Origin of the sequence: Paenibacillus sp. FSL R10-2748 (assembly GCF_038005565.1) — a bacterium.
In the GTDB taxonomy this organism is placed as follows: Bacteria; Bacillota; Bacilli; order Paenibacillales; family Paenibacillaceae; genus Paenibacillus; species Paenibacillus polymyxa_B.
Genome location: NZ_JBBOTK010000002.1, coordinates 403,701 through 519,043, shown reverse-complemented (window position 1 = coordinate 519,043; position 115,343 = coordinate 403,701). Strand labels below are relative to the sequence as shown.

Here is a 115,343-nt window from a genome sequence, read left to right as displayed (position 1 = left end):
CGATGAGCAGGAGAAACGGCTGATTAAGTCGCTCAAAGACGTACAGCCGGGAGATTCCATCAAGATTAAAGTAAGTGATGGGCAGTTGGACTGCCAAGTATGGGGAATGAAGGAGGACGCGAAGCACGGTGGCGAATGAAACGGAATTGAATTTTGAAGCGGCTATGGCCGCTCTTGAAGAAATTGTCGGACAACTGGAGCATGGAGACGTTCCTCTGGAGCAAGCCATTGATTTGTTCCAGCGGGGGATGAAGCTGTCTCAGCTTTGCAGTCAGAAGCTGGAGCAGGTTGAACGTAAAATTGAAATGATCGTGGAAGAGGATGGAGATTTGCGCAAGAAGCCTTTTGGCGGTGGATTGGATGAAAACGGCGGTGAAGGGCTTGAATAGACCGTCGTTCAAGGAATATTTGACCGGGACGACGGATGTAGTTTCATCCGCACTGATCGAGCAGTTCCCGGTCGATTGGAACATTCCCGCTGTTCTTCGAGAATCCATGAATTACTCACTTACCGCAGGCGGAAAACGGCTGCGGCCTCTGCTTGTGATCGCTGCTGCTGAAGCATTCGGTGGAAGTAGGGAAGCTGCGCTGCCAGTGGCATGTGCGGTAGAAATGGTACATACGTACTCCCTCATTCATGACGACTTGCCAGCCATGGATGATGATGATTATCGGCGAGGTAAGCTGACGAATCATAAGGTATACGGCGAGGCGGTTGCTGTCCTTGCGGGTGATGCTTTGTTGACCCATGCCTTTTACAGCATTGTGCAAGCAGGACGGCGTCACGGTGTTTCATCCGATGCGCTATTGTCCATTGTCGAGGATTTGTCCGAAATGAGTGGCGCGCGGGGCATGGTAGGCGGACAGGTTGCCGATATGTCAGGCGAGCAAGGAATGACGGGGATCGAGGAACTGGAATATATCCATCTTCATAAAACTGCTGATTTGATTATTTTCTCGCTCTTGGCAGGTGGACGGATTGGTGGGGCGGACAAGAGTCAATTAGAGGCGCTTCGCCGTTTTGGACGAGACTTGGGGCTGGCTTTTCAGATACAGGACGATATACTGGACCTCATAGGCGATGAGAGCAAAATGGGTAAGAAAACGCAAAGTGATGTTGAACAGGAGAAGGTTACCTATCCGTATTTCATTGGTATGGACGCATCTTTGCAGCAGGTGGAGGAACTCACCGCATCTGCTAAAAAAGTGATAACAGAGAGCGGTATTCCCGATTCTTCTCGTTTGCTGGAGATAGCCGATTACCTGATGAAGCGTGATCATTAGTTGCCTTAGAGCTGTTTTGACTTGTCTGCGTTTAAGCACAGTCAAAAAGTGTGATATAATACTTGTTAACTTTACACACAAACTTGAAGGAAAGCGGGGAGATATGCGTGCTGCTTCCACACATAAAGCAACCAGGCGATCTGAAATCACTGTCGGTTGAGGAGTTGGCTTCTCTGGCCGAGGAAATCAGGAGCTTTTTGATTGAGAAGCTGTCCGTGACTGGGGGGCATCTGGCATCGAATCTGGGAGTGGTTGAGCTCACGATCGCCCTGCATTATTGCTATAACAGTCCGAAGGACAAGATGATTTATGACGTTGGGCACCAAGCCTACGTACACAAAATATTGACAGGGCGAATGGATCGTTTTGATACACTTCGTCAGCGTGATGGACTTTGTGGTTTTGTAAAAAGAAGCGAGAGTGAGCATGATGTTTGGGAAGCCGGTCATAGCAGCACTTCTCTGTCGGCCGCAATGGGAATGGCTTTGGCTCGAGATTTGAAGGGCGAGGACAATAAAGTCATTGCAATGATCGGAGACGGCGCGTTGACTGGGGGGATGGCCTTCGAAGCGTTGAATCATATCGGACATGAGCGCAAAAATTTAATGGTCATTCTGAATGACAACGAAATGTCCATAGCACCTAATGTGGGGGCCATGCATAATTATTTGAGTAAAATCCGCTCGGACCGTCATTATTTGCGAGCAAAAGATGAGCTGGAAGTCTTGCTGAAAAAAATACCCGCGATCGGCGGTAAACTTGCCAAATCGGCTGGCCGTGTCAAGGACAGTCTTAAATATATGATGGTGCCTGGTGTACTGTTTGAGGAACTGGGACTTACGTATCTCGGTCCAGTGGACGGGCATGATTTGCCGAAGCTAATCGAAACCTTCCAGCAGGCTGATAATGTCACTGGCCCTGTATTGGTGCATGTCGTAACCACCAAGGGCAAGGGCTATAAACCTGCAGAGGCAGATTCACACAAATGGCACGGAATCAGCCCTTACAAAATTGAATCGGGTCAGGTACTCAAAGCTGTAGGTAATCCGATGTATACGGAAATTTTCGGCCGAACGCTGATTGAGCTGGCTGAGCAGGATGAGCGCATCGTTGCGGTCACGCCTGCTATGCCTGGTGGATCAGGACTGGTACCGTTTAGTAAAGAGTTTCCTAGCCGTATGATTGACGTCGGCATTGCTGAACAGCATGCAGCTACCATGTGTGCTGCGTTGGCAATGGAAGGGCTGAAGCCGGTGTTTGCGGTGTATTCGACTTTTATGCAGCGTGCTTATGACCAGATTGTGCATGATATCTGTCGTCATAATGCGAACGTAATGTTCGCGATTGACCGTGCAGGTTTTGTTGGGGCTGACGGGGAAACTCATCATGGCGTGTTTGATGTGGCATTCCTACGTCATATCCCGAATCTTGTGCTTATGATGCCAAAGGATGAGAACGAGCTACGCCATATGATGAAAACAGCGCTCGACTATGAAGACGGTCCAATTGCTTATCGTTACCCGCGTGTTAATGTGGTTGGCGTGCCGTTGGATAAAGAATTACAGGCTATTTCCATCGGCAGTTGGGAGCTCCTGCGTAAGGGTGAGGGCTTTGCTGTAATTGCATCAGGACCGATGCTCCAGGTGGCGACAGAGGCTGCGGAGGCGATGAAACGTGAAGGGTTGCAAGTGGGCGTAGTGAATGCCCGTTTCCTGAAGCCTTTGGACGAGGATATGTTGCGTGAGCTGGCTCGTCAGCATACGAAGCTAATCGTATTGGAAGAAGCTTCTGAAGCAGGAAGCTTGGGTAGCGCTGTACTGGAATTTTACGCCAAAGCCGAAATACAAGAGGCGCAGGTGCGCCTAATGGGGATTCCCGATCTGTTCGTGGAGCATGGCTCCATCAAAGAGCAGCGTGCTGAAGTAGGGCTTACCATTGAAGATGTATGCTTAAAGCTGCGTAAATGGGCTGCTGAACCAGCATATGGCATGGGACAATCCGTATAGGGTAATTTGAAGCGAAGACCATGACATTTTTAAAAAGTATGACAAGAGCAGCCTGGCTGCCTAAAGGGAGATTAACATGTCTGTTCCGAAGGAACGCATTGATGTATTACTTGTAGAACAAGGCTTTTTTGAAAGCCGTGAAAAAGCTAAAGCTGCGATTATGGCTGGTCTAGTGCTGGCGGACAGCGAACGGATAGAGAAAGCGGGTATGAAGGTACCACGCGCCAGCGAGCTTAAAGTTAAGGGTTCGGTGCATCCGTATGTAAGCCGTGGAGGATTAAAGCTAGAGAAGGCCATTCGTCAATTTGAGCTGGATATGAAGGGCAGGACAATGCTGGATATTGGTTCGTCCACTGGAGGTTTTACGGATTGTGCACTTCAGCATGGAGCGGAATACGTATACGCCATTGATGTGGGTTATAATCAGCTGGATTGGTCGCTTCGTAATGATGAACGCGTATGCGTAATGGAGAAAACGAATTTCAGATATATGACACCTGCGGATTTGAATGGTTCTGTCCCGAATTTCGCAAGTATTGACGTTTCGTTTATTTCATTACGTATTATTTTGCCCCCGTTGCTTGCCTTGTTGCATCAACCTGCTGATATTGTAGCTCTAATCAAGCCGCAATTCGAAGCTGGACGCGAAAAGGTCGGAAAATCCGGTGTGGTCCGTGATCCTGCTACGCATAAAGAAGTGTTGCAGACCATTCTGATGTTTGCGCATGAGCTTGGACTTACGCTGCAAGGTTTGGCTTATTCGCCTATTACAGGTGGAGAAGGCAATATTGAATTTTTAGCGCATTGGCGTTTGGATGGGCTTCCTGCTGCAGAATCGCAGCTGGAGAATATGGATTTCAGACCACTAATTGAACGTACCGTTCAGGAAGCAGGTCAGACTTTTAATAATGGTCCATCGCGTAAGTAACATTCAGGGGTTCTCCATGAGTTCTGTGAACTTAAGGGAACCTCTTTTTGGTGTGAGGGATTGATTGTAGAACTCACGTTCGCCTATAATGAGATGTACAAAGGAAAAGGAATTTTACATCTTGTCCTAGAATATGTCCATGAGGTGATCGGTCCATGGACACAAGATATGATACGATTATCATCGCTGTAATCGGGGTGATATTAGGGATATGGGCTTTATATAGCCTGCGTGCCTGGTTGAAGGAGCCAGGGCCGCTTGTGCTAAAGACAATACCGATTAACGAGGATTTGGATGAAGGGCCTGCTATAGATATACTCGAAGAAGCAGGTTATGAAGTAGTCGGTGGGAAAATGAAAATACCGCTTGCTTTTAAAGTGAATGGACATACCGTGTATAGCCGTTTGTTTATAGACTACGTGGCTGTACGAAACGGTTCGACATATATGGTCAAAACGTCACGCCGCAAGAAACCAATGGAGTGGAGTGGTCCTGATTTACGGGACAGGCTCATGCCGTATTTGTTGCTCTATCCGGGTTGCGCGGGTGTATTGTACGTTGATACGGACGAGCGAAGTATTCGCCTTATTACATTAGTGGAAGACCTCGAAGAAGAGGAATATGAAGGTTAATCCATAGGAGGATTATATGAAGGGTCAACGACATATTAAAATTAGGGAAATTATTTCACAACATGAGATTGAGACGCAGGATGATCTGGTTGAAGCATTGCGTAAGGCTGGTTTTCAGGTCACACAGGCGACCGTATCGCGTGATATCAAGGAGCTACTGCTGATCAAGGTTCCAATGGACGATGGCAGATATAAATATTCAATGCCTTCAGATCAGCGCTACAATCCGGCCCAGAAACTGAAACGTACGTTGGTCGATAACTTTTTGCATATTGACTACACAACCAATCTGATTGTGATGAAGTGTCTGCCGGGAACAGCCAACTCGATTGCTGCTTTATTGGACAATATTGAATGGTCCGAGATTATGGGTACGATTAGCGGAGATGACACCATTTTGATTATTTGCCGATCGGAAGAAAACAGCGAAGCTATCGTGAATCGTCTTATGGGCTATATTTCCTAATTATAATGGCTACGCATATTAGGCGTTTTAATTTGTACATCATAGAGGTGAAAGAACGATGCTGGTCACTTTGTCTATACGGAATTTGGCGGTCGTAGAGGCCGTCGATGTTCATTTTTATAAAGGGTTTCATGTCTTGAGCGGGGAAACAGGTGCTGGTAAATCCATTATTATCGATGCGCTTGGGCTGATTGCAGGCGGTAGGGGCTCTGCTGATCTAGTACGTTACGGTTGTGATAAAGCAGAGATGGAAGCCTTGTTTGAGCTGCCGGTAAAACATCCAGTTTGGAATACACTTGAGGAACAAGGGATTAAGGCTAATGCGGAGGAGCATTTGCTGATTCGTCGCGAACTTACGGTTCAGGGGAAAAGCTCTTCTCGAATTAACGGTCAGATGGTTAATTTAACGATGCTGCGTGAGGTAGGTGAGCAACTCGTCAATATCCACGGGCAACATGAGCATCAAAGCCTGCTACGTGCAGATCGCCATCTGGCACTGCTGGATACGTTCGGTGATTCGGTGATCGGTCCAGTCAAAACGCTTTACCGTGAGCGTTACAATGCTTTTGTCAAAGCGGAAAAAGAAGTAAGAGAACTGCAAAGCTCCAGTCAAAAGGCTTATCAGCTTTTGGATATGTACCGATTTCAATTAGAAGAGATCGCTGCGGCGGAGTTGAAATTGGGAGAAGATGAATTATTGGCAGAGGAACGGGTCAAGCTATCCCATAGTGAGAAAATGATGGATGGGATATCAGGGGCATACGAACTGCTAAGCGGCAGAGGTGGGCTGGATACGATCAATAACGTATTGTCCAGATTGAACGATGTCCAAAGCTATGACAGCAAAAGCCTTCAGCCCATTGCGGAGCAGATTCAGTCTGCTTTTTACCAGTTAGAGGACGCAGCATTCCAATTACGTTCTTATCGTGAGGATATTGAATTTAATCCAGGCAAGCTGCATGAAGTGGAGCAACGTTTGAATCAAATTACCGGATTACAGCGAAAATATGGTGATAGTATAGAGCAGATTTTGGAATACTATAGCCGTATTGAGCAGGAAACCGATCTGCTGGAAAATAAAGATGAGCGGCTGGAGCAGCTCATTGCAAAACGGGATGAGTTGCTTTCCGATTTGCTGGAGATTTCAGAAGAGCTTACAGAAGCACGTGAAATTTGTGCTGAAGAGCTTGCAGAGCAAGTGGAGCAGGAGTTAAAAGACCTGCAGATGGAAAGAACGTCACTCAAGGTGCGCATTGATCCAATTGAAGATCCACGCGGATATGAGTATAAAGGTCTGAAGGTAAGGCCTACCAAGCAAGGCATAGATAATGCGGAATTTCTTATTTCCCCCAATCCAGGTGAGCCACTACGTCCACTTGGTAAGATCGCTTCAGGCGGTGAGCTATCACGTATCATGTTGGCGATGAAAAGTATTTTTGCGCGTCATGATCAAATTCCAGTACTCATTTTTGACGAGGTGGATACCGGGGTGAGTGGTCGTGCAGCTCAATCCATTGCCGAGAAGCTATATCGTTTATCTTCCGTTTGTCAGGTGTTTTCCATTACTCATTTGCCACAGGTGGCATGTATGGCAGATCATCAGTACCTTATTGAGAAAAATGTTCATGATGGACGGACCATGACTCAAATTGAGGGACTTACGGAGGACGGGCGTGTCAAGGAATTGGCACGGATGCTGGGCGGCGTGGAAATTACCGAAAAAACATTGCATCACGCACAGGAAATGCTGAATTTGGCGGAAGGAAAGAAAGCCTGAAAAGAGCGGCTGGCGTAATGTTTAACAGTTATAAAAGCCTGGGGGCAAGGTTACCTTATAGGTACGCAATTGGCGACCACCTTTACTCGTCAAGCGAAAGAAGCAAAGGGAGCGTGACAGCCATTGAATTTTTACTCCAGGATCAAATTGCTCGGTCTTTTGCTTGTTTTTCTTATGTGTTCTATCGGTAACGCTCAGTATGTGCAAGCAGCGCTGCCTCCACAAGCTTCTTTGGATTTGTTCGGCTCTAAAAGCATGAGGACAACCCAAGAAAGTGTAGTCCCCGATTTAAAAGTATACCCGGGGGGGCAGACGATTGGGGTCAAAGTAAAATCTTCAGGAGTGCTTGTCGTCGGTCACCATATCATTCAGGAAAGTAATGATCGTAAGGTGTCACCTGGTGAAACAGCAGGGATTCGCCTAGGGGATCGAATTACACACATGAACGGCAAGCCACTCAATAGCCTGGCAAGGGTTGCTGAGGCAGTAGACGAAGCAGGTAAGAACAAAAAACCGCTCGACATCACGCTTTGTCGAGGGGAGCAGACCATTTCCACCAAGTTAACACCAGCATATGATCAAGATGATAAAGCGTGGCGGCTTGGGTTGTATATTAGGGACTCGGCTGCAGGTGTAGGTACATTAACGTTTTACGCACCGGACCAGGGTGTATACGGGGCCTTGGGTCACGTAATTACCGATATGAATACCCAAACCCCTATTGTCGTGGGGAGCGGAGAGATTGTGCAATCCAATGTGACGTCAATTGCGAAAAGCCAAAGTGGGGAACCAGGAGAAAAACGCGCTCATTTTCTCAAAGATCATCGGGTATTAGGAAATATTGAACGAAATACGAATTTCGGAATTTTTGGGAAAATGTCAGATGAGCCGCAATATGGATTGTATTCGACTCCTATTCCGGTGGCCCTTGCGAATGAAGTAAAAGAAGGACCTGCAGAAATTTTGACTGTACTGGAAGGTCAACAAATTCAGCGGTTTCAGGCGGAAATTGTACACATTTCTCAGCAGGACAAACCGGCAACCAAAGGACTTGTGATTCGCATTGTAGATCCAAAGCTGCTGGATAAGACCGGGGGAATCGTGCAAGGAATGAGCGGTAGTCCGATTATCCAAAATGGTAAGCTTATCGGGGCTGTGACACATGTATTTGTGAATGATCCTAAATCAGGTTACGGTTGTTTTATCGAATGGATGCTGCGCGATGCAGGAATCATGCAGAATAACGTAAGCTTGAAATCATCTTCTAATCTTAAGGCGAGCTAGTGGCCTTAAGATTTTTTTGTCGAAAAGCAGGGGAATAACTCATAATTGCAAGATAAAGAATCAATTATAATAGAAACTCTAAAAAAAATAAATAAAAATAATTTTCGACAGAAGGAATTCATAATTCGATGTCGAAATCATATACTCCGACAAGAAATATTTATATACTGTAAACAGATATCACAATGGAATATCACTCAATGAGGAGGAAGTACATTGCAAAAAATTGAGGTATTGTTGGCTGATGACAACCGGGAATTTACGAATTTGCTTGCTGAATATATTTCCGATCAGGAGGATATGGAAGTTACAGGAATCGCCTATAACGGCGAAGAAGTGCTCCAACGCATCGCAGAATCCCGCAACATACCTGATGTACTTATTTTAGATATTATTATGCCTCACCTGGATGGTCTCGGTGTGTTGGAGCGTTTGAGAGAAATGAACCTGACTCCACAGCCGAAAATCATTATGCTGACTGCATTCGGTCAAGAAAATATTACACAGAGGGCCGTACAGCTCGGGGCATCTTATTATATTTTGAAGCCGTTTGACATGGAAGTGCTGGCTAACCGTGTTCGCCAATTGGTGGGACCGCAGTTAGTTAGCAGCAGTCCGGTAACCATTTCATCCATGCGGTCCAACGTAGTACCTATGGGTAAGACGAAAAACCTGGATGCCAGTATCACGGCCATCATACATGAAATTGGTGTACCAGCTCACATCAAGGGCTATCAATATTTACGCGAAGCCATTACGATGGTGTACAATAATATCGAAATCTTGGGAGCCATCACCAAAACATTATATCCGGCAATCGCCGAAAAGTTCAAAACGACGGCATCTCGCGTAGAACGCGCCATTCGTCATGCTATCGAGGTAGCATGGACCCGAGGAAATATCGACAGCATTTCACATCTGTTTGGTTACACCATTAATATCAGTAAGTCCAAACCAACCAATAGTGAATTCATAGCGATGGTGGCAGATAAGCTGCGGATTGAGAATAAGGTGTCCTGAAAGAGTCAGAATGATTGATGAAGCAAGGGATTTTTGGGGTTTGACGTTTATCAATGATAATTGCAGGGATGGCTTCTAATCTCCAAAACAGCCGCCCAGATTACCGATAAACTTCTGAATAGTAGAAAACTAATACCGCCTTTTTATTGGTTCTTCCAAGAACCAGTAAAGGAGCGGTATTTTTTATGAACGATTTTCAATTTCAACTGGACAATTTAAAGTTTTCTTCAATTATCGTCATTTCATTGCTATCAGTCGTCGTTCTACCAAGGGAGAGAGTTGGAATTGTTATTGAACTATTGCTTGATCGACAAGCTCTATAAGAAATATAATTAAAACAATCTTTCAAATGAGGTGAATCGGATGTCATTCCGTATTGTTCGAGGTATTTAGTTTCCGGGCTGGAAAAAACGCGTACCAGCCGTCAAGGGAGAAGTCTATCCTTTTGGCTACAAAAACTAAAATTCTGAATGATATCGGTCTGCTAACTCGTAGTTTTTATCCTTAATTGGAAGGTGGAAGAAAAATGAATTCAATAGAATATAAAGAGTTTTATGATAAGGTTGGAAAAATCAACGGATGGGATTTCAGCAATGTGAAATGTATCTCCAAAGGAGTAAAATGGGACTTCTACAATGAAGTGGCGAAGACATGCAAGAAGTCGGATATATTGCTTGATATCGGTACTGGCGGCGGGGAAGCAATTTTATCAATAGCAGATTCTGCATTACTTCTAGTTGGGATTGACCATTCCACCGGAATGATTGAAACAGCAACCAAGAATTCTGCTGAATCAGACATAGCAAATGTTCGTTTTCTCCAGATGGATGCTGAAAATCTGAATTTTCCTGAGAACTTCTTTAATGTAACCTCTTCTCGACATTCATGTTTTTATGCAAAAGAAATAGCAAAGGTGTTAGTAAAGGGTGGTATGTTCCTGACACAGCAAGTAAGCGAAAACGACAAATTAAATATTAAAGAAGCGTTTGGAAGAGGACAGGCATGGGGTGCTAAGAAAGACTCGTTAAAAGCTAAATATATTACCGAATTAAGTGATGCGGGCTTTAACGATATACAGTCATTTGAATTCAATGCAAACGAATATTATCAGACTCCTGCAGACTTAATATTCCTCTTGAAACACACTCCAATTATTCCTAACTTCGGAGAAAAAGAAATTGATTTTCAAATACTCCAACAATTTATTGTGGACAACCAAACCGAAATAGGAATAAGAACAAATTCAGAACGATTTATGGTGATTGCTAGGAAGTAAAACATAAAGGGATACCCGTTTCTGGGTATCCTTTTTTTAGAACTTATAAGTTTGATGGAATAAGTGAATAAAGATTTTCAGCATCTCCCTCGCTATATGACGATACAATTGTTGGGGATTCTAAAACATAATGCTCTCCACGAGGTTATAAAATAAACCTGAATCAGTTGCACCAACCATCACGAAGGGAAATTTTCCTTTTGTAAACAGTTCTGAAATTCTCTTTAATTTTGATATAAACAAAGTGTCGTTTCTTGTCGATATAGTATCTAATATAAAGAGAACTGAGGAGCGAATATATGAAATTTAACATTCGAACAAAATTGATATTGGGTTTTCTTGCGGTAATAATCCTGCTGATCGTGATTAGTACAGTATCTATCTCAAAAATGAAAAACCTAGGTGACACTTCGATGGCAATTGATAGCCATTGGATGCCAAGTGTGACCATACTGGGAACACTAAATGGTGATGTATCTGATGTAGAGCGGATTTCATTAAACATTATTGTAGAACGTGACCCAGAGGAAATGGAGAAGGTTCAGGCCGAATATGATAAGGTTTTAAAAAAGGTCGAGGACGGCCGCAAAACATACGAAAAATTAATTGCTACCCCTAAAGAACGCGAAATGTACGAAGAATTCTCCAAAAATTATACGGAGTATTTGGCTAAGTTGCCTGAAGTGATCGAAGCAGGTAAAGCTAATGATTATGCTCAATCAAGCATCCTTCATCAAGAGTCCTATAAGTTATGGTATAGTTCAAACGATATGATCAGTCAGCTCATTAAATTGAATGCAGATGGATCTAAACAGACTACGAAAGAAGCTGTTGACAACTTTATTTCAGGGAGACAATTGATCATCGTTTTGAGTATAGCAGCCGTTATATTAGCATTGATCATGGCAATCATCATAGCCCAAATTATTTCTAAACCTATCTTGCGGATCAGTCGTGCTGCTGAAAGTATTGCATCGGGTGATCTTACAAGTGAAGCTATCATTGTGAAGGGCAAGGACGAGATCAGTACGTTGGCACATTCCTTCAATGTCATGGTTGAGAACCTTCGTCAACTGATTCAATCTGTGAGTAAGACGACTGAGTTGGTAACCACTTCCTCAGAAGAATTGACGGCCAGCGCAGAGCAAAATAGCCAAGCTTCTGCACAAATAACCGAAACGGTGCAAGAAGTAGCTACTGGAACAGGAGACCAGGTAGATATGGTGACGAAATCGTCCCAAGCTATTGAGGAAATGTCTATCGGTGTTGAGCAAATCGCCATCCGCGCGCAAAATGTATTCGCATCTGCGCAAGATGCGGCCCATAAATCGGCTGAAGGTAACCAGATGATTCAACAGGCAGTTACGCAGATGAATGCCGTGAATGATTCGATGAATGGATTGGCAGATCTCATGGCTGGATTGGGAGAGCGCTCAGACGAAATTGGCAAGATCATTGATGTTATCACCAATATTTCTAGTCAGACCAACCTTCTTGCCTTGAACGCTGCGATTGAAGCGGCCCGTGCAGGAGAACATGGTCGCGGATTTGCTGTAGTTGCAGGCGAAGTTCGCAAGTTGGCTGAACAATCGGCTCATTCAGCTCAACAAATTACGGAGCTAGTGGGATTGATTCAAAAGGATACTACCCATGCTATTGAGGCGGTAGCGTCTAACGGGAAGGATGTCATGACAGGTCGTGAAGTTGTACAAAATGCAGGCGCATCCTTTGAACTCATTCAGGAAACCGTAAATAAAGTGGCCAGTGAAATTGAAGAGGTTTCTGCCGGATCAGAACAAATGTCTGCAAGTACAGATGAGATTGTTGGTTTTGTCAGACAAATTTCAGCGATTGCTGAGGAAGCCGCAGCAGGGACACAACACGTATCTGCCGCAACTCAGGAACAGCTGGCGTCCATGGAGGAAATTGCTTCATCTGCAAGAAACCTGTCTACGATGGCAGAGGATCTGCAAGGGCAAATTGGTAAATTCAAAGTATAATTCGTATACTGCTTTTTATGTTTCAGAGGAACTAGCTGCTCTATTGTGAGCGGCTTTTTTCTTTTTTTATTAATATATTGTGATTAAAGGGTGGAGATATGAGGAATCTGTAATTGGAAAGATATGATATAATGGTGGGAACTTCTTTGGGTTGGAGTGACATCATGGACAATAAGACTGAACTTAAAACAAGTGACCTACGTCAGTTAGCGATAGAAAAAATTATAGCTACACCGTTTTTGAATGATTTTAAATATCTGAAAAGCAGAAAAGTTTTGAAAAAAGAAACCAAGGAATTTATATTTGGAATTTGTTTTGGTGCGACGAAATATGGTGCATTAAAAGTTTATATTATCGTAGAATCCAAAAGAATAAAAAAGAAGTATAGTACTGGGGCTTGTTTTCACAGTGAGCTGATTGCTCTCACCAAGAAATATACGGGAAACAGGGATTACCTTGTGTCCACAGAAGCAGAAAGAGAACGGGTGATCCAAGAGATTATTGAAGATATCTACACTTTCGCGTTGCCCTTTTTCAAGCGATTTGAACATGTAGAAACACTAGCAGAACAAGTACATAAGTCAGGCTTTTTACCGCATCGCAAACGCTTTGATAAGTTTAATCCTTTGACGAAAAGATTCATTGATTTTTATTATCAAGGGGAGTAATGTAGCCATCTGGGACATTTTTGTTCTCACCATTGGGCAGTAGGTAAGCATTTTGATAAGGAGAACGAATTCCATGGGGGGGATATTATCGTTTTTCAAAAGGATGATGTACAATTTGTAAAACGGATCAATGTATCCCTCAGGAAAAGATGATTTACCTAACATGCTCAATTTCTTGCTTAGAGGCGAGTCGGATGTTGCAATGGAGGGTACGATTTTTATATGGGTAGACAATCGGATGAACAGCACAGAGGCTGTATAACGGGTATATTTCAATGAATAAAGCTATAGGCTAAGTCATCGCATTGAACGGGCTAGTGGTATTAACCCAATTAATTCTAAAGCAAAGGCGGGGATGAGAGCATGTGGAATAGTCTGACTTGGGTGTTCTTCGGCGTGTTGTTGGTGGCGTTGGGTTGGATTGTTAAAGCAAGGCGTAGTCGCAGCAGCAACAAACAAGTGAATGAACAGCAGGGCAGTAATGTCGTTGAATTTCGTCCTCGTAAGTCCGCTCGACAATCCCGCACCGGAAATGAATCTAAGTCTAAAGTGTCTTCCGGTTCACGCCCAAATGAAAAAGCAGCAGGTATTCAGGCCCAAACTGGATTTGGACTGTCTGACTCTATCCAGGGCACAGGCAAGCAAAAATGCTCCTTTTGTAAAAAAGAAGACAAATTAACCTTCTATGCGGATGACAATGGATCGCTGTATGGGGTATGCAAAGAGTGTAAGCATAAGGCGGAAAGACAGGATATGTTGCCACTTTAGTTTATACAGACGATTGAGGACCATCATAAAAGAATTGTTATAATTGATAAAAACTCCCAACCGTATGTAAGTAAATTGGTTAGGAGTTTTTTGTTTGTGCTTTACATTGTTATCTAATTTGCCTGTCAATCAATTCCTCAAGCGCATCTGCTATGTGATCTGGTCCATAGGATAGCTCTTCCCGGCTTAAGCTCAACCAGGCATGACGCTCATCCATATCAAAGGCAGTCTCCAGCCAACCAGATAACCCTCTGCCCCTGCGGTCTACTTCTACAAGCACATGCACACCCTCGGGTTCCAACTGCATAATCAGCTCCAGCTCCTCGATATCACGTGCATACTCTGATCCGGGCGTAAATTCAAATTCCTGTACGTACGGAACACCGCGTCCCAGCTTAGGGTGACGTTCGCAGGTGGAGGAACGGAATCGGAAGCCCAACAGGTGAACCGCCTCAAACACTGTATTCATATAGGGATGTGGCTCGATTTTGAGTGAATCACGATCGGTTGGGTCCAAAGCCATGCCAATATCTAATGCTGTTTCCAGCCAGACGGGCTGTTTGGCATGAGTAACAGGAGTTTCCAACGGCAATCTGAAGGAAAAAGGAATTTCAAGCTCCTGTCCTTGCTGTAGATGAAAGCCATCTGATACCTTGATCCGTGCAATGCAGCAGGTGGTGGTAGTTTTTTTATCATCGTGCTCCACGATATATTCAGTCTTGAGCTCAATGTCAATTTTGCCGATTTCCTGATCAATCTTGCCGCCTTTGATGCGCATGATACCACTAAGTTCTTCCCCAGGCACATATACGGCTTGATCTACCAGCGTATCGACTTTAGCTGAACCGATTCCTGCGCTTGCTAAGATTTTGTTGAAAAAACTCATTATTTCGTCCCCCCAGATAACCTCATGGTCATGATATACAAACGAAAACTAAAAACTTGTACAGCTTAACCGGATATACGGGGCAATGGTTCGAATCGTTCCAAAAAAATGCAAGAAAAAAGTAACTGGTACTCAAGTAGGCATATTGCAGCTTGTCGATCTATCTGTCTACTAATCGCAGTTCACTTTATGAGGAGGTATAAAGCAATTTCGACAGCGAGGCTCATAAGCCTCAGAGTCACCGATCATCACAATAGGTCCTACAGTGGAAGGTTTACCATTTACCATACGTTGCGTAAATACTGCTTCCGAGCTACCGCATACAGCGCAAAAGGAAGTCAGCTTCTCGATGTCATCCGCCATGGCGAGCAGACCACCAACATAGCCGAACTCCTTGCCCCGATAATCCAGATTCAGCCCATCGGCAATTACATGCTTGCCGCAATAAGCTAACTCTTGTACGAGCGACATAATATGACGACTGAAAAACTGGACTTCGTCAAAGGCAACCACGTCTGCATCTTTTGTTTCTTGCAAAATACGCTGAACGAGCTCATCTGTGAGTTTTCTGGGGATAGAGATAGCGGGCAGGCGATATCCGATCCGGCTTACTATTTCGTCCTCGGCATAGCGGTTATCTTCAGCGGGTTTGTAAGCGACCACTTTACGATGCCCGTATTGGATTAGTTTTTGACAGCGGCGAATCAATTCGCCGGATTTTTCACTGAACATGGGGCCTGTAATAATCGTAATTCGTCCTGTAGGCAAAGCGAATTCCCCTCTCTGTAACATGTACATAACACTGTAAATCTTCTTCTCCGAAAGAAAACGCCATTATAGATTACCATAACCAGCCGCATACAGACTAGAGAAAATATATTGTTTTTCGACATGTTGTTGTATGTCTATTCCTAAAACGTAAATGTGGTCGTCATTGCTCTGCCGCCTCTGGCATGATATGGTGAAGCGTAGTGGAATGAAGGGAAGAGTGAAAGGCATGGACGAAAAAAATACGGATTATAGTGCCAAAAAAGGAGCATTACTGGAGCAAGGGCTGATCAGCCCGCAAGCTCTAGAACTCATCACTGAGCTGGAGACAGAACTGAACTTTCTGCGCAAGCAAAATGAATCATTTCGCAAGGCGCTGCGAGCCAAATCAGCACAAAGTCCAAGGATGTCTACTAAATTACGAGATGCGCTGTATGAATGATATGGAAAGATATCTGGATTAAAGGGTTATCTTTTTTGTAGCCTATGCCTAAATGCTATATTTTGTACAGTGAAATAAAGAGAGTACAATAAGCTATATATAATCAATTGTTAATGGAGGAGAAACATGACTATACATTGTGATGTCGCTATTTTGGGTGGAGGAACCGGGGGGTATGTAGCAGCCATTCGTGCCGCCCAGCTAGGCAAGGAAGTGGTTATCATCGAAAAGGACAAGCTTGGTGGAACCTGTCTGCACCGTGGTTGCATTCCGAGTAAAGCCTTGCTGCGCAGTGCGGAAGTATATGCGACGATTAAGGAAAGTGCACAATACGGTATTGAGACATCGGGAGCACAGCTTGTATTTCCTAAGGTTCAGGAGCGTAAGGAAGCCGTTGTGGAGCAACTGCATCAAGGCGTTCAATTTTTGATGCGTAAAAATAAAATTACGGTGCTGAGTGGTAAGGGACGTGTGATTGGTCCGTCTATATTTTCTCCAAAAAGCGGGGCAGTTGCTGTGGAACTAGAAAATGGTGAGATGGAAACGATTGTTCCTACACATCTCATTATCGCAACGGGATCACGCCCGCGTGTGCTGTCCGGACTGGAGCCAGATGGCGAATTTATCCTGAGCAGTGACGAAGCGTTAACTATGGAGGAGCTACCAGCATCCCTGATTATCGTGGGCGGTGGTGTTATTGGCGTAGAGTGGGCTTCCATGCTAAATGATTTTGGCGTGGAGGTTACGGTGGTTGAAGCCGCGAATCGACTTATTCCCACGGAAGACGAAGACGTTTCGCGTGAAATGCAGCGCTTGTTAACCAAGCGTGGTGTCAAGGTGCTGACGGGTTCACAAGTGCTGGCTAAAACATACGGCAAAGATGAGGAAGGCGTACAGATTGACGTGCAAAAAGGGGAAGAAACCGAAACCCTCAGCGCTTCCAAATTGCTCATTTCTGTAGGGCGTCAGGCAAATGTGGAAAATATCGGGCTGGAAAATACGGATATCCGCGTAGAGCGTGGCTTTATCTCGGTTAATGAGCATTTGCAGACGAATGAACCACATATTTACGCCATTGGAGATTGCATCGGCGGCTTACAACTGGCGCATGCGGCGAGCCATGAAGGTTTGCAGGCGGTTCATCATATGGCGGGCGAAGAGTTTCACAGTGTACCTAACCATCTGATTCCGCGGTGTATTTATACACGTCCTGAAGCCGCGAGCGTCGGCTTAACGGAGCAAGAAGCCCGTGAGCGTGGACATCAGGTGAAGACAGGGAAGTTCCCTTTTCAAGCTATCGGAAAATCGCTAGTATACGGCAGTCGGGACGGCTTCGTCAAAGTAGTGGCCGACGAGAAGACCAATGATATTCTCGGTGTACATATGATCGGTACGCATGTGACGGATCTGATCAGCGAGGCCGCTCTTGCGCAACTGCTGGATGCTACGCCATGGGAAGTCGGACAACTTATTCATCCGCATCCGACGTTGTCGGAGATTTTGGGAGAAGCGATGTTGGCCGTTGATGGACAGGCGATTGGCATATAAACGTTTCAAATAAATCGGTGCTTTTCTTTTTGGGGAGAAAAGGATTATAATGGGGTTAGCCAGAGTTTAGTACCAGGTTTTAAGACAAGATGGTACTAGGTACTGGAAGTAGGATGTTTGACACTTAAGGAGGTGCCTCAATGAGTTCTAAAGGCGCTGTAGACGCTGGCTTCAGACATGAACAGCTGGGACTTACTCACGGACAAGTTATTGATATGTACAGATATATGTTGCTCGCAAGAAGATTTGACGAGCGCAACATGCTCCTGCAACGGGCAGGGAAAATTAATTTCCACGTTTCTGGCATTGGACAGGAGGCGGCACAAGTAGGTGCAGCTTTCGGCCTTGACCGGGAAAAGGACTATTTTCTTCCCTATTATCGGGATTATGGATTCGTGCTTGCGGTAGGAATGACGCCGCGCGAACTAATGCTGTCGGCATTTGCCAAGGCAGATGATCCCAATAGCGGCGGTCGCCAGATGCCAGGACATTTTGGTAGTAAACGGCTGCGTATTGTGACAGGCTCCAGCCCAGTAACGACACAGGTTCCGCATGCAGTAGGTGTAGCTTTGGCTGCCAAAATGCAGAAAAAGGATTTTGTTTCGTTTGTTACGTTTGGGGAAGGCTCCAGCAATCAGGGAGATTTTCACGAAGGCTGTAACTTTGCTGGTGTACAGAAGCTGCCAGTCATCATTATGTGCGAGAACAATCAATATGCGATATCGGTTCCGATTCATAAACAGTTGGCAGGCAAGGTAAGCGACCGTGCTTTGGGATATGGTTTTCCAGGGATTCGAGTCGATGGTAATGATGCGTTGGCGGTATATGCGGCGGTGAAGGAAGCACGGGAACGTGCTGTCCGCGGTGAAGGTCCTACGCTGATCGAAGCCATGATGTACCGTCTGTCTCCTCACTCCACCTCTGATAATGATCTGGCTTACCGGACCAAGGAGGAAGTGGATGAGAACTGGGCCAAGGATGGCGTAGCCCGTATGAAAAACTACTTGATTGAATGCGGCATTTGGGATGAGGCCAAGGATGCGGATCTGTCGGCTGAGCTGCTGCTCGAAGTCAAGGAAGCGATTGAATATGCAGATAATGCGCCTTTTCCAAAGCCCGAAGATACGCTGCTGCATGTGTATGCAGATAGCGATGGGGAGGGCCGGTAACAATGGCGATTATGGAATATATTGATGCGATTCGTCTTGCCATGAAAGAAGAGATGGAGCAGGATGAAACGGTTTTTGTATTAGGTGAGGATGTCGGGGTGAAGGGCGGCGTCTTTACAACGACAAAGGGGCTTATGGACCAATTCGGTGAGCAACGTGTCATGGATACGCCATTGGCTGAGTCTGCTATTGCCGGGGTTGCGATTGGTGCAGCCATGTACGGAATGAAGCCGATTGCCGAAATGCAATATTCGGACTTCATGCTTCCGGCGACAAATCAGATTATTAGTGAAGCAGCTAAAATCCGTTACCGCTCTAACAACGATTGGAACTGTCCTGTGGTAATCCGCGCGCCAATCGGTGGTGGTATCTTTGGTGGTTTGTATCACTCTCAGTGTCCAGAATCTATCTTTTTTGGTACGCCGGGTTTGAAAATTGTTGCTCCATTTACACCTTATGACGCAAAAGGATTGCTGAAAGCAGCCATTCGTGACCCTGATCCAGTGCTGTTTTTTGAAAATAAAAAATCCTACAAGCTGATCAAGGGTGAAGTGCCTGAGGATGATTATATCGTTCCGATTGGCAAGGCTAATCTATTACGTGAGGGTGACGATATTACGGTCATCGGATATAGCCAGCCTTTGCATTTTGTCATGCAGGCTGCTGAGGAATTGGAGAAGGAAGAGGGCATTACCGCACATGTTGTGGATTTGCGCACACTCCAACCGCTGGACCGCGAAGCCATTATTGAGGCTGCACGACATACAGGTAAGGTATTAATCGTGCATGAGGACAACAAAACGGGCGGCATCGGTGCCGAGGTATCGGCAATTATTAATGAGGAGTGTCTGTTCGAGCTGGATGCGCCGATTGAGCGTCTATGTGCTCCTGATGTACCAGCCATGCCGATCAGTCCACCGATGGAGAAGTTTTATATGTTAAACAAGGATAAAGTTAAGGAAGCCATGCGCCGTCTTGCAATGTATTAATAAAAGCTAGATTGGACGAAAGCATTCCAAAAGTATAGCGGGGGCAGCGGTAAAACGCTCCCTCCTATGATGTTAAGGAGTTGAAAAAATGTCAGACCAAACACAATGGAACGACGTGACCATGCCACAATTGGCAGAATCGCTCGTATCGGCGACAATTGCCAAATGGCTCAAACAACCTGGTGAAACGGTAGAGCAATTCGAGCCGATTTGCGAGGTTATTACAGATAAAGTGAATGCAGAAATCCCATCCACATTGGACGGCATTATGGGTGATCTGTTGGCAGAGGAAGGTCAGACAGTAGCGGTAGGCGAGTTAATTTGCCGTATCCAGACGAAGTCGGCTGCACCTGCGGCGGCATCAGGAGCGACACCTGCTGCACCAGCATCTCAAAGTACCGTACAAACACAATCTCAGCAGAGTGCTGGATCGGACCAGTCCATGAGAGGACGTTTTTCCCCAGCGGTGCAAACCCTGGCTGCTGAGCATAATGTCGACTTAAGCCAAGTACCAGGCACGGGCATGGGGGGGAGAATTACCCGCAAAGACGTGCTGAATTATGTGCAGCAGGGCGGCTCTGCTCCCACTGGAGTATCTGGACAGCCGACTGCGACAACATCAGGACAAGGCTCTCCTTTTGCAGGAAGACAGCAGTCTGCCACTCAGCACAGCACACCGATTCAAAATATGGACCCTGCTATTCCGGTTCGTAACAGTGGGATTCATTTGACGGAGGCTCCAAAGGCTCCTGTGATCGAAGTTGAGGGTGGCAACAATAACAGATCCGAGTATTTTATTGATGTTACACCCATTCGCAGTGCAATTGCTCGCAATATGCGACAAAGCGTTTCCGAAATTCCACATGCATGGACGACGATTGAGGTGGATGTGACCAACCTGGTAATGCTCCGCAACAAGATCAAAAACGAGTTCAAGCAAAAAGAAGGCATCAATATTACGTATCTGGCTTTCCTCATGAAAGCAGTCGTGAATGCAATCAAAGAATATCCGATCATGAATTCGGTGTGGGCTGTGGACAAAATTATCGTCAAAAGAGATATCAATATTTCGCTAGCCGTGGGTACAGAGGACTCCGTTCTTACTCCTGTTATTAAAAAAGCGGACCAGAAAAATATTGCTGGATTAGCTCGTGAAATTGACGATTTGGCACGTAAAACCCGGGAAGGCACGCTCAAACTGGACGACATGCAAGGCGGAACGTTCACTGTAAACAACACAGGCTCCTTTGGTTCGATTTTATCTTATCCGGTAATTAACTATCCGCAGGCTGCAATTCTTACCTTTGAATCCATTGTCAAAAGACCAGTGGTTATTGATGATATGATTGCGGTTCGCTCGATGGCTAATCTGTGCTTGTCGCTGGATCATCGCATTTTGGACGGAGTGATTTGCGGACGATTCCTGCAACGGGTTAAAGAAAATCTAGAAGGCTACACTTTGGATACGAAGCTGTACTAATCATCCGAACAGTGGGGGAAATGTACGGAGAGGAAGTGACAGGCCGTGAACAGACGACCGCTTGATGTAACCTATACGAATAGGATGGAATATGCCCATGCATGGGATGTCCAGAAGGAGATTGTGGGAAAGCTGGATGCGGGAGAGGCAAGAGAAACGCTTATGCTTCTCCAGCATCCACCGACCTACACGATTGGTTCTCAGCGGCATCCTGAACATTTGCTCCTCACACCAGAGCAACTGAAGGAGCAGGGAATCAGCGTCTTTCAGATTGACCGTGGGGGAGACATTACATATCATGGGCCGGGGCAGCTTGTCGGATATCCTCTACTTATGCTCGGCAACCGGGAGGCGCTGAATCTGCACGGATACCTTCGAAGTCTGGAAGAAGTGATCATCCAGTTGTTGGCATCTTATGGGGTTGAGGGAAGCCGTAAGCCTGAATATACGGGGGTATGGATCGGGAATCTAAAAATTGCGGCCATTGGCGTCAAATTCAACAAGTGTAAGCACCGTCGGGGCTTCGTAACCAGCCATGGCTTTGCCTTTAACATCAAATCAGGGATACAGCATGAGGGCTTTGAGGGCATTGTCCCGTGCGGAATTCAGGAATACGGTGTGACATCATTGGAGGACTGCATACAGAAGCCTATGTCGGTGGAGCAGATTGCGAAGGAAATTGTACCGTTCTTTGAACAGCAATTTTCATTTGCTGCGCAATGGCAAACGCATTCTTTCCAATAAAGGTAAGGCGGGCTATTGTGTATGTACACGAAAGCCCGCCTGTTTGCTTTACGTAACAGCTCGTCCACTCAAGGCTTCAATAGTGCCTTAGAGCAGCCGGATACCTTGAGCGGTATAGTTATTATAGTGGCATAATAAACGGCTCAATTACCATGAACAGCGTAGAACCAATCATAGCTGCGAGCATAATGTAGACGAAAAAACGAACCCATTTTTTGTTCGACATGTGTAACTCCTTTAGGATAGGTTTAAGTCATAGATAAGAACATCTATCCGTATTGTAGCGTAATCGGGAAAGAGAGGAAAGTTTAATGACAGTAAAAGTAGTAAAAGACCGAATCGTACAGGAATTTATGGAACTCGTACAGGTGGATAGTGAAACGAAAAATGAGCAGGAAATATCACGTGTTCTAAAAGAAAAGTTTAATGCACTCGGGCTGGAAGTAATGGAAGACGATTCTCGTGAAAGAACCGGACATGGTTCAGGAAATCTGATCGTCACCTGGAAAGCGGAAGGTGTGGAGCAAGCACCCAAATTATTTTTTACCTGCCATATGGATACCGTTACTCCGGGTAAAGGCATTAAGCCACAGTTGGGTGAGGATGGCTGGATTCGTAGTGACGGTTCAACGATTCTGGGTTCTGACGACAAGGCGGGAATTGCTGCTTTGTTCGAGGCGATTCGTGTCGTGCGCGAGCAGAATATTCCCCATGGTCAAATCCAGTTCGTGATTACGGCTGGCGAGGAATCTGGTTTGATGGGTGCACGGGCGATGAAGCCAGAAGTGCTAGATTCTGATTTCGGATATGCTTTGGATTCGAATGGTGAAGTTGGCTCTATTTGTATAGCTGCCCCAACGCAGGCACGTATTGAAATGAAGATAACTGGGAAGTCCGCTCATGCGGGGGTAAATCCCGAAGATGGCATTAGTGCCATTCAGGTCGCTTCTAAAGCCATTTCTAAAATGAAACTAGGACGGATTGATAAGGAAACGACCGCTAACATCGGCAGTTTCGAGGGCGGCGGCGCGACGAATGTGGTATGCGATTTTGTATTGATCCGTGCAGAGGCACGTAGTATTGTGCAGGAAAAGGTTAATCATCAAATCCAGCATATGCGTGAAGCGCTGGAAACCACCACACGCGAATTTGGTGCACAGGGAGAGTTCCGCAGTGAAGTCATCTATCCGGCATTCAGCTTTACGGAGCATGACGAAGTTGTACAGGTTGCACAGCGTGCAATTCAAGGACTGGGACTGGCAACGCCGACCTTCCATTCCGGTGGTGGCTCAGATGCTAATGTATTCAACGGGCTTGGAATTCCAACGGTGAATTTGGCTGTGGGCTACCAGAACATCCATACAACAGAGGAAAAGATTAAGGCCGATGACCTCGTGAAGGTTGCTGAAGTTGTCATAGCTCTGATTCAAGAAACCACAAAATAAACTTGTATCATACACTTGCAACATACTGAAAAAAAGGTTCAGGTTAAAGACAGGAACAGCGTTCCTTCGTCTTTAGACCTGAACCTTTTTTGGAACAGCTAGCGAAGCGATGGTGGCGGTAGGTCCGTGTTCCTTTTGCCACTGACGCAAGAGTGCTTGAATCTGCCAGGCTTTACCAACGATATGGAGGGTGCTTTCAGTACGGTAGCTTTTCATTTCTGCATCTCCTTATGACAGGAAGTTTGTTATCCTACCACCAGCATATGTACAAAGTGGACAAGTTAGACTAACTTTGGTGATAATTAATAAAGAAAGATAGATATGAAGGAGGAAACTTACCGATGAACGAGCAAACGAACGGACAATTGAACAATCCAACAAACGATGCACATTGCAAGCCTTATTCCAATCCTGCGCTGGAGGAAAAGACTGTGTCCACACAGCCTATTTTTGAGGGAAAGGTCATTACATTACAGGTAGACACGGTAGAGCTTCCCGACGGCTCCACTGGAAAGCGTGAGATCGTAAAGCATCCAGGTGCGGTGGCTGTTTTGGCTCTACATGAAGGGAAAATGCTGGTCGTGGACCAGTACAGACAGGCGATGGGGCGCTGTGAGGTAGAAATTCCTGCAGGTAAGCTAGAGCGGGGTGAAGATCCGATGGAAGCAGCGGGGCGTGAGCTGAGAGAAGAGACAGGTTATACTGCCAAGTCGTTGAAGCTGCTACACTCCTTTTATACCTCTCCTGGCTTTGCGGATGAAATCATCCATCTGTATGTGGCCGAAGAACTGGAGTTAGGTGAGATGGAACCGGATGAGGATGAATTTCTGGAGTTGTTTGAGGTGACGCTGGAAGAAGCACAGACGCTCATTCGTGAAGGACGGATTAGTGATGCCAAAACGATTCTGGCCGTCTATGCGTGGCAACACCGCCAACATACAGGGAGCTTCTAAGCGGATGGATGAAAATATAGTAGAACTTATCGACTACTTTGCAGACTTGCATATTCATATTGGCAGAACAGAGAAGGGAAATCCGGTCAAAATTAGTGGCAGCCGCGATCTGACCTTTGCCAACATAGCTAAGGAAGCCTCCGGTCGTAAAGGAATTGGGCTGATCGGTATCATTGACTGCCATGCACCTAATGTACAGGAGGATATTCGTACCTATTTACATACGGGTGAAATGAAAGAAATCAGCGGCGGCGGTATCGCTTACCGGGATACGGTTATTCTCCTTGGCACGGAGCTAGAAATACGTGCTGAAGGTCGCCCTGAGGCGCACGTACTGGCCTATTTTCCAGATCTGGCGGCGATGAAGGATTTTACCCAATGGCTGGCCCGGCATATGAAAAATGTTAATCTTAGCTCACAACGAATCTATGCGCCGCCACGCGAGTTGCAGCAGCAAATTTACGGACGTGGAGGCATTATGGTGCCTGCGCACGTGTTTACTCCTCATAAGGGCATATACGGCAGCTCAGCGGCCCGTATGGAGGAACTGCTGGATATGGAGCTCGTTAGCGGGGTGGAGCTGGGGCTGAGCGCAGATTCATCTATGGCCGGTTTGATTTCGGAACTGGATCGCTTCAGCTTTCTCACGAATTCAGATGCCCATTCACTTGGGAAAATCGGACGAGAATACAACAAATTATCACTGGCAAAGCCGTGTTTTGATGAATTCAGAATGGCTTTGGAGCGGCGGGAAGGACGACGGGTGCGTGCCAACTACGGATTAAATCCGAAACTGGGCAAATACCATCGTTCTTACTGTCAAAGCTGCGGTACGATTATTGACGAGCAACAGATGGCGGATGAACGTTGTCCTGACTGTGGTCATACCAAGCTGGTGCGAGGTGTGCTGGATCGAATATGGAGCATTGCCGACCGTGAACAGTCCATGATTCCTTCCCATCGTCCGCCGTACATTTACCAGATTCCCCTGGAGTTTATTCCAGGTCTGGGCAAAGCCAAGCTGAACCAGCTATTGGTTGCATTTGGAACAGAAATGAATATTTTACATGAGGTTACGCAGGAGGAGTTAGCAGCAGTCGTCGGAAAAGTGCTAGCAGAGCAAATTGTGCTTTCACGCGAGGGGCGACTGTCTCTTGTATCCGGTGGTGGTGGAACATACGGCAAAATAGCTAAGTCCTAGTAAAGTCTTGTCCCTCTAAAGGCATATCAGCGTCTGCTTGTTCATAACCATAAATTATCTATGCCGCTGGCTTGGCACATCATTCGTGATGCTTGATCCTTGATCTGCAGTGAAAGTTGCCCCATTTCTAGCCATCAGCCGTCGGATTACGGTTGTTTTTTGGACAAACAAGCAGATGAAAGGGGCAGGACGCCGATGCAATGGTTTCGTCATACGTTAAAAGATCAGACGCCGTATTATGTTTTCTTGGCTGTGCTGTTTCTGGTGGGAGTCGTCTTTGGCGCACTTATGGTAAACGCACTCTCGCTGGAGCAGTTACAGGATTTGTCCCGTTACCTGAAGGATTTTTTTGTAACAGTCAATCAAAACGAACAGGGCTTCGCTGATTCGCAGGCGGCTTCGACCTTTTGGGATAGCGTATCTTTACATCTGAAATGGGTCGGCCTAATTTGGGTGTGTGGCCTTTCGGTTATTGGTCTACCGGGCATTCTTGTATTGAATTTCCTCAAGGGTGTGCTAATCGGATTTTCAGTAGGTTATATGGTGGGGCAATATTCGTGGAAAGGACTGCTATTTTCTTTGGTTTCAGTTGCTCCCCATAACCTGCTCGTCATTCCGGTACTGCTCGTCTGCAGCGTGGCTGCGATGACTTTTTCCATCCATATGATCAAAACCAAAATACTCGCTACCCGGCCGTCAGACGGGATGCTGCGTCCGTTGCTGTCTTATGCAGGATTGACTGCTGTGATGATGGTGCTTCTTATCGGTAGCGCGTCCTTTGAAACTTGGATCACCCCGGTTATGATGCAATGGGTCACTCCTATGCTGACAGCTTCCGTATCATCTTGATCCGTTTCAAAATGTTTGACTTTATTTGTATAGACCCCCTATAATAATAGGAGTGAAAAAAGTGCAGTAGGCAGTAGCTTTGCAGGGGGAGGGAGACACATGGAAGCACGGATCGAAAAAATTAAGCAGCAGCTGCAATCCCAGGGCTACAAACTAACGCCTCAGCGGGAAGCCACCGTCAGAGTTTTACTTGAGAACGAAGATGATCATCTGAGTGCGGAAGATGTATTTATGCTCGTCAAAGAGAAAGCTCCCGAAATCGGTCTGGCAACCGTATACCGTACCCTAGAACTGCTAAGTGAACTGCATGTCGTGGAGAAAATTAATTTTGGTGATGGCGTTGCGCGTTATGATTTGCGCGGCGATACAACCAAACATCACCATCACCATTTGATATGTGTGCAGTGTGGCAGTGTAGATGAAATACTGGAAGATTGGCTTGGACCATTGGAGGAGCGTCTGGAACGGGAATATAATTTTACCGTAGTGGATCATCGTTTGGACTTCCACGGTATCTGTTATCGTTGTAAGGCGAAGAACGATACGACGGCTCAGAAATCTTTGGGCAAATCCAGAAAACACAAATCTCAGGACTAAAAGCTGACTACCCAAGCTCTCACCGACGAAGATGCGTTCGGGAGAGCTTTTTTGGTTAGGAATCTGTTGTTCGAGATTAAGTGGTATAAAAAGGAATAGCTTGTCATACCCTTCCATAGAGAGTCCTAATAGGGACTATATTCTGAGGAAAAGGCGGCTGATCCACATGGTACTATCGTTGCGGAGAGGACTAAAATGGCTGCGTTTGGTAATATTGTTCGGAGTGCTAGCATGTATGTTCTTTTATAGCCTCAGGCTGTTTACAGATTGGATAACACCTGTAGATCATTACCGAATACCGGAAGGACATGCAGTTAAGGTATTTGGCGGGCAAAAAGTAAATGAAGGGTCCGAGCATCGAATAGCAGTGTTGGAACGTTTACGTTTCTTTTACTGGTATGGTGAATAGTCTAAGTAATCGGTCTTGATGAGCTTATGATATGAACGCACACGAAGAAGCAGACGCTGAGACTGAACCGTTGTATGCAGAACAAGGAGACTTTTGGAACTCATGAAAATGTACATTCAACCTTTCGTTCAATATATGGAAGAGGAAAAAGGTTTGTCGCACAGCACATTGGAAGCGTATCAACGGGACGTACAGCAGTTTGCCGAGTTCGCAGAAAGCTGTGGTATTGAGCAGCCGGATAACGTCCAACGGTCACATCTGGTACTGTATTTGGGCCGTTTGAAGGAACAGGGAAAAGCTGCGGCGACGATATCACGTAGCGTCGCCTCCATTCGCTCCTTTTTTCATTTTCTTATTCGGGAGGGAATTACGATCCATGATCCGTCCGTTCTGCTGGAGCTGCCCAAAGCGACTAAAAAGAAGCCCTCGGTGCTAACGCAGGATGAGATAGAGCGTTTGCTGGACGCGCCGGATGTGACTGCCCCGCAAGGGGTGCGAGACAAGGCGATGCTGGAGTTGCTATATGCGACGGGCATTCGTGTATCGGAGCTGATTGCCCTAAACGTGGGTGATGTCCGCACCGATCTGCGCTTTGTGCACTGTGGCGGCGAGGCAGGCAAGGAGCGTGTTGTACCGATCAGCCGTGAGGCATCACAGTGGGCACAAGCCTACATGGACGAGCAGCGTCTATTATTGCTGAGATCCGGGCAGGGTGAAGAAGCTCAGGTAGAGCAGGAAGCCATGTTCCTGAACGTATCTGGTCAGCGTCTCAGTAGACAGGGCTTCTGGAAAATGATTAAGAAGTACGGCCAGGAAGCAGGCATAAGCGAGGATATCACGCCCCACACGTTGCGGCATTCCTTTGCGGTACATATGCTGGAGGGCGGAGCGGACTTACGCTCTGTACAGGAAATGCTGGGTCATGCTGATCTGTCAACGACGCAGGTATATGCGCAGACGGCCAGACGGAATATGAAGGAAGTATATGAAAAGCATCACCCGCACGGCGGCAACCGCACTTCTCATGAAAGCAAAGATCGAACGTAACGATACTTTGCTTTCATAGAAAATGTGATAATGACTATAACTTTACGATTGTACAAGTCAGGAGAGATATTAATGTCAACAGCCAACCAATCTACAATTCAGGAAGCAGCAGATTATATCCGTGCCAAGAGCGGAATACGTCCAGAGATTGGTCTTATTCTGGGATCAGGTCTCGGTATTCTGGCCGATTTAATTCAGGATGGAATTAGTATTCCTTATCAGGATATTCCCCATTTTCCTGTATCGACGGTAGAAGGTCACGAGGGAGAATTACTGTTAGGCACGATTGAAGGTCGCGCTGTCGTCATGATGAAAGGGCGCTTTCATATGTATGAGGGATATGGCCCGCAGCTGACGGCTTTCCCAGTTCGGGTGATGAAGCAATTGGGGATTCAAAGTCTGCTGGTGACGAATGCAGCAGGTGGTGTAAACACTTCCTACGAAGCAGGCGATCTGATGGTCATCTCGGATCATCTTAATCTGACAGGACAAAATCCATTGATCGGACCGAACGATGCTGGTCTAGGCGTTCGTTTTCCAGACATGTCGGAGGCGTACAGCCGCCGCTTGCGTGAAATTGCCAAGCAAACGGCTAACCAACAGGGCTTCAGTCTGCAAGAAGGTGTATATGCTGGATTGCTGGGGCCTAACTATGAAACGCCTGCTGAAATCGTTATGCTGCGTACACTGGGTGCAGATGCGGTGGGTATGTCGACCGTATCTGAGGTTATTGTAGCCCGTCATGCAGGTATTGAGGTACTGGGCTTCTCCTGTATCACGAATATGGCCGCAGGCATTCTGGATCAGCCTTTGTCTCATGGTGAAGTGATGGAGACGGCAGAGAAAGTACGTGAGCAATTTTTAAAACTTGTGCTAGCGATTATTCCACAAATGTAGATTGGGGATCATGTTCAACCGAAGCGGTGGACATATATCCCAAGAACCCCATATCCGATCGCCTTTTGATGGCGTGGATATGGGGTTCTTTTTTACATCAACGGTTGAGCTGAGTATGATCTCTTAATGAAGAGGTGGTGTGCTCAATGCAGTTGAATTCGCTTTTTCTGCTACAGCCAGTTTATGTCGTTCTTGCACCTTGATCACAATAACCATAAAAATGATCCAGTAAATGGCTAGCGAGTTCAGGAAACGGCTGTCCGTTATATTGTTCAATACGATAAATAGGAAAAAAACCACTGCCGTCAGCCATGTATACATATCTGCTTTGCCAATTCTGAATTTAAATAAAGTTGTTATGGCGAGTGTAATTGTTGCCAGTAGTCCTGTAAGGCCCACATCGATCCACAGATCACGGAAACCGCTATGGCTGCTTGTCAGATCAAATCGGATGCCGTTCGCATAGATACTGGGTCGGGCTGCCCAGTAGGAGCCGTAACCATGTCCGAACCAGTAATGGCTCTGAATAGCACCACCAATCCCCTGCCAGATTTCCGTTCTTCCAGTTAAGGTCGTTGTTTTTCCGAATTCCGACGCAATCGCATCTCCATAAGTAAAGGTGAGTACCAAACCCAAAAGAACGAGCAAGCAGGAACAGCTAATGAAGAAACCGCGCAACGCAATGCTTCGGATTCTCTTGAATAGCAGTATAAACAATATAAATATGAAGAGCGAAGATGTCAGTACCAAAGAGGTGGTAGATTGGCACTCGATGAGCAATAGGGCATTGAGTAAGATAAAGCCAACATGCAAAACTTTACGTTTACCCCTGAAAAAATAAATGACATGTGAAACAAAACTTAACAGAGAGAGAGTTCCAAGTGTATTTTTATGACCAGAGATGCCCTTCCATAGCCCAGTATGTTCTACTCCACCATGAATGGCAAAGGAGGGAACGAGCAAAACGGCGAGTAGATTGAGTATGCTCAAAATACTTAACGTAACGACTAAGAGGCGAATGCAGCCCTGAGTTGTATAATGGGTGACCAAATAGAGCCCAAAGGTAGAGAAGGCAAGGAATTTGAGAACCATCAGCAAGGAAGAGGTCTGTTCTTGTTCAGCCCATAAGCAGGAGGCAGCGATGTACAGCGTGAGTAGAGTCAGTAACGGATTGTCGGCTAAGGTTGCGATCAATGACTTGAGTGAAGGTAGTAGCATGGTATAGCTGAACAACAGGATAAGCACGGAAATCGTGATAACTCTGGGGGACAAACCCTGACAAGCATAAGGAATCGAAAAAGCCAGTAAACCAGCTACTGTAAGTACATGTTTCACGATTTCACCACCTGGATACATTATGTATCTATAATATACAAAACGTATCTTCTTGTACAATAATAATAAAATATTTATTTTCATTTTTCTCAAGCCTAGAGCAAGCCCTCTTGTGCATATACTCAGTCCATGCTAAGAAAATGAAGAATTCTTCGGCTTGGTCAAAAAAGGAACTTTTTACGTTTTTAAACATGGGGGTGTTCGGGTGGCGGATCATTTTACAGACCGTTTGAAGTTGAATTTGAGTGGTACGGGCAAAGAGTTAACGCCGCAGCAATTAAATGAAAATTTTAAAACCATTGAAAAAGAATTCATTGAACGAAGTGTAAACGTAAGCTGGTTTGGAGCTGCTGGTGATGGTATTCAGGATGACACGGCAGCTTTGCAGGAATTGATTAATAAGACCCCCGATTATTCCATTCTTCACATCCCCAGTGGACGATACAAAATAACCTCTACCTTACAGATTCGCAAGCAGGGTGTGCGCATTTTTGGCATTCATAAGGGCAGATACCGACAAGGCAAAGGTGTTACGTCGATTGAATATTATGGTACGGGTCCTTGTTTTCAAATTGGAGATGAAAGTCTACCATCGTTTAGCGGATATCAAAATGTGCAGTTTCATGACTTATCGATCCGGTACGAGGGGGCTGACATAGGCACATTAAATAATCCGTTTTCGCAGTCAGTGAAGCGTGGATATTATGGCAAAGGTACTTTGGGTATTCAGGATTGGAAGGGTGGCGGAGTTGTCCTGGATAACGTCCTAATTGAGCATTTTGAAACGGCTTTTTGGGGCTATGAAAGTGATGTGAATTTATTTAAATGCACGGAGATTAATTACAATAAAACAGGGATTCACTTGCAGAACAGAAGTTCACAGTTTACTAGCATAGCGCTTTTTACATTGGGGAACGATACGGCATTGGATCTGAATAGCTCCAATGGGGCCAGATTTTTGGCTAGCCAGCACATTAAGGATGGAAGCTCCAAAGATATTCCCATTCTAATTAATGATTTTATGAACGCTGAATTTATAGGTTGCTGGTTTGAGGGACTAAGCAGAGAGCATAAGATGACAGTGCCTTCTTTTATTCAAATTGGGGCTACCAAAGAAACAAAAAATGTGGCTTTGCGGGACTCCATTTTAGCGATAGCGGACAAATTCGATGACACCCAATCCGTATGTAACTATTTTGTGGATGTGGTCATTGGCAAAAAAGTTTTGGTGGACGAGGTGGGAGGGTATCCCCGTAATCTAAAGCAGCTTATTTCTTTCTCTGGTAGCTCTTCCACACAGCAGGTGACACTTCGCTCACATTTGGATTTTAGCTATAGCAATAATCGTTATGGCGAGAATAATGGGACAGGGCAGGCTTTGCTGCTTGTCGAGAAATACTCAAACAACGGGATTGAGCATTTGGACGAAACCTTTGTTAAAGCCTACCTGGGAGCAAGGCAAAATCTTCCCGCAGGTAGCTGGCAGAAGGTGAAGTTTAATCAAATCAACCATGATGAGCTGATCGAATTCGATGCGGTGAATAGCCGATGGCGAGCCAAGCGAGCTGGGAAATACAGAATACAAGTCTACATTTCGACCGATCCTCAAGTGGATGGCAATCGCACACGGCTGGCACTTCATCTGAATGATGAGCAGCTTACCGGAAGTTCCGCCTATGCGTATCTCGATGATAGGGTAATTGGCGGACTGAACTATAGTGCATTGAGTGGAGCTATGGAACTTAGATTGGAAGCGAATTCTTTTATTGATATACGGGTGTTCAGTCAAAATACGATGGATATTCTACCCGGTGGAGGAATCACATATCTCACTATAAGCCGAATTTAAACAATTATTTCACAGACGATAGATGTTCTGTCATTTATATATTGGAATATGCGCACCATGCTGACTCAGCTTGGTGCTATTTGATGTTTTTATTCATATGGAATATTTTTCTTTCATTCTGACGACAATGGTTAGCAGCACGCGAATAGGCCGGAGGGGTAAGTAAATGGGCTCCGGTGCTTTACGCCAATATGTTGAGGAGGGAACCGATTGTGAAGAAAAAAGTGGTGGCGTTCATCCTGGCTTGTCTGGTAGCCTTGACTGCCGTCCCTGTCGGCGGTTGGGCCGAAGAAAGCAGACCTGAAAGCAAAACCAAAGAGGGATCAGCGGCTGAGCTGGCTCCCGAGGCTCTCTCGGCGATCCTGATGGACGCAGATACGGGGACAGTCATCTATGAAAAAAACAGTCGTGAAAAGCTTCCTCCAGCGAGCATCACCAAGATTATGACGATGTTGCTGACAATGGAGGCTATTCAAGATGGCAAGCTCAAGCTGACCGATAAAGTTCGGGCCAGCGAATATGCGTCTTCAATGGGAGGCTCGCAAATTTTCTTGGAGCCCGGTGAAGAAATGACGGTCGATGAGATGCTGAAGGGAATTGCAATGGCTTCCGGCAACGACGCCTCTGTGGCGATGGCTGAGAAAATTGCAGGATCTGAACAGGCTTTTGTCGAGATGATGAATGCGAAGGTGCAGCAGCTCGGGCTCAAGGATACGCATTTTGCCAATTGCAACGGTTTACCCGTAGAGAATCACTATTCTTCTGCGCATGATATTGCGGTTATGAGCCGAGAGTTGTTGAAATACCCGCAAATTACGAAATATACGGGAGCCTATCAGGACTATTTGCGCAAATCCTCAGTCAAACCCTTTTGGCTGGTGAATACGAATAAGCTTGTCCGTTTCTATACTGGAGCAGACGGGCTGAAAACAGGCTATACGGCAGAAGCAAAGTTCTGTCTTTCCGCTACTGCGAAGCGTGATGGCTTGCGTGTCGTAGCTGTGGTGCTCGGGGAGCCAAATACGAAGATACGCAACAATGAAGTATCTTCCATGTTCGACTATGCATTTTCTCAATATACAATGAAATCCATATACAAGCCGGGTGAATTGCTGGGCAGCGTAAAAGTTGAAAAAGGCGTATTGCCAGAGCTGAAAATTCAGGCTGACCGTTCTTACAGTGTACTGGTGAAAAAAGGTGGCAACAAACAAACGTTGCGTCATGAATTGCAACTGGCCTCAAGCCTCAAAGCTCCTGTCCGGGCTGGTGACCCAATCGGTAAGCTGGTCGTCTATCAGGATGGACAACAGCTTAAGGAGTTTAATATCACTTCGCCTGTGGCTATCGAAAAGGCCGGATGGTGGAAATTGTTTAAACGTACCATGTCGAACCTATTTTCTTTGTAGATTTTACGGGGTTTTCTTCTAGTTTTGTCGGAGGGCAGGAATCGTCTGCGGCTACGTAGAAATCCTTGTCCAAGACCGGGAGGAGAGTGAGTAAGCATGAACCTGCAAATTGAAATGGAGCATCACCGGGGGGTACTGATTGTAAGGCTGTCTGGTGAGCTTGATCACCATACGTCGGACATGGTCCGTATGCAAATGGACGAGGCGATTCAGCGCCGGCAATGCGAGCATATTGTGCTCAGCCTGAAGAATCTTCAGTTTATGGATAGCTCCGGCCTTGGCGTTATCTTGGGACGGTACAAACTGATCAAGCAAAAGGGCGGAAAAATGGCAGTCTGTGATGTCAATCCGCCAGTACACCGACTGCTGGATATGTCAGGGCTGTTCAAAATCATGCCCATATATGACAACGAGGGAAATGCGCTCACGGAACTGGAGGTTGTGTCATGAGAGAAGGCACGGGAAACAATTTCATGAGCTTGCAGTTTGCTGCCAAATCGGAGAATGAAGCATTTGCTCGTGTGGCTGTCGCGGCCTTTATTTCCAGGCTTGATCCCACAATGGATGAGCTAAGCGATTTGAAAACCGTGGTGTCTGAAGCGGTGACAAACAGTATTATTCACGGTTATGACAGCGATCCGTCAGGTGTCGTAACGATCAAAGTCGGGATTGAAGCGGACGTGATCACGTTGGTTGTTGAGGACGCAGGGCGAGGAATTGAGGATATAGAACTAGCCAAGCAACCTCTATATACGTCCAAACCTGAATTGGAACGCTCCGGCATGGGCTTTACGATTATGGAAAATTTCATGGATGAGTTTGAAGCAGTCAGTGAGCCGGGCGGAGGCACGTCGGTCCGGATGAAGAAAAGGATTGAATCCAAGAAAGCTTTATATAATTAGGAGTTGATCCTATGGAAGCAGGAGGAAAAAAAACTTCGCACAGCTATTTGGAGGATGCGGAAGTCAAGCGGCTTATTGCACTGAGTCAATCTGGTGATAATGAGGCTCGTGAGACACTGGTCAATAGTAATATCCGGCTCGTCTGGTCTGTCGTGCAGCGCTTTATGAACCGGGGGTATGAACCTGACGATCTTTTTCAAATTGGTTGCATCGGCTTGTTAAAATCGGTGGATAAATTCGATCTCAGCTACGAAGTCAAATTTTCAACATATGCAGTACCGATGATTATCGGTGAGATTCAACGGTTTCTGCGTGATGACGGTACACTCAAGGTTAGCCGTTCCTTGAAGGAAACGGCCAATAAGGTCCGCAAAATGAAGGACGAGCTATCCAAACGACTCAACCGCCTGCCTACAGTCAAGGAAGTTGCTGATGAGCTGGGAGTGACACCGGAGGATGTTGTTTTTGCGCAGGAGGCCAATAAGCCGCCTACTTCAATTCACGAAACGGTGTTCGAAAATGACGGTGATCCGATTACACTTATGGATCAGATTGCTGACGAATCACAGGAAAGATGGTTCGACAAGCTGGCACTCAATGAGGCCATTGGCGGACTATCTGAGCGGGAGCGGTTGATTGTGTACCTGCGCTACTACCGGGATCAGACTCAATCAGAGGTTGCAAGTCGGCTTGGTATTTCTCAGGTGCAGGTATCACGGCTGGAAAAAAAGATTTTACAACTGATCCGCGATCAGATTGCCCAATAATAACAGTCAGGATCTTAGTGACATCCTTATGCTTACGTATTACTAAAGGGTATTCCAAAGCCATTTTAATGGCAAGGGGTACTCTTTTTTGCGTGGGATAAAAGACAATACACAGAATAGGTTTCCTTGCTTCGTTCCATACTAATCGATAATTACGAGGATAAGGAGGGGATCGGATGACTCATAGTCCGGCTCCTACAGTAGCTCCTATTGTCTACTTGCGGCTCCGCAGCCGTGTCCGCATGATACAAGGGCAGGATTTACATTTGGGTGATGTAGCCCAACTGCTGACTAATCCTGAATGGGAAAAGGATTTGCTTGAGCTTGTTCTCAAGCGGCCGCAGCACCAGGACGGTAATCTGATACTGATAGACATGCTGCAGATTATAGCAAAAATTAGAGATCACATTCCGGGGGTCGTAGTTGAATCTCTCGGGAAGCCGCATGTACTTGTGGAACTTGTGGAGAAACCCCGTAAGCCGTCCAAAATACTGTTTGTTTTGGTATGGGTGCTTCTGTTTTTTGGCTCTGCGCTGACAATTATGAATTTTCATGCCGACGTTAGCATGATGGAGGTACAGGTTCGGATTGTGGAGATGATTACGGGACATAAGGATGAGCATCCGTACCTGTTTCAAATTGCTTACTCGATCGGCATCGGCTTTGGCATGATCGTTTTTTTTAATCACTTGTTCAAGAAAAATTGGAACGAGGAGCCGACGCCGCTGGAGGTGGAAATGTATCTGTATCAGGAAAATGTGGATCAGTATGTTGTGGCAGAGGAATATGAAAAGATGGCCCTTCTGCAGACAAAGGATAAGAAACCATGATATTTGTACAGGCTGCACTTCAGATTATTTTAGGTATTGCTGGGGGCCTTGCGGTGGGTAGCGGTGTAATTGCTTTTTTTATTGTGCTGGATATCATGCCGCGATTAGCACAACTTACCCGTACGTATAAAAAATCACGTGCATACGAAAAGGCAATGATTGTAGGCTCAGTACTGGGAACTGTGGTCGATTTTTGGAACATTTGCTTGCCACTACCGGGCATATTTACATGGATACCTGGGTTATTTTGCGGAGTGTTTATTGGCTTGCTCGCCGCGGCTCTAACGGAGGTATTGAATCTCCTGCCTATACTCGCCAAGCGACTCCACATGACCGTGTATATGCTCGGTCTGTTGATGGCAATGGTGCTTGGCAAGGTGACGGGTTCCTTATTTGACTGGTTTGTATACAACCGTTAACAACGAAAGCGAAGGGGGCAAGGAATATGGATCACAGAGCGGATCAAGAGCATCAGGAGCAGCATCAAGAAGACGGGGGAATTGGAAAGGAAAACCATACCGGCGGAGAAGAGTTGAGTCCATGGCAGAAAAAGCAGGCGCAGGAATCAGCACGTTTTAAACACAAGAAAGAGAGTGAGCGGTCTGATAACGTAGAGGAGTCCGTTCGCTACTGGCAGGCCGAAGATGATATATCGCCGAGGATGAAGGATAATAAGAATACACTTGAAACAGTATTAGGTTTGGGGGAGACCTTTGATGTAGTATTCAGGGAAATGACACTGGGTGGGCGTCATACTGGATATCTGTTCCTAAATTCCTTTGCGAAGGATCAGATCATGCTTGAAGTGCTAAAGCGGCTCACCTATCTGACGCCGGATGATCTCTCTTCGGATGGACTACAAGCGTATTTTGAAAATTTTATTCCACATATTCAGGTGGAGAAGACGGATAAGATGTCTGTGGTCATTAACAAGGTGCTGACGGGACTGAGTGCCTTTTTCATGGAAGGCGAGCGTTTTTCCCTTATTCTGGATACTCGTAATTACCCGGTGCGTAATCCGGAGGAACCTTCTTTGGAGCGGGTTGTGCGCGGTGCTCGCGACGGGTTTACTGAAACAATGCTTACAAATGTAGGTCTGGTGCGCCGGCGTTTGCGGGACCCAGGGCTTAAATTTGAGGCTATGCAGGTCGGACGTCGAACCCGAACAGACGTATGTTTGGGTTACATTGACGATATTGTGGATAAGGTGATGGTGGATACTGTACGAGACAAAATTAAAAATGTTAATTTGGATGGTATTCCGCTGGCCGACAAGCAATTAGAGGAGACGATTATCAATAAAGGTTGGAATCCATATCCATTAGTACGATATTCGGAGCGACCAGATGTCGTGGCATCGCATATCATGGAAGGAAGGCTCGTTATTTTCGTCGATACCTCACCCAGCGTGATGATTTTGCCTACCACTTTTTTTGACTTGTGTCAGCATGCAGAAGAGAATCGGCAAACCGCTTTTATGGGAAGTTATTTGCGGTGGGTACGTTTTATAGGTATATTCGCCTCGATGTTTCTGCTTCCGATGTGGCTGCTAATGGTCATCAATCCAGAATTAAAACCGGCGTTTCTTGATTTTATTGGTCCTCAAAAGGAAGCACATCTTCCGCTGATTGCCCAGTTTATCATTGTAGAACTAGGGGTCGATCTAATGCGAATGGCGGCTGTGCATACTCCGACACCACTGGCTTCCGCTATGGGCTTGATCGCAGCGATTCTGGTCGGTGATATAGCGGTTAAGACGGGACTTTTCGTGAATGAGGTCGTGCTGTATATGGCTGTCGCTGCCATAGGAATGTTCGCAACACCGAGCTATGAGCTGGGGTTAGCGAATAGACTGATTCGACTATTCCTGCTGGTTGCTGTTGCAATTTTTCACGTACCGGGCTTTGTCGTGGGTACGACACTGATCATTTTGATGCTGACGCTGCATCGGTCATATAATTCTTCGTATTTGTGGCCGTTCATTCCTTTTAATGCCAAAGCGTTAGCTTCCATCTTGTTCCGTATGCCTGTACTAGATGCGCCTAACCGCCCGTCATCTAACAAAACGAGGGACAATACGCGTATGCCCCATACGGATGCCGACACAGATTCGAACTCAGGCAATGGGCAGGAGCATTAATATAAATGATCTGCATAAAAATCCATTGTTCTTGATGTTTTTTTTGCTATACTGGTGTAAACATTCGATGGAATATGACTAGCTTGTTCCAGAAAGAGAGGCGCCAGAACATGTATTTGCATGGAAGCAGTAAAATTAACAGCAATGGACATTTGGAGATCGGCGGTTGTGATACAACGCTTTTGAAAGAGCGTTTTGGCACGCCGCTATATATTGTTGACGAACAGTTAGTCCGCCGGCGCTGCCGGGAATTCATAGAAGCTTTTCGTGAAACCGGATTGAAGTTTCAAGTTGCTTATGCAAGCAAAGCGTTTTGTGTTATGGCGATGTGTGCTTTAGCTGCTGAAGAAGGAATGTCGCTTGACGTAGTTTCCAGTGGAGAATTGTTTACTGCGCTACAAGCAGGGTTCCCGGCAGAGCGAATCCATTTTCACGGCAATAACAAAACACCGGAAGAAATTGAAATGGCGTTAGATGCGCAAATTGGCTGCTTCGTCGTTGATAGCGAAATGGAGTTGCATTTGTTGCAGGCCCTTGCCTCCGAGAAAGAACAGCAGGTGAATATCTTACTGCGTGTTACACCAGGGGTTGAGGCGCATACGCATGAATATATGGCCACAGGTCAAGAAGATTCGAAATTTGGCTTTGACATTGGGAATGGTACAGCACGCCAAGCAGTGGAACAGGCTATCGAGCTGGACCATCTTAACCTGTTAGGGGTACATTCTCATATCGGTTCGCAAATTTTCGAAGTGAATGGCTTTCAAATGGCTGCTGAACGGGTTGCAGCTTTTTCCAGAGAAATTAAAGAACAGCTTCAGTTTTCTTTCAAAGTGATTAATCTGGGTGGGGGATTTGGCATTCGCTACACAGAGGAGGACACACCGCTGAAAGTATCCACCTATGTGCAGGCTATCGGCGAAGCGGTGAAAACCTATTTTTCAGGACTTTACGATGAACTTCCAGAAATTTGGATTGAGCCGGGACGCAGTATTGTAGGCGATTCAGGCACGACCTTATATACGGTAGGAAGCATCAAGGATATTCCGCAGGTACGTAAATATGTCTCGGTAGATGGCGGGATGACAGATAATCCACGTCCTGCACTGTATCAGGCCAAGTATGAAGCGATGCTGGCTAATCGAGCGCAGGATACGAACGAAGAGACGGTGTCCATTGCGGGCAAATGCTGCGAAAGCGGCGATATGCTTATTTGGGATGTAGAACTACCTCGTATAAATAGCGGCGACTTGCTCGCTGTTGCCTCAACCGGAGCCTACAATTACTCCATGGCGAGTAATTATAACCGAATACGTCGACCAGCAGTTGTATTTGTCAACAACGGTGAGGCCGAGTTGGTGGTGCGTCGGGAAACCTACGAGGATATCGTACGCAACGATGTTGTGCCACAGCGCTTGATTCGTGATCAAGCCAGTCCGGCGGTTCAGCCTAACGCCAAGATTACGGTTTCGTCCTGATTTTAGCATTGTAAGAACAAGCAGGCCATTGAGTCGGTAATAATACACCGGGGACAATGGCCCTTTTTTTTGGACAAGACTTTGCTAAGCGCGGCAATTCATAGTAAACTGAAACTTGATGTTATTTAGTTCTCAAAACAGGTTGAAAAGGAGATACAAACAATGAAAAAAGGTAGAATAGATCTTGAAAACGGCGGTATCGTCGAAATTGACTTTTTCCCAGAAGAAGCTCCAAACACCGTTGCTAACTTTGAAAAGCTGGCAAACAGCGGTTATTACAACGGTTTGAGCTTCCACCGTGTCATTCCGGGCTTTGTGGCTCAAGGTGGTTGTCCAATCGGTAACGGCACAGGCGGTCCTGGTTACACGATTGACTGTGAAACAGCTACGAATACAACAAAGCATGCCAAAGGCGTTCTGTCCATGGCTCATGCAGGTCGCAACACAGGTGGCAGCCAATTCTTTATCTGCTACGCTCCACAACCACATTTAGATGGAGTACATACTGTATTTGGTAAAGTAACCAAAGGTATGGAATTCATTGATGCTGTAAAACAAGGCGACAAAATGAAAGAGGTTAAAGTATTTGACGTGTAATTTTACCGTTAATTACATGATCTTTTTTAAATAGCGTTGCACCTAAGCCGTTCTGTCTTTGGACAGGGCGGCTTTTGTTGTCTTTTGTTTGACGGTTTATTGATTTTCGTAATCACGTAGGCATTACAGTGCGTAAGATCACATTCGAAAAGTAAGTGTTGTGATAGCCTTTTCATAAGAATGCATTTTCCATTTATTTTATATGAGTATTCAAACTCAGTAAGGATTGGAAAAGAAGGGGGCTTATCACATTGTCTATTTTAACGCGCACAAATCGACTCGGATTTTTTGAAATCCGGCTGGAATCCATTGGTGGACTCGGCGCTAATCTGGCTGGCAAAATGTTGGCCGAAACCGGGGTGCTTGGTCTGGGGCTGAATGCTTCAAATTTTTCGTCCTACGGTTCGGAAAAAAAGGGAACTCCGGTTAAAAGCTTCGTCCGCTTCTGTGAGCCGGAGGTCGATATTCGGGATCACAGTCCGATTGAGCAACCGCATGTGGTAGGCATTTTCCATGAAACGTTATACAAAACGGTAAATGTAATCAGCGGACTGCCAGCGGATGGGATTGTAGTGGTTAATTCCACACGTCCAGCAGAAGAAATACGGGCTGATTTGGGACTGGTATCCGGTACATTAGCGGTGGTGGATGCGATGGGCATCGCACTGGAAGAGCGAACCAAACTAAATACGTCCATGCTCGGTGCCTTGTTCCGTGTCTGTGATTTCCTGGACCCGGAAGCGATGAGATCGGTTATTCGCAGTACCTTTGAAAAGAAAAATCCACTGTTAGTGGAACCTAATCTGCGTACGTTTAACCGTGGTTATGATGAAATGGAACTGCACGTATATCCAGTTACTGATGACGCAGAGGATCGGGTTTTTGAACGTCCGCAGCCATTGCTGGGATACGAAACCCAACTACTGGGGGGCGTTATTGCAACTCAGGGAAACAGCATGACGAGAGATGTTAGTGGTTCACGTCAGGGGTATGTGCCTGAATATGAAGCTGATAAATGTACCCATTGTGCCAAGTGTGATTCGATTTGCCCGGATTACTGTTTTGTATGGGAAGAGCAAGCAGACAAACGCGGAAGAATGATGCCATTTTTGCAAGGAATTGATTACCAGTATTGCAAAGGATGTCTGAAATGTGTAGATATTTGCCCGTCGGGGGCATTAAGTTCGCGTCGCGAACAATGGGGATGGGCGGAACAGAATCGAGTTGCCCACCAATTTCCGGCATATGAAGGAGGGCGTGCGTAATGGCAAAACTGGAGGAAGAACTCAAACAGACAGGCGCCGCGCAAGTGACAACGTTCGAATCCGGTAATGAAATGGCAGCTACGGCGGCTGCGCAGATTAATTATCATATGATGGGATATTTCCCGATTACTCCATCTACCGAGGTAGCGCAGTATCTGGATCAGATGAGAACGAGAGGTCAGCATAATATTAAGCTGGTTGCAGCAGACGGAGAACACGGATCGGCAGGGATTTGTTATGGAGCTGCCGCAGCGGGAGCGAGGGTTGTGAACGCCACTAGTTCGCAAGGTTTCCTGTACATGCTGGAGCAGTTACCTGTTCAGTCAGGTACCCGTTTTCCAATGGTTATGAATCTGGTGACACGAGCTGTTAGTGGTCCCCTGGATATTCGCGGGGATCATTCGGACCTGTACTATGGTTTGAATACAGGCTGGGTCATTTTGACGGCAAGTACACCACAGGCTGTGTATGATATGAATATCATGGCACTAAAAATCGCAGAGCATAGCGATGTTCGGCTGCCTGTAATGGTCGCATATGACGGTTTTTATACGTCCCATCAAAAACGTAAAGTGCAATATTTTGCCGATGCTGAGACCGTGCGCGGTTTTGTAGGTCCTAACCCGAACTTGAATTATCCGAATATTACGGATTTTGATCATCCTGTTACCGTGGGTGCGCATATGAACGGTGATGACCTGACGAATAATCATGTTCAGCTATCCGAAGCACTGAAGCTGTCAGAAGGAGTATATGAGCAGGTAGCAGCAGAATATGCCGCTTTATCCGGTCGGGAATACCCGATTTTGGATCTGTATCATATGGAGGATGCTGAGGTCGCGGTATTCCTGTTGAATTCGGCGGCTGAATCGGCCAAGGATGTGGCGGATCAACTCCGCGCGCGCGGGATTAAAGCTGGTGTGATACGTCCGAATATCATCCGACCGTTCCCAGCCGCACAACTGCGGAAAGCATTACGCGATGTCAAGGCGCTGCTGGTAGGTGAACGTGCAGATTCGTATGGGGCAGACGGCGGTAATTTAACGCATGAAATTAAAGCGGCCTTGCAGGAGGACCCGCTGAACCGGACACTCGTGTTGAGCCGTATCTTTGGCTTGGGCGGCAAGGATTTTTATGCGGAAGATGCAGAGGCATTCTTCCAGCTTGCGATTGAGGCGGCAGAGGCCGGACGAGCGGAGAAGCCCTTTGATTATTACGGAATTAATCCGGGTTCACCGGACAAGGTGATGCCGCAAGTTATGCAACCGCCACGTGGCAATGCATACCGTACGGGTCTGATTCAGGTTACGCCGGACGAGGCGACCGGGAAGCTCAAAGTCAAGGTACCACCCCTGCGGTCGTTGACGACCAAACCACGCCGTCTTACACCAGGTCACGGGGCTTGCCCAGGATGTGGGGCATTGTCTGCGCTGGAACTGTTTTTCAAAGGTATTGAAGGGGATATTGTCGTGCTGTTCCAGACAGGCTGCGTATATGTGACGACGACAGGGTATCCATATACATCACACAAACAACCGATGATCCACAATCTTTTTCAAAACGGGGCCGCTACACTTTCGGGAGCGCTGGAAGCTTATATGGAAATGAAGCGCCGTAATGAAATTGAGATGTCGGACGATCCGACCTTTATCATGATCAGTGGTGACGGTGGGATGGATATTGGTATGGGTTCTGCGATTGGTGCGGCTCTGCGTAATCATAAGCTGATCATGTTGGAATATGATAACGAAGGGTACATGAATACAGGTTCACAGCAATCGTACTCCACTCCGCTCGGTCACATGACCAGTACGTCGGGTGTAGGGAAAATGCAAAAAGGAAAGCAAGGGCATCACAAGGATACCGTGCAAATCATGGCTGCTTGTAACATTCCGTATGCTTTTACAGCAGCTGAAAGTCATCCGCAGGATATGCTGCGTAAAGCAGCCAAAGCTCAATGGTATGCGAACAACGTGGGTACGGCCTATGGTAAGATCCTGTGCGCCTGCCCGCTGAATTGGAAATCCGAAGACAGACTGGGCACCAGCATTGTGGGCGCCGCAGTCGAGTCCTGTTTCTTTCCTTTGTACGAAATAGAGCAAGGCAGTACGACGATTACGTATAATCCGGAAGACAAGGGAAAACGGATTCCAGCTGCAGAATGGTTGAAATTAATGGGTAAAACGAAGCATCTTCTCAAGGAAGAGGCTACGCTGGCTACCTTTGAGCAGGAGATTGAGCGTCGCTGGACTACCCTGAAAAAGAAACATGAAATTTCAGAGCTATAATTCTGTTTTTTGCATAATCATCGATTAGCATTGTTAGCCGCTGTTACTGTAGTGGTTCGATCAAGATTCTTTGCGCTTATTGCGCAAAGAATCTTTTTTGTCGTTTATGGGTTGAAGCATAAAAAAACAGGTAATGATTTCCGATATAGGAGTGGAGGCCTATAAGAGGCACGTTAAAAAGTTTTCTTCTGAATTTTAAGATGCAATGAGGTGCAGGTAATGATTAAGCTGAATACAGTTGAAATAATCGAAATTATAAAGAAGCAGATCCCTAAGGTTATGAACATCAAGCCAGTAGAACTAAAGTTTACGGACGATTTTGGACGGGCATCGCTAGCAGCGACAGAACACAAATTCACGCTGACGAACCAGCACTATTCTGCCAAGGTGATGGATTGCGTGTTAGAAACACAGGTACGCCCCATTTTAATGTGCGAAATTATTTATTTTCTGAAATGCGAGTTTATTGACGGACATGTTGATGTGCGACTGGATTATGAGGCATGTTCTGAGGAAGGGCGGGGACCTGTTGCTTCAGCCGTAATTACCTTTGATCATGCAACAGAGTTGGGAGTCGAGGAGCTGGCCGATCTGATTGACTTGGCGCTTCATATGAATGATAAAACCTGGTTTGAAGAACTCTCCAGCCAATATGTCAAAACCAAAGCAGGCGCTTCTATTAGATAACTTGCTTTTTTTAGAAGTCGGTGCTAATATACGTAACAAGTTTAATGTTAATTCAATTAAATAAGAGCAAGATCCTTCGGGGCGGGGCGAAATTCCCCACCGGCGGTGATGACATGTTTGTGGATCGTTTTTGTGAGAAACAGCATGGCTTAGTCCGTGACCCGGATGCTGAATGATCAGCAGAAGGTGGACCTGGTGCAAATCCGGGACCGACAGTATAGTCTGGATGGGAGAAGGATACGAAGCGCATGTGCATGACGTGACATGTGCCGATTTTTAGCATACCCAATTGTGCGTACGGCTTATTTCGTTGTAGGACAGCATCGGGCGATAGCTTGCTTAAGCTTTCTTTTTGATGGGTGTTCTGAGCGTATTTGGTTGTATCCTCAGTCATGCTTTCTATTGGCAAACCTATGATTTCATGTCGTCTTAAGATGCATATGAACTGCGCTTGTATACTACAAATGTGACTCTCATCACCCCCATGACGGATTGAATCCGAACTGGGGGTTTTTTGCGCTTATAGCTGATGAATTAGGGATAAACTGAAATGTAGTGGAAAGGAGTGAAGGCATGTTTACCGGATTAGTTGAGGAAGTGGGTCGCATTCAAACTATTTCCAAAAGCGGTGAAGCGATGGTGCTGGGGATTTCGGGTTCCGTGGTGTTGGGCGATTTGAAAATAGGAGACAGTGTCTCGGTTAATGGCGTTTGCCTGACGGCGATACGGATTGGTTCGAAAGACTTTAAGGTTGATGTGATGCCGGAAACCTTTCGCAGCACTAATCTGAAAGAGTTGAGATCCGGCAGCCGAGTCAATCTGGAGCGAGCGATGACGGCGAGTGGAAGGTTCGGAGGACACATCGTGCAAGGACATGTGGACGGGACGGGAACGATTCGAGGGGTGACATCAGACCAGAATGCAGTTGTGTTCGAAGTTGAGCCTAAAAATCAAACATTATTTAAATATATTCTACTCAAAGGGTCAATCACAATTGATGGTATCAGCCTCACAGTCGCACAGCGTACGGGAGATACCTTTGCCGTATCCATTATTCCCCACACTTTATCCGAAACGGCCTTACAAGCCAAACGTGAGGGGGATACCGTCAATATCGAATGTGATATTTTGGGCAAATATGTAGAACAGCTTTTAAATTACAGAGGTGCAGCGGAGGCGGAGAGAGTAGAAAAAGCTCCTCTCAGTTTGGACTATTTGGCGAAACACGGCTTTGCCTGATATTGAATGGTAAGCCTGTTTAGGAGCATTCGTGGCACAAGACATAAGGAGGAAAGTGTTATGGATAGAGGTAGCCAAACAAGTGCAATGGCAAACGTCATGGAGCATGGAGAGTTGGAACATGACGAAGAGATTCGTTTGGATTCCATCGAAGAAGCGTTGGAGGATTTAAAAAACGGTAAAGTCGTTATTGTAGTGGATGATGAACAGCGCGAAAATGAAGGCGATTTTATCGCTTTGGCTGAAAAAGCGTCGCCTGAGGTCATTAATTTCATGATTACAGAAGGTCGTGGGTTGGTCTGTGTGCCAATCACACGACAAAGAGCCGAAGCTTTGGAATTGCATCCTATGGTAGAGCAAAATACAGATTTCCACGGTACTGCCTTTACGGTATCGGTAGATCATATGGAGACAACAACGGGTATTTCAGCGGCCGAGCGCTCCTTGACTGTACGCGCCTTGGCAGACGAAGCAGTCACAGGAAGTGATTTCCGCAAGCCTGGTCACATGTTCCCGCTGATTGCTCGCGATGGTGGTGTCTTGCAGCGTGCTGGTCACACTGAAGCGGCTGTTGATCTGGCCCGACTCAGTGGCTTCAAGCCTGCTGGGGTCATTTGCGAAATTATAAAGGAAGATGGCTCAATGGCCCGCCTGCCTGATCTGGCAGTGGTCGCCAAGCGACATCAATTGAAACTGATCAGTATTCAGCATTTGGTGGACTACCGTCGTCGTTTGTCATTGTAAAAATACATCTCGGTTCCAAGTAAATCTGAAGTATTATCCGAAGTCCCTAAATAATTAAACTATGAGAGGTTGATTAAACATGGCACGTTTTCTAGAAGGTAATCTCGTATCGAACGGTTTAAAATATGGTATTGTGGTGGGTAGATTTAATGAGTTTATTACGAGCAAGCTGTTAAGCGGCGCAATTGACGCCCTTCAACGACATGGTGCGCAGGAAGATGAAATTGATGTAGCCTGGGTTCCGGGTGCATTTGAAATTTCACTGATTGCACAAAAAATGGCTGCAAGCGGCAAATATGATGCCGTAATTACGCTGGGTACGGTCATCCGTGGTTCTACTTCACATTATGATATCGTCTGCAATGAAGTGGCCAAGGGTGTGGCAGCAAGCAGCCTGAAAACGGGAGTGCCTGTTATTTTTGGGGTAGTGACGACAGAAAACATTGAACAGGCTATTGAACGAGCAGGTACGAAGGCTGGTAATAAAGGTTGGGATTCTGCATTGGCTGCGATTGAAATGGCCAATCTCGGCAAGCAATTTTAATTATAGGAATAGCTGAATAGAACGGTATAAACTGCAAGGTGAAAAGGGATTGGATTGTTAAGCAAGGCGATGACGTATATACTACAGAAAGAGGGATTGATAACGTAGAGCATAAGTGCTATAGGGAAAGGTATTGTTGAATGATGATTGGAGTAAGGCAGGGGGAAGCACATTGACAGTCGTAAACTACAAGCTGGAAACATTCGAGGGTCCGCTGGATCTACTGTTGCATCTGATTGATAAAGCCGAGATCGACATTCAGGATATCCCGATTAGCGATATTACTGATCAGTATATGGCTTTTTTGCACAGTATGCAGGAGCTGGAACTGGACATTACGAGCGAGTTTCTGGTGATGGCGGCGACGCTCTTATCTATTAAGAGTAAATTGTTGCTTCCCAAGCCACCTGTGATGGAATATGACGATTTGGATTTTTATGAGGAAGAGGATTATGATCCACGTGAGGAACTGGTCCGCAAGCTGGTGGAGTATCGTAAATATAAAGGGATTGCTCGCCATCTAAGTGAACGTGAGTGGGAGCGGAGTCTAATTTATGGCAAGGAGCCAGAAGATCTAAGCGCATTCCTGCCCACTGAACCCGCAAATCCGGTGCATGGGCTGCATGCAAGCGATTTGGTCGCGGCCTTTCAGCGTGCTTTGCGCAAAGCAGAACGACGTACGACGGTAACCCGTGTTCATCGAGACGAAATTTCAGTCAAGGACCGTATCCGGCAAGTTATCGGGGCGTTAGAGATGCTGGGGAACGGAGGACGGCTGCTGTTCTCCAAGCTGATGCATGAGGATATGTATCGGCATGAGGTGGTTGTGACCTTTTTGGCTATCCTTGAACTGATGAAAATGAAACAAATTTTCTGTTATCAGGAGAAGCTTTTCGATGATATTGTAATGGAGTGGAGAGGGGATTTACGGGTTAATGGATTATCTGAAGCTGAAATCAATTATTGAGGGACTGCTGTTTCTCGCAGGAGAGGAAGGGTTGTCCACCAAGCAGATCGCCGACATTGTAGAGCAGCAGCAAGAGCTGGTTGAACAGTGCTTGGAAGATATGAAGCAGGACATGGAGCAGGGGGGAAGGGGCTTGCAACTTGTCCGTATTGCCGGTCATTATCAGCTTGCAACTTTATCCGAACATGCACCTTACTTTGAAAAGCTCGCATACTCTCCGGCACGTGCCTCACTGTCTCAAGCTGCTTTGGAGACGCTGGCCATTGTTGCCTACCGCCAGCCCATTACAAGAGTTGAAATCGAAGAGATTCGGGGTGTCAAATCCGAGCGGGCCATACATACACTGGTCAACAAGGAGCTCATTGAAGAGAAAGGTCGAGCTGAAGCCATCGGACGGCCAATATTGTACGGAACGACGAAATCATTTTTGGATTATTTCGGTCTGGGCTCTTTGGCAGATCTACCGCAACCGGAGTTGTTCGAGGATTCGGACAATTTGGAGGAAGAGACTCAATTATTGTTCGAGCGTCTGGAGAGCAGCCAGCCTGCGGCCAACGATCTAGATCTTGAATCCCAATAAAGTTGCTCCGGATCTTGCGGCTCACTTATGTAAAGCTCAAACAGACAGCCAGTCCTCACGTAGTTGGGGGCTGGCTGTTGGTATTTTAAGATGCATGATTTTCCGGCGAACGGTCATACTATTTTTGCCATGATATCTATAGCAAAAAGGTAGGGAGGACTCGCCAGTGTGGAAATGGATCAGTATCGCCATCATCGTCGTTATATTACTTGTGCTGGCTATTCTGCTCTCTCGTATTCGATTGAAGCTGGATATTGCCAAACATGACAATGATGATCGGGCGCATCTAGAGATCAGATTTCTATACGGGATGATTAAAATGAATTACGATATTCCGGCCATTCTCGTAACAGGTTTAAAAAAAGGGCTTCTCTATCGGCTTGACCGCAATAAAAACATACATAAAACGGATGCTTCCGTAGATAGCGGAAATATTGATACAGAAAAAATCAAGCAATTTATACATGATATCCGGGTTTTGCTCAAGGGAACGAAATCCTTACAGCGATGGTTGCGACATACCTTGGCGCATGTGACGTTGTCCAAAATGGAATGGTCTACCAATATAAGTCTTGCTGATGCGGCTTATACAGCTACCTCAACCGGTATTTTATGGGGATTGAAAACGACCTTGATCGGTTTTGCTACCAGCTTTGTACGTGTGGACTGTATCCCGAAGCTGTTTGTCGTGCCCTATTGGGTGGATCGCTTGCGTTTTACTACCACCTTGACCTGTGAAGCAAATATGTCGCTTGGTTATTTGATTTTCTCTATGCTCATGTTAGCTTACCGCATATGGCGCGTTCCGGGTGGACCGGAGGCGTGGAAACGGGTTTTTTCCAAAAAAACTGAGGATCCTCAAGCTACCAGTGAAAGTTAAACAGTGGAGTGAGGTGAGACTCAATCCTTTCTGAACTATCGAATGACATACATATTTCCTTGAACCCCTGCGCACAATAGCGAAAGAAAAGGCAGTCTACGCTTGAGATAAGCAGAGGAGGAATAAATCATGTCAGATCACCCGATTCAAGGGCTCATGCAAACCGCAATGGAAAACATCAAAGCCATGGTAGATGTGAATACGATTGTAGGAGACGCAGTGGAAACACCCGATGGTTCCGTTATTTTGCCAATCAGTAAGGTAGGATTTGGTTTCGCTGCCGGAGGAAGTGATTTTAACGTAGACGAAGAGGCACTTCATACTTCCTCGGCGTCGGGTAATCATAGCGGGAAGGAAGGGCATCCTTTTGGAGGCGGTAGCGGTGGTGGTGTATCTATTCATCCCATTGCTTTTCTGGTTGTTGGCAAACAGGGGGCACAAATCGTTCCATTGGACAATCAAACGCATCTGATTGAGAAGCTCATTGACTCCACGCCATACCTGATTGATAAGGTTCAGTCTATCTTCCAGAACGCAGGCGGCAACTTGCAGACTCCACCCCCACAGGTACCTGTAGATGTTGCTACGGATCACAGTAATTCTGGCCCGGCTTACTTGTAAAAGTTATTGAAATTAAAAGCGTTCTCTCAGGAAGGTATCCCAAAGCCGAGTATAGGCTAAGGAATACCTTCTTTTCTGCTTGTACTTGGCCCTATCCCCGAATATACTGCCTTCCCCCAATGACAGCATGTATATGGTGACTGTATTCCTGTTGATACAAAGTATGCAGCGAGATTTCATTTTTTCGATTTCCTTCGGCAGCAAACTGGGATAGGTAGATGAAGTCCGGATAGATCACTTCATCCGTCAAATAAGCAGATACCGTGGCTTCCGGTCGACGATGTTGATTCAGGGAATCGATAATACCCTTCGCCGGCAAGATGCCAATCCCATGTCCATAAAACAAGTCTTCCTTCAGCTTAACGACATTTTCTCCTTTCCATTCCAATGTTTCAGACGACACATCCGGATTGTTGAAATACAGAATATCGCCGGGAGCCGCTTTATGACTTCCTTGCTGCTGTATGAGTCTGAGGTCGCTGTCATAGTGCCAGTCATACAGCAGCATATCTGCAAAAATCCGATTAAACTCACTTTCCAAAATGGAATCCAGCACTCCTTTGTACAGCACAATAACCATAGCTGTTGCACATTCAAAAGCGTATTGATGTCCGTTTAAAAAGATATCTCTGATCCCCTGTGCCGGTGTGACACCTGCTTTGATCTGAAAGCCACCTTTTTCCGTTAAATCCCAAAATTGCTGGTTGCAACGTGCGGTAGAAAATGTGGCAAAGGATACACCACTACGGTGTAATGCTTCTGCGGACTCTACAATCCGTGATCTTAAAATCATTTCAAACTGTAGTCGCTGCATGTTATAACCCCTCGATCCATATTTAACGTTTAGTAACTAATATATATGTATTCAGGGAGGGATGTTGCTTAGTTTGTGTAGAAAGAAAGCGAAAAAGGAGCAGCTAATGGCTGTCCTGTAAAGGAATTTTCTGTTATAAAGGTGGACATACTTTGAACAGCTTGGACATAGAATGGTACAAGACTTGCTCAAAACCGGAGGAATCCAAATGTTTAAAAAAAAGCAACACATCCACGCGGACCACAGCCATTTCTTGAATAAGGCACGCGCATTTGTTTTGCCGCTGGTACTTCTGCTTATTTTGTCATTGCCGCTTACGTTGCTAAGTCCGCAGCCCGTTCGGGGAGCGATAAAAACAGAAGCAGCGCCGCCCGCATTAGGAACCCATGCACAGGCTGCTTCTTTAATTGATGTCACATCAGGAAGAATCATTTATTCTACCGAGGGTGACCGGGAGCTACGTATTGCCAGCCTGACCAAAATTATGACAGCGATCGTGGCCATTGAACATGGACGCTTGCAGGACCGGGTGAAGGTGAGTCCAACGGCGTATGCCAAAGAAGGTTCCTCGCTTTTTCTGCAAATGGGTGAACAAATGTCGCTGGAAAATATGCTGTACGGCTTAATGCTCCGTTCTGGTAATGATGCCGCTTCTGCCATTGCTGAGCATGTGGGGGGGACAGAAGAGGGATTTGTCCATTTGATGAATGAAAAGGCGGTTCAGCTTGGGCTAAGCCATACACATTTTGCTAATCCGCACGGGCTGGATGCCGAGGGACATTATTCCTCAGCCAATGATATGGCCCGGCTTACTGCTTATGCGCTGCATAATCCAACTTTTGCCCGTATCGTAAAAACAGAACTGAAAAAAGCACCGAATCCCAACGATTCTTGGGACTACTCATGGCACAACAAGAACAAAATGCTGCGGCTGTATGAGGGAGCTGACGGGGTGAAAACAGGCTTTACCAAAAAAGCGTTTCGCTGTCTGGTCAGTTCGGCCACACGGGACGGTCGCCAGCTCGCTGCTGTTACCTTGAATGACGGGGACGATTGGAACGATCATGCCCGTATGCTTGATTACGGATTTCGATATTATCCGCTCATTCCGATTACGGACAAGCAGCAACCTATCGATGGTTACCCACTATTAACAGGTACAAGCTTTGCATATCCTTTACATGATAGTGAGAAGACCCAGTTGCACAAAAGACTAGTGTTGTATAAAAATTCCGCCTCTGTAGACAGAGCGGACATATCTTTTGGCTTACGAGGACGGGTCGAATTCCTATTGGATGGTGAACTTATTGGTTCCGTTCCTGTGTATGAAAAAGGGAGTAAGCTGCCTGCTCAAAGTACCGTACGGCCACAGCAGGAGGCTCCAACTGCACAAGATCCTGCGAACAATACTCAGCAACGAGGTTGGACGAGCAGATGGAACGAAATTCTTAAAAATTTGTTTGGAGCCTAGGGCAAGCAGGAAATAGAGCTGCACGTGTCACATCATTGGGTAAAGGAGGAATCAGCCATGATTCATCTCATATGGGTGGCTTTGATTTGTATTGGATTTGTATTTGCTGCCGCGCAGGGAAATATTGAGGTGGTGACGAAAGCGGCTTTTGACGGGGCAACTACGGGGGTTACAGTGTGCTTTGGACTGATAAGTGTGCTGGTGTTTTGGATGGGCATGATGAGGCTGGCTGAAGATGGCGGGCTCTTACAGAAAATATCCAAGCTACTTTCTCCTTTGGTTGCCTTTCTCTTCCCTGATGTTCCGCGTAATCATCCCGCTATGGGTTACATTTTGTCCAATATGAGCGCCAATCTGCTGGGTCTGGGGAATGCAGCTACACCGATGGGAATCAAGGCGATGCAAGAGTTGCAGACGCTCAATCCAGATAAGCAAATCGCCACACCAGCCATGTGTACGCTGCTCGCCCTGAATACAGCCAGTATTACGCTTATTCCTACGACGTTGATCGCGATACGGCTTAATTTTCATTCCGCACATCCGGCAGAAATCGTTGGTACAACACTGGTAGCGACCGCAATAGCCACCTTTGCCGCAATTGCGGCGGACCGTTGGTACCGTAGTCGAGAATTGCGCCGACGTCCTCCAGCGATTCCGCCGTCCCAGACATCCTTGGCGCCACTCACCCCACCAGCACCAACATCTGCTGCCTCTTCAACAACGTCGTCCGTATCTTCACCTGCCGTTCCGCGAACGGGAATCACGGCTGCCAAGGGCAGGGACACCACTTGGAAAGGATGAGGGAGGCATGCTTTATTTTATTAACCTCGTATCAACTTGGGCTATCCCGGTTATTCTCGCTTTTATTCCTTTATATGCATATGCCAAAAAGGTACCTGTCTACGATTCTTTTGTGGATGGAGCTAAAGACGGCTTTTCTACCGCCATCAGCATTATTCCTCATCTTGTAGGTATGATGGTGGCGATTAGCATTTTTCGAGCATCCGGCGCTTTGGACTATTTGATCTCCTGGGTAACGCCATGGATTAAGCACTGGGGCGTACCCGGTGAGGTATTGCCTTTAGGCTTGCTTCGTCCATTGACGGGCACAGGTTCACTTGCGTTCACGACGGATCTAATTCGCACCTATGGCCCGGATTCCATGATCGGTCGGATCGCTTCAACGATTCAGGGCAGCACAGATACGACGCTGTATGTGCTAACTGTATATTTTGGTGCGGTAGGTATCCGCAATGGACGGTATGCTTTGAAGGTAGGACTATTTTCAGATGTGGTTGGTTTTGTGGCAGCCATTGCGATTTGCCTGCTTATATTTTAATTTCTGCATCGTTTTTTGAACGGGGGTTGTGATTTTGCTCATGGATGGGTATCATTAGCATGAGGTGAATTAGCGAACATGGAAAGATTGCAGAAAATATTGGCCCAAGCTGGTGTAGCTTCCAGACGTAAATGTGAGGAGCTTATTCAGGCGGGTAGCGTGGAAGTGAACGGGGTTATCGTAACTGAACTGGGAACGAAGGCAGACCCTGATCAAGATATGATTACGGTAAAGGGACGCCCGATCAAAACCGAGAAAAAAATCTATCTGATGATGAACAAACCTAAAGGAGTTATTACGAGTGCTTCCGATCCGGAAGGCCGTAAAATCGTGTCAGACTATCTGAAAGGCGTTAAGGAACGCGTATATCCGGTAGGACGTCTCGATTACGACACCGAAGGGCTGCTGTTGCTTACCAATGATGGCGAGTTCGCCAATCTGCTCACCCATCCCAAGCATCATGTGCCCAAGACATATGTGGCAACAGTCAAAGGCGTTCCGCATGGTACTGAGCTGGACAAGCTGAAAAAAGGAATCGTGCTGGAAGATGGCATTACTGCACCAGCCGAGGTAGAATATAAAGATGTAGATCCGAATGGTAAGGAGTCTGTGATCCAGATTACCATTTATGAAGGCAGAAATCGCCAGGTAAGACGGATGTTTGAGGCCATTTCACACCCAGTCATCAGACTCAAGCGGATTGCCTTCGGAGATCTTTTACTACAAAACTTGAAGCGCGGTCTGACCAGACCCCTAACTAAGGACGAAATCAACCGTCTCATTCAACTTGCCAAATCAGACAACACGAAAAAGAAACGGACAGGACGGGGGTCATAACCCCGGCCTTTTTGGTGTAAAGAGACTGTTGGATGAGAGTAAAGTTTGACCAAGCACAGGAAAATAGTAAAATAGAGAGAATGCTTTTTTTAGCGAAGGGGCTGGGAATATGTCAGAACAAAGCAACCGCATATTAATTGTAGACGATGAAGAACGCATTCGCCGCCTTCTGCGGATGTATCTGGAAAAAGAAGGATATGTAATTGACGAAGCTGAGGATGGTGAGATTGCCCTCCAAAAAGCGACTGCAAGCGATTACAGCATTATTTTGCTCGATGTAATGCTTCCGGGGATGGATGGAATTGAGGTATGTACACGGCTGCGTCAGACCAAAGCTACACCTGTGATTATGCTGACTGCCAAAGGCGAGGAAGTGAACCGTGTACAAGGCTTTGAAGTCGGAGCCGATGATTATGTGGTTAAGCCCTTTAGCCCGCGAGAAGTCATTTACCGGGTGAAGGCGATTTTACGCCGTTCGTCGGAAACTGCCTTTTTAACGAAAGAGGCGGTACCAAGCAATAGTATTGTTTTTCCGAATCTTATCATTGAGCATGATGCGCACCGGGTAACTGCGGGTGGAATTGAAATCAGTCTCACGCCTAAAGAGTACGAGCTGTTGCATTATTTGGCGGTGTCACCAGATAAAGTCTTCTCGCGCGAAGAACTGCTGAAAGACGTTTGGAATTACGAATTTTTTGGTGATCTGCGCACTGTGGATACGCATGTGAAACGGCTTCGTGAAAAGCTGAATAAGGTATCGCCAGAGGCAGCGGCTATGATTACGACCGTGTGGGGCGTAGGTTATAAGCTGGAGGTTCCAAAATAACGTGAACTTCTGGAGATCGCTGGTAGGCAAGCTGTGGATCACCATCATTTGTCTTGTAGGCTCTGTGCTTATTTTTCTAGGGCTTTTTTTATTGCCGTACATCAACAGAAATTTTGCGGCGTATGAATCGACGGAAATCAAGCATTTGTTCACCTATACATGCATTGTCGGATTTTTATTGACGACCTTTTTTGCCCTATTCCTTTTTACTAAAATCACACAGCCTATGCAGCTGTTGATTCAGGCGGCGAATGCGATTCGTGAGGGAAGGTATGATACTCGGCTTTCGCTGGTGACCAGTGATGAAATTGGAGAACTGGCGAAAACTTTTAATCATATGTCTACGGAACTGGAAGCAACGATCCGCAGTCTGAATGAGGAAAAAAACCATTTATCCAGTGTACTGCGAAGCATGTCTGATGCAGTAATCACCTTCGACAGAAGCGGACAAATCATCTTGACGAATCCGCCGGCACAAAGTCTGTTGGATATCTGGAAAAAGCTGGAGTGGCAGGAGCGTGATCTGGAGGAGTTTGGAGCTTCTGTACCTGAGCCTTTGCAGTCTCTGTTCCATACCGTTATGGACAGGGGAGAGGATGTCGGAGACTATATCCATGTCAAGAAGGGCTCCTGGTCGGTGCAGATGGCGCCTCTGTATACGGATAATGCAATCCGCGGTGCAGTAGCTGTGCTTAGAGATATTACGGAAGAAGTGAAGCTTGAGAAGATGCGGAGTGATTTTGTGGCCAACGTCTCTCATGAAATCCGTACACCTTTATCTATGATGCAGGGCTACAGCGAGGCGTTGCTGGATGGTATGGCGGGTTCACCTGAAGAATCCGAGGAGCTGGTACAGGTCATCCATGATGAATCATTACGCATGGGAAGATTAGTCAAAGATCTGCTTGATCTGGCCCGAATGGAGGCTGGTCATACAGACATGCACCGACAGGAAGTGGATGTGAATGAGCTGATCGAGCGTGTTCATCGTAAATTTACGGTACGTTCGAAGGAACAGGGACTGACACTCGATTACCATGAGCAAGGCCAACGTTTGCTGCTGCCTGAGGCAGATGAAGACCGACTGGAGCAGGTATTGACCAATTTGCTGGATAATGCATTCAGACATACACCCGGCGGGAAAAAGGTTACTATTGCGGCGGATCGAATTTTGGGAGAACGGCATGAGTTAATCCGTATTCGGATTAAGGATGAAGGTGTAGGCATTGCCAGCGAGGATCTACCTTATATTTTCGACCGCTTCTACAAGGCAGATAAGGCCAGAGTACGTGGTGAGGATAAAGGGACTGGTTTGGGGCTTGCTATTGTCAAGAATATTGTAGAGGCTCACGGAGGCTCTGTCTCTGCTGCCAGCGCATTGGGGGAAGGGACGGAATTTACTATTTTGCTGCCGATCTCCAACAAAACAAAGCTGGGTCTGTAACAGGCTTATAAGCCCCAACTGATATACCCCGGTTTGCAGGCATCCTCGGAAGAGGGTGCTTTTTGTTGAAAAATCAACATTTATCTTGTTCAACGTGGAACATCCTGTTTCAAGATAATTGCTCTCATGATAGATAACGGTATAAGAAAAAGACGCCTGGGTAGCCAGGCGCCTCTCTTTATTATAAACCTTGGACTTCTCAATACTGTCTGGAACTAATCTAGCACTACTTCTTGGGCAGTATTTAGTTCTGGCAAACCAACGAGTTGAACCAGCACATCTTTAGGCACGGCTTTATCGACGGTCAAGATCATGATGGCTTCTCCGCCGACAATTTTACGCCCTACTTGCATGGAAGCGATATTGACGCCGTTCTCCCCAAGCAAGGTGCCGACACGACCGATAATGCCTGGTTTATCATTGTGGGAGATGAGCAGGAAATGAGCTTCCGGTGCCACATCTACTGGGAACTGGTTCAACCGAACAATACGTTCGCCATAGCCTGCCAGCAGGGTGCCAGATACACGTTGCTCTTCGCCGCTCTGGGTTTTGAGTGTAACGGTAATCAGGTTGGTAAATCCCTTGGTGGCGGGCGCCTGAGACACGACAAGATGGATGTCACGTGTTTTGGCCAGATGTACAGAGTTTACAATGTTCACATCGCTGCCCAGATGACGGCTAAGTACACCTTTCAAAATATAACGTGTCAGCGGCTGTGTATCCACAGAGGACAAATCACCAGCGTAATCTACCTGAATTTCACGTACAGCCTGATTCGTGATCTGAGCGGCAAAGCTGCCCAGCTTCTCTCCAAGCGAGAAATATGGCTGCAATTGCGTCATGACGTTGGATGGTACTGGAGGCATGTTGACCGCATTTTTAAAAGGCTCATCACGCAAAATATGCAGCACTTGCTCGGACACATCGATAGCTACATTCTCCTGAGCTTCGACAGTTGAGGCACCCAGATGTGGTGTGACGATAATTTTCGGATGACTCAGGAATGGGTGATCCTGTGCTGGCGGCTCTGATTCGAATACGTCAAAGGCTGCACCGGCAACGATACCTTCATCAATGGCTTCAACAAGAGCCATTTCATCGATAACTCCGCCCCGGGCACAGTTGATGATGCGCATTCCTTTTTTCATCACTTCAAACTGTGGACGAGCAATCATATGTTTCGTTTCTGGTGTTAATGGTGTGTGTACGGTCATAAAATCTGCGTTGCGGATAATTTCGTCCACGCTCGCCAGCTTAATGCCCAGCTTCTCAGCGCGTTCTTCCGTTAGAAATGGATCATAGCCGAGGATGCTCATGCCAAATGCTTTGGCACGTTTAGCCACCTCACTGCCGATACGTCCCATGCCGAGGACTCCAAGTGTTTTGTTACGCAGTTCGACACCGAGGAATGTTTTACGATCCCATGTACCGCCAATGGTTTTGGCATACGCCTGTGGAATATGACGTGCTAGAGCCATCATCATCGCAAAAGTGTGCTCACATGTCGTAATCGTGTTGCCGTCAGGAGCGTTAATAACGATAATCCCGCGCTGTGTTGCTGCTTCAAGGTCGATGTTGTCCACTCCGACCCCAGCTCGCCCTACAACCTTGAGGTTCTTACCTGACGTCATGATGCGTTCGGTTACCCGAGTCTGGCTTCGAACGAGTAACGCGTCATAGTCACCAATAATTTGAACCAATTCATCCTCGCTGAGACCTGTGTTCTTGTCCACTGTGACATCGTCTGCATCCATCAGTTGCTGGATGCCCAGGTCACTGATCGGATCGGATACTAACACTTTAAACATTTGGTTTCCTCCTCAAAGTTAACTTCTTTTATGGACAGGATGTACTTCAAACTGAAATACATTCCATAAAGAACATGAAAAAACTTGAAATGCTTCTAAAAGTACAGGAGAGCGGTGTGAAATACTAGTGTGATAACGCATTGACGCAGAAAAGGGATGGAATAGCATTATGCACCAAACTAACGACCAAAAGTCTTATGCGGAGACACTTTGCGGTTTTCGGGCATCAAAAAAACTCCCGAATCACATACTATCTCCATAGTAAGGGACGAGAGTTATCGTGGTACCACCCTAATTCGCAGCCATTTCGCAATGGACTGCCTTCAGCGGTCATAAAATGACCGAAAGGATAACGGTTTTCTGCCGATTGCATCTAATGCCGGGAAATATTCCCCAGACCTCGGTGCAATAACTCAGGAGCGCTGAAAGTAGTTACTTCGTCACCGGCTTCCACCCAAGCACCGGTTCTCTGAGGACGAAATCAATACCTTTTCTCCATCATTGTTGTTGTCGCTAATAATTTTTTCATAATGTATCATGGCTTACATGGGCATGTCAATAGGACATGCGACATGTGTGGATAGCCGGCTAGATATATAGCTACAGAATGCGGAAAATTAAGATTTAAGTCTTCTTGAATCCGTCCGACTTTTTGGCTATGATGCTAAAGAAGACTATGCAGAGGACTAACTAACTATGAAAAAGCTTAAAGTGAAATGGAAAAGAGCGCAAATTCATGAATTGAATGACCGCTTGCTGCTTTACAATTTGTATCTAACTCAGGGGCTGACCCTGCTGATTGGCGCAATCTGGATTATTTTTCAGAAAAGAAATGTGTTAGAACTATTTGCATTGCCGAACACTCTGCACGTTTTATGGTGGGGATTGGGCTTGGCCGCCGCTATGTTACTTGTGGATCTGTTGCTATCCCGGATTATGCCTGAGGATGCTATGGATGACGGTGGTATTAACCAAATGCTGTTTCAAAATCGTCCGGTTTGGCATATTATTTGTATAGCAGCTATCGTCTCCATCTGTGAGGAACTCTTGTTCAGAGGTGCGATTCAGTACAGCTTTGGTCCTTATTGGACAAGCATTTTGTTTGCGGTGATTCATATCCGATATTTACGGCATTGGATTCCCACTGGCTGGGTTTTTCTTAGCAGTTATGGATTGGGCTACATATATGTGCAGACCGGTAGTCTGTGGGCACCGATCATTTGTCATTTTGTGATTGACCTTATATCTGGTTTAGCGTTACGTTTTCGGAGGTATGAAGAATGAATCAGGAACTTAGCAGAGTGCAGACCTATGGTAGCCGTCGAAATGGTCGCAAAGGCAAGGAGGAGGACAGGTCAAAATCTAAACCAGTTCGCTCCCGTGCTTCACGGCCCGTGCCAGAATTGGCTCACGTTGCCGCTGCACCAGAAGTTGCTGTGACGATGGAGAATGACACTCCTGCCAGTGAGTATCGAACGCGGGCGGAAATGTTTCCTTCCCGCCGTATTCGGGTAAGTAAGTGGTTTTTAAATTTTTTGAGCACTCTTTTTGTGCTGATTACTGCAGCGTTACTGTGGTGGGGCATCAAGGGTGCACCACCCATCAGTGAAATGCTTTGGTAATATAAAGTTATTATGGACGTCTGTGCTTAGGTCAAGGCGCGTAATGATACGGTAAAGGCCTCCATCTCCGCATGAATAGCGGAGAATGGAGGCCTTTATTGCATCTTCTATAGTTAATCCGGAGTATACGCAAGTGTCTATTAGCTGGCAGGAACCTCAATGCCTTGCGGATCGACAAATTGGTAACCCTTTTGCTCAAGACGCGTCAATATACTGTCCAGCGCCTCAGCTGTCCATGGCAGTTCATGCATCAAAATATTGCTGCCTGGATGAAGTTGTTCTGTTACGTTTTTGAGGAGTGCCTCCGTTTTATTAGGCTGATTCTTTTTCATTGTCCAGTCCAGAGAACCGACGGACCATGTCATGTATAGGAGACCGTTTTCCTTAGCGACCTTGCGACCTACGTCTCCGCCTGCACCATGAGGGGGACGGAAGAATACTGGGGCTTGTCCTGTAATGTCCTTAACAGCTTTTTGTACTGTTTCAATCTGTTTTTTGACCTCGGGCTCAGATTTATTCTTCAGCACGATGTGATCCCAGCTATGGTTGCCGATGGGCTGCCCACGGTCATGGATAAGCTTGAGCAACTCAGGATGCTCTTTTACACGGTAACCGTTTACGAAGAAAATTGCTTTCGCTTTGTGTTTGTCCAGTACATCTATGATTTTGTTAATCATGGCTGCTTCCTTAGGACCATCATCAAAGGTCAGTAACACGACTTTTTTTTCGGTACCTTGTTGGTTAGGGATTACATTGTAGGCTTTATCCAAGTGATACATTTTGTTATTGGTAGTTGCAGATGTTGCAGATGTCGCAGCTCCTGTTTCGTTGCTTTCGCTGGTTTTATCATTTTGTGCATTGGTTTTACCCGCTGAGTTATGATCATCACTGCCTGCTTGCTTACTGCTGCTTTTTGGGGAAGAGACGTTGCTCTGATCTTTAGCGCTGTTACTTGAGTCAGACGCTGCCGAATCCTGCTGGTTGCTTGTTGCCGCAGATTCCGGCTTGGTTGCAGTGCAAGCACTAAGCAGCAGACATGCGGTGAACAAAATGGCTGCTGTTTTTGTACCCATTATTTCATCTCACCTTCCTGTATTTTATACCGTATGAGTTTGTCACTACTGACGAACACTATGCTTGATTCTACCACAAAGGGAGGTTCTAATTGTGAAAACATCTTCATTTTTCCTGGGAATCGTCTTGGGCGCTGTCGCAAGCTCTTTGATCTCCCGCAACCGCAACATGTTGGGCTTATCTATGGACATGGGTGGAAAAAAAGGCGGCAATTTAGTGCAGAAAGCCCGTACTAAAATGATGGACGCGGCATTCCCCGGAATGGGCGAGATAACGCTCAATAAAGAAGACACCCATAAGGATCAAGACCATCATTTACAAACAGATAAAACCGCTCATAACGCCCATACTGCCAAGAACAAAGAAGAGAATATGAAGTTGATTAAAGACTTCATCAGCACAAGTCCCGATGTTAAACGTGAGGTCGAGCAAATTTTGAAAGAAACTCATACAGCCGTACCGGGATTGTAACCCAGAAACCTTTATTCCGAATCATTTTGCGGCTTTTTTGTAAAAGCCGTTCAAATGATTCTTTTTTTTATCTTTTTATTGCGTGCATTTACGATTATAAAATGATAACATGATTACATAGAACCATTTTCATCACAGGCATCATAATTGCATCATAATCTGTTAATAACACTCGGCTGCCAGGAGGAGGGTCCAGTATGAAAATAGAAAGATTAAGTCAGGACAAGATACGGATTTTCCTTACCTTTGACGATTTGAGCGAACGCGGTATTCAAAAAGACGATATGTGGCAAGAAATTCCAAGAGTTCATGAGCTGTTTACCGAAATGATGGATCAGGCATACAGTGAACTGGGCTTCGACGCCACGGGACCGTTAGCTGTCGAAGTCTTTGCGCTTCCTGCTCAAGGAATGGTTGTTATCGTCACCCGGGGAAAATATGACCATCAACAGTATGGTTCGGGTCCCGATGAGGAGCTTCCAGAAGAAGTCTACGAAATGGAAGTCACGCTGGAGCATAGCGATTCCATCGTTTACGCGTTTAGCGATTTCGAAGTTCTCATAGAAGCGGCTCATATGCTTCGTAGCAACACTACGGAAGCAGGTAAGCTGTATCATTATAGAGGAAAATGGATTCTGCATTTGGAACCAGAAGAAGTAGAGGAGTCCAAGCTTGCGGCTTTAATCGCGGTTCTTGCTGAATTTGGAGAAGGCTCATCCGTTACACCAGCTATGTTGGAAGAGTACGGCAAGCTGGTCATTCCTGAACAGGCAGTTGCTGTCATCTGCACTCATTTTGACAGCCGTTCTTGATTCGTTCTATTGAAAGTGATATCGAAGTGAATTTGTCGGCTCTGCGCTGAAAGCAGGGCCGACTCATTTTTATGGAGGGATGATCGGTGCTTCTGTTTTCGGTTTTAGCGGCAGCCACAGCGCCGGGTCTCGCCTTATTGATGTATTTTTACTTGAAGGACAGGTATGATTCGGAGCCACTGCACATGGTTATTAAAGTGTTTTTGCTCGGCTTTTTGGTGGTTCTTCCTGTCATGATTTTTCAACGCGGGCTGCTGCTTTGGCTAGGGGATCACACGTTAATCCAGGTATTCGGCATTTCAGCCGGAGTGGAAGAGTTTTTTAAATGGTTTCTGTTGTATCACATCATCTATAATCATACCGAGTTCGACGAGCCTTATGATGGTATTTTGTATGCAGCCGCAGTCTCACTCGGATTTGCAACGGTTGAAAATCTGTTATATGCCTGGGCGGGGCATGCTTCGATTAGCATGATGCTGATGCGATCATTGCTACCGGTATCCGGTCATGCGATGTTTGGCGTAATGATGGGCTACTACATGGGGAAGGCCAAGTTTTCAAAGGGCTTGAGGAGCAAATACATGTTGTTGCTGTCATTGGTGCTTCCATGGTTCTGGCACGGAGTATACGATTTGATTTTGACGAAATTTTCGCATGACTGGATCTGGTTTATCATTCCACTGATGGCATTTCTATGGTATGGGGGAATGGCGAAGATTAGTCGAGCCAATAACCGTTCTCCTTTTCGCTTGTTAAAGCGGGAAGAAAAGGTTAATATGTAACGAAATGGGACACACTGATCTGACAAACCTGTTAGAGAAAGAGGTGTCTTTTTTTGCGCATAAAAGTAAGAATTCATTGTAAAAGATGCGGGGAACGCTTTGTGCTAAGAGGACGCATAGAGCAAGGACAGATTCAGACCGGCTTTAAACGCTGCATTTGCGATAACTGTGAGTTTATTGTTGAAGTCATGGAAAAGCATGCATAAGAGAGCTTTCTTCTTGTCACACTATCGGTAGTGTACTTGAAGAAAGGAGACTCCCAATATGTATAAGCGACTTAGTGCCGTATTGTTCCCGGTGGTTACCCTGATGATGATAGGAGCATTTGTGTGGGGTTATCAGCAAAGCCAGATGAGAAAAGAGGTGTCTCTTCAGGCAGATAACATGTCGATTAAAGCGGAAAATCAATACCAGCGTGCGTTTCACGATTTGTCGTTTCATATGGATCAGCTGCATTCTCAACTCGGTAACGCGGTTGCTGTCCATAACACTTCACACTCGATGCACCGCAAATGTTTGATGAACGTGTGGAGAATTGCAAGTGAGGCCCAAAATGAGGTTAATCAGTTGCCTCTCAATGTAATGCCTTTTAATCATGCCAAGGATTTGCTGTCACATCTATCTGCATTTTCGTATCAGACCGCTGTTCGTGATCTGGATCACGAGCCTTTAAATGAGAAAGAAATTTCGAACCTGAAAACGTTATATAACAATTCCAAAGAAATTTCGAAAAACATGCAGGAAGTGCAGCAAAAGGTCCTTAGCAAAAATTTGCGATGGATGGATGTAGATATGGCGGCAGGTTCTCAAACTGGGCCGAAGGACAATACCATTATTGATGGCTTTAAAACCGTGGACAAAAAGGTGGAAAACTACAAGGAGCTGGATTGGGGACCGTCTGTAGCCAGCATCTATGATAAACGCTCTGTGAAAAAATTGAGTCTCCCGGCAGTGAATGCAGAACAAATTAAACGAAATGCCGCTGAATTTACAGGAAAACCGGAAAGTCAGATTCGTGTGAACGAAAACGGTAAAGGAACGGAATGGGCATCTTATACAGCTACCCTGCTAAATAAGAAGCAACCCGTGGCCAGTATGGATTTCACGAAAAAAGGCGGCAAGCTTATTTCTTATCATGACATGAGGGCAGTAGGTCCTAAAAAAGCAACACGTAATGAAGCGATTCGCTATGCTAGTGAATACCTTGAACAAAAAGGTTACAAAGGAATGAAGCCAGTTGCATATGATGAAAGCGGGAATTTAGCTAACATTACATTTGCGAGCCAACAAGGGGACGTGATTATCTATCCAGAAAAAATCACAGTCAGATCAGGCCTTGATAACGGACAAGTGATCGGTTTTCAATCCAGTGATTATGTGTATGAGCATAGTCATCTCCGCCGCATTCCGCAAGCGAAATTGAATTTGAATGCAGCACGAGCAAAATTGAATCCTGAGTTTCGTGAAACTTACCACCGTAAAGCTTTAATTGAAAATGAACTTTCGAATGAAGTTCTGTGTTATGAATTTGGTGGTAAAATCAATGGTTCCGTTTACCGGATATACATTAACGCCAATACAGGGATGGAAGAAACGATTGAAGAGGTTAAAGATTCAGATGAACCTCAGGTTACTGCAAGTAATGCGTAGTTGATTACATGAAAATGAATCAATAGTCACTCTAAACCTCCTTCATGAAGGAGGTTTTTTGTGCTTTAGTCATAGCTCGAACAAATATAATGCTTAATATAGGCATAAAGTCGTGGTATTATATACCTTAATTAGAGCTTTTAATGGACAAGGATGGTGGATCATTTGTTTCCCAAAATTAATGATGTGTTATACATACAAGTGGCTGGTACTGACCATAAGGACGAGATTTTTGAATTTAAGTCTCGTATTGCGGAAGAGGAGTCACAGAACTTTCTAATTGAAATTCCTATGTCACAAACAAGTGGACACTTGAAAAAATTGTTTCTAGGGGAAGAGCTGTCTATATTTTTTATGAGCGAGGGAGGTATTAAAAATTATTTCAATACCCACGTTACGGGTTTTAAAGAGGATATCCTCCGGATGGTTCGCATCCACAAACCTGCTCCAGACAGCATCAGCAAAATTCAGCGCCGAAACTTTCTTCGGGTTAAGGCCAACTTGGAAATTGCGGTAAAGCATGGTGAGAACGAGTCCAGATTTGTAGCAGAGACGCATGATGTGGGAGGCGGAGGCGTTTCTTTTCAGACCCAGGGAGCTCATCATCTTGAAGAAGGAGAATCATTATCTTGCTGGATTTTGGTCCCTTATAAAAACGGAACTCAAGAGCATGTTCCGTTCCAATCTGAAATTGTACGTATTCAGCAGATGGAAAACGGCCGCAGACTCATTATGCTGAAATATGAGAAAATTGCTGATCAGGAGCGCCAAAAACTGATTAAATATTGTTTTGAACGGCAGCTGGAATTCCGGGAAAAATCTTAATCATCCGAAATTTTTCTTTTTTAGTAACCTGTCGCTTATTTTGCATCGCCTATAAATGTGTGGTATAATTTTCACGTCGCAGGCAATGCCTGCTTTTTTCTTGAGGTTAGGTTAGGAGGAATTCCCTGTTGGCAAGGCAACATGTATCTTCAAGTAACAAAATAAATGTAGCCATTGATGGACCTGCTGGTGCAGGGAAAAGTACAGTGGCCCGCCTGGTGGCGAAAGCACTTTCTTATGTATATGTAGATACCGGCGCCATGTACCGAGCAGCAACGTGGTACATGATGTGTAAGGAAATTCCTGCAGAAAATGTACAAAAAGTGCTTCAGCATGTACCTGAGCTGGTGATTGAATTAGTACCGGACCCCACAGGCCAAAAGGTTTATTGTAACGGGGAAGATGTAACCACTGTGATCCGTTCGATGGAAGTGACTAGCAACGTGTCACAGTATTCAAGTATTGCTGGTTTACGTACACGTTTGACTGAAAACCAGCGTGAAATGGCTGCACGCAAGGGTGTCGTTATGGATGGTCGCGATATTGGAACAACTGTACTTCCCGATGCGGAAGTCAAGGTGTTCATGACCGCAAGTGTTCAGGAACGTGCCTCTCGCCGTTTTAAAGAACTGAGCGAAACTGATGATATCACTCTGGAGCAGCTAGAACGTGACATTGCGGCACGTGACAAGCTTGACGAGGAGAGGGAGGTATCCCCGCTTCGTTGCAGTGAGGACGCCATCGTGCTCGATACGACCCATATGGGCATTCAGGATGTCGTTGATACGATCGTATCTTATTGCTTAACGGAGAAGGATGGAGAGATCAGCCAATGATATATACTGTATGCGCCAGTATTTTGCGTCTCATTTACCGCGTTCTGTTTAGACTTGAGGCGGTAGGCAGGGAAAATGTTCCTGCCGAGGGCGGAGTACTGTTGTGTTCTAATCATATTAGTAATCTTGACCCTCCTACAGTCGGTATTTTGCTGAAGCGAAAGGTTCACTTTATGGCAAAAGCCGAGCTGTTTAATGTTCCTGTACTAGGTCCGCTAATTGGGAAACTGGGAGCTTTTCCAGTCAAACGCGGTGGTGTAAGTAAGGAATCCATTAAGCTGGCATTGAACATTTTGCGTGACGGTAAGGTTATGGGGATCTTTCCCGAAGGCTCCAGAGGAGCTGGGGGAATCGGTAAAAAGGGTGCTGCAAGCTTTGCGCTACGCAGTGGAGCGGCTGCCGTTCCGGTCGCCATCATTGGTGATTACAAGCTTTTCCGTAAAACGAAAGTGTTATACGGTAAACCTGTCAATTTGGACACTTACCAAAAGGGTGCCGATATCGAAGGAGATCCGCTTGAACTGGCAACAGAAGCAATTATGTCTCGTATTCGCACAATGAAGGAAACGGGTAAGCCTACGAATAACTGAAAGGCTTGCATGAATTGTGTCTAAGCTCGGAAAACTAGAACAAAAGTTTATTTATGTTTTGAACTCTGCCATGCGCAGGTTTAAATAAATGGTTTTTTTTGAATTGAGGAGGGTATTGACATGTCGGAAGAAATTAAAAATCAAGAAGCTGCTGAAGCGGCAAATCAAGACGAGCTCGATCAAATCGTCTCCCTGAAAAAAGGTGACACCGTTAAGGGTACAATCGTGAAATTGGAAGATAACCAAGCGGTAGTAAGCATTGGATATAAATACGATGGAGTTATTCCAATTCGCGAGTTGTCTTCTGGTCTGGATAACGCAGAAGAAGCAGTACAAGTAGGCCAAGAGGTTGAAGCTAGAATTATCAGCATCGACGATGGCAAAGAAAAACTTGTTCTGTCCAAACGTGCAATCGACAGTGAAAATGCTTGGGAAAAGTTGGAGCAACTGTTCGAAAGCAAAGAAGTATTTGAAGTCGTTGTAAATGATGTCGTTAAAGGTGGCATCGTGGTAGACGTAGGTCTGCGCGGATTCATCCCTGCATCCATGGTAGAACGTCACTTCGTTGAAGATTTCAGTGATTACAAAGGCCGCACATTGCGTGTTGTTGTAAAAGAACTGGATCGTGAAAATAACAAAGTGATCCTTTCTCAAAAAGACGTTCTGGAAGCAGAATTCGAAGCCAACAAGCTTAAAGTAATGGCTGAGCTGAAAGAAGGCCAAGAAATCGTAGGTACGGTTCAACGTCTTACTCAGTTCGGAGCTTTCGTAGATGTTGGCGGCGTGGATGGTCTGGTTCACGTATCTGAAATTGCTTGGACTCATGTCGATAAGCCTTCTGATGCAGTTTCTGAAGGAGATCAAGTGAAAGTGAAAGTCTTGAAAGTAGATCCTGAAAAAGGAAAAATCAGCCTGAGCATGAAAGCTGCACAGCCTGGTCCTTGGGAATCGGCTGCTGGACAATTCAACAACAATGACATCGTAACAGGTGTTGTAAAACGTCTGGTTAACTTCGGCGCATTCGTTGAAATCGCTCCTGGCGTGGAAGGTTTGGTTCATATTTCCCAAATTTCCCACAAACACATTGGAACTCCACAAGAAGTTCTGGAAGAAGGACAAGAAGTGAAAGTTAAAATTCTTGAAATGAATCCTTCCGAAAAACGTGTTAGCCTGAGCATTAAAGAAACTGAGGAAGCTCCTGAAGCTGCTCCTAAAGCAGAAAGAGCACCGCGTGCATCTCGTGCACCTCGTGAGGAACTGAATAATCCTAACGTTTCCCTCAATAATTCCGGTCTGAGCATTACGCTCGGCGAGCGTTTTGGCGATAAGCTGAACAAATTTAAATGAGTTTAAATCAATACATTTTATAATAAGCATAACGTACACCATCGGCGGACCCAGAGGGTTCGCCGATTGTTGTTACGTGACCATATCGCCAATAGGTATGTTTTTTGCTATGATGATAGCGGAAGAATTGACAGGAGGAGTGAATTTATGGCAAGACCCGTTGTGGCTATCGTTGGTCGTCCGAATGTGGGTAAGTCCACTATTTTTAATCGGATTATCGGGGATCGTTTGTCCATCGTGGAAGATAAACCCGGAATCACTCGTGACCGTATATACGGTATATCGGAGTGGAATGGTAAATCCTTCAGTATTATTGACACCGGCGGCATTGAGATTGATGGTGAGGATGTCATTTTAAAATCCATCCGTATGCAGGCCGAACTTGCAATAGAAGAAGCAGATGTAATTGTATTCATGAGTGATGCGAAAGCAGGAATTACACAGTCAGATGAAGAGGTAGCTCAAATGCTATATCGTTCGGGTAAACCGATCATCGTAGCTGTCAACAAGGTGGACAACCTCAGTCGCGCCGATCTGATTTATGAGTTTTATTCTTATGGATTTGGTGATCCAATCGCTGTTTCTGGTAGTCATGGAACAGGGATAGGCGATCTGTTGGATGCCATTACGTCCAATTTGCCTGAGCTGGAAGAAGATCACTATGATGAAGACGTTATTCGTGTTGCCTTGATCGGCCGCCCAAATGTAGGTAAATCTTCACTGGTTAACGCCATTTTGGGAGAAGAACGGGTTATCGTTAGTGACATTGCAGGCACGACGCGTGATGCAATTGATACACCTTTTGAAAAAGACGGTCAAAAGTATGTGCTGATTGATACGGCAGGTATGCGTAAACGTGGTAAAGTTTATGAAACGACCGAAAAATATAGTGTAATGCGTGCCATGCGTGCCATTGAGCGTGCAGATGTTGTACTGGTCGTTATTAACGGCGAGGAAGGCATTATTGAGCAGGATAAGCACATTGCTGGCTATGCTTATGAAGCGGGTAAAGCATCGCTGTTTGTCGTTAACAAATGGGATGTCGTGGACAAGGACGATAAAACGATGCACCAGTTTGAAACGAAAATTCGCGATCACTTTCTGTTTATGACATATGCTCCGATTGTGTTCTTGTCTGCAAAAACGAAGCAACGCCTGCAAAAGCTGCTTCCTGTTGTACAGCATGTGGCGCAGCAGCATGTGTTGCGTATTCAGACACATTTGCTGAATGATGTAATTTCCGATGCGGTTGCCATCAATCCTCCACCAACAGACAAGGGACGTCGTCTGCGCATTAACTATGTGACCCAGGTTGCTGTTAAGCCGCCTACGATGGTTGTATTCGTAAACGATCCAGAAATAATGCACTTCTCATATGAGCGTTATCTGGAGAACAAAATTCGCGCCGCCTTCAATTTTGAAGGAACTCCAATTCGTATCTTTACACGGCGCAAGTCTGACGAAAGTTAGGAGCGAATAGGTTGATTTTACAAATCGTTGCCATCGTACTCAGTTACTTGCTTGGCTCTGTCAGCTTTAGTTTGCTGTATGGAAAATTAAAAGGAATCGACATTCGCCAGCATGGAAGCGGCAATGCCGGTGCGACGAATACGCTGCGTGTGCTTGGAAAAGGCCCAGCTATTCTGGTGCTGCTGCTGGACGTACTTAAAGGGGTTATTGCAGTGCTAATAGGGCACTGGTTAGGTGGACAATCATCCTGGGTACCGGGTTTGTGCGGCATTGCGGCGATTGCGGGCCATAACTGGCCGGTATATTTTCACTTCCGTGGAGGAAAAGGTATTGCGACTGCTATTGGTGTATTGGCATCGCTTGCCTTACTGCCCGCACTATATGCCGGAATCATTGCGATACTTGCAATCGTAATGACGCGTTACGTATCCTTGGGATCGCTCATTTTTGTCATTTTGACCCCCTGGATATTACTCGTGCTTGGTTATGCATGGCCGTTATTCTGGACGGCTCTAATCATTTGTCTGTTCGCTGTGTGGAGACACCGTACCAACATAGTCAAGCTGGTACGGGGGAATGAGAATAAGCTTGGCTCCAAAGGAGGAGATCGTCTTGTCTGAGAAAATAGCTGTGCTGGTCGCGGGGAGTTGGGGAACAGCCCTGGCTTCCGTTCTTGCGGCCAATAACAACGATGTCTCTGTCTGGACGAGAAACGAGCAGCAAGCAGCTGAAATCAATGAGAAGCATACGAATGAGCATTATTTACCAGGCTCCATTTTGTCTGATCGCATTTCAGCTACAACTGACATGCAGACTGCGGTATCTGGTGCTAGAGCAGTGATTATCGTATCTCCTTCGGCTGCTGCTCGTCAGGTAGCACGTAGTCTGAAAGCTCATTTTAGCAAGGATATGCTGGTAGTGCATGCCATTAAAGGTTTTGAAACTGAAACGCTTAAACGTATGTCCACGGTGATCTCGGAAGAACTGGAAGTCGCGGAGGGCGATATTGCCGTGCTGTCTGGTCCGAGTCATGCGGAAGAAGTGGTGAAGAAGTGTCCTACAACGGTCGTTGTAGCTTCCTCCAATGAGAAGGCTGCACAGGCCGCACAGGGGCTGTTCATGAACTCCTATTTCCGCGTCTATACAAACCGTGATTTGCTCGGCGTGGAACTGTCCGGGGCGCTAAAAAACATTATCGCATTGGGTGCGGGAATGTCAGACGGACTTGGTTTCGGTGATAATGCCAAAGCGGCTTTATTGACTCGTGGATTGGCTGAAATTACCCGTGCCGGAGTTGAGATGGGTGCTAATCCATTAACCTTTGCCGGCCTGGCTGGTATTGGCGATCTAGTGGTCACTGCAACGAGTCGTCACAGTCGCAACTGGCGTGCAGGGTCCCTATTGGGACAGGGCCAGCAGCTTGATGCTGTGCTAGAATCGATGGGCATGGTCGTAGAAGGTATTCGAACGACAAAAGCTGCATACGCCATCTCTCAAAAATTAGGTGTTCAGATGCCTATTACAGAGGTGCTGTATGGAGTACTGTTTGAAGGACGTGACGTCCGTAAGGCCGTTGAGGCGCTGATGGGTCGCGATCCTAAGACCGAGATGGAAGTCATGCCACTTCAAACTTGGGAGCAATGGCATTCTTAAGGGTCGGATGAGCTTTAATAATATAAAGGCTGTCTCATGGTAGATTTTTTCTATAATGAGATAGCCTTTTTTAGTTAGGCGTTTGGCATGTCTTATGTACGCTTAATCACCTTTTGTCTCCGCCACTCATAGACTGAGTTGAGCAATGGCGGAGGAGGGGAGATTGTGAATAAAAACTTTCCGAAAGATGCATTGAAGGCCATTAACAAAAAAGGTGGCAAAAACATATCCGAAAATGCAGTGAAAAAGCTGGCAGGCACGGTAAAGGCGGACACGCTTCAAAGCGAAGCGCAACTGCGTCAGCTTATCAAGCAGGTGTCTGCGATGGCCAACATTCCGGTGTCGGAAGATACAGTAAGGGATATCGTTGGTGCCGTCAAAAAGAGCGGAATGAATCCTTCCAATATGGAAGCGTTGATGAAAATGATGATGAAAAAATAGACCGCTGGCCGCACGCCGGTTAGTATTATTCACCGTGAACCGGGAAGGTTCGCGGTTTTTTTTATATTTTGGAGCAGCTAACCTCTTTTTCAGTACACAAAATATCGAACTGCCCTGTCGAACATGTTATAATGATGCCCATCAGGAAACGGAAGGAAAGACAGCAAAGGAGGAAACGATGTTGAAGGAGGCAATATCATCAGTGTTAGTAGACAGGCTTCCTCACAATCTGGCAGTTGCGCTGAGTAGCTTGGCTGAGAGCTGGTCAAAAGTGTCGGTTCCGTGGATGCTGGGGGGGAGCTGTTCACTACTTGTGCAAGAAGTTGAACTGGATCGCCTGCCTCGGGACATTGATATTTATGCGGATATTCATGCTGCAAAGCAGCTCCATGCGCACCCCCTGGGTATGAGTATAGATCGACAGCAGGTTGACCGTAGCGGCTCTTACGTTTCATTGCTGAGCCACTATGACTTGGAGGGTTTTCCAGTCGAGTTGGTGGGGGGATTTGAGGTATTATGTGGCGGAGCGTTATACCGCTTAGAGATCGAGCGACTACTTTGGTCGGCTGGGGTTCAGCTTGAGCTGGGGAGTGCTTCACTGCGTCTGATGCCGCTCAGTCATGAACTTTTATTCAATATATTGCGAAATCGACCCGACCGATATAAAGCGATTGCAGATGTTATGAAGCGCGACCCGCGACGTCATATCATTGTACTGAAGCAGCTACTAGTCAGTAATATTTGGAATGAGGAGCAATTGGACAAGCTTGCAGAACTTCTGCCTTGGCCCGAGTTGCACTCCGTCATCCTGATGGGCAATGAATAAGCTGTGTGTGTTAGGAGAAAGACGACTGGAGGACCGTTCATGAATGTGCAGATTATGTTCAAGCCGTCAGGCAGGCGCGTACAGGTCGGTCAGGGTACGTCATTGCTTCAGGCTGCCCGTAAAGCGGGTGTATATATTCCCACTCGTTGTGACGGAAAAGCAGCCTGTCTGATGTGTAAGGTACAAATATCACCGGAACGGGCTGAATTCGCAGGCCAACCCAGCGATGCAGAGCAGCGTAAGCTGGGACCTTTACTGGATGAGGGAATACGCTTATCCTGCCAGGCGCGTGTCCAAGGCGATATGGAGGTAACCATACCGGAGGATAGGCTCAAGGCGGCTATCAGGCGGCAACTGGAGCGTCAGTCGATGGATGATGAACTGTGGTAATGCCGATTATATCAGGAAAATAAAAAAGGATGGTTTCCGACGACTCTAAACGGTCAGGAGAAACATCCTTTTTTATTTAGTCTAGCGACGAAGTCATGGGAGAGTCTTGCCCCGCATATATTAGGTGAGTGGACCCAAACGTAAAATATCGTTTCTGCAATGATCGCTGTGTCGTAATCTATTTTTTAAAAAACTAAACATATTTTACGGAGGGGATACATATGATGGTATCAGTCCAAATGCATGTACGAGTTTACGCCGTTTCGCCGATTCCATCAGTCTCCTGAATCTCGGCGGCGGACGACTTCCGGGCATTTTAAAGGCTGTTCTGCCGCATCTGGGATCAAGCAGTTGGTTGAACACGAAGCGGATGCTCTTTAAGCATTTTTCCTTCGGAGACTTTTGAGGAGGGGATTTCATTGGAGAAAGTGGACATTTTTAAAGACATTGCCGAACGCACCGGAGGAGACATTTATCTTGGGGTCGTCGGCGCAGTCCGAACAGGAAAATCAACGTTTATCAAGCGGTTTATGGAGACGATTGTTCTGCCGAACATTACAAGTGAGGCGGACCGTGCCCGCGCCGTAGACGAGTTGCCGCAAAGTGCGGCAGGCAAGACGATCATGACGACGGAGCCTAAATTCGTACCGAATAATGCCGTCCAGATCAAAGTAACGGAAGGACTGGACGTGAATGTACGTCTGGTTGACTGTGTAGGATATGCAGTAGAAGGAGCAAAAGGGTACGAGGATGAAAATGGTCCGAGGATGATCTCCACACCATGGTTCGAAGAACCCATTCCTTTTCAGGAAGCGGCGGAAATTGGTACACGCAAGGTTATTCAGGAGCATTCGACGCTCGGTGTGGTAGTCACTACAGACGGCACGATTGCGGAAATCCCGCGCAGCTCTTATGTAGAGTCGGAGGAACGCGTCATTGAGGAGTTGAAGGAAGTTGGCAAGCCATTTGTTTTGGTTATCAACTCCACGCATCCGCGCAGTGATGAAACACTCCAGCTTCGCAGTGAGCTGGCTGCCAAGTACGATATACCAGTTATGACACTCAGCGCGGCAACTATGACGGAAGATGATGTTACAGGCGTACTTCGTGAAGTATTGTATGAATTTCCGGTGCATGAGGTGAATGTAAACCTGCCGAGCTGGGTCATGGTACTGAACGAAGAGCACTGGCTGCGTAGCAATTATGAAAATTCCGTTCGCGATACGGTTAAAGATATTCGACGTCTGCGTGATGTAGATCGAGTGGTTGGCCAGTTTATGGAATATGAATTCATCGACAGGGCCGGATTGAGCGGGATGAATATGGGGCAGGGCGTAGCTGAAATTGATCTGTATGCTCCCGATGAGCTATATGACCAGATTTTGGTCGAAGTCGTCGGGGTAGAGATTCGCGGCAAGGATCATTTGCTGCAAATGATGCAGGATTTTGCCCATGCCAAACGGGAGTACGACCGCTTCGCCGAGGCGCTGGAAATGGTCAAGACAACGGGATATGGCATTGCAGCGCCGTCATTGTCCGAAATGGCACTAGACGATCCGCAGTTGATTCGTCAGGGCACAAGGTTTGGTGTGCGGCTCAAGGCAACAGCACCTTCCATACACATGATCCGTGTGGATGTGGAATCGGAATTTGCTCCGATTATCGGAACAGAGAAGCAAAGTGAGGAGCTTATGCGCTATCTGATGCAGGATTTTGAGAATGACCCAATCAAAATTTGGGAGTCAGACATTTTCGGACGTTCGCTGCATTCCATTGTACGGGAAGGCATTCAGGGTAAAATCGCTATGATGCCGGACAATGCACGCTATAAGCTGCAGGAAACGCTGGGTCGTATCATTAATGAAGGCTCCGGCGGTCTCATTGCTATTATTCTTTAAGGCTAAGCCACACCCAAAAAAATGTATAAGAGAAATACCGTGGAGAGCAATTGGCTCTCTATGGTTCGCAAAAACAAAATATTAGACTGACCTCTAAAACCAGACAGGGGTAGCCATGGACGAGAAAATAAAGTCCTAGACTACCTCTGTTTTTATTGAGCTTTTCGTTTCTCCTAGCGGGATTTAGGTTCAAATGTAACAATCCGATTAATGAGTTTCACAACGTGATTACCCTGGTAGTCATTTTCATATTTGGTCTCTTTCAACGTAGCACCGAGGCTTATTTAATTTGCAATGAACGATTCTTATAATCGATATAGCAATTGACTGGCTATTTATTAAAAGCGTTGTTCTGGCATTCGGCAGGACACCCCAAATATTCAAATACTCTGCGTCCAGGTTCGTCAATCGGTAAGTACACTTCAATTCCAGGATACATGTGGCTGCTTACAGAAAGATGAATTTGCTTGTAGCGAATGGGGGCTAAATCGGCCATGGCTCCCATTCTGGCCAAAATGATTTTAGAGTGCTCAACTTCATTTGATGAGTCCTTTGGCTGCATACTCCAATATTTATTAAGATCGTCGTATTTTCGAAATCTGTCAATTAACTTTTTATACCAATGGTCGTATCGGGAAAACATGTTATACCTTTTGAAAGCTTGTATCCCGTAAATAGCATGAGACTCCCACTCTTCGAACGACTCAGCATCGAAGGTAGAACGGGGACGAATGGAAAAATCGGAGTTAAAATGAAAATCAACTTTATTCAGTTTTCCATTCATAAAAGAATCGGAGGGGATATCAAATAAATGGCGAAACGGCTCATTTAACCCCTTGATATCTAAGGTATGAGTAACGATCATTGCCGGAAATGGCAAATTACTCATGATCTGCTGCGCTTGCTCCAGAGCCAGCTCCAGAGACCGTCCCTCCAATTCGTAATGGATCGGAAGATAATCAGCGGCGAGAAGAAGATCATTGCGCTCATCTGAAGTGCACTCCAGATACTCAGCAATATGGATCATCGTTTGCCGATCCGGTATTCGACGAGACCGTCCAACCAATAGATTTTTATACGTAGGACATGCCTCATCATTAAGCTCCTGCTGAGTAAATCGTTTCAATAACGGGTGAGATAGCTCAGTATATTCCCGTTGACGTTTCATGCGAACAGCTTCAATCTCTCCCAATACGATTTTTAATGTTTTATATTGGAAGTCCTCGTCCTTGTGCATGGTCATCCTTTTTCAATCCTTTTCATAATGAGGTGTAGTTCTACACTTGGTGCAGATGATTCCCTACAGTATACTACATTGTGAAAAAGGTGAGCTATTTACAAGAGGTTCTCAATGATAATCATGGAGGAGATCGTATGGTTCGTGCAATTGTAACAGATCCGTTTGCTTCAGGATTTTTCGCGATAAAGGAAGTTGCCGCCCCACAGGCCCAGCCTTGGGAAGCGATCGTTCAAGTACAGGCCTTCTCTCTTAATCGGGGTGAAGTTGTAGATGCAAGGAATAATGGAAGACAGATCAGACCAGGCTGGGATTTTGCTGGGATCGTCATCGAGCAGGCCAAAGATGGCACGGGTCCGAAACAAGGAAGCCGTGTGGTAGGCCTTCTCCCAATGGGAGCATGGGCCGAACAAGTTGCTGCCCCTACTTCATTACTGGCTGAATTTCCCGATGATATTACCTTCGCCCAGGCTGCTACTTTACCGGTAGCCGGTCTGTCAGCGCTCTATACGCTTAGAAAAGGAGGAATGCTGCTCGGTAAGCGAATATTGATAACTGGCTCGACTGGCGGAGTTGGGATTTTTGCACACCAGCTAGCAGCGCAATCAGGAGCTTTTACAGTAGGTGTAGCCAGAACCAAGGGAAAAGCTCTACTTGTTCAAGAGGCTGGTGCTAATGAGGTTATCGTTGGAGATACGGCGATTTCATCGGTTGATACATTTGGACCTTATCATCTAATTTTGGATTCAGTAGGTGGTGATACGCTAGCTGCATTACTACCTCAGCTTGTACCAGAAGGGATTTGTGTATCCATGGGACATTCGTCCTCACCTTACGCAACGATTAATATCAGGGGCTTAGGGGGTAGGACCTTGTACAGCTTCTTTCTAGGAGAGGAGATAAATCGCTATTCGCCAGCGGAAGATCTGAAATTGCTAGGTGAGCTTGTTTCAAAAGGCCAGTTAGTACCAAGGATCGAAGTGGAGGCATCGTGGAAGGAAGTTGGAACTATTGCCCAACAACTGATAGATCGGAAGTTTTCCGGTAAAGCAGTGCTCCAAATAAGTTAGATGGGAGCGTCCTCATATTGAAAATGACAAGGAGATTGTATCTCCAGGCTAGTCTCCGCTCATGATGTTCACATTTTAAGCATAAGCAAAAATCGACCCTGTGGCGTACCCTGTCAAGTAGAGAACTAAAAAGACACCTCTATGCAGCAACCGTTCCCCGTTATTCAATCGGGGGGGGGTTGTTTAATTTTTTTTGTGGAATTGTTGTATTTTGTCATATGTAGTCGGGATTTTTTCAATATTTCATAAAACCTATTTACATACTTGGTTTAAAGCGATATATTAAGTATCAAATTTGAATTATTTTGTGGATTGAACGAGGGGGAAATGAAATTATGAAGATCCAAAAAGAGCTCCAAAGAAACAAAAAGCTAGGGCTGGGGGCTATCATGCTACTGGTGCTGGTTTTGCTGGTCACTGCATGTGGCGTGCCGAAAACAGAGAGCGGCACTCAAGGGACAAGCACTGAGGGATCGAATACAACAAACGGAAAACCGGACAATTTAAATCTAAAGGGTAAACGGGTTGCGTTGATCATGGAGTTTAACACGGGCACATTTTCGCAACAGTATGTTCAAGGTGTGGAAGAGGAAGTTAAGAAATTCGGCGGTACGCTGACTAAGTTTGTGGCAGATAACGATAAGGCTAAAATGGCTTCTCTGCTTGATAGTGCGATTAACCAGCAGTTTGATGTCATTTTGACTGATCATGGTGATGCATTGCTGGAGACAGGGCTGAAAAAAGCAATTTCCCGCAATATTCCGGTTATCGTGTTCGATGCTGCGGTCAATGTTCCGGGTGCGGTAGTGCTCTCCCAAGATGACCAAAGCATGGCTGAGCTGACGCTGGAGCAAATGAAAAAGGATATCGGTGGCAAAGGCAACATTGTGAAAGTATGGGTTGCCGGATTTGCACCGATGGAACGTCGTCAGGTTGCTTATGGTGCATTTTTGAAATCCAATCCAGATATTAAAGAAATTGCGACTTTTGGTTCGGCTCAGAATCCTGCGTTGGATACGCAAGCCAAAATGGAAGCTGTATTAAAGCAATATCCTAAGGGCGAAATTACAGCCGTCTGGGCGGCGTGGGATGAGTTTGCCAAAGGTGCAGCCCGTGCCATCCAACAAGCGGGACGTACGGAAATTAAAGTCTACGGCATTGACATGAGCGACGAGGACTTGCAAATGATCCAGGACCCGAAAAATCCTTGGGTGGCCTCGGCAGCCGTAGATCCAACAGATATCGGGCGCGTACAAGTGCGCTATGCATATCAGAAGTTGCATGGGGATAATCCGGAGGAGAAAGTTGTACTGAAGGCTGTATATGTGCAACGCGAAGCGCTGCCAGATAAGCAAATTTCCACATCCGAGCTGTCCCAATATGTGAAGGGATGGGGCCAAAGCGAGCAGGGCTATAAGGATTGGATGAAGGAATATGAAACGTCCAAATAAAATGTTTGCATAACGCAAAGGCGCGCTTCGGCGCGCTTTTATCATAAGCAGGCGTGAGGGGGCACCATGAGTTCACAAGTATATACATTGGAAATGAAAAAAATCAGCAAACAGTTTGCTGGTGTAGATGCGCTGCGAGCCGTGGATTTTACGGTGCAGGGTGGCGAAATTCACGCTCTGCTGGGCGCCAACGGGGCAGGGAAAAGCACATTGATGAAGATTTTGTCCGGTGCGTATCGTTCCGATCAGGGAGCTATCGTAGTTGGTGGGAAGGAACTGAACATTAGTTCACCGTGGGAGGCCAAAAGAGCGGGAATTCACTGTGTGTATCAGGAGGTCGATTCAGCGCTTGTACCTCAGTTAACTGTCGCTGAAAATATTGTAATGGACGATTTGTCTGCACCTGATGGTCGATGGTGGGCTGCACCGGGTTCTATGCGCAGACGAGCGCGTGAGGCATTAGCACGTCTGGAGGTAGATATTGACGTAAGACGATATGTGTCTGAATTGACGTTGGCAGAAAAACAGCTTGTGCTTATTGCACGCATTCTGACACAGCAAGCAAATACCATCATTTTTGATGAGCCTACGGCGCCGCTCAGCGAGGAAGAAACGCGACGTTTGTTCCGCACAATCCATACACTCAAGGATGAGGGAGTTGCATGTATCCTCATCACACACCGATTGCCGGAGGTTATCGAACACAGTGACCATGTTACGGTGATGCGTGATGGTGAGCGCGTGTTCACGGGGCCTGCCTCTGATTTAAGTGTAGGCGACATCGTTACGCATATGCTTGGGAAAACATTTGAAGAGGAGTTCCCAAAAACAGAGGTACCGATTGGTGAAACGGTATTGGAAGCGAAAGGGCTTCACAAAGGATTACGAGTGCACGGCATTGATTTACAAGTCCGATGTGGTGAAATTCTCTCTATTGTGGGTTTGGTTGGTGCAGGCAAGACAGAGCTGTCAAGACTTCTTACAGGAGCAGACAAGCCGGATAAGGGAGAGTTGACCTTTAAAGGTTGCTCCATTCGATTGAGAGAGCCAGCGGACGCGGTAGCTCAAGGAATTGTGTCCATACCCGAGGAGCGGCGTAAGCAGGGGGTATTAATTGAGGAGAGTGTGGAAAGAAACCTCAGCCTTCCGCTTTTGGGCAAACTGAGTGTCCTTGGTTTCATCAGTCGGCGTAAAGAACGAAATAACGGTAATGGAATTGTCGCCTCTCTCGGTATTAAGACGCCATCGCTCCGCCAGAATGTTAAATATTTAAGTGGTGGGAATCAGCAAAAAGTTGCGATTGGGAAATGGTTGCATTCTGGAGCGGATGTATTTGTTTTTGACGAGCCAACCAAAGGTGTAGATATTGGGGCAAAAAGTGATATTTTCCGTATCATTGGCGAGTTGGCGGAGCAAGGAAAAGCGATCATTTATCTAACCTGTGAATTTGCTGAAGGGATTGGCATTGGTGATCGGATTGCAGTGATGTATGATGGAAAAATTATAAAGGAATTTGCGCGGGGCGAAGTGGAACAGGAACAGCTTCTGTTGTATGCCAGCGGCGGTGAAGAGGTGCATTCATGAAGGAAAAATGGTTAAACGTCTCATTTCGTTACGGTGCCGTAGTTGTCATTATAGGTGTGTTAGCGTTTTTTTCATCTACATTACCTTATTTCTGGACGTATGATAATTTAATGGACATTCTTGGCTCAATTGCCATTGTGACTTTCGTTGCCATTGGTGTGACGTTGTCACTTATTGTGGACGGTTTTGACCTATCGGTGGGAGCTACAGTATCTTTGACAACGGTCGTTTCAGCTTCTTTGATGGTCTGGTATGAGCAGCCTGTTGCGGTGGTCATTATTGTGTCTCTGGTTGTCGGTGCTTTGGTAGGACTGTTGAATTCATTACTGATTATTAAACTGCGTATTCCTGATTTGCTCGCAACCCTTGCAATCATGTATATTGTAAGCGGGATTCACAAAACGTACGCCCAGGGCTATACCATATACAATCATATGCAGTTTCCCGATGGCAGCAAGGCGCCGGGGGAGATATCTCCTGCATTTCTTTTGCTGGGGCAAGGTAAATGGTTGGGTATCCCGATTTCAGTTATTTTACTGTTGCTGGCTGTGGCAGCGGTGCATGTTTTCTTGACCTATACAAAGCATGGGCGTCAAATGTATGTAACGGGTGGAAATGAGGAAGCTGCTCGTCTGTCGGGCATACGGGTAAAAAAAGTCCGTACTTTGGCCTATGTTGCTTCAGGCGTATTTGCGGCGATTGCCGGTATTTTGTATGCCTCGCGAGTAGGCTCAGGCCAAATTGACGCGGGTTCCCCCTTACTCATGGAGGCGGTAGCTGCAGTATTCGTCGGTTTTTCGGTCTTTGGTGCTGGTAAACCCAATGTCATTGGTACATTTATTGGTGCAGTGTTGATCGGTGTGTTGGTTAATGGACTAACGATGATGAATGTGCAATATTTTGCCCATGATATTGTCAAAGGAGTAGTGCTGGTACTTGCGCTGGCCGTTACTTTTTACGTGTTAAACCGTCGTCGTACTTGAAATTGTCTGTGGACTGTATTACTATAAACCTTGTTCCACGCAAGAAGGGTGCCATAAAACGCCAGTTTCGGCCTATATTGCGGAGGTTAGGTATATTCTATGTATATTTAACGACGAAACGGAAACAGATGATAACATTATGGAAGGCAGTACGCCGCCCGGGTTATTTTATACAGGCGACCTCATATCGGTCATTAACACCGATAACCTTAATGCTGGACTACACTTGAATTGGGAGGTGAATATTATGAATAAAACGGATTTGATCAATCAGGTTTCTGAAAGCACTGAATTGTCCAAAAAGGACGTAACCAAAGCAATCGATGCAGTATTTGAGGCGATCTCTGGAGCGCTGCAAAGCGGAGATAAGGTGCAACTGGTAGGTTTCGGGAACTTTGAGGTTCGTGAACGTTCCGCACGTAAAGGACGTAACCCGCAAACAGGAGAAGAAATCGAAATCCCTGCGAGCAAAATTCCGGCATTTAAACCGGGTAAAGCGCTCAAAGACGGAATTAAATAAGATTTCTTACATATTCCCAATGCGCTGAAAAGACCGTGAATTTGATTCACGGCCTTTTCTTTTTGTCCTGTTTACTTCGTGGTAGAGGTGCTATGGACTGGAGAAGAGGAAGCTGTTCTGCCGTTTCGCGAGACATAAGCGATCAGCACTAGGGGTTCACCTGTTAGCTCAGCAAATTCATGCTCCAGCTGTTGAAGTCGTTCGATTTGGGCAGGACTGAGATTGGCGGGAAGATAGTTTTTCATCAAATCCGTTCCTTTCTTTAATGGATGGGACTGCACGGATAGTATGGCTCGGGACACGCTAATTGTTGCAGGTAGCGAAGGAAGCATGTAGTTGACAAAACAAGCTTGAATCTCCATCATAAAAAGTATAGCTTCGGCTCTCAGGGAGGAAAAGGACATGGAAGATAACGTGACGGGTAGTAGTGAGTACGTCGTAATTAAAGCGAAAAGCAACGGATGTCAGGTTTTTGGTCTGACCAGAGGTCAGGATACACGCTTGCATCATTCAGAAAAATTGGACAAGGGCGAAGTACTGATCGTCCAATTTACGGATCATACTTCTGCTATTAAAATTCGCGGCAAAGCCGTTGTGATGACCAAGCACGGGGTAGTAGATACGGAGGATTAAAATGCAGGCATAGCCTGCTTTTTTTTGTTGTAGAATGAGAGTGAGGACCTTTACCGTAGCAAACCCACATTATGAGGTAGAGGTCAGGGGAGGCTCTGATGAAACCTTGGATTGTATTCGGTGGCTCCATTCTCATAACCATCGCAGCAGCTGTGTTGCTGCCGTCCTTACAGGTGCTGGACTCAGGAACCGCAGCAGTTCGCGAGACACAGGCGACGATTTCGCCTCAGCAACGGGTGCTGCTGTCGGATGACAATCTGGTGGATACGCTGAATGAGCTGCCGTTGACCACACCGATTGCAAGCGCAAGCTGGGAACATTCAGTCCTGACCCTGGATGTCAAGCTGTCTAAGGAAGAAACTGCCCCACTAGAGATTTATCAAAACATGGCGGAGCTTGCCGCTTTTAGCTTTTACGGAACGACGAATGTACGGCAATTGCTGCTTCGGGTGGTAACACAGGACGAATGGTCAGGAGAACGTCATTTGCTGCTTGCATCCGATATACGTCGGAACGAGTGGACGAACGAGGCATTGGAACAGCTGAGAAGCCGGGAAGGCGCGGAATTGCCAGAGGATTTGAAGTCCCGTTTCCGCATTACAGTAACGCCCATGTGGCAAAACAGGTTTAACGGTGTATATACAGATTAGATGTTTCTGCCGGTGGACCTACAGTACTTTAGTCGCGAATCATTTTAAATTGTGATATAATATAAGGCATTGCAATTATTTGAGTATAGCAGAAAGTCATGTCTCGGAGGCTTAGGATGAAACCGTATCGCGTACCCCAATTAGCAAGGAAATATGTGGAATACGACATGATTCAACAACATACGGAAATGCCGGCTTTTCCTGACAGCCGTACCCGTTTGATGTTTGTGTTTTTGAACCGGAATGCGCAGGAGCTGCATGCCAGTGAGGACGAACTGTACGCATTGGTAACCTCGCTTGTGCAGATGGGGCTGGATACGCATGATATGATTGATACTTTATCCGGTATACGTAGCCCGGAGGAGATGCGTTCCAGACAGCTGAAAGTGTTAGCTGGGGACTATTTTAGCAGTCGTTTTTATCAGCTGCTTGCACTGGCAGGCCGCATCACGGCCATTTCGAAGCTGAGTGATGCTGTATGTGAAGTGAACGCAGGGAAAATGAATCTGTACTGGGGAATGAAGCAATTCCGATTGGATGCAACTCAGTATTTAACTCAGATGGTTCGTTTCAAAAAGGAGCTTTTTTTATCATTCACTTCACTTGTAGCAGAACAGGATCAGGAAATTTGGAAGCAGCTTCTCAACAAATTTGCCCTCTGTGACACCTTGGTGGAGGAATGGGGCAAGCGGACAGAACCGGACAAGTCCCGTTTCGGATATATGTTCTGGCATATTTATGGTAACGGGGACCGGAACGAGCAGGCATTGCTTTCAGAGAGTGGTACTGACACTGAAGCATGGCGTAATCTTGTTCTGAAATACAAAGCCGAGGATGCGATACTGGACAAGCTTCGCACGGCTGTTACACACATCCGGCAGATCCTGTCAGATGATCAAAATACGGGGATCGAGGAATTTGAACGCATGCTTGAGCCTTTCCTGAAGCTGCTAAATAGTCCGCACCCAGTTGTGAGGGAAGGTTAGGTGAACGTGATGGGATCAAGCGACACCAAGCCGAAAGAGCAATTCGTTCATGGCGTGTTTGAAAGCATAGCAGGTAAATACGATTTGATGAACGATATACTGAGCTTTCGCAGACATAAGGCTTGGCGGAAATTTACGATGAAAAAAATGAACATGCATCGCGGCGATACGGCAATTGATCTTTGCTGTGGTACATGTGACTGGACGCTTGCGATGGCACGAGCAAGTGAAAGTGGTCACATCGTAGGACTTGATTTTAGTCAGAACATGCTCAATGTTGGCGAGCGTAAGATTACATCAGAATCCCGTGAAAAGCAAATTAAGCTTGTTCAGGGCAACGCGATGGAACTACCTTTTGAAGATAATTCATTTGATTATGCGACGATTGGTTTCGGTCTGCGCAACGTGCCTGATCTGCGCCACGTGTTACAGGAGATGCAACGAGTCGTCAAACCTGGCGGGCAGGTCGTATGTTTGGAATTGTCCAAACCTACTTGGCAGCCGTTCAAGGGAATTTACTACACATATTTTCAACACATCTTGCCCATGCTCGGCAAATTGTTCGCCAAACGTTATGAGCAGTATAAATGGCTCCCTGATTCGTTGGCGCTTTTTCCAGGAAGGGATGAGTTGGCTGGCATCTTCCGTGAAGTCGGATTGAAGGATGTTCAGGCTCATTCTCTCACCGGAGGCATTGCGGCATTGCACATTGGAATCAAGGAGAGTCAGCATGTTTAAGAAAATTGCTATTTTTTTGGAAATGATTAAAATTGAACATACGTTATTTGCGCTCCCATTTGCATTCATGGGGGCTGTATTGGGGTCTGTTATCGTGACAGGCAACCTTCCCTCTTGGCCGCAGATCGGCTGGATTCTGCTAGCTATGGTTGGCGCACGTAGCGCGGCTTTTGGCTTCAATCGTATGATTGACCGGGTGATTGACGGGAAAAATCCGCGCACAGCAGGACGCGCTATCCCGGCGGGGTTGCTCAAATCGAGCGAAGTGGTGATTTTCATTATCGTCAGTTTGGTGTTGTTATTCTGGGCATCATTCAAGTTAAGTCCGCTGGCGTTCAAGCTGTTCCCGCTGGCCTTTTTTATGCTCGTTTTTTATTCTTACACCAAGCGTTTCACTTGGCTTTGCCATATTGTGCTTGGTCTGACCATTGGTTTGGCGCCACTCGGCGCGTGGGTTGCAGTAACGGGACAAATAGATTTGACTGCAATCGTACTATATCTCACGATTGCATTTTGGACGGCGGGATTTGATGTAATTTATGCTTGTCAGGATATAGATTTTGACCAAAACGAAGGAGTTTATTCTATTCCTGCCCGTTTTGGTGTAGCAGGTGCGTTGAACATCGCTCGGGCATTCCACGTCATTACGGCAATCGGATTTATTGTACTGTTCTTTATTGCAGATTTAAGCTGGTGGTATCTGGCGGGCATGATTATTTCGTACATTATTTTATTTTATGAACACTATATCGTATCTCCAAAAGATTTGAGTCGTTTGCAGACGGCATTCTTTACTATGAACGGTGTACTTAGCACTGTCGTGTTTGCCTTTACACTGATTGATTTGGTGGTGCGTCAATACTAATGAATAATCAGGTGAGCGGACATCAAGGCAAACGAATCGTTATTGGCATTACAGGCGCGAGCGGAAGCATTTATGGTGTGCGACTGGTAGAGACTTTGCTGGACTTGCAATACACAGTTCACCTGATCGTTTCCAATGCTGGCTGGCGGGTATTGAAAGAGGAGTTGGGCTGGAATGTGACTGACCGGGAAGGGGCTTTGAATGAACAATTCGGAGGCCGTCCCGGTTCTCTTGTATACCATCCGTTCACAGATATTGGAGCTTCGATTGCGAGCGGCTCTTATTTGGTGGATGCGATGATTATTATGCCATGCTCGATGGGGACGTTGTCAGCAGTAGCACACGGTTCGTCCGATAATCTCATGGCGAGAGCAGCGGACGTGATGATGAAGGAAGGTCGTCCGCTGATCCTTGTGCCTCGTGAAACGCCTCTACATGCCATTCATTTGGAAAACATGCTTAAGCTTGCGAGACTCGGCGTCAAAATGATTCCGGCTATGCCGGCTTTTTACTTTCATCCGAAGACGCTGGATGATATTGTGCTGTTCCTCGTAGGCAAAGTATTGGACAGCTTGCGTATAGAACATCAACTGTTTACGAGATGGGGGGATTCCGATGCCGACGCCGGACACCAAGACAATCACAATCGGAAAAATTAAATATACAAACGCTTGGCCTATTTTTCATTATTTTAATCCTTCTGAGCTTCTCCATTCGGCGGAGATGGTTTCTAAAGTTCCGGCTGAATTGAATCGAGGTATGCTGAATGGGAGTTTGGATATCAGTGCGATGTCCTCATTTGCGTATGCATCGGGTGCTGAGGAAATGCTATTGTTGCCGGATTTATCCGTCAGTGCAGATGGTCCTGTGCAATCCATTTTACTATTTTCACGCAAGCCGCTTGACGAAATCAAAAACGGAACCATTGCACTAACGAATACGTCTGCTACATCCGTGAATTTGTTGAAAATTTTGATGCAAAAGGCATGGGAAGGTCAGCCTTCCTATTTTGACTGTGAACCGGATCTTGACTTGATGCTGGAACAGGCAGATGCAGGGCTGCTGATTGGAGATCACGCGATTAAGGCATCTTGGCGAAGCGAAGGTCTGTATGTTACGGACCTCGGAGAAGAGTGGAAGCGCTGGACGGGCTATAGTATGACTTTTGCTGTATGGGCAGTACGACGTGCTGTTGCTGCTCAAAATCCCGCGGCGGTGGCTGAAATTGCAAGTGCGTTCCGCGTAAGCAAGCAGCGTAGTCTGTCGGACCTGACGCCTGTTATTTCTGAAGCATGCGAGGAAATTGGAGGTCTGCGAGATTATTGGGAGCGCTACTTTACTAATCTGTGTTATGATTTTGGAGAGAAGCAACAACAAGGTTTAGAGCTTTATTTTCAGTATGCGCATGAACTGGGGCTGCTTGACCGACGAGTGAAGCCGCTTCTCTGGAGTGACAATACGCTGACACGGGTGAAAGAATGAAACGATTGGATTTGTTCGGTTTATTAAAGAAGGATATGAACTTTATAGAAGAAGAGTTGTATCGCAGTATCGACAGTACGGAGCCGTTGATTAATGATACGTCGCTTCATCTGCTTAAAGCAGGGGGCAAGCGTTTGCGTCCCGTATTTGTATTACTGGGAGGCAAGTTTGGGGAATATGATCTGGACAAGCTCAAACGTATAGCGGTACCTCTGGAACTGATTCATTCTGCCTCTCTCGTTCACGACGATGTGATTGACGATGCGGAAATGAGACGCGGTCAACCCACCGTGAAGTCCAAATGGGACAATCGGGTGGCTATGTACACCGGAGACTACATATATGCACGTGCGCTGTCTATTGCTGCTGGACTGCCGAATCCCGACATTCACCGGGTACTGTCTAAAGCGCTGGTGCAGATGTCCATTGGTGAAATGGAACAAATTCGTGATTTTTTTAATGTGGATCAGAGTGTGCGGAATTATTTGCTTCGCATACGGCGAAAAACGGCATTGTTGATTGCGGTTAGTTGCCAGCTGGGAGCTATGGCTGCAGGGGCACGAGAAAGTGTCAATTCCCTGCTGTACAGCTACGGCTATAACGTAGGTATGGCTTTTCAAATTCAGGATGATCTGCTTGATCTGTGTGGCACGGAAAAAAAGATTGGCAAGCCGCCGGGCAGCGATATGAGACAGGGGAATATTACGCTTCCGGTGATTTATGCGCTTGAACAGCCTGAGTTGCGTGCCGATCTACTGGCTGAAATCCGCCGCATTCAGGATGGAGATGGGCAAGGAGACGCACGCAAAGCGGTGGATATGATCAAAAAAAGTGAAGGAATCGCTAAAGCTGAAATTCTCGCCGACCGATATATTAATAAAGCGCTAAACGCGCTGGACTTACTACCAGATGTCAAAACAAAAAAGACGCTACGCGATATTGCTCATTTTGTAACACGCCGCTCCTACTAAAGTTGTGTTTTGGGTTTGCTGTGACAAAATGCTTTAACCGGTTCCAAGCTTTCTGTTACAATACAGTTTAGTACTGTATAAATACATTAGATTGGATTGGGAGTGAGCCGATGGATCGTACTTTTTTGATGGTTAAACCGGATGGTGTACAACGTGGATTGATTGGACGTATCATCAGTCGACTGGAAGACAAAGGCTTCAAAATGACGGCTGGCAAGCTTGTGCAAGTATCTAGAGAACAGGCAGAACGGCATTATGCGGAGCATGTGGGCAAGCCTTTTTTTGAAGAGCTTGTAGGTTTTATCACATCAAGCCCTGTGTTTGCTATGGTATGGGAAGGGGATAACATCGTTACGCTTTCCCGCTTGTTGATTGGTAAAACACAAGTAACTGAAGCTCTTCCGGGCACAATTCGTGGAGACTTTGCAGCACATACACCGTTTAACCTCATTCATGGTTCAGATTCACCGGAGAGCGCAGAGCGCGAGATTGCAAATTTTTTCATGCCGGAAGAATCCATTCGGTATGAAAAAAGTGTGGCGACCTGGATGTAAGTTAAATTACGTATGAAGAAGGATGGTAGCATGACGGATATGGAACTGGGTCAGACGGACCCCGATTACACAGCGTTTATCCGCAAAATCAAGGACAGCACAGGTATTGATCTTGCACAATACAAAGAAGCACAGATGAAAAGGCGGTTAACTACGCTTCGCAACAAAAACGGGTTTCCCAGTTTTGTTTCTTTTTATGATGCCATGATGAAGGAAAAACCTCTATTCTATGAATTTTTGGATCGAATGACGATCAATGTTTCGGAATTTTGGCGAAATCCCAATCGGTGGGAAGTGCTGCGAGATACAATCTTGCCACAGCTGCTTGTGGGGAAGCAGAAGCTTAAGCTGTGGAGTGCTGCCTGCTCGACTGGTGAAGAGCCTTATAGCCTGGCTATGGTTCTCGACGGTAAAGGGATTTTGGGGAATTGTTCCATTACAGCTTCCGACATTGATGACGGTGCATTGGCAAAAGCCAAGGAAGGCAAATATTTGGAGCGTTCGCTCAAGGATGTACCTGAGCAGGTGGCTAGCAAATATTTTAAGCCGGATGGTGCGATGTATCGAATTGATGACCGTTTGAAACAAGCCGTGAAATTTCAAAAGCAAAACTTGCTGCTGGATCGGTTTGAGGATGGTTATGATCTCATTATCTGTCGAAATGTAATGATTTATTTTACAGAAGAGGCCAAACATACGTTGTATCAAAAGTTTGCAGCCAGTCTTCGTCCCGGCGGTGTGTTATTTGTCGGTAGTACAGAGCAAATCTTTTCTCCTAACCAATATGGTCTGGAATCGACGGAAACCTTTTTTTATCGCAAAAAAGCATAAGCCTGCATGTATCATCCAAAGTTTGTAGGAACTTATTTATATCCTTGAGTAATTGATGGTTGGCTTATCAGCAAAGCACGTCCTTTAGCCCCTTTGGCTAAGAGGCGTGTTTTTGTTTATCTGCATACACGTGGCTTTTCTTGTCAAAGAAAGGTGCGTATACTATAATGAAGCACAGTTAAAGATTTTAGCGATGCACAGTTTAACAGTTTAAAGGGGGAACGCGTCATGAGTTTACGTTATTTAACCGCGGGGGAAACGCATGGTCCCCAGCTAACTGCCATTGTAGAGGGTATGCCGAGCAATTTAAAATTGGATTTTGAGGAATTGAATTTTCAGCTGCACCGTCGTCAGAAAGGGTATGGACGGGGTCGGCGTATGCAGATTGAAAAAGATACGGCGAAGATTGCCGGAGGCGTACGTCACGGCTATACCACAGGTGCACCGATTGCGCTGGTTGTGGAAAATAACGATTGGAAGCACTGGCAGAACATTATGAATATTGAGCCTATTGAAGGCAGTGATGAAGACAAGCGTCGGGTTCACCGGCCACGTCCGGGTCATGCGGATTTGAATGGCGGAATGAAATACAACCTGAAGGACCTTCGTAACGTGCTGGAGCGCTCCAGTGCACGTGAAACAGCAATTCGTGTGGCATGCGGCGGTTTGGCCCGTCAATTGCTGGCTGAGTTCGGAATCAAGGTGGCAGGTCAGGTCATCCGTATTGGGGAAATCGAAGCTCCTTACCGTGATTTGCCGATTGATGAGCTGATTGCCGTGACAGAAGCCTCCTCGGTGAGAGTAACCGATCCAGAAACCGAAAAGAAAATGGAAGCATACATTGATCTGATCAAGCAAGAAGGTGATTCAGTCGGTGGGGTAGTGGAGTGTATTGTAGAAGGTGTTCCGATTGGTCTGGGCAGTCATGTACAGTATGATCGGAAACTGGATGCACGTATCGCACAAGGCGTCATGTCGATTAATGCATTTAAAGGCGTGGAGATTGGCATCGGCTTTGAAGCAGGGGAATTGCGCGGTTCACAGGTGCATGACGAGATTCTATATGATGAGGAACGTGGATATCACCGTCGTACCAATCGTTTGGGTGGTTTTGAGGGTGGTATGACGAATGGAATGCCAGTTGTGGTTCGTGGCGTAATGAAGCCGATTCCCACACTCTACAAGCCGTTGCAAAGCGTCGACATTGATACAAAGGAAGCGTTCACCGCACAGGTTGAGCGTTCGGATGCATGTGCAGTGCCAGCGGCAAGCGTAGTCATGGAGCATGTCGTAGCTTGGGAGATTGCGAAAGCTTTGCTAGAAAAATTCGGTGGGGATTCGATTGAAGAGATTCGCGCGAATATTGCATCCTACGAAGAACAACTGGGGCGGTACTAAGATGAGTACGCTGACGGTACAACTTGGCGAACGTTCTTATCCTATTCATATCGGACGAGGGCTGTTACATCGAGCCGGAGAGTTGTTGAAGGAACGAGGAATTGCGCAAAAAAGCCCGTTGTTGATTGTTTCTGACGAAAATGTAGCGGGATTCTACTTGGCAACATTGGAGAGCAATCTTCAGGCATCTGGCTACAAGACAGTGTCCTTTGTCGTTAAGCCAGGTGAAACCTCCAAGTCGCTTGCTGTATTTGAGCAGGTCATAACAGCAGCCATTGAGGGCGGTTTGGATCGCAATTCAGCCGTTATTGCACTTGGTGGTGGTGTGGTGGGTGATTTGGCTGGATTTGTGGCAGCTTCTTATATGAGAGGTGTCAAGTTTGTACAGATCCCCACTACGATCCTTGCCCATGATAGTAGCGTGGGTGGTAAGGTCGGCATCAACCATCCTTTGGCGAAGAATATGATAGGAGCCTTCCATCAACCGGAACTTGTGTTATATGACGTAGATACGTTGTCTACCTTGCCTCCTCGTGAGGTATCTGCGGGGCTTGCTGAAATGATCAAGCATGGTTTGATCTGGGATGCTGATTTCGCCCAGTGGTGCCGTGACCATGCGACTGATTTACTTGCGCTGGATGCGACAGCTCTGGAGTACGGTCTGGAAAAGGGATGTTCCGTAAAAGCCGAAGTGGTGTCGCGCGATGAACGAGAAAATGATTTACGCGCTATTCTAAACCTAGGTCATACGATTGGTCATGCGATTGAAGCCATTGCGGGATATGGTGAGTTTTTACACGGGGAAGCCATTTCTATTGGTATGGTCGGCTCCGCACTTTTGGGCGTGAAGCTGGGGGCAGATCCTTCTTTGGTAGATGAAACGAAGGATATGTTGTCTTCGCTACGGCTACCGACCTCCCTTCCGTCACATCTCGATACAGATCGGCTGCTGGACGCGATGATGCATGACAAAAAGTTCAAAGAAGGCAGCATTACTTTTGTCGTCCCACGTAGCATCGGGCACGTGGAGGTTGTGAAGGATATTTCCGTCTCTTACATCCGACGAGTTATTGAACAGTTAAAAGAGGGGGCGTAACGATGTACAATCGGGGAATTCGTGGCGCGACGACCGTAGTGAATAATGAAGAAAACGAAATTTTGGAAGCAACATGCCAACTACTGGAGGAAATTGTATCCTACAATGAAATTCAGCCGGAGGATATTAGTAACGTATGGATTACGGTGACCCATGACCTGGATACTGCCTTTCCAGCCAAGGCCATTCGTCAGCTTGATGGCTGGGATATGGTTCCGCTCATGTGTGCATTAGAAATTCCTGTGGCAGGCAGTTTACCCAAGTGCATCCGTTTGATGGTACAGGTGAACACCGATAAATCCCAGCGGGAAATTAAACATGTATATTTGAACGGAGCACAGGCGTTAAGACCGGATCTGGCTTCCCAAGGGAAATAAGTGCCCGTTTTTAAAGTTGATGGTTGCCAAAGTAACATCCCATGAGATATAGTGTGTGTAGCAGAGTTAAGTAGAGTAGAGTTAGCCAGAGACAGAGTTGAGATGAGAAGAGTGCAGCCTTAGCCAATTCCATATGAGATTACAGAGATCGGCGGTAGCGGGTAAGCTTTTGTCTATGAAGAGATATTCTTCTACAGAGAAGCTTATTTGAGGCAACCTGTGCGGTTATACAAAAGGGATGAGTGTATACTTATCTATTTGCTGTAGTCATTTTACATATGGAGCATTCTTATAATTTCGATAACTGACAGCCTCTACCTTACCGGTAGAGGCTTTTTTATATTCTCTCCTTTGGTTCTGCGCCAATTTGGAAAGGAAGTGATCTCATGTTAACGCCGCATGTGGAGCAAGTGATAACGATGGCGAGTGAATTTAACCTGATTCCTGTGTACAAAAAAGTGCTGGCTGATATGGAGACGCCGATTCGGATTTTCCGTCGGTATGCCGAGCGGGACCGTGCCTTTCTGCTAGAGAGTGTTGAGGGAGGCGAACAGTGGGCGCGACATTCATTCATCGGTACAGACCCGTTTCTAATGGTCTCGGGTAAAAAAGGACGTTTGATATTGGAGCAACACGGTAAACGGCAAATATTAAACGACAAGCCGATTGAAGCGCTCAAAGCATTGCTTCGTAAATACCGTAGTCCGAAACTGAAAGAAATGCCTCCATTTACAGGCGGGGCTATCGGATTTTTTGGATATGACTTGCTTCAATACTATGAAAAGCTGCCAGAGCATTCGGTAGATGATTTGAATATGGATGATATTCGTTTTATGTTCTGCGATCAAGTAATTGTCTTTGATCATGTGAAACAGCAAATTTTGCTGGTCGGCAATGTTCATATAGGCGAAGGGTTTCGCGATGAGGACATTCGTGCTGCTTATGCTGATGTGGAACGCAGGTTGGAGGAAACGGCGCAGTATCTGCGCAAGCAGACCCCGCCTGAGCGATTAGGATCGGCTTCCATTCCTGATGATGTGGAACTAGGTGAGATCCAATCCAATATGACGAAGGAACAATTTATATCAAACGTAGAGCAGGCGAAGGAGTATATCCGCTCCGGTGATATTTTTCAGGTTGTACTATCCCAGCGTTTTCACATTGATACAGAGGCCTCTCCTTTACAGGTATACCGCGTGCTGCGCACGATGAACCCGTCGCCATATATGTATTATTTGAAAATGGATGACGAGATCATCGTAGGCACCTCGCCTGAGGCACTCGTCAAGGTGGAAAACGGCCGGGTAGAAACCCGTCCTATTGCAGGAACGAGACCACGTGGGGTAACGGAGACAGAAGATGCGGCACTTGCTGAAGAACTGTTAAACGATGAAAAAGAGCGTGCAGAACATCTGATGCTGGTCGATTTGGGAAGAAATGATTTGGGCCGTGTATCACAGTTTGGCACAGTCAAATGCGATACGTTTATGGAAATTGAACGCTATTCCCATGTCATGCACATTGTTTCCAATGTGTCGGGTGAGCTACGTGAGGACAAAGATTTCTTTGATGCCTTCCTATCTTGTCTGCCAGCTGGCACTGTATCGGGGGCTCCGAAGCTACGGGCCATGGAGATTATTGCTGAGTTGGAGCGGGAAGCACGCGGACCCTATGCAGGGGCGATTGGATATTTGGGCTTCTCGGGCAATATGGACGCTTGCATTACGATTCGCACGATTGTGTTTAAAAAGAACCGGGCCTATGTCCAGGCAGGCGCTGGAATTGTGTGGGACTCGGTTCCGGAAAGCGAGTATCAGGAGACGGTAAACAAGGCAAAGGCATTGCTGAAGGCAATCCGCACGGCAGAAGTGATGTTCCCGGCAACGACACAGCCCTATAACAGCGTCATCAACCAGGATTATTTGTATACTCCGTAACACACAAAAATCTGATTTTGAGGAGGAGACGACAATGGAACGACATGACATGATGCAAGTGGGGTTAAGCCGGATCATTGAGGGACAGCATCTTTCGCGTACGGAGGCCCGTAGCGTAATGGAACAGATTATGAGTGGAAGTGCTACACAGGCGCAAATTGGCGGGCTGCTGACGGCTCTTCGCCTCAAAGGGGAAACGGTAGATGAAATCACTGGTTTTGCCGAGGCTATGCGTAGCTACGCTAGTCCAGTGCAAGCTGAAGAAGGCAGTGGTCGTTTGCTGGACACATGTGGCACTGGAGGTTCGGGTATTCACAAGTTTAATATTTCCACGATATCCGCGATCATCGCAGCTTCGGTGTCAGTACGGGTAGCAAAGCATGGCAATCGTTCTGCAAGTGGCCGTGCCGGGAGCGCTGATGTCCTGGAGGCGTTGGGAGTCAACATTCATTTGACGAGTGATCAGGCTAGGTCTTGTCTGGACCGAATCGGCATCTGCTTTTTATTCGCACAGCTGTATCATCCGTCTATGAAGCATGCCGCTGCGCCGCGCCGTGAGCTGGGTGTGCGGACGGTATTCAATATGCTTGGTCCTTTGACGAATCCGGCTGGTGCGGATCGGCAGCTGTTGGGCATTTATGACGCCAATAAAACGGAAGTCATTGCCGAGGTATTGAACCAGCTAGGCTCCAAACGGGCCATGGTTGTCAGTAGTCTGGATGGACTAGATGAAATTAGTATTTCAGCTGCGACACGAGTATCCGAGCTGAAGGACGGCAAGGTTCACACGTTCGAGCTTCATCCGTCGGATCTGGGCTTGCAGACGCATTCTCTCGATCAGGTGCTGGGTGGCGACGCACAGGTTAACGCAGATATCATACGACGAATTTTGAACGGAGAGCATGGAGCTTATCGGGATGTTGTGCTAGCGAATGCAGGAGCGTGCATTTATGTATCAGGGGCAGCAGACACCTTGACGGACGGAGTAGCACGAGCGGCAGAAGCCATTGACTCGGGACTGGCACTTTCCAAGCTGGATCAATTAATACAGGCAACGGGGGAATATCAATATGTATCTTGATAAAATTGTGGTGACGAAGCGACAAGAAGTGGAGCAGCTTAAGAAGCATTTTCAAATAAGTGAAGCTGAACGATTAATTGCTGATTTACCTGCGACGAGAGGATTCGAAAATGCGATCGCGAGCGGACGCAACCGTCCGCTCGGACTGATTGCTGAGGTGAAGAAGGCTTCCCCATCCAAAGGGTTGATTCGACCGGATTTCCATCCTGTGGACATTGCACGTGCATATGAGGGAGCAGGAGCGGATTGCATTTCTGTACTGACAGATGTGATGTATTTTCAGGGGAGCCCTAAATATTTACAGCAAATTCGCGATCAGGTGAAGATTCCGCTGCTGCGAAAGGATTTTATCATTGATGAACGGCAAATATATGAAGCTCGTCTGCTGGGAGCGGATGCGGTGCTGTTGATTGCCGCTATCCTGGAACCGCGTGTATTAGGGTCCTTTTTACAGATCGCCAAGGACCTCGGGCTGGACGCATTGGTAGAGGTGCATGACAGCGAGGAGCTTAAAGCGGTGCTGGAGCTGGGGACAGCAACCTTGATTGGTGTAAATAACCGAAATCTGCGGACATTCGAGACTCGTCTCCAGACGACAGAGGAGCTGATCTCACTAATTCCTAAAGGGATTACGTTCATCAGTGAGAGCGGAATTGCGGGACCGGAAGATGTTAAGTATCTGCATTCGGTAGGTGCACACGGTATCCTGGTCGGGGAGCATCTGATGCGCAAGGAAGATGTAGGACAGGCTGTAGCCGAATTGATGGACGGGGTTAAAGCATGAACAAAACGGGCATAAAAATTTGTGGACTTCAAAGCGTTGAAGTGCTAAAATCTATGGTAAACTTACCGGTCGATTATATAGGTTTTGTGTTTGCCGACAGCAAGCGCCGGATTGACGGCGTACAGGCTGGAGAGCTGCTTTGCGTATTGGATGAATGGACCTCAGGCAGCAGACCGCGCAGCGTGGGTGTATTTGTGAACCCTGGTGATGCACTGTTAAATGATGTGATGGAGAAAGCACCCTTGGATGTCATACAGCTGCATGGGCAGGAAAGTCCGCAGCGCTGTCGGGAGATCAGGGAGCATTTTGGTATACAGGTATTCAAGGCATGGTCTGTGGACAGTCAAGGACAGCTAGAACGCTCGGCGGACGAATTGGATGCCTATGTCGGGGCAATTGACGCTTTACTGCTGGATACATACGATCCCCTGTATGGTGGCGGCTCCGGAAAAACGTTTGCGTGGGATCGAATTCCTGCCTATCAGGCTTGGACTCATCAACATGGAATTCCTTTGTTTGTAGCCGGCGGGCTGACTGCCGATAATGCGGAAAAGCTAGTTCATGAGTATCATCCCGATGGGCTGGATGTATCCAGCGGTGTAGAGACGAACGGAGTCAAGGACATTGCAAAAATCACAGCATTCGTAGAAAGGGTGAAGCAGGCATGACACAATTACCTGATAACAACGGACGTTTTGGAACATTTGGAGGACGTTTTGTACCGGAAACGTTGATGAACGCACTGATTGAATTGGAGGAATCCTACCGTAAGTACGCGGTTGATCCCGAGTTTAAAGCAGAGTTGAACGGGCTCCTAAAGGACTATTCTGGTCGGGAAACGCCGCTTTATCATGCGGAGCGTCTGAGTCAGCATTTGGGCGGGGCTAAAATTTACTTGAAGCGCGAAGATTTAAATCATACCGGTGCCCACAAAATCAATAATGCATTAGCTCAGGGTTTGTTGGCGAAGCGTATGGGTAAACAGAAGGTCATTGCTGAGACAGGCGCAGGACAGCATGGTGTCGCGACAGCGACTGTGGCTGCGTTGCTCGGATTGGAATGCAAGGTGTTTATGGGCGAAGAGGATACTGTGCGCCAGCAGCTGAACGTCTTTCGGATGCAGCTTTTGGGTGCAGAGGTCATTCCGGTGACATCGGGTACACGTACACTTAAGGATGCCGGGAATGAAGCTTTGCGTTACTGGGTCAGCCATGTCCATGATACGTTCTATATTTTGGGTTCAGCTGTCGGCCCGCATCCGTATCCGATGATGGTGCGGGACTTCCAACGTGTGATTGGTGATGAAACACGTCGCCAGATCCTAGAGAAGGAAGGCAGACTTCCGGATGTCATCGTGGCAGCGATCGGTGGCGGAAGCAATGCCATCGGCATGTTTTATCCTTTTATTGAGGATCAGGGCGTCGCTTTGATTGGCGTGGAGGCCGCTGGAAAAGGTGTCGAAACGGAATTCCATGCAGCTACAATGACCAAGGGAACACAAGGGGTCTTCCAAGGATCTATGAGTTATCTGCTTCAGGATGAGTACGGACAAGTGCAGCCTGCGCATTCCATCTCGGCTGGACTGGATTATCCAGGTGTTGGACCGGAGCATTCATACCTGAAAGATATTGAGCGGGCCAAGTATGTTCCGATTACCGATCAGGAAGCGCTGGATGCGCTTCAGCTTCTCTGCCGTACCGAAGGAATACTTCCTGCATTAGAGTCGGCACATGCAGTTGCACAGGTCGTCAAGCTGGCACCTACGTTGACGGCAGATGATATTATCGTCATTTGTTTGTCTGGACGCGGGGATAAAGATGTGGACTCCATTATCAAGTATTTGGGAGGAAATCCGTCATGAATTTAATTGATCAGGCGTTTGGTCGCCTTAAAAATGAAGGCAAAACGGCATTAATTCCTTTTCTGACGGTAGGTGACCCGGATGTGGATACTACAATAGAGATCATTCGGCAGTTAGAGTCGGCCGGAGCTGACATATTGGAACTGGGTGTACCCTATTCCGACCCGCTGGCTGACGGTCCTGTAATTCAGCGCGCGTCTGAGCGTGCACTGAAACGGCAAATTTCCATCCGCACGTGCATGGAGACAGCTTCTCTGGCTAGGGCGGCAGGTTCAAGCCTGCCTTTTATTCTGTTCACGTATTATAACCCTGTATTACAGATGGGTATGGATGCTTTCTTCGCAGGCTTGCAGGAGCACGGTATCAGCGGTCTGATTATTCCGGACCTTCCGCTTGAGGAAGCGGAGGAGCTGGGAGGACGGGCAGCAGAGGTGGGTGTGCATCTGATTCCTCTGGTGGCTCCAACTTCTGAACAGCGGATCGAGCGAATTGTCCGTCAGGCCCGAGGATTTGTATACTGTGTATCCTCGCTGGGTGTAACCGGGGAAAGAGCTTCCTTTTTTGAAGGTATAGAGGGCTTTATCGCGCAGGTCAAACGGCATACGGATATTCCGGTAGCGGTCGGCTTTGGGATCTCTACTCAAGAGCAGGTAGCCCGGTTTTCAAACATTTGCGATGGAGTTGTGGTCGGCAGTGCTATTGTACGTCAGGTGGAAGAAGCCATTCCATTGCTGAATGATTCTGCGCGCAGGCAAGAAGGTCTTTTGCAAATTCATAATTTTGTGGCACAATTAAAGCAGTAATGGCTGTCAAAATAGAAAGTAATAAATATGTTCTGATTGGATAGAGGAGGTAGGGGCATGCAACCTAAACCGCATATTGTACATTTGCCAGTATATCAGCCCGGTAAACCGATTGAAGACGTAAAACGTGAGCTGGGACTCGATGAAGTCATCAAGCTCGCCTCGAACGAGAATCCGTATGGTAGCTCTCCCAAAGTGTTGCAGGCCATTCAGCAGGAGTTTGCTAACATTAGTGTATATCCTGACGGAAGTGCCGTAGCTTTGACACAGGCACTAGCTAAACGGACGGGTTTAAAAGAGGAACAGTTTATCTATGGCTGCGGATCTGACGAAATAATTGCGTTGATTACGCGTGCTTTTCTCCTTCCCGGGGAAGAAAGCATTATGGCCGATCAGACATTTTCCGTATACAAAAGTAACGTAGAAATTGAGGGAGCGGTTGCAGTTGAGGTGCCTTTGCGTGACGGTGTACATGATCTGGATGCTATGCTGTCCCACATCAATGACCGTACGAAAATTATTTGGATCTGTAATCCAAATAACCCGACGGGCACGATTGTACCCGAAGCAGAGCTGATTGCGTTTTTGGACCAAGTTCCAAAGCATATCATGGTTGTACTGGATGAAGCCTACGCCGAGTTTGTGACGGATCGCTCGTATCCCGACGGCATTCGTTTGTTGCCAGCGTATGAAAACCTGGTTGTACTACGCACCTTCTCCAAAATCTATGGGCTTGCTTCGTTGCGCATTGGTTATGGTATGGGAGCTGAGTCAATCATTCGCTTGATAAATCAGGTTCGTGAACCGTTTAATACATCACGGGTAGCACAGGCTGCGGCCATTGCTGCCTTGGAAGATCAGGAATTTGTTCAAGAATGCCGGGATCGTAATGCAGAGGGCAGAGCTTATTTGCAAAATGAGCTGAAGCGTCTGGGACTGGAGTCTTTCCCGGCACATGGTAATTTTATTATGCTGGATGTACGTCGTCCATCCGGTGAAATATTCCAGGAGTTGCTTCGTAAAGGTGTGATTATTCGCGCAGGTCATCACAAATATCCGACATATATTAGGGTGTCGGTTGGATCACAGCCGCAAAATGAGTTGTTTATTCGTGCGCTGGAACAGGTCCTGGGGGCGGAAGCGGCGAAAGTACGCCTATAATTTCCGCAGATGGGATTTGATAATTGATGAAGATTGCCATTTTCGGCGTGGGACTGATTGGTGGGTCCCTCGCACTTTGTTTTAAAGGGAAGCCGAATATTACTGTTGTCGGCCATGCTCATCTCCCTGAACTGATGGAACCGATGTTAAGCCGTGGTGTCGTGGACACCGCGACTCTCTCGGTTGAAGAAGCGGCAGCGGATGCCGATTTTATTTTTTTATGCGTACCTGTGGGCTTACTGGAGCATTATCTCGAACTGTTAAGCAAGCTACCGCTTAAAGCGGGTTGTATTATCACTGATGTAGGCAGCACGAAATCGGCAATTGCCAAGAAAGCATCAGAAATTTCTTTGCGCAACGCTTACTTTATCGGTGGTCATCCGATGGCCGGTTCAGAGCGTTCCGGTGTAAAGGCTGCTTCCGCGTTGCTGTTTGAAAACGCATATTATGTGCTTTCCCCGGCAGAGGGTGTGCCAGAGGAAGCATACAGTTCACTGGAACGTTTGTTAAAATATACTAGTGCTCATGTTGTGCGTGTCCAACCTGATATGCACGATGACATTGTCGGCGCGATTAGCCATCTTCCGCACATTATTGCAGCGGCGCTGGTGAATCAGGTGCGAAAGCACAATGATGAAAATCCGTTGTACCGTACATTGGCTGCCGGTGGGTTCCGTGATATTACACGGATAGCCTCTAGTGATCCGGTTGTGTGGCGGGACATCTTACTGAGCAATCGTGAAGTTTTACTAGGTCTGTTGGAAGAATGGAACGGACAGATTGAGCGTTTTACCCATTTACTGAGAATACAAGACGGTGAGGGAATAGCTGACGAGTTTTTGACAGCTGGGCACTTCCGCAGTGAACTGCCAGAGCGTCGCAAAGGAGTCATCGTCTCCACGTTTGATCTGTATATTGATGTACCGGATACCCCAGGGATTATCGGGCGAATTGCTATGGAACTCGGTAATCACAGCATTAATCTGAGCAATATGCAAATCATTGAAAGCCGGGAGGATGTCCCAGGCATCATGCGGCTTTCCTTCCGTCAAGAGCAGGATTGGGAGCGTGCTAAGACTCTGCTGGATTCGATGGGCTATAAAGTGGTGGTATAGGAAGGAAAGTGAGATGTTCGTTAAGGAGGCCGCTTCGCGATTCATTTAATCTTACGATCGCTGTTGCCGCCGGATTTTTTTCGATCAGATTCTTTAATGGGAAAATCCGGTGGCAAAGGCGAACGCTCCGCTTCTCCAGATTCAAATGAACCTCTGCGCTACTGACCGCCTTAAAAGCAACACGCACTTTCTGGGAGTGAAGTAGTAGAAAAGATTTAGAGCGGACGAAGGTTTCTTCGTCCGCTTTTTTTAAAGCTCCTTTTTTTGAATAAAAAAAGACCACCCGGGTAAAGCCCCGGGTGGTAGCTACTTTTAGTGAAGTAGCTGAGTAGGATAGGAGTGGAGAGAAACCATACTGTACTTTTATTATATGTATACGTTTTCATTTTGTCAATATTTTTTTAAAGCGTTTTCTTTTTGTGTATTTATCCTTATTGGTGCATTTGAATAGAACACTTTCAATCGGTTAGTCATTTAATCTTGAAAAAATTTAAAATCCATTGAAAAGCTGTATAAATGAATTAGTTGCCAGCGTTAGGGAGGCATTGATGGAAATCGTGGGGATTTTGGACTTTTTTACTGGCGGTCATTTTGTGGTACAATGGGTAAGTCCATTTTGGATGTTGAATATTGTTGGGGATAGCACCGTTAATGTTGGCACTACATAGGGTAAGAAAATAACAAATGTTCCATGATGCTGTTTCATCCATTTGCGCAGAGGGCGCAACTTTTTTTGACCTGTTCGGTATATATAGACAGAATCGAACGGGAAAACAGCACATGTATGGGCGAGGAGGGTCTCACTCGGATGATGACAGATTCCCAGATGATTCAGGAAATCAAACAAGGTAATGTTGAGGTTTATTCAGAATTAATGAGGCGGCACCAACGTAAAATTTTAGCTTTTGTTTATCATATGCTGAAAAGTTCGAACCTGGAAATGATTGCTGAGGACTTATGCTCAGAGACGTTTTATAAAGCGTATCGGAGCCTGCACTCTTTTCGTGAGGTAGACGCATCGTTCTCCACTTGGTTATATACAATTGCACGCAATACGGTGCTAAGTGAGCTTCGCAAGCACCGTAGCGGTCAGGTTCCATTGGAGGAGAGCGGTTATGTACCGGTAGCTCCATCGGATGTAATTCCGGAGCAGGCCGTCCTTCGCGGTGAGAAGGTAGAGATGGTTCGTGAAGCGATCAATAGATTGCCTGAGAAGCAGCGATCTGCGCTGATTTTGCGTGAATATGAGCAATTAGATTATCAGGAGATTGCGACTATTTTAGGACAGACGGTCAGTGCGGTGAAGTCATTGCTTTTCCGGGCAAGAACCAGTGTGAAGACGCAGTTGGAGCCTTATTTTTTTGAGCCTCTCTATGAGGAAAACGAAGGGATGAGCAGCCAATGAAATCCAGGGACACTGAGGATTTGTTCGCTACAGGCAAAAATGTATCGAAACAAGACTCGGAGCGCAGACGGGCCAAAAGCTCGTCTGCTGGGTGGGAGCATGGTTCGGAAGAAAAAGAGTGGGATTTGTCAAAAGAAAATCGATCCGCCATTCGTGATATTTCCTTTGAAATAACAGATGATAAGCTAGAGGCAATGAATCGCAGGGTCATGGATCGAATTTATGAAGAATCACCGTGGCTTGTTCCGGGCGAGCATCGACGTGCGCGTGTGAACCCAGCAGCCCGTAAGTATATGTCTGTATGGATCGCCGGCTTCTTGGCCGTATTTTTATGCAGCTTTTTGTTTTTGAACTGGAATGGAAGCTCCTCTCAGGAAAATCCCCCTCAAGCAGCTCCTGTCATGGACACTGGTATTTTACCGACAGGCCTGTTGGAAACTACAAGTACATCTCCACAATATCAATACCACATTAAAGATGTGAATAGTGGCATTATGGACCCGCTGGTTGCTAGCATTGTTCCTACTTATCCGCAATACTGGATGCTGTTGTCTGTATTGGCACTTGCGCTTGCTTTATTTTCTCTGGGCTGGATCCATCGGGCGAGAAGGGTCAGAAATTAGCAGGACAGCTGGTCCAATATGAATTCATAATAATGACTGAATAACAAAACAGCGGAGGAAACGACACGATGCTTATTGGCTTGATCAGACATGGATTGACGGATTGGAATGCGGTAGGGAAAATCCAGGGCCACAGTGATATTCCGTTGAATGAGGAAGGGCGCAGACAGGCACGCCTGCTAGCAGAACGATTAAAGGAAGAGCCTTATCATTGGGACGGGCTTATTACAAGTAGTCTCTCCAGAGCGAAAGAGACTGGGGAGATTATTGCTTCTGCTCTGCATCTCCCGTTGTTAGAGCCTGATGATCGACTAAGAGAACGTGCTTATGGTCAGGTCGAGGGCATGACACAGGCCGAGCGTGAAGAGAAGTGGGGAGTCGACTGGCATCTGCTGGATCTAGGGCAGGAAAGCGATGCGGATCTTCAGCTTCGTGGGCTAGCTTTTATGGAGTCCATTTGGACGGGAAATCGGGACAAGAATCTGCTGGTCGTTTCCCACGGCGGTTTTTTGGCTAATTTGTATAAGGCTCTGTATCAGGAAAAATTCACGGAACGAATCGGCAATTTGTCACTTAGTGTACTCCAGCGTGAGGATATGGATTGGGCACCACTTTTGTATAACTGCACGAAGCATTTGCAAGAGAAAAGTGACTGTAACTCAAAAAGTTAGTAAAAGACCATGGCTTCTACTCATTGTAGGAGTCGTGGTCTTTTTTATTTTTTAATTATAGCTTTGCAAAAAAAGAGGTTTAGAGTCTGAACAATCCGTCAAAGCTGTGGGTACAACAGGTAAGAATCAATTCCGGATGACAGTCCAGTGACGAGGCGATGGAACAATGAATCTGGCGGATATGCTGACATTTGCGGATATTGTGCATTTGAACAGAATCGCGGTGTATTACGATTGTGACTGTAAACCTAATTCCAAGCATGAGTTGATCCAGGGGATTTTGACGAAGCTCGGCAGCAGTAGTTTTTTTGAGACGCAGGTCAAGGAGCTGAGGTTGTCAGAGGTAAGGTTTTTGAACGCGCTGCTGTTCGATGACCGACCGTATTTCAGCATGGAGGAATTGGTTGCAATAGCCAAACAGTCTGTTGAGGAGGACGAAAGTCCTGGTGAGCGGCCAAGGGATATTGTGACCCGTCTGCGTTCTAGTGGCTGGTTGTTCAATGGTTCGACGCACAATACGAGGTATTTGTTCCAAATTCCGTTGGATATGAAGGAGCGCTTTCGACGTGTTATGGTACATGACTTCCAAAGCGGAATGACACGGGTGAGCGAACCGTCGTCGTACCGGGATGAAGGGCATCTGCTGGCAGAGGATTTACGGCTTTTCCTTCAATACATGGGGCAGCATGAGGTTCCGCTAAATCCCGAGGGAGCTTGGTATCGTCGCAATCAGCAGCAGCTGATGGAGCATTTGCACATTGCGGAGCCGCTTTTGGGTAAGGGAGGATGGCGTTTCGGGTATGGCTCCTCTTTTAAGTTTTATCCAGACCGAATGGCACTACTGTATGATTATGCCCGTCACTCCAAGTACATTGAGGAGAAAGGGGACCAAGTTGTGCTGACGGCAAAGGGAGAAGCGCATCAGGAGCATACAATTGAGCAGGAAATGATACAGCTATTCAGGTTTTGGTTAAGATTGTATAAAGGAGCCGTTCCTAATTTGCTCTCTCTAGTCTACTGGATTGGAGAATGTGCCAGGCCTTGGACGTCCTCAGAGTCGCTTTTTGTACATATCGGCCCACTGATTCGACCGTTTTACTATGATACGCCCCGTTCGGTCTTTGATCAGAGGATTATACGAATGATGCTTCACTTGGGTATGCTTCGTCAGGGTGAACATTCGACAGGACCATCTGTACAGATGACGGCCTGGGGGCTGAAGTTGGCGGGAGAGTGCCGCATTGGGCGGAACGACTCGGGTATACGGCTCCATTGACAAGCAGCACACATGTTGATAGAATTTCACCCAAAATGAGAGGGTGAAGTTGATGCTGATTCACTATAACGGAAACATGCCACAGCTCCATTCATCTGTCTATGTGGCAGAAGGAGCAAAAATTGTCGGAAAAGTAACGATCGGTCAAGATTCCTCTGTATGGTTTAATGCCGTACTGCGCGGAGATATGGCGCCTATCATCATCGGTGAACGCTGCAATATTCAGGACGGTGTCGTGGGACATGTGAACACGGATCAGCCCCTGTTGCTGGCGGATGACATTTCGGTAGGTCATGCTGCAATAATCCACGGTTGTACGGTAGGCAAAGGCACTTTAATCGGTATGGGGGCCATTGTACTCAACGGAGCGGAGCTTGGTGAATATGCTTTAATAGGAGCAGGGTCGGTCGTTACGGAAAATACCAAAATACCACCCTATACTCTTTCTCTCGGTACACCTGCCAAAGTGGTGCGCGAATTGACAGATGCAGATTTGCAGCGGATGTCACGAACGGCACTCAGCTATGTGGCGAAAGGAAAAGAATATAGGATCTCTTAAACTCATGTTGGAGGTGCATCCTATGGATAAAATGAAGGTTACTTATGAAGTAATGTTGGGCCTGTCTGCTGAGATGGTTTTGGACGAGGCATTACGTAAACACCGGAGTGAAAAACTCTACAAGGATATTGATGAGGCGCTAGCCTCCGGAGATGAAGTAGCTTTTCGTCATCTTACGGATGAGCTGAAAGCAATGAGTTAGAACAATTTTAGGAACCCTAAGTTGGATTTCAGACAAATCGTTAGTTCGAGATTATAATCATCAAACCTGACTGTAGCGGCGGTCAGGTTTTTTTGATACGCTTGGATATGATATAGTCTTTGTAGGATGGAGCCTGTACAAGGTAACTGTCGTATGAACGGAGGATGAAGGACGTGTCGTTATCTTATTTGTGGAGCCGGTCGTTCTTGACGAGCCGGCCTTTTTTGTGGCTGCTGTTCTGGTGTAATTTTGTGGGAACAGTGTATGGGTACATATGGTATGGGGGGCAGTTGGAATATACACTAAATTATCACCCGTTGTGGCAGATTGTATTTGTGCCTGATAGTCCGACGGCGAGTCTGTTTTTTACGATCTCTATAGCATTTTTGCTCTATTCTCCGCATCTCAAGAGCTTAAAGGTCATTCGCCAGATCATGGAGGCGTTGGCTGTTGTCACGAGTGTAAAATATGGCATCTGGGCTTCGGCTATTATTTTTTGGGGAGTCGCGCAGGAGGGACACATGATATGGCAGGATTGGATGCTGGTGGCATCTCACACGGCAATGGCGGTCGAAGTGTTACTGTTCGTGCGTTTTTTCACCTGCAAATGGACTGCTTTATGCCTAGCTGCACTCTGGACATTGTTAAATGATACGATGGATTATACATTTGGCATATATCCGTATCTTCCGAAGACGCTAACGGATGATGTACCGCAAGTGCGCGCTTTTACCTATATGCTGACCCTTGTCAGTATCATAGCGACATGGCTTGCCATGTTTGGGCGCAATCGAATGGGAGTAGAAGTGGAGAAATAGAGATGAATATTGTTATAAGCCAAAAAAAATATATATTTAAAAAAGGAATCCGTGATGATCTTAAAATAAGAAAGAGCTTTAATCAATTAGCCAAACAAAGCTTTGGTTTTGATTTTGAGGCTTGGTATCAATTGGGCTTTTGGAATGATAAATATATCCCTTACGTACTTTTAGATGGGGAGGCTGTTGTGGCTAATGTATCTATAAGTCTGATGGATTTTTGTTTGTGGGGTGAAATAAGAAAGTATATCCAAATCGGAACTGTAATGACGGATACCAACTATAGAAATCAAGGGTTGATCCGGTTTTTAATAGAACGTGTATTAGAAGATTGGCAGGGCAACTGTGATGCTATGTATTTGTTCGCAAATGATAGTGTGAAGAATTTTTACCCTAAATTCGGGTTTGTTTCGGTACAAGAATATCAATTAAACCGGAAAGTAACCGCAAACAACGTAGACATTAAAGTTGAGAAATTGAACATGGAAGAGCAGTCGGATTTAAATTTACTCAAAAATAAAAGTGCTAGATTAAATCCGTATTCACTTTTTGCTGCGAAAAGTAGTGAATGGCTGGTCTTATTCTATGCCATCTCGTTTTTTAAAGATAAATTTTGGTATATACCTCAATACGATACGATTGTGGTTGCAGATTTTGAAGGGGATACGATGAATTGTTACGATATTTATGGAACGGGCGAAATTCCTATGGATATCATACTGTCAGCGGTAACGAAACAAGAAACGAAGAAGGTTGTTTTTGGCTTTACACCAAGAGAACAGGAAGGCTGCAATATTTCTCTGTTGAAACAGGAAGATACGACGCTATTTTATAAAACTAAAGATCAAAACACATGTAAAGAAAACCAACGAATGTTTCCTATTTTGTCCCGGGCATAATCCGGCTTCAAACGATTCGTCCTAAAGCAAGTTCTAGTCCCGGTAACCTTGCCATACAGTAAGGTGAGGAGGGATGTCCCATGTTTAGGGGTCAGGCGTTTCAAATTATGATACGTATTGTTTCGAGTGTTGTTTTATCTATGGTCCTACTGCTGTCTGTCTGCGTCCCTCCAGGTGTGGCAGAAGCGCGTGATCAGTCAAAACCCATAGGAAATACAAAAGAAATTGAGGAACTAGATCATGCAGCTGCGATACTGTACCGGGATGTCATGGACGGGAACATTGAAAAAGCGCGCGCGGATGTAGCCGAGGTGAGTCGATGGTTTGGCACCGGACAGGTGCAGGCAGCGTTATCTGTAGAGGCCATTCATGCTTTGTCCGGCAGCATCCTTGAGGTGCAGCAAGCTACTCAGTCCGTCCAAGCATCACCGGATGAGTGGGTGAAGGCTGCGGCCAATTTACGACTTGCGACCGATGCGCTTGCACATCCGCGTCAGCCTTTATGGCAGCAGTATTATAAGATTTTAAAAGAAGATGTTAGTGGCTTGAACAGCCAGTTTGCTAAAGGTAACATGAAGGGTTTCAAAGCTGGAGCCGCAGTGCTGGAGGACCACTATGAGACGATCCGTACAGCAGCATTGATTCATGGCAGAACAAGTGAAGTTGTCCGGGCTGATTCATGGATTTCCTACGTCAAAGGTTTGGGGGATCAGCAAAATGCAGATGCCTCAGCGATTAGAGGGGCGTTGGATCAGGGGAATCCGACGTTTAATGCCTTGTTTGGACGTGAAAAAGACGCCACTGCCCTGGCGCCATTTATCCCGCGTGAAAGTGAGCGCCGGGCAGAATTGGCAATCGGCATGATTGTTCTGCTGGCGCTGGTCTATGCAGGTTATCGTAAATATCGAGCTGGTCTCTCTGGATAACGATGCAAAATTCAAACATTCGCGTCGTTGGCTGCTGAGCCATCCATATAGGTTAGCCCATCGCCCGGATTTCCGGGCTATTCCTCTTTGAACCCCTCTCCATGTACATCATGCACATCCTGTATGATAATAAACGCCCGTGGATCAACCGATTTAACAATTTGGTGCAAACGTCGTATTTCCTGACGAGGCACGACACAATAGGCAACATGCTTGGCCTGCTTGGAAAATGCACCTACAGCCGGAATAATAGTAACTCCGCGATCCATGTCCCTAATAATAATATCCGCAATGTCCATCGTGTGGTCGCTGATAATCATAAAGGCTCTGGCGGAATAGGCCCCTTCTTGTATAAAATCAATAATCTTGGACGCGATGAACACGGCGACTAATGTATATAGAATTTTTTCTTTTGGTATGTAAAGTAGTGAAGCACCGATAATGACAATATCAATGACCAGCAGAATCCTTCCCATACTCCAGCCAAACTTCCGGTTTAGAATACGAGCGATAATATCCGAGCCGCCCGTGGTGCCGCCAAAGCGGAACACAATACCTAACCCGGCCCCAAGCGTAACCCCTGCATATAATGAAGAAAGTATAAAATCGTGTTCAGTCTGAAACGTTCCCATCCATCCGAAATGAATCATTTTTTCAAATAACCACAGAAAAAAAGTGAGCGACCCGATACCTACCCCTGTATATAGAATTTGCTTGCCCCCAAGCATTTTCCAACCAATTAAAAATAAAGGAATGTTCAGAAGTAATGTGGAGAGAGAGGGTGAAATCGAAAAAGCATAATTAAGCAGCAGGGTGATCCCTGTAATACCTCCTTCCATCAGTTTACTGGGTATAATAAAATAAAGCAGACCGAATGCATAAATGGCGGTCCCGAGCACAATGGATAAAATCATTTTAAGCTGTTCCATGGACTTGGATATCTTCATATAATCCCTCGCAGTAGCAGTTTAAGGAAGAACGACTTCATGCTGATTTTGCTAAATCGCAGCTCCTTATATGTAGTATACCTTTTTACGGTAGCTTTAAAAGACTGATGACTGTAAGTTGGGATCATAAGTACACAATTAAAAAAAATTTGTTTTAAAATGTGCTTTACGATAACATATGAATAAACCTGCACATGGGGGGATTGCGTGTTTCATGAAAAAATCATTAGATGAAATTCAACGTGAGGTAGACCAGTATATATCTCAATTTAAGGAAGGGTATTTTAGCCCTTTGGCGATGTTGGCCCGGATGTCTGAGGAAGTCGGGGAACTGGCGAGGGAGGTTAACCACTCCTTTGGCGAGAAACCAAAAAAAACGGATGAGGCGGACAATTCCATTGAGCTGGAGCTGGGGGACATTTTGTTCATCACAGTTTGCTTTGCGAACTCACTAGGTATAAATTTGACCGAGGCTCATGATAAGGTCATGCAAAAATTTAACACGCGTGACGCGAATCGTTGGACTAAAAAGGACACCGATTAGGCGTTTTGTACATATGCTGTACCAAACCGGTTACCCGGAGGTGCAGTGTCATGAAGGCGGAGGAATACGTTCAGAAAGCTTATCAGTGCATTTTGCAGAACGATTTTGAGCAGGCCGTGGAATGGTTTGAAAAAGCAATTTCAGCCCAGCCTGATCATGCGGAGCATTATTTCCGGTGCTCGGTTACCTATGCTCGCAGTGGTCGTTTGGAGCAGGCTCTTGCATATGCAGAGCATGCGGTTCGTCTCGCTCCACAGCAGGATGAATATGTTCTCCATCTGCATGCACAGGAAGCCAGGCAGCATACGGAGAAGGCCAGAAAAATGCTGGATGTCGACAGAGCTACGCCACAGGTGCGTCAGGATGCGATTTTACTACTGGAACGAGCAATAGCCCTCGATCCGTTATGTGGGGATGCTTTTTTGCTGCTCGCATTGATTTATGACGAATTGAATGAGTATAAGCTGGCTGTGCAGGCTGCTCGTGAGGCGGCTGCACTGTTTCCTCACAATGTGCAGCTTGCCAACCTCATGAAGAAGTTATGCCAGCAGATGAATGAACAGATCTAACACAAATGGATGCATAAGGAGTTGTAGGGATATGTCAGAACCAATAAAAGTGGCTGTTGTAGGAGCAGCAGGGCGTATGGGCCGTGAAGTTATCAAATTGGTTCTTCAGGATGAGGAACTACAGCTTGTGGCCGCAGTGAACAGAACACATGCCGGCAGTGATGCCGGCCTTCTCGTCGGACTACCGGAAGCGGGTATCGCTATTGTGGAGGATGTGGAGCAGGCATTACTGGATAGTCGTGCGGATGTCATGGTCGATTTTACGGGGCCGCGTTTTGCGTACGCACATACAGCGCTTGCTATCAAGCATGGAGTCCGTCCGGTTATCGGAACGACAGGGTTTACCCCCGAACAGATTGATGAACTGGACAAGCAGTGTCGTGAGCAGCAGATTGGCGGTCTGATCGCGCCAAACTTTTCGATTGGAGTCATTTTGATGATGCGGTTTGCGGCTCAGGCAGCGAAATACTTCCCACATCTGGAAATCATCGAATATCATGGTGACCAAAAATTGGACGCGCCATCGGGCACAGCCATTAAGACCGCAGAACTGATCGCCGAACAGCGTGAAGAGTTACGACAGGGTAACCCGGAAGAGGAAGAAACGTTAGAAGGATCACGGGGGGGTTACTATCAAGGGTTCCGTGTTCACAGTGTCCGTCTTCCCGGTGTGTTCGCACAGCAAGAAGTTATATTCGGAGGGTTTGGACAATCTCTGAAAATTCGTCAGGATTCTTATGAACGGGCGGGCTATATGCCGGGTGTTAAAATCGGTATTCAGAAAGTCATGGAGCAGCCAGGGCTTGTATATGGATTTGAGCATTACATCGATTAAGAATACGCGAATGATTTGACGAATGAAATTATAGAATGAGGCAGGAGGAACTTTGAATGTTAAAGATTGCATTTATAGCGCATGACCGAAAAAAGGATGAAATGGTAAATTTCATAACGGCCTATGAGCATGTTTTTACAGATCACCAGTTATTTTCAACAGGTACAACAGGTCTGCGCATTATGGAGCAAACCAAGCTTCAAATTCATCGTTTCATGTCCGGGCCGCTTGGAGGAGATCAGCAAATCGGGGCTATGGTTGCGCAAAATGACATGGACTTGATTATATTCTTGCGTGATCCGCTCATGGCACAACCGCATGAGCCGGACATTAGCGCCTTGTTACGTTTGTGTGACGTGCAGGGGATCCCTTTGGCAACTAACGTTGCAACTGCTGAAATACTGGTCAAAGCACTAGACCGTGGCGATTTTGCTTGGCGTGAGCTGGTACATAAATATAAACCGGGCATTGACCAGCAGGGTGATGTAAAATGACGCTGGACATCCTGATTTTCGGAGCCCATGCCGACGATGCAGAAATAGGAATGGGTGGCACGATTGCCAAGCATACAGCCGCTGGTTTAAAGGTGGGCGTGTGCGATTTGACGCGGGCTGAAATGTCATCCAATGGTGATGTGGATACTCGTATGTCAGAAGCTGAACATGCTTCGAAAGTGCTCGGGCTTGCTGTGCGTACGAATTTGGGTCTGCCTGATCGTGGATTAAATGTGACTCCTGAACATGTAGCTGCAGTTACAGCAGAAATTCGACGCCATGCACCTAAAGTTGTATTCGCTCCTTATTGGGAGGATCGGCATCCAGACCATGTCATGTGCAGCAAGTTGGTGGAGGAAGCGGTATTTAACGCCAAGTTGCGACGTTTTATGCCAGAAAATCCTGCGGTACAGGTAGAGCAATTATATTTTTATTTTATTAATGATATTGGCAGAACGGATTTGATTGTGGATATTACCGAGCATTATGAAGCCAAGGAACAGTCGTTGTTGAGTTATGCTTCGCAATTTCAGGCAACGCCTGGAAAGGATACAGTATCCACACCATTAAATCAGGGATATGTAGAACGCGTAAAAGCTCGTGATTCGTTGTTGGGTCAGCGCAAACTGATTTCGTATGCAGAAGGCTTTGCGTCCAAAACGCCATATCTGGTTAAGCTATTCACATAAGGATTTTGCAAAAAACCAATAAGCGACTTCCAATGATAAGATATAGATCGAAATGGTTTAGTTTGTCTATATCTTGTACTTCGGAGCGATTGGAATCGAATTTTGCAAAATCCTGACATAAGAATTCTATACTTGAGCATTTTGCAGAATGTTAAAATAAATCGGCAGAAAAGTTATCACTGATGGGCGGAAGGAGGCAGCTTAGCTTGAATGACAAACTGAAAATTGGAATTACCTGTTACCCGTCGCTGGGTGGCTCCGGCGTAGTGGCTACTGAGTTGGGTAAGTTGCTGGCAGAAAAAGGGCACGAGGTTCATTTTATTGCCAATAGCATTCCGTTCAGATTAGGCGGGGCGTTTCAAAAAAATATTTTTTATCATGAGGTTGAAGTTAACGATTATTACGTGTTTAGATATCCGCCATATGATTTGTCACTGGCGACCAAAATGGCCCAAGTCGCACAAATGAAGAATTTGGACGTACTCCATGTTCATTATGCGGTACCACATGCAGTATGCGCTTACTTGGCGAAGGAAATGGTGGGTGATCATCTGAAGGTGGTAACCACCTTGCATGGTACGGACATTACCGTGTTGGCACAGGATGAGTCGTTGAAGGACCTGATTCGGCTGGCTATTAACAAAAGTGACGCTGTGACAGCGGTTTCCAAGGATTTGATTCGGGAGACGATAGATGCGTTGGAAATTACACGGCCTATTGATTTAACCTACAATTTTGTAGATAAACGGGTATATTATCCACGAGATGCCGCTGCGCTTAGAAGTGATTTTGCCCAACCGCATGAAAAAATAATGATGCATATTTCCAATTTCCGTCCTGTCAAAAGGGTGGGAGATGTGTTGGATATATTTGAAAGAGTGCAACGTAAAGTACCTGCGAAGCTTCTGTTGGTGGGGGAAGGACCGGATCTTCCAAAAATCCGTTGCAAAATCGAGACTTTAGGTCTGCAAGATAAGGTCTTCTTTTTAGGTAAGCAGGATCAGATCGCAGAAGTGATTTCTATGGCGGATGTACTGCTGCTTCCCTCGGAAAAAGAAAGTTTTGGTCTGGTTGCGCTGGAAGCAATGGCCTGTGGAGTGCCGACAATCGGTTCTCAGGCAGGGGGAGTACCTGAACTCGTTGTGCATGGAACTACAGGGTATCTTGCTGAAATCGGTAATACGGAGGCAATGGCTGATTATGCAGTAGAGCTGTTGTCCGATGAAGCGATGGCGGAACGTTTCCGTGAAGCGTGTCTGACACGCGCCCGTACCGTTTTCTGTGATAAGCTGATTACCCGTCAATATGAAGAAATATATTACCGTGTGTTGGGACGCGAGGTGCCGGATCTTAAACCGATCAGCGTTTAAGGGGGCGGACTCGCGTCCGTTTTTTATATTGAATACTTGCAAAGGGGGAAACCCTGTGAATACAAATACTTGGCAATATGCTGACCAAGAGATGGCTCTTCATGGTAGAGAGGTCATACATACACTAACAGCAGCAGGACACGAAGCTTACTGGGTCGGTGGTTGTGTGCGGGATGAGCTATTAGGACGAGCTATTCATGATATGGATTTGACCACTTCGGCTGAGCCTGAACAGGTCATAGCGCTATTCCCTCACGTCATTCCGACAGGGATTCAGCATGGGACGGTTACGGTCATGCAGGGTGGTCATGCGTTCGAGGTGACCACTTTTCGTACGGAAAGCGGTTATGCCGATCACCGCCGTCCAACGGAAGTTGCCTTCGTGAAGGATATCCGTGAGGATCTGATGCGACGGGATTTTACTATGAATGCGATTGCGATGGCAGAACACGGAGAGCGGGTGGACCCGT

Annotated in this window: 124 protein-coding genes, 1 riboswitch and 1 other annotated feature (2 of these 126 cut by a window edge); of the genes, 113 read left to right on the top strand and 11 right to left on the bottom strand. The window is 46.3% G+C overall.

Translation table 11 applies throughout. The features are described from left to right. From xseA to NSS66_RS08905, 14 genes are all read left to right on the top strand, one after another. Positions 1 to 139 carry the 3' end of an exodeoxyribonuclease VII large subunit gene (gene xseA / locus NSS66_RS08970; RefSeq protein ID WP_023989246.1) on the top strand. The gene continues 1,226 nt to the left of window position 1, outside the view, so only the last 139 of its 1,365 coding nucleotides appear in the window; the start codon falls outside the window, past its left edge; it ends in the stop codon at positions 137 to 139. Then, positions 129 to 389, top strand: coding sequence for an exodeoxyribonuclease VII small subunit (gene xseB, locus NSS66_RS08965; protein WP_013310814.1), 261 nt, complete (start codon positions 129 to 131; stop codon positions 387 to 389). The genes xseA and xseB overlap by 11 nt, the downstream gene beginning before the upstream one ends. Next, entirely contained in the window at positions 361 to 1,284 is a 924-nt protein-coding gene (locus NSS66_RS08960; RefSeq protein WP_023989245.1) for a polyprenyl synthetase family protein, read from the top strand. The genes xseB and NSS66_RS08960 overlap by 29 nt, the downstream gene beginning before the upstream one ends. 107 nt (positions 1,285 to 1,391) lie before the next feature. Further along, entirely contained in the window at positions 1,392 to 3,290 is a 1,899-nt protein-coding gene (dxs, locus tag NSS66_RS08955) for a 1-deoxy-D-xylulose-5-phosphate synthase (protein ID WP_023989244.1), read from the top strand. Positions 3,291 to 3,366: 76 nt separating this feature from the next. Next, positions 3,367 to 4,218 (top strand): TlyA family RNA methyltransferase, encoded by an 852-nt coding sequence (locus tag NSS66_RS08950; protein WP_028540596.1) that lies wholly within the window; start codon positions 3,367 to 3,369, stop codon positions 4,216 to 4,218. Positions 4,219 to 4,373: 155 nt separating this feature from the next. Next, positions 4,374 to 4,850 carry a hypothetical protein gene (locus NSS66_RS08945; RefSeq protein ID WP_028540597.1) on the top strand — a complete coding sequence of 159 codons (477 nt, stop codon included), beginning with the start codon at positions 4,374 to 4,376 and terminating at the stop codon, positions 4,848 to 4,850. A gap of 16 nt (positions 4,851 to 4,866) precedes the next feature. Then, complete coding sequence (gene ahrC / locus NSS66_RS08940) at positions 4,867 to 5,316, top strand: transcriptional regulator AhrC/ArgR (protein WP_013310809.1); 450 nt, start codon at positions 4,867 to 4,869, stop codon at positions 5,314 to 5,316. Between the two features lie 58 nt (positions 5,317 to 5,374). Next, positions 5,375 to 7,093, top strand: coding sequence for a DNA repair protein RecN (recN, locus tag NSS66_RS08935; RefSeq protein ID WP_028540598.1), 1,719 nt, complete (start codon positions 5,375 to 5,377; stop codon positions 7,091 to 7,093). 123 nt (positions 7,094 to 7,216) lie between these two features. Beyond that, a complete protein-coding gene (gene spoIVB / locus NSS66_RS08930; RefSeq protein ID WP_023989240.1) occupies positions 7,217 to 8,377 on the top strand; it encodes a SpoIVB peptidase in 1,161 nt (386 codons plus the stop codon). Between the two features lie 216 nt (positions 8,378 to 8,593). After that, positions 8,594 to 9,397 (top strand): sporulation transcription factor Spo0A, encoded by an 804-nt coding sequence (spo0A, locus tag NSS66_RS08925; RefSeq protein ID WP_023989239.1) that lies wholly within the window; start codon positions 8,594 to 8,596, stop codon positions 9,395 to 9,397. A 526-nt stretch (positions 9,398 to 9,923) separates the two neighbouring features. After that, positions 9,924 to 10,673, top strand: a complete 750-nt coding sequence (locus tag NSS66_RS08920) for a class I SAM-dependent methyltransferase (RefSeq protein ID WP_068941555.1) — start codon at positions 9,924 to 9,926, stop codon at positions 10,671 to 10,673. Between the two features lie 299 nt (positions 10,674 to 10,972). After that, the gene (locus NSS66_RS08915) at positions 10,973 to 12,673 is read left to right on the top strand and encodes a methyl-accepting chemotaxis protein (RefSeq protein WP_028540601.1); all 1,701 of its coding nucleotides are present in this window, start codon (positions 10,973 to 10,975) and stop codon (positions 12,671 to 12,673) included. Positions 12,674 to 12,786: 113 nt separating this feature from the next. After that, positions 12,787 to 13,341: a hypothetical protein gene (locus NSS66_RS08910; RefSeq protein ID WP_340958787.1), complete on the top strand. Its 555-nt coding sequence runs from the start codon at positions 12,787 to 12,789 to the stop codon at positions 13,339 to 13,341. 363 nt (positions 13,342 to 13,704) lie between these two features. Further along, a complete protein-coding gene (locus tag NSS66_RS08905) occupies positions 13,705 to 14,109 on the top strand; it encodes a hypothetical protein (protein ID WP_340958785.1) in 405 nt (134 codons plus the stop codon). A gap of 109 nt (positions 14,110 to 14,218) precedes the next feature. Here NSS66_RS08905 and NSS66_RS08900 read toward each other — a convergent pair whose 3' ends face one another. Together NSS66_RS08900 and NSS66_RS08895 are read right to left on the bottom strand one after the other, a co-directional pair. Then, positions 14,219 to 14,995 carry a sporulation protein gene (locus NSS66_RS08900; RefSeq protein ID WP_023989233.1) on the bottom strand — a complete coding sequence of 259 codons (777 nt, stop codon included), beginning with the start codon at positions 14,993 to 14,995 and terminating at the stop codon, positions 14,219 to 14,221. A 171-nt stretch (positions 14,996 to 15,166) separates the two neighbouring features. Then, entirely contained in the window at positions 15,167 to 15,763 is a 597-nt protein-coding gene (locus NSS66_RS08895; protein WP_023989232.1) for a thymidine kinase, read from the bottom strand. Between the two features lie 208 nt (positions 15,764 to 15,971). On the opposite strand from NSS66_RS08895, the gene NSS66_RS08890 reads away from it, so the two are divergent. The 6 genes from NSS66_RS08890 (at position 15,972) to lipB (ending at position 22,135) form a co-directional block, all read left to right on the top strand. After that, the gene (locus NSS66_RS08890; protein WP_013310799.1) at positions 15,972 to 16,205 is read left to right on the top strand and encodes a hypothetical protein; all 234 of its coding nucleotides are present in this window, start codon (positions 15,972 to 15,974) and stop codon (positions 16,203 to 16,205) included. Positions 16,206 to 16,331: 126 nt separating this feature from the next. Further along, positions 16,332 to 17,753 carry a dihydrolipoyl dehydrogenase gene (gene lpdA / locus NSS66_RS08885; protein WP_023989230.1) on the top strand — a complete coding sequence of 474 codons (1,422 nt, stop codon included), beginning with the start codon at positions 16,332 to 16,334 and terminating at the stop codon, positions 17,751 to 17,753. A 140-nt stretch (positions 17,754 to 17,893) separates the two neighbouring features. Continuing rightward, a complete protein-coding gene (locus NSS66_RS08880) occupies positions 17,894 to 18,922 on the top strand; it encodes a thiamine pyrophosphate-dependent dehydrogenase E1 component subunit alpha (protein ID WP_068941562.1) in 1,029 nt (342 codons plus the stop codon). 2 nt (positions 18,923 to 18,924) lie between these two features. Continuing rightward, positions 18,925 to 19,911: an alpha-ketoacid dehydrogenase subunit beta gene (locus NSS66_RS08875; RefSeq protein WP_013310796.1), complete on the top strand. Its 987-nt coding sequence runs from the start codon at positions 18,925 to 18,927 to the stop codon at positions 19,909 to 19,911. A gap of 88 nt (positions 19,912 to 19,999) precedes the next feature. Then, positions 20,000 to 21,391, top strand: coding sequence for a dihydrolipoamide acetyltransferase family protein (locus NSS66_RS08870; protein WP_023989228.1), 1,392 nt, complete (start codon positions 20,000 to 20,002; stop codon positions 21,389 to 21,391). 45 nt (positions 21,392 to 21,436) lie between these two features. Continuing rightward, the gene (gene lipB, locus NSS66_RS08865) at positions 21,437 to 22,135 is read left to right on the top strand and encodes a lipoyl(octanoyl) transferase LipB (RefSeq protein ID WP_068941567.1); all 699 of its coding nucleotides are present in this window, start codon (positions 21,437 to 21,439) and stop codon (positions 22,133 to 22,135) included. Between the two features lie 121 nt (positions 22,136 to 22,256). Here the strand turns inward: lipB and prli42 are convergent, their stop codons facing one another. After that, positions 22,257 to 22,361, bottom strand: a complete 105-nt coding sequence (gene prli42, locus NSS66_RS08860; RefSeq protein WP_023989226.1) for a stressosome-associated protein Prli42 — start codon at positions 22,359 to 22,361, stop codon at positions 22,257 to 22,259. A gap of 85 nt (positions 22,362 to 22,446) precedes the next feature. Here prli42 and NSS66_RS08855 point away from each other — a divergent pair, with 85 nt between their 5' ends. Next, positions 22,447 to 23,580 carry a tripeptidase T gene (locus tag NSS66_RS08855; RefSeq protein WP_023989225.1) on the top strand — a complete coding sequence of 378 codons (1,134 nt, stop codon included), beginning with the start codon at positions 22,447 to 22,449 and terminating at the stop codon, positions 23,578 to 23,580. 72 nt (positions 23,581 to 23,652) lie between these two features. Here the strand turns inward: NSS66_RS08855 and mciZ are convergent, their stop codons facing one another. Then, a complete protein-coding gene (gene mciZ / locus NSS66_RS08850) occupies positions 23,653 to 23,796 on the bottom strand; it encodes a Z-ring formation inhibitor MciZ (RefSeq protein WP_076159536.1) in 144 nt (47 codons plus the stop codon). Between the two features lie 125 nt (positions 23,797 to 23,921). Here mciZ and NSS66_RS08845 point away from each other — a divergent pair, with 125 nt between their 5' ends. The 7 genes from NSS66_RS08845 (at position 23,922) to NSS66_RS08815 (ending at position 29,533) form a co-directional block, all read left to right on the top strand. Further along, positions 23,922 to 24,533, top strand: coding sequence for an NUDIX domain-containing protein (locus NSS66_RS08845; protein ID WP_076264831.1), 612 nt, complete (start codon positions 23,922 to 23,924; stop codon positions 24,531 to 24,533). A gap of 4 nt (positions 24,534 to 24,537) precedes the next feature. Beyond that, positions 24,538 to 25,734, top strand: coding sequence for an endonuclease Q family protein (locus tag NSS66_RS08840; protein WP_209943680.1), 1,197 nt, complete (start codon positions 24,538 to 24,540; stop codon positions 25,732 to 25,734). A 195-nt stretch (positions 25,735 to 25,929) separates the two neighbouring features. Continuing rightward, the gene (spoIIM, locus tag NSS66_RS08835) at positions 25,930 to 26,583 is read left to right on the top strand and encodes a stage II sporulation protein M (RefSeq protein ID WP_023989222.1); all 654 of its coding nucleotides are present in this window, start codon (positions 25,930 to 25,932) and stop codon (positions 26,581 to 26,583) included. Between the two features lie 99 nt (positions 26,584 to 26,682). Continuing rightward, positions 26,683 to 27,180, top strand: a complete 498-nt coding sequence (gene fur, locus NSS66_RS08830) for a ferric iron uptake transcriptional regulator (RefSeq protein WP_023989221.1) — start codon at positions 26,683 to 26,685, stop codon at positions 27,178 to 27,180. Between the two features lie 166 nt (positions 27,181 to 27,346). Beyond that, positions 27,347 to 27,589: a YqzK family protein gene (locus NSS66_RS08825; RefSeq protein WP_023989220.1), complete on the top strand. Its 243-nt coding sequence runs from the start codon at positions 27,347 to 27,349 to the stop codon at positions 27,587 to 27,589. Between the two features lie 102 nt (positions 27,590 to 27,691). Beyond that, on the top strand, positions 27,692 to 28,636 hold the full coding sequence (xerD, locus tag NSS66_RS08820) for a site-specific tyrosine recombinase XerD (protein ID WP_340958779.1): 945 nt from the start codon (positions 27,692 to 27,694) through the stop codon (positions 28,634 to 28,636). A gap of 72 nt (positions 28,637 to 28,708) precedes the next feature. Continuing rightward, positions 28,709 to 29,533 carry a purine-nucleoside phosphorylase gene (locus tag NSS66_RS08815; protein WP_023989218.1) on the top strand — a complete coding sequence of 275 codons (825 nt, stop codon included), beginning with the start codon at positions 28,709 to 28,711 and terminating at the stop codon, positions 29,531 to 29,533. Positions 29,534 to 29,656: 123 nt separating this feature from the next. On the opposite strand, the gene NSS66_RS08810 is transcribed toward NSS66_RS08815, so the two are convergent. Then, complete coding sequence (locus NSS66_RS08810) at positions 29,657 to 30,868, bottom strand: O-antigen ligase family protein (RefSeq protein WP_069079983.1); 1,212 nt, start codon at positions 30,866 to 30,868, stop codon at positions 29,657 to 29,659. Between the two features lie 205 nt (positions 30,869 to 31,073). Here NSS66_RS08810 and NSS66_RS08805 point away from each other — a divergent pair, with 205 nt between their 5' ends. From NSS66_RS08805 to ytfJ, 20 genes are all read left to right on the top strand, one after another. Beyond that, on the top strand, positions 31,074 to 32,717 hold the full coding sequence (locus NSS66_RS08805) for a glycosyl hydrolase family 28-related protein (RefSeq protein WP_053325685.1): 1,644 nt from the start codon (positions 31,074 to 31,076) through the stop codon (positions 32,715 to 32,717). Between the two features lie 212 nt (positions 32,718 to 32,929). After that, positions 32,930 to 34,123: a D-alanyl-D-alanine carboxypeptidase family protein gene (locus NSS66_RS08800; RefSeq protein WP_053325684.1), complete on the top strand. Its 1,194-nt coding sequence runs from the start codon at positions 32,930 to 32,932 to the stop codon at positions 34,121 to 34,123. A 96-nt stretch (positions 34,124 to 34,219) separates the two neighbouring features. Beyond that, the gene (gene spoIIAA / locus NSS66_RS08795) at positions 34,220 to 34,573 is read left to right on the top strand and encodes an anti-sigma F factor antagonist (RefSeq protein ID WP_013310782.1); all 354 of its coding nucleotides are present in this window, start codon (positions 34,220 to 34,222) and stop codon (positions 34,571 to 34,573) included. Then, positions 34,570 to 35,025 (top strand): anti-sigma F factor, encoded by a 456-nt coding sequence (gene spoIIAB / locus NSS66_RS08790; protein ID WP_023989214.1) that lies wholly within the window; start codon positions 34,570 to 34,572, stop codon positions 35,023 to 35,025. Before spoIIAA ends, spoIIAB begins: the two co-directional genes overlap by 4 nt. Positions 35,026 to 35,036: 11 nt before the next feature. Further along, the gene (sigF, locus tag NSS66_RS08785) at positions 35,037 to 35,792 is read left to right on the top strand and encodes an RNA polymerase sporulation sigma factor SigF (RefSeq protein ID WP_023989213.1); all 756 of its coding nucleotides are present in this window, start codon (positions 35,037 to 35,039) and stop codon (positions 35,790 to 35,792) included. 176 nt (positions 35,793 to 35,968) lie between these two features. Continuing rightward, on the top strand, positions 35,969 to 36,622 hold the full coding sequence (locus NSS66_RS08780; RefSeq protein ID WP_053325683.1) for a stage V sporulation protein AA: 654 nt from the start codon (positions 35,969 to 35,971) through the stop codon (positions 36,620 to 36,622). Continuing rightward, positions 36,619 to 37,041, top strand: a complete 423-nt coding sequence (locus NSS66_RS08775) for a stage V sporulation protein AB (RefSeq protein ID WP_023989211.1) — start codon at positions 36,619 to 36,621, stop codon at positions 37,039 to 37,041. Before NSS66_RS08780 ends, NSS66_RS08775 begins: the two co-directional genes overlap by 4 nt. Positions 37,042 to 37,067: 26 nt before the next feature. Further along, positions 37,068 to 38,762, top strand: a complete 1,695-nt coding sequence (locus NSS66_RS08770; RefSeq protein ID WP_028540616.1) for a spore germination protein — start codon at positions 37,068 to 37,070, stop codon at positions 38,760 to 38,762. A 110-nt stretch (positions 38,763 to 38,872) separates the two neighbouring features. Beyond that, positions 38,873 to 40,240 carry a diaminopimelate decarboxylase gene (gene lysA, locus NSS66_RS08765; RefSeq protein WP_013310776.1) on the top strand — a complete coding sequence of 456 codons (1,368 nt, stop codon included), beginning with the start codon at positions 38,873 to 38,875 and terminating at the stop codon, positions 40,238 to 40,240. 162 nt (positions 40,241 to 40,402) lie between these two features. Continuing rightward, a complete protein-coding gene (locus NSS66_RS08760; RefSeq protein ID WP_013310775.1) occupies positions 40,403 to 40,837 on the top strand; it encodes a peptidylprolyl isomerase in 435 nt (144 codons plus the stop codon). Positions 40,838 to 41,088: 251 nt separating this feature from the next. Further along, positions 41,089 to 42,102 (top strand): 2-oxoacid:acceptor oxidoreductase family protein, encoded by a 1,014-nt coding sequence (locus NSS66_RS08755; protein WP_023989209.1) that lies wholly within the window; start codon positions 41,089 to 41,091, stop codon positions 42,100 to 42,102. Further along, complete coding sequence (locus NSS66_RS08750) at positions 42,102 to 44,390, top strand: thiamine pyrophosphate-dependent enzyme (RefSeq protein WP_023989208.1); 2,289 nt, start codon at positions 42,102 to 42,104, stop codon at positions 44,388 to 44,390. The genes NSS66_RS08755 and NSS66_RS08750 overlap by 1 nt, the downstream gene beginning before the upstream one ends. A 219-nt stretch (positions 44,391 to 44,609) precedes the next feature. Further along, complete coding sequence (locus NSS66_RS08745; protein WP_013310772.1) at positions 44,610 to 45,077, top strand: IDEAL domain-containing protein; 468 nt, start codon at positions 44,610 to 44,612, stop codon at positions 45,075 to 45,077. A gap of 68 nt (positions 45,078 to 45,145) precedes the next feature. After that, a riboswitch (FMN riboswitch) is annotated at positions 45,146 to 45,319 on the top strand. 331 nt (positions 45,320 to 45,650) lie between these two features. After that, a complete protein-coding gene (gene ribE / locus NSS66_RS08740) occupies positions 45,651 to 46,316 on the top strand; it encodes a riboflavin synthase (protein ID WP_316243905.1) in 666 nt (221 codons plus the stop codon). A 60-nt stretch (positions 46,317 to 46,376) separates the two neighbouring features. After that, positions 46,377 to 47,060 carry a 3,4-dihydroxy-2-butanone-4-phosphate synthase gene (gene ribB / locus NSS66_RS08735; protein ID WP_081819194.1) on the top strand — a complete coding sequence of 228 codons (684 nt, stop codon included), beginning with the start codon at positions 46,377 to 46,379 and terminating at the stop codon, positions 47,058 to 47,060. Between the two features lie 79 nt (positions 47,061 to 47,139). Then, the gene (gene ribH, locus NSS66_RS08730) at positions 47,140 to 47,604 is read left to right on the top strand and encodes a 6,7-dimethyl-8-ribityllumazine synthase (RefSeq protein WP_023989205.1); all 465 of its coding nucleotides are present in this window, start codon (positions 47,140 to 47,142) and stop codon (positions 47,602 to 47,604) included. A gap of 172 nt (positions 47,605 to 47,776) precedes the next feature. Beyond that, entirely contained in the window at positions 47,777 to 48,571 is a 795-nt protein-coding gene (locus NSS66_RS08725) for a segregation and condensation protein A (protein ID WP_034095057.1), read from the top strand. Then, positions 48,540 to 49,151, top strand: a complete 612-nt coding sequence (scpB, locus tag NSS66_RS08720) for an SMC-Scp complex subunit ScpB (RefSeq protein ID WP_013310766.1) — start codon at positions 48,540 to 48,542, stop codon at positions 49,149 to 49,151. The genes NSS66_RS08725 and scpB overlap by 32 nt, the downstream gene beginning before the upstream one ends. Positions 49,152 to 49,317: 166 nt before the next feature. Then, positions 49,318 to 50,031 carry a DUF2953 domain-containing protein gene (locus NSS66_RS08715; RefSeq protein ID WP_023989203.1) on the top strand — a complete coding sequence of 238 codons (714 nt, stop codon included), beginning with the start codon at positions 49,318 to 49,320 and terminating at the stop codon, positions 50,029 to 50,031. Between the two features lie 129 nt (positions 50,032 to 50,160). Then, positions 50,161 to 50,652 (top strand): GerW family sporulation protein, encoded by a 492-nt coding sequence (gene ytfJ / locus NSS66_RS08710; protein WP_023989202.1) that lies wholly within the window; start codon positions 50,161 to 50,163, stop codon positions 50,650 to 50,652. Positions 50,653 to 50,743: 91 nt separating this feature from the next. On the opposite strand, the gene NSS66_RS08705 is transcribed toward ytfJ, so the two are convergent. Beyond that, positions 50,744 to 51,466 carry a protein-glutamine gamma-glutamyltransferase gene (locus NSS66_RS08705; RefSeq protein ID WP_053325680.1) on the bottom strand — a complete coding sequence of 241 codons (723 nt, stop codon included), beginning with the start codon at positions 51,464 to 51,466 and terminating at the stop codon, positions 50,744 to 50,746. 208 nt (positions 51,467 to 51,674) lie between these two features. Here NSS66_RS08705 and NSS66_RS08700 point away from each other — a divergent pair, with 208 nt between their 5' ends. The 6 genes from NSS66_RS08700 to NSS66_RS08675 all read left to right on the top strand — a co-directional run bounded on the left by NSS66_RS08700 (position 51,675) and on the right by NSS66_RS08675 (position 57,383). After that, positions 51,675 to 52,937 carry a D-alanyl-D-alanine carboxypeptidase family protein gene (locus NSS66_RS08700; RefSeq protein WP_340958777.1) on the top strand — a complete coding sequence of 421 codons (1,263 nt, stop codon included), beginning with the start codon at positions 51,675 to 51,677 and terminating at the stop codon, positions 52,935 to 52,937. Positions 52,938 to 52,994: 57 nt separating this feature from the next. Continuing rightward, entirely contained in the window at positions 52,995 to 53,738 is a 744-nt protein-coding gene (locus NSS66_RS08695) for a nucleoside recognition domain-containing protein (protein ID WP_340958775.1), read from the top strand. A gap of 7 nt (positions 53,739 to 53,745) precedes the next feature. After that, the gene (locus NSS66_RS08690; RefSeq protein ID WP_023989198.1) at positions 53,746 to 54,276 is read left to right on the top strand and encodes a spore maturation protein; all 531 of its coding nucleotides are present in this window, start codon (positions 53,746 to 53,748) and stop codon (positions 54,274 to 54,276) included. A gap of 78 nt (positions 54,277 to 54,354) precedes the next feature. Then, entirely contained in the window at positions 54,355 to 55,113 is a 759-nt protein-coding gene (locus tag NSS66_RS08685) for a pseudouridine synthase (RefSeq protein ID WP_013310759.1), read from the top strand. A gap of 109 nt (positions 55,114 to 55,222) precedes the next feature. Beyond that, positions 55,223 to 55,939, top strand: a complete 717-nt coding sequence (locus NSS66_RS08680) for a response regulator transcription factor (RefSeq protein ID WP_013310758.1) — start codon at positions 55,223 to 55,225, stop codon at positions 55,937 to 55,939. A 1-nt stretch (position 55,940) separates the two neighbouring features. Continuing rightward, positions 55,941 to 57,383 (top strand): ATP-binding protein, encoded by a 1,443-nt coding sequence (locus NSS66_RS08675; RefSeq protein ID WP_023989196.1) that lies wholly within the window; start codon positions 55,941 to 55,943, stop codon positions 57,381 to 57,383. Between the two features lie 215 nt (positions 57,384 to 57,598). Here NSS66_RS08675 and serA read toward each other — a convergent pair whose 3' ends face one another. Then, the gene (gene serA, locus NSS66_RS08670) at positions 57,599 to 59,191 is read right to left on the bottom strand and encodes a phosphoglycerate dehydrogenase (protein WP_340958774.1); all 1,593 of its coding nucleotides are present in this window, start codon (positions 59,189 to 59,191) and stop codon (positions 57,599 to 57,601) included. A 261-nt stretch (positions 59,192 to 59,452) separates the two neighbouring features. Next, positions 59,453 to 59,702: a binding site (T-box leader), on the bottom strand. A 185-nt stretch (positions 59,703 to 59,887) separates the two neighbouring features. Here serA and NSS66_RS08665 point away from each other — a divergent pair. Continuing rightward, positions 59,888 to 60,475, top strand: coding sequence for a type II CAAX endopeptidase family protein (locus tag NSS66_RS08665; RefSeq protein ID WP_025723057.1), 588 nt, complete (start codon positions 59,888 to 59,890; stop codon positions 60,473 to 60,475). Beyond that, positions 60,472 to 60,813 carry a hypothetical protein gene (locus NSS66_RS08660; RefSeq protein WP_023989193.1) on the top strand — a complete coding sequence of 114 codons (342 nt, stop codon included), beginning with the start codon at positions 60,472 to 60,474 and terminating at the stop codon, positions 60,811 to 60,813. The genes NSS66_RS08665 and NSS66_RS08660 overlap by 4 nt, the downstream gene beginning before the upstream one ends. A 140-nt stretch (positions 60,814 to 60,953) precedes the next feature. Here NSS66_RS08660 and NSS66_RS08655 read toward each other — a convergent pair whose 3' ends face one another. After that, positions 60,954 to 61,886 carry a polysaccharide deacetylase family protein gene (locus tag NSS66_RS08655; protein ID WP_053325677.1) on the bottom strand — a complete coding sequence of 311 codons (933 nt, stop codon included), beginning with the start codon at positions 61,884 to 61,886 and terminating at the stop codon, positions 60,954 to 60,956. A 94-nt stretch (positions 61,887 to 61,980) separates the two neighbouring features. Here NSS66_RS08655 and NSS66_RS08650 point away from each other — a divergent pair, with 94 nt between their 5' ends. The 15 genes from NSS66_RS08650 (at position 61,981) to spoIVA (ending at position 75,878) form a co-directional block, all read left to right on the top strand. After that, positions 61,981 to 62,358 (top strand): hypothetical protein, encoded by a 378-nt coding sequence (locus NSS66_RS08650; protein WP_023989191.1) that lies wholly within the window; start codon positions 61,981 to 61,983, stop codon positions 62,356 to 62,358. A 197-nt stretch (positions 62,359 to 62,555) separates the two neighbouring features. Next, positions 62,556 to 63,170: a genetic competence negative regulator gene (locus NSS66_RS08645; protein ID WP_013310751.1), complete on the top strand. Its 615-nt coding sequence runs from the start codon at positions 62,556 to 62,558 to the stop codon at positions 63,168 to 63,170. Between the two features lie 86 nt (positions 63,171 to 63,256). Further along, positions 63,257 to 63,952, top strand: a complete 696-nt coding sequence (gene prsW / locus NSS66_RS08640) for a glutamic-type intramembrane protease PrsW (RefSeq protein WP_023989190.1) — start codon at positions 63,257 to 63,259, stop codon at positions 63,950 to 63,952. Between the two features lie 264 nt (positions 63,953 to 64,216). Beyond that, on the top strand, positions 64,217 to 65,602 hold the full coding sequence (gene ypeB, locus NSS66_RS08635) for a germination protein YpeB (protein ID WP_023989189.1): 1,386 nt from the start codon (positions 64,217 to 64,219) through the stop codon (positions 65,600 to 65,602). 165 nt (positions 65,603 to 65,767) lie between these two features. Then, complete coding sequence (locus NSS66_RS08630; protein ID WP_023989188.1) at positions 65,768 to 66,427, top strand: flagellar brake protein; 660 nt, start codon at positions 65,768 to 65,770, stop codon at positions 66,425 to 66,427. A gap of 128 nt (positions 66,428 to 66,555) precedes the next feature. Further along, entirely contained in the window at positions 66,556 to 67,263 is a 708-nt protein-coding gene (gene cmk / locus NSS66_RS08625; RefSeq protein ID WP_023989187.1) for a (d)CMP kinase, read from the top strand. Then, the gene (locus tag NSS66_RS08620; RefSeq protein WP_340958771.1) at positions 67,260 to 67,853 is read left to right on the top strand and encodes a lysophospholipid acyltransferase family protein; all 594 of its coding nucleotides are present in this window, start codon (positions 67,260 to 67,262) and stop codon (positions 67,851 to 67,853) included. Before cmk ends, NSS66_RS08620 begins: the two co-directional genes overlap by 4 nt. A 120-nt stretch (positions 67,854 to 67,973) precedes the next feature. Next, positions 67,974 to 69,200 (top strand): 30S ribosomal protein S1, encoded by a 1,227-nt coding sequence (gene rpsA, locus NSS66_RS08615; RefSeq protein ID WP_013371699.1) that lies wholly within the window; start codon positions 67,974 to 67,976, stop codon positions 69,198 to 69,200. Positions 69,201 to 69,347: 147 nt separating this feature from the next. Beyond that, positions 69,348 to 70,670, top strand: a complete 1,323-nt coding sequence (der, locus tag NSS66_RS08610) for a ribosome biogenesis GTPase Der (RefSeq protein ID WP_013310744.1) — start codon at positions 69,348 to 69,350, stop codon at positions 70,668 to 70,670. Between the two features lie 11 nt (positions 70,671 to 70,681). Further along, a complete protein-coding gene (gene plsY / locus NSS66_RS08605; protein WP_025723065.1) occupies positions 70,682 to 71,290 on the top strand; it encodes a glycerol-3-phosphate 1-O-acyltransferase PlsY in 609 nt (202 codons plus the stop codon). Continuing rightward, positions 71,283 to 72,323, top strand: a complete 1,041-nt coding sequence (locus NSS66_RS08600; protein ID WP_028540629.1) for an NAD(P)H-dependent glycerol-3-phosphate dehydrogenase — start codon at positions 71,283 to 71,285, stop codon at positions 72,321 to 72,323. Before plsY ends, NSS66_RS08600 begins: the two co-directional genes overlap by 8 nt. A 165-nt stretch (positions 72,324 to 72,488) precedes the next feature. Further along, entirely contained in the window at positions 72,489 to 72,764 is a 276-nt protein-coding gene (locus NSS66_RS08595; RefSeq protein WP_013310741.1) for a stage VI sporulation protein F, read from the top strand. Between the two features lie 178 nt (positions 72,765 to 72,942). Continuing rightward, positions 72,943 to 73,590 (top strand): hypothetical protein, encoded by a 648-nt coding sequence (locus NSS66_RS08590; RefSeq protein WP_028540630.1) that lies wholly within the window; start codon positions 72,943 to 72,945, stop codon positions 73,588 to 73,590. Positions 73,591 to 73,629: 39 nt separating this feature from the next. Beyond that, the gene (locus NSS66_RS08585; RefSeq protein ID WP_338532517.1) at positions 73,630 to 73,980 is read left to right on the top strand and encodes a 2Fe-2S iron-sulfur cluster-binding protein; all 351 of its coding nucleotides are present in this window, start codon (positions 73,630 to 73,632) and stop codon (positions 73,978 to 73,980) included. A 419-nt stretch (positions 73,981 to 74,399) separates the two neighbouring features. Continuing rightward, positions 74,400 to 75,878, top strand: coding sequence for a stage IV sporulation protein A (gene spoIVA, locus NSS66_RS08580; RefSeq protein ID WP_023989182.1), 1,479 nt, complete (start codon positions 74,400 to 74,402; stop codon positions 75,876 to 75,878). A 331-nt stretch (positions 75,879 to 76,209) separates the two neighbouring features. On the opposite strand, the gene NSS66_RS08575 is transcribed toward spoIVA, so the two are convergent. Next, on the bottom strand, positions 76,210 to 77,121 hold the full coding sequence (locus tag NSS66_RS08575) for an MmyB family transcriptional regulator (RefSeq protein WP_023989180.1): 912 nt from the start codon (positions 77,119 to 77,121) through the stop codon (positions 76,210 to 76,212). A gap of 131 nt (positions 77,122 to 77,252) precedes the next feature. On the opposite strand from NSS66_RS08575, the gene NSS66_RS08570 reads away from it, so the two are divergent. The 5 genes from NSS66_RS08570 (at position 77,253) to NSS66_RS08550 (ending at position 82,723) form a co-directional block, all read left to right on the top strand. Then, positions 77,253 to 78,185: a zinc-binding dehydrogenase gene (locus NSS66_RS08570; RefSeq protein WP_340958770.1), complete on the top strand. Its 933-nt coding sequence runs from the start codon at positions 77,253 to 77,255 to the stop codon at positions 78,183 to 78,185. Positions 78,186 to 78,520: 335 nt separating this feature from the next. Next, on the top strand, positions 78,521 to 79,636 hold the full coding sequence (locus NSS66_RS08565) for a sugar ABC transporter substrate-binding protein (protein ID WP_340958769.1): 1,116 nt from the start codon (positions 78,521 to 78,523) through the stop codon (positions 79,634 to 79,636). Positions 79,637 to 79,702: 66 nt separating this feature from the next. Then, entirely contained in the window at positions 79,703 to 81,220 is a 1,518-nt protein-coding gene (locus NSS66_RS08560) for a sugar ABC transporter ATP-binding protein (protein ID WP_340958768.1), read from the top strand. Continuing rightward, positions 81,217 to 82,203 (top strand): ABC transporter permease, encoded by a 987-nt coding sequence (locus NSS66_RS08555; protein ID WP_013310733.1) that lies wholly within the window; start codon positions 81,217 to 81,219, stop codon positions 82,201 to 82,203. The genes NSS66_RS08560 and NSS66_RS08555 overlap by 4 nt, the downstream gene beginning before the upstream one ends. A 247-nt stretch (positions 82,204 to 82,450) precedes the next feature. Next, positions 82,451 to 82,723 carry an HU family DNA-binding protein gene (locus tag NSS66_RS08550; RefSeq protein WP_013310732.1) on the top strand — a complete coding sequence of 91 codons (273 nt, stop codon included), beginning with the start codon at positions 82,451 to 82,453 and terminating at the stop codon, positions 82,721 to 82,723. A 71-nt stretch (positions 82,724 to 82,794) separates the two neighbouring features. Here NSS66_RS08550 and NSS66_RS08545 read toward each other — a convergent pair whose 3' ends face one another. Beyond that, positions 82,795 to 83,088: a hypothetical protein gene (locus NSS66_RS08545; RefSeq protein ID WP_340958767.1), complete on the bottom strand. Its 294-nt coding sequence runs from the start codon at positions 83,086 to 83,088 to the stop codon at positions 82,795 to 82,797. A 37-nt stretch (positions 83,089 to 83,125) separates the two neighbouring features. On the opposite strand from NSS66_RS08545, the gene mtrB reads away from it, so the two are divergent. From mtrB to NSS66_RS08395, 30 genes are all read left to right on the top strand, one after another. Further along, positions 83,126 to 83,356, top strand: coding sequence for a trp RNA-binding attenuation protein MtrB (gene mtrB / locus NSS66_RS08540; protein WP_013310730.1), 231 nt, complete (start codon positions 83,126 to 83,128; stop codon positions 83,354 to 83,356). A 98-nt stretch (positions 83,357 to 83,454) separates the two neighbouring features. Then, entirely contained in the window at positions 83,455 to 84,006 is a 552-nt protein-coding gene (locus NSS66_RS08535) for a hypothetical protein (protein ID WP_023989175.1), read from the top strand. Positions 84,007 to 84,122: 116 nt separating this feature from the next. After that, positions 84,123 to 84,992: a heptaprenyl diphosphate synthase component 1 gene (locus tag NSS66_RS08530; RefSeq protein ID WP_340958766.1), complete on the top strand. Its 870-nt coding sequence runs from the start codon at positions 84,123 to 84,125 to the stop codon at positions 84,990 to 84,992. A 9-nt stretch (positions 84,993 to 85,001) separates the two neighbouring features. After that, the gene (locus tag NSS66_RS08525) at positions 85,002 to 85,730 is read left to right on the top strand and encodes a demethylmenaquinone methyltransferase (protein WP_023989173.1); all 729 of its coding nucleotides are present in this window, start codon (positions 85,002 to 85,004) and stop codon (positions 85,728 to 85,730) included. Then, entirely contained in the window at positions 85,723 to 86,595 is an 873-nt protein-coding gene (locus NSS66_RS08520) for a UbiA-like polyprenyltransferase (protein ID WP_028540635.1), read from the top strand. The genes NSS66_RS08525 and NSS66_RS08520 overlap by 8 nt, the downstream gene beginning before the upstream one ends. Beyond that, on the top strand, positions 86,595 to 87,254 hold the full coding sequence (locus tag NSS66_RS08515) for a UbiX family flavin prenyltransferase (RefSeq protein WP_013310725.1): 660 nt from the start codon (positions 86,595 to 86,597) through the stop codon (positions 87,252 to 87,254). Before NSS66_RS08520 ends, NSS66_RS08515 begins: the two co-directional genes overlap by 1 nt. Continuing rightward, positions 87,211 to 88,077 carry a menaquinone biosynthetic enzyme MqnA/MqnD family protein gene (locus NSS66_RS08510; protein WP_028540636.1) on the top strand — a complete coding sequence of 289 codons (867 nt, stop codon included), beginning with the start codon at positions 87,211 to 87,213 and terminating at the stop codon, positions 88,075 to 88,077. Before NSS66_RS08515 ends, NSS66_RS08510 begins: the two co-directional genes overlap by 44 nt. After that, complete coding sequence (locus NSS66_RS08505) at positions 88,074 to 89,048, top strand: polyprenyl synthetase family protein (protein ID WP_013310723.1); 975 nt, start codon at positions 88,074 to 88,076, stop codon at positions 89,046 to 89,048. The genes NSS66_RS08510 and NSS66_RS08505 overlap by 4 nt, the downstream gene beginning before the upstream one ends. Before the next feature lie 110 nt (positions 89,049 to 89,158). Continuing rightward, positions 89,159 to 89,602 (top strand): nucleoside-diphosphate kinase, encoded by a 444-nt coding sequence (gene ndk, locus NSS66_RS08500; protein WP_028540637.1) that lies wholly within the window; start codon positions 89,159 to 89,161, stop codon positions 89,600 to 89,602. A gap of 30 nt (positions 89,603 to 89,632) precedes the next feature. Further along, positions 89,633 to 90,433 carry a CheR family methyltransferase gene (locus NSS66_RS08495; RefSeq protein ID WP_023989169.1) on the top strand — a complete coding sequence of 267 codons (801 nt, stop codon included), beginning with the start codon at positions 89,633 to 89,635 and terminating at the stop codon, positions 90,431 to 90,433. A gap of 228 nt (positions 90,434 to 90,661) precedes the next feature. Then, positions 90,662 to 91,831 carry a chorismate synthase gene (gene aroC / locus NSS66_RS08490; RefSeq protein ID WP_028540638.1) on the top strand — a complete coding sequence of 390 codons (1,170 nt, stop codon included), beginning with the start codon at positions 90,662 to 90,664 and terminating at the stop codon, positions 91,829 to 91,831. Position 91,832: 1 nt separating this feature from the next. Further along, on the top strand, positions 91,833 to 92,927 hold the full coding sequence (gene aroB / locus NSS66_RS08485) for a 3-dehydroquinate synthase (RefSeq protein ID WP_023989167.1): 1,095 nt from the start codon (positions 91,833 to 91,835) through the stop codon (positions 92,925 to 92,927). 2 nt (positions 92,928 to 92,929) lie between these two features. Next, positions 92,930 to 93,304: a chorismate mutase gene (gene aroH, locus NSS66_RS08480; RefSeq protein ID WP_013310718.1), complete on the top strand. Its 375-nt coding sequence runs from the start codon at positions 92,930 to 92,932 to the stop codon at positions 93,302 to 93,304. Positions 93,305 to 93,690: 386 nt separating this feature from the next. Next, positions 93,691 to 95,241: an anthranilate synthase component I gene (gene trpE, locus NSS66_RS08475; protein WP_028540639.1), complete on the top strand. Its 1,551-nt coding sequence runs from the start codon at positions 93,691 to 93,693 to the stop codon at positions 95,239 to 95,241. Positions 95,242 to 95,275: 34 nt separating this feature from the next. Next, a complete protein-coding gene (trpD, locus tag NSS66_RS08470; RefSeq protein ID WP_028540640.1) occupies positions 95,276 to 96,322 on the top strand; it encodes an anthranilate phosphoribosyltransferase in 1,047 nt (348 codons plus the stop codon). Continuing rightward, entirely contained in the window at positions 96,312 to 97,106 is a 795-nt protein-coding gene (gene trpC, locus NSS66_RS08465; protein ID WP_340958764.1) for an indole-3-glycerol phosphate synthase TrpC, read from the top strand. The genes trpD and trpC overlap by 11 nt, the downstream gene beginning before the upstream one ends. After that, positions 97,103 to 97,774: a phosphoribosylanthranilate isomerase gene (locus NSS66_RS08460; RefSeq protein WP_340958763.1), complete on the top strand. Its 672-nt coding sequence runs from the start codon at positions 97,103 to 97,105 to the stop codon at positions 97,772 to 97,774. Before trpC ends, NSS66_RS08460 begins: the two co-directional genes overlap by 4 nt. Beyond that, a complete protein-coding gene (gene trpB, locus NSS66_RS08455) occupies positions 97,771 to 98,967 on the top strand; it encodes a tryptophan synthase subunit beta (RefSeq protein WP_340958762.1) in 1,197 nt (398 codons plus the stop codon). The genes NSS66_RS08460 and trpB overlap by 4 nt, the downstream gene beginning before the upstream one ends. Then, on the top strand, positions 98,964 to 99,770 hold the full coding sequence (gene trpA / locus NSS66_RS08450; protein ID WP_023989161.1) for a tryptophan synthase subunit alpha: 807 nt from the start codon (positions 98,964 to 98,966) through the stop codon (positions 99,768 to 99,770). The genes trpB and trpA overlap by 4 nt, the downstream gene beginning before the upstream one ends. 57 nt (positions 99,771 to 99,827) lie before the next feature. Next, positions 99,828 to 100,931, top strand: coding sequence for a histidinol-phosphate transaminase (gene hisC / locus NSS66_RS08445; RefSeq protein ID WP_068941604.1), 1,104 nt, complete (start codon positions 99,828 to 99,830; stop codon positions 100,929 to 100,931). A gap of 26 nt (positions 100,932 to 100,957) precedes the next feature. Further along, positions 100,958 to 102,046, top strand: a complete 1,089-nt coding sequence (locus tag NSS66_RS08440; protein WP_068941606.1) for a prephenate dehydrogenase — start codon at positions 100,958 to 100,960, stop codon at positions 102,044 to 102,046. A gap of 808 nt (positions 102,047 to 102,854) precedes the next feature. Beyond that, positions 102,855 to 103,451, top strand: a complete 597-nt coding sequence (locus NSS66_RS08435) for an RNA polymerase sigma factor (RefSeq protein WP_013310707.1) — start codon at positions 102,855 to 102,857, stop codon at positions 103,449 to 103,451. Further along, entirely contained in the window at positions 103,448 to 104,074 is a 627-nt protein-coding gene (locus tag NSS66_RS08430) for a hypothetical protein (RefSeq protein ID WP_025723085.1), read from the top strand. Before NSS66_RS08435 ends, NSS66_RS08430 begins: the two co-directional genes overlap by 4 nt. Before the next feature lie 68 nt (positions 104,075 to 104,142). After that, a complete protein-coding gene (locus NSS66_RS08425) occupies positions 104,143 to 104,745 on the top strand; it encodes a histidine phosphatase family protein (RefSeq protein ID WP_310166270.1) in 603 nt (200 codons plus the stop codon). A gap of 166 nt (positions 104,746 to 104,911) precedes the next feature. Beyond that, positions 104,912 to 106,021 (top strand): hypothetical protein, encoded by a 1,110-nt coding sequence (locus NSS66_RS08420; protein ID WP_053325667.1) that lies wholly within the window; start codon positions 104,912 to 104,914, stop codon positions 106,019 to 106,021. A gap of 52 nt (positions 106,022 to 106,073) precedes the next feature. Further along, the gene (locus tag NSS66_RS08415; RefSeq protein ID WP_025723088.1) at positions 106,074 to 106,580 is read left to right on the top strand and encodes a gamma carbonic anhydrase family protein; all 507 of its coding nucleotides are present in this window, start codon (positions 106,074 to 106,076) and stop codon (positions 106,578 to 106,580) included. A gap of 22 nt (positions 106,581 to 106,602) precedes the next feature. Further along, entirely contained in the window at positions 106,603 to 106,782 is a 180-nt protein-coding gene (locus NSS66_RS08410) for an IDEAL domain-containing protein (RefSeq protein ID WP_013371655.1), read from the top strand. A 173-nt stretch (positions 106,783 to 106,955) separates the two neighbouring features. Then, the gene (locus tag NSS66_RS08405; RefSeq protein WP_340958754.1) at positions 106,956 to 107,600 is read left to right on the top strand and encodes a DUF1405 domain-containing protein; all 645 of its coding nucleotides are present in this window, start codon (positions 106,956 to 106,958) and stop codon (positions 107,598 to 107,600) included. A 2-nt stretch (positions 107,601 to 107,602) separates the two neighbouring features. Then, positions 107,603 to 108,499: a GNAT family N-acetyltransferase gene (locus NSS66_RS08400; RefSeq protein WP_340958753.1), complete on the top strand. Its 897-nt coding sequence runs from the start codon at positions 107,603 to 107,605 to the stop codon at positions 108,497 to 108,499. A gap of 80 nt (positions 108,500 to 108,579) precedes the next feature. Continuing rightward, positions 108,580 to 109,425, top strand: a complete 846-nt coding sequence (locus NSS66_RS08395) for a sporulation protein YpjB (RefSeq protein ID WP_023989150.1) — start codon at positions 108,580 to 108,582, stop codon at positions 109,423 to 109,425. A 77-nt stretch (positions 109,426 to 109,502) separates the two neighbouring features. Here the strand turns inward: NSS66_RS08395 and NSS66_RS08390 are convergent, their stop codons facing one another. After that, on the bottom strand, positions 109,503 to 110,372 hold the full coding sequence (locus tag NSS66_RS08390; RefSeq protein ID WP_023989149.1) for a YitT family protein: 870 nt from the start codon (positions 110,370 to 110,372) through the stop codon (positions 109,503 to 109,505). Positions 110,373 to 110,586: 214 nt separating this feature from the next. Here NSS66_RS08390 and NSS66_RS08385 point away from each other — a divergent pair, with 214 nt between their 5' ends. The 7 genes from NSS66_RS08385 to NSS66_RS08355 all read left to right on the top strand — a co-directional run. Further along, positions 110,587 to 110,916 (top strand): nucleotide pyrophosphohydrolase, encoded by a 330-nt coding sequence (locus NSS66_RS08385; protein WP_340958751.1) that lies wholly within the window; start codon positions 110,587 to 110,589, stop codon positions 110,914 to 110,916. 50 nt (positions 110,917 to 110,966) lie between these two features. Continuing rightward, a complete protein-coding gene (locus tag NSS66_RS08380; protein ID WP_013310696.1) occupies positions 110,967 to 111,485 on the top strand; it encodes a tetratricopeptide repeat protein in 519 nt (172 codons plus the stop codon). Between the two features lie 31 nt (positions 111,486 to 111,516). Then, entirely contained in the window at positions 111,517 to 112,320 is an 804-nt protein-coding gene (gene dapB / locus NSS66_RS08375; RefSeq protein ID WP_076295289.1) for a 4-hydroxy-tetrahydrodipicolinate reductase, read from the top strand. A gap of 56 nt (positions 112,321 to 112,376) precedes the next feature. Beyond that, positions 112,377 to 112,814, top strand: a complete 438-nt coding sequence (gene mgsA, locus NSS66_RS08370) for a methylglyoxal synthase (protein WP_023989145.1) — start codon at positions 112,377 to 112,379, stop codon at positions 112,812 to 112,814. Then, a complete protein-coding gene (gene bshB1 / locus NSS66_RS08365) occupies positions 112,811 to 113,503 on the top strand; it encodes a bacillithiol biosynthesis deacetylase BshB1 (protein ID WP_023989144.1) in 693 nt (230 codons plus the stop codon). Before mgsA ends, bshB1 begins: the two co-directional genes overlap by 4 nt. Positions 113,504 to 113,709: 206 nt before the next feature. Continuing rightward, the gene (gene bshA / locus NSS66_RS08360; protein ID WP_023989143.1) at positions 113,710 to 114,873 is read left to right on the top strand and encodes an N-acetyl-alpha-D-glucosaminyl L-malate synthase BshA; all 1,164 of its coding nucleotides are present in this window, start codon (positions 113,710 to 113,712) and stop codon (positions 114,871 to 114,873) included. 55 nt (positions 114,874 to 114,928) lie between these two features. After that, a protein-coding gene (locus tag NSS66_RS08355) for a CCA tRNA nucleotidyltransferase (RefSeq protein WP_053325665.1) crosses the window boundary here: on the top strand, positions 114,929 to 115,343 show its 5' end (the start). The gene runs 908 nt beyond the window's last position; 415 of the gene's 1,323 nt are visible here — the first part of the coding sequence; it begins with the start codon at positions 114,929 to 114,931; its stop codon lies off the right edge, out of view.

Coding starts and splice junctions, on each gene's coding strand:
- NSS66_RS08575 (WP_023989180.1), bottom strand. CDS start 77,121: ATGACCATGCACAAGGACGAGGACTTCCAATATAAAACATTAAAAATC.
- trpC (WP_340958764.1), top strand. CDS start 96,312: ATGTATCTTGATAAAATTGTGGTGACGAAGCGACAAGAAGTGGAGCAG.
- NSS66_RS08915 (WP_028540601.1), top strand. CDS start 10,973: ATGAAATTTAACATTCGAACAAAATTGATATTGGGTTTTCTTGCGGTA.
- NSS66_RS08585 (WP_338532517.1), top strand. CDS start 73,630: ATGAATGTGCAGATTATGTTCAAGCCGTCAGGCAGGCGCGTACAGGTC.
- NSS66_RS08825 (WP_023989220.1), top strand. CDS start 27,347: ATGGTACTATCGTTGCGGAGAGGACTAAAATGGCTGCGTTTGGTAATA.
- NSS66_RS08690 (WP_023989198.1), top strand. CDS start 53,746: ATGCTTTATTTTATTAACCTCGTATCAACTTGGGCTATCCCGGTTATT.
- NSS66_RS08880 (WP_068941562.1), top strand. CDS start 17,894: ATGAGTTCTAAAGGCGCTGTAGACGCTGGCTTCAGACATGAACAGCTG.
- NSS66_RS08655 (WP_053325677.1), bottom strand. CDS start 61,886: ATGGGTACAAAAACAGCAGCCATTTTGTTCACCGCATGTCTGCTGCTT.
- NSS66_RS08570 (WP_340958770.1), top strand. CDS start 77,253: ATGGTTCGTGCAATTGTAACAGATCCGTTTGCTTCAGGATTTTTCGCG.
- NSS66_RS08435 (WP_013310707.1), top strand. CDS start 102,855: ATGATGACAGATTCCCAGATGATTCAGGAAATCAAACAAGGTAATGTT.
- NSS66_RS08545 (WP_340958767.1), bottom strand. CDS start 83,088: ATGATGGAGATTCAAGCTTGTTTTGTCAACTACATGCTTCCTTCGCTA.
- fur (WP_023989221.1), top strand. CDS start 26,683: ATGGAAGCACGGATCGAAAAAATTAAGCAGCAGCTGCAATCCCAGGGC.
- NSS66_RS08440 (WP_068941606.1), top strand. CDS start 100,958: ATGAAGATTGCCATTTTCGGCGTGGGACTGATTGGTGGGTCCCTCGCA.
- lysA (WP_013310776.1), top strand. CDS start 38,873: ATGTATTTGCATGGAAGCAGTAAAATTAACAGCAATGGACATTTGGAG.
- mtrB (WP_013310730.1), top strand. CDS start 83,126: ATGGAAGATAACGTGACGGGTAGTAGTGAGTACGTCGTAATTAAAGCG.
- NSS66_RS08495 (WP_023989169.1), top strand. CDS start 89,633: ATGACGGATATGGAACTGGGTCAGACGGACCCCGATTACACAGCGTTT.
- NSS66_RS08770 (WP_028540616.1), top strand. CDS start 37,068: ATGGATCACAGAGCGGATCAAGAGCATCAGGAGCAGCATCAAGAAGAC.
- NSS66_RS08890 (WP_013310799.1), top strand. CDS start 15,972: ATGAAGGGAAGAGTGAAAGGCATGGACGAAAAAAATACGGATTATAGT.
- NSS66_RS08845 (WP_076264831.1), top strand. CDS start 23,922: ATGAACGAGCAAACGAACGGACAATTGAACAATCCAACAAACGATGCA.
- NSS66_RS08815 (WP_023989218.1), top strand. CDS start 28,709: ATGTCAACAGCCAACCAATCTACAATTCAGGAAGCAGCAGATTATATC.
- NSS66_RS08620 (WP_340958771.1), top strand. CDS start 67,260: ATGATATATACTGTATGCGCCAGTATTTTGCGTCTCATTTACCGCGTT.
- NSS66_RS08530 (WP_340958766.1), top strand. CDS start 84,123: ATGAAACCGTATCGCGTACCCCAATTAGCAAGGAAATATGTGGAATAC.
- ytfJ (WP_023989202.1), top strand. CDS start 50,161: ATGTCAGATCACCCGATTCAAGGGCTCATGCAAACCGCAATGGAAAAC.
- NSS66_RS08695 (WP_340958775.1), top strand. CDS start 52,995: ATGATTCATCTCATATGGGTGGCTTTGATTTGTATTGGATTTGTATTT.
- NSS66_RS08660 (WP_023989193.1), top strand. CDS start 60,472: ATGAATCAGGAACTTAGCAGAGTGCAGACCTATGGTAGCCGTCGAAAT.
- NSS66_RS08750 (WP_023989208.1), top strand. CDS start 42,102: ATGGCAAAACTGGAGGAAGAACTCAAACAGACAGGCGCCGCGCAAGTG.
- spoIIAB (WP_023989214.1), top strand. CDS start 34,570: ATGAGAGAAGGCACGGGAAACAATTTCATGAGCTTGCAGTTTGCTGCC.
- aroH (WP_013310718.1), top strand. CDS start 92,930: ATGTACAATCGGGGAATTCGTGGCGCGACGACCGTAGTGAATAATGAA.
- NSS66_RS08415 (WP_025723088.1), top strand. CDS start 106,074: ATGCTGATTCACTATAACGGAAACATGCCACAGCTCCATTCATCTGTC.
- NSS66_RS08505 (WP_013310723.1), top strand. CDS start 88,074: ATGAAACGATTGGATTTGTTCGGTTTATTAAAGAAGGATATGAACTTT.
- ahrC (WP_013310809.1), top strand. CDS start 4,867: ATGAAGGGTCAACGACATATTAAAATTAGGGAAATTATTTCACAACAT.
- NSS66_RS08705 (WP_053325680.1), bottom strand. CDS start 51,466: ATGCAGCGACTACAGTTTGAAATGATTTTAAGATCACGGATTGTAGAG.
- NSS66_RS08950 (WP_028540596.1), top strand. CDS start 3,367: ATGTCTGTTCCGAAGGAACGCATTGATGTATTACTTGTAGAACAAGGC.
- bshB1 (WP_023989144.1), top strand. CDS start 112,811: ATGACGCTGGACATCCTGATTTTCGGAGCCCATGCCGACGATGCAGAA.
- NSS66_RS08520 (WP_028540635.1), top strand. CDS start 85,723: ATGTTTAAGAAAATTGCTATTTTTTTGGAAATGATTAAAATTGAACAT.
- NSS66_RS08420 (WP_053325667.1), top strand. CDS start 104,912: ATGAATCTGGCGGATATGCTGACATTTGCGGATATTGTGCATTTGAAC.
- ribE (WP_316243905.1), top strand. CDS start 45,651: ATGTTTACCGGATTAGTTGAGGAAGTGGGTCGCATTCAAACTATTTCC.
- trpE (WP_028540639.1), top strand. CDS start 93,691: ATGTTAACGCCGCATGTGGAGCAAGTGATAACGATGGCGAGTGAATTT.
- NSS66_RS08745 (WP_013310772.1), top strand. CDS start 44,610: ATGATTAAGCTGAATACAGTTGAAATAATCGAAATTATAAAGAAGCAG.
- NSS66_RS08680 (WP_013310758.1), top strand. CDS start 55,223: ATGTCAGAACAAAGCAACCGCATATTAATTGTAGACGATGAAGAACGC.
- lpdA (WP_023989230.1), top strand. CDS start 16,332: ATGACTATACATTGTGATGTCGCTATTTTGGGTGGAGGAACCGGGGGG.
- NSS66_RS08565 (WP_340958769.1), top strand. CDS start 78,521: ATGAAGATCCAAAAAGAGCTCCAAAGAAACAAAAAGCTAGGGCTGGGG.
- NSS66_RS08515 (WP_013310725.1), top strand. CDS start 86,595: ATGAATAATCAGGTGAGCGGACATCAAGGCAAACGAATCGTTATTGGC.
- NSS66_RS08875 (WP_013310796.1), top strand. CDS start 18,925: ATGGCGATTATGGAATATATTGATGCGATTCGTCTTGCCATGAAAGAA.
- aroB (WP_023989167.1), top strand. CDS start 91,833: ATGAGTACGCTGACGGTACAACTTGGCGAACGTTCTTATCCTATTCAT.
- aroC (WP_028540638.1), top strand. CDS start 90,662: ATGAGTTTACGTTATTTAACCGCGGGGGAAACGCATGGTCCCCAGCTA.
- mciZ (WP_076159536.1), bottom strand. CDS start 23,796: ATGAAAAGCTACCGTACTGAAAGCACCCTCCATATCGTTGGTAAAGCC.
- NSS66_RS08410 (WP_013371655.1), top strand. CDS start 106,603: ATGGATAAAATGAAGGTTACTTATGAAGTAATGTTGGGCCTGTCTGCT.
- hisC (WP_068941604.1), top strand. CDS start 99,828: ATGCAACCTAAACCGCATATTGTACATTTGCCAGTATATCAGCCCGGT.
- trpD (WP_028540640.1), top strand. CDS start 95,276: ATGGAACGACATGACATGATGCAAGTGGGGTTAAGCCGGATCATTGAG.
- ribB (WP_081819194.1), top strand. CDS start 46,377: ATGGATAGAGGTAGCCAAACAAGTGCAATGGCAAACGTCATGGAGCAT.
- ypeB (WP_023989189.1), top strand. CDS start 64,217: ATGTATAAGCGACTTAGTGCCGTATTGTTCCCGGTGGTTACCCTGATG.
- spoIIM (WP_023989222.1), top strand. CDS start 25,930: ATGCAATGGTTTCGTCATACGTTAAAAGATCAGACGCCGTATTATGTT.
- NSS66_RS08560 (WP_340958768.1), top strand. CDS start 79,703: ATGAGTTCACAAGTATATACATTGGAAATGAAAAAAATCAGCAAACAG.
- ribH (WP_023989205.1), top strand. CDS start 47,140: ATGGCACGTTTTCTAGAAGGTAATCTCGTATCGAACGGTTTAAAATAT.
- NSS66_RS08535 (WP_023989175.1), top strand. CDS start 83,455: ATGAAACCTTGGATTGTATTCGGTGGCTCCATTCTCATAACCATCGCA.
- NSS66_RS08700 (WP_340958777.1), top strand. CDS start 51,675: ATGTTTAAAAAAAAGCAACACATCCACGCGGACCACAGCCATTTCTTG.
- ndk (WP_028540637.1), top strand. CDS start 89,159: ATGGATCGTACTTTTTTGATGGTTAAACCGGATGGTGTACAACGTGGA.
- NSS66_RS08380 (WP_013310696.1), top strand. CDS start 110,967: ATGAAGGCGGAGGAATACGTTCAGAAAGCTTATCAGTGCATTTTGCAG.
- sigF (WP_023989213.1), top strand. CDS start 35,037: ATGGAAGCAGGAGGAAAAAAAACTTCGCACAGCTATTTGGAGGATGCG.
- NSS66_RS08550 (WP_013310732.1), top strand. CDS start 82,451: ATGAATAAAACGGATTTGATCAATCAGGTTTCTGAAAGCACTGAATTG.
- NSS66_RS08395 (WP_023989150.1), top strand. CDS start 108,580: ATGTTTAGGGGTCAGGCGTTTCAAATTATGATACGTATTGTTTCGAGT.
- spoIIAA (WP_013310782.1), top strand. CDS start 34,220: ATGAACCTGCAAATTGAAATGGAGCATCACCGGGGGGTACTGATTGTA.
- NSS66_RS08555 (WP_013310733.1), top strand. CDS start 81,217: ATGAAGGAAAAATGGTTAAACGTCTCATTTCGTTACGGTGCCGTAGTT.
- NSS66_RS08870 (WP_023989228.1), top strand. CDS start 20,000: ATGTCAGACCAAACACAATGGAACGACGTGACCATGCCACAATTGGCA.
- NSS66_RS08510 (WP_028540636.1), top strand. CDS start 87,211: ATGCCGACGCCGGACACCAAGACAATCACAATCGGAAAAATTAAATAT.
- rpsA (WP_013371699.1), top strand. CDS start 67,974: ATGTCGGAAGAAATTAAAAATCAAGAAGCTGCTGAAGCGGCAAATCAA.
- NSS66_RS08960 (WP_023989245.1), top strand. CDS start 361: ATGAAAACGGCGGTGAAGGGCTTGAATAGACCGTCGTTCAAGGAATAT.
- trpA (WP_023989161.1), top strand. CDS start 98,964: ATGAATTTAATTGATCAGGCGTTTGGTCGCCTTAAAAATGAAGGCAAA.
- trpB (WP_340958762.1), top strand. CDS start 97,771: ATGACACAATTACCTGATAACAACGGACGTTTTGGAACATTTGGAGGA.
- NSS66_RS08430 (WP_025723085.1), top strand. CDS start 103,448: ATGAAATCCAGGGACACTGAGGATTTGTTCGCTACAGGCAAAAATGTA.
- NSS66_RS08945 (WP_028540597.1), top strand. CDS start 4,374: ATGGACACAAGATATGATACGATTATCATCGCTGTAATCGGGGTGATA.
- NSS66_RS08855 (WP_023989225.1), top strand. CDS start 22,447: ATGACAGTAAAAGTAGTAAAAGACCGAATCGTACAGGAATTTATGGAA.
- NSS66_RS08775 (WP_023989211.1), top strand. CDS start 36,619: ATGATATTTGTACAGGCTGCACTTCAGATTATTTTAGGTATTGCTGGG.
- recN (WP_028540598.1), top strand. CDS start 5,375: ATGCTGGTCACTTTGTCTATACGGAATTTGGCGGTCGTAGAGGCCGTC.
- NSS66_RS08390 (WP_023989149.1), bottom strand. CDS start 110,372: ATGAAGATATCCAAGTCCATGGAACAGCTTAAAATGATTTTATCCATT.
- NSS66_RS08900 (WP_023989233.1), bottom strand. CDS start 14,995: ATGAGTTTTTTCAACAAAATCTTAGCAAGCGCAGGAATCGGTTCAGCT.
- NSS66_RS08525 (WP_023989173.1), top strand. CDS start 85,002: ATGGGATCAAGCGACACCAAGCCGAAAGAGCAATTCGTTCATGGCGTG.
- NSS66_RS08645 (WP_013310751.1), top strand. CDS start 62,556: ATGAAAATAGAAAGATTAAGTCAGGACAAGATACGGATTTTCCTTACC.
- NSS66_RS08840 (WP_209943680.1), top strand. CDS start 24,538: ATGGATGAAAATATAGTAGAACTTATCGACTACTTTGCAGACTTGCAT.
- NSS66_RS08460 (WP_340958763.1), top strand. CDS start 97,103: ATGAACAAAACGGGCATAAAAATTTGTGGACTTCAAAGCGTTGAAGTG.
- NSS66_RS08685 (WP_013310759.1), top strand. CDS start 54,355: ATGGAAAGATTGCAGAAAATATTGGCCCAAGCTGGTGTAGCTTCCAGA.
- NSS66_RS08425 (WP_310166270.1), top strand. CDS start 104,143: ATGCTTATTGGCTTGATCAGACATGGATTGACGGATTGGAATGCGGTA.
- NSS66_RS08920 (WP_068941555.1), top strand. CDS start 9,924: ATGAATTCAATAGAATATAAAGAGTTTTATGATAAGGTTGGAAAAATC.
- NSS66_RS08385 (WP_340958751.1), top strand. CDS start 110,587: ATGAAAAAATCATTAGATGAAATTCAACGTGAGGTAGACCAGTATATA.
- dapB (WP_076295289.1), top strand. CDS start 111,517: ATGTCAGAACCAATAAAAGTGGCTGTTGTAGGAGCAGCAGGGCGTATG.
- NSS66_RS08665 (WP_025723057.1), top strand. CDS start 59,888: ATGAAAAAGCTTAAAGTGAAATGGAAAAGAGCGCAAATTCATGAATTG.
- NSS66_RS08760 (WP_013310775.1), top strand. CDS start 40,403: ATGAAAAAAGGTAGAATAGATCTTGAAAACGGCGGTATCGTCGAAATT.
- NSS66_RS08400 (WP_340958753.1), top strand. CDS start 107,603: ATGAATATTGTTATAAGCCAAAAAAAATATATATTTAAAAAAGGAATC.
- scpB (WP_013310766.1), top strand. CDS start 48,540: ATGGATTATCTGAAGCTGAAATCAATTATTGAGGGACTGCTGTTTCTC.
- NSS66_RS08590 (WP_028540630.1), top strand. CDS start 72,943: ATGTTGAAGGAGGCAATATCATCAGTGTTAGTAGACAGGCTTCCTCAC.
- NSS66_RS08780 (WP_053325683.1), top strand. CDS start 35,969: ATGACTCATAGTCCGGCTCCTACAGTAGCTCCTATTGTCTACTTGCGG.
- NSS66_RS08905 (WP_340958785.1), top strand. CDS start 13,705: ATGTGGAATAGTCTGACTTGGGTGTTCTTCGGCGTGTTGTTGGTGGCG.
- mgsA (WP_023989145.1), top strand. CDS start 112,377: ATGTTAAAGATTGCATTTATAGCGCATGACCGAAAAAAGGATGAAATG.
- der (WP_013310744.1), top strand. CDS start 69,348: ATGGCAAGACCCGTTGTGGCTATCGTTGGTCGTCCGAATGTGGGTAAG.
- serA (WP_340958774.1), bottom strand. CDS start 59,191: ATGTTTAAAGTGTTAGTATCCGATCCGATCAGTGACCTGGGCATCCAG.
- xerD (WP_340958779.1), top strand. CDS start 27,692: ATGAAAATGTACATTCAACCTTTCGTTCAATATATGGAAGAGGAAAAA.
- prli42 (WP_023989226.1), bottom strand. CDS start 22,361: ATGTCGAACAAAAAATGGGTTCGTTTTTTCGTCTACATTATGCTCGCA.